Source organism: Rhizobium lusitanum, from assembly GCF_014189535.1.
GTDB classification, from domain to species: Bacteria; Pseudomonadota; Alphaproteobacteria; order Rhizobiales; family Rhizobiaceae; genus Rhizobium; species Rhizobium lusitanum_C.
Window position 1 is genome coordinate 1,835,150 of record NZ_CP050307.1, and the last position, 115,343, is coordinate 1,950,492.

Consider the following 115,343-nt stretch of genomic DNA (forward strand, 5'->3'; position numbering starts at 1 on the left):
CGGGCATCATCGTGGGCAAGCGCTCCGCGCGCGCCGTTGTCTATCGCCTCGCCGATCCAAGAGCGGGACAGCTCATAGGCCACCTGCGGCTATTGTTCGCCGATCCCGACGCCTCCGCGATTTGGCGGGGAACATCGGTTGAAGCCGTCTTCACACACCAGATGTGACAGTATGGAACATGAGCATTTCTAGGTCAAATCCGAGGCCGAGGAATTTTTGTTCAATAGCCGGCTAATTCTTTCTGCACCAAAGACCACCGATCGCCAACACATACATCGCGACGCCAATCACGAATGGCCACCCGACAGTCGCCGGATTGCCCGTTCCTCCAGTAGCAACGGTCAAGGTATAGGAACCAAGCAACGGCGCAATCGCGCCAACGAGGCTCAGCATCGATGTGAGGCCGCCTTGCAGTTCGCCGTGATGACGTTCGGTGGCACAACGCGACAACTCGCTTCGCATCGCCGGTTCGGCGACCAGACCCAACGCCTGCGCGGCAATCCCGACATAGGTGAGCCAGGGCGACGACGCGGCGAAATAGCAAAGATACGCGACACTGCAACATCCGTATCCGATCGAAATGATCCATCGGTTTGAAAAGCGGGCAGTCAGCCGGCGGACCAGGTATCGCTGGGACAGTGCCATCCCGAGCGCCAATGCGGCGAGTGCCCAGGACGCATCAACCACGTCCCAGCCGTAGCGCACCTGATTGGCCAGCACGAAGCAGCTTTGAAATACGCCGTATGCGAACCATGTGCAGATGGAGGTGAGCAGATAGGGACGCATCGAGCCGTTGCGAAACAGCGCGTACAGGCTGCCGACCGGATTCGCTCGCCGCCATTCGAACGGTCGACGGTTTTCCTGCCGCAGGCTTTCGGGAAGATAAAACCATCCGTAGAGCAGATTGAGCGCCGCAAGCGCACCGGCAACGATGAAAGGCAGGTGTGGGCTGATCGACGCGAGCCAGCCGCCCGCCACCGGCCCGACGACCAGCCCGACCGCAATCACGCTCCCCGCGCTTCCATAAAGATGCGTGCGGCGCTCGCCGTCGCTGATGTCGGCGATATAGGCCATCACCGTCGCGATGTTTGCCGCCGACGCGCCGCCAAGCGCGCGGCCGACCAGCAGTGATACGAGGCCGCCGGCGAGTGCGATCATCCAGTTGCTGGCCGCCATGCCCGCCAATGCAACGAGCAGCACTACGCGGCGCCCGTATCGGTCGCTCAACGCGCCGAGCATCGGCGCGTTGAGGAATTGCATTGCCGAATACGCCGCGATCGCCGCTCCCAGTACGAGCGACACCTGTTGCGCGGGCACTGTCGCAAGCTCGGCGATCAATGTCGGTAGCACCGGCATCGCCAGCCCCATACCGAGCACATCGAGCGCGAGGATCCACAGAATGAATCCCACCGGCGGCGCACGATTTCGATCGGCGATGCACAAACCCGCCGCCTTGACGGAACATTCGGAGCATACCGACGTGCCGCCTGCGCCGGTATGGTTCGGTTTCGTGCCCATCAGTCGAACTCCGCCAGGCGCCGTTTCAGCGTATGCGCGATCTCGCCCGCATACTCCGCCGACAGGCAGGTAAAGTGGTCGCCCGGCACGTCATGGCAATCGACCGGCGCAGCGCTGAAGTCTTCCCATCCCCAGGCCGGCGTCTGCCGGATTTCCGGCAGATTGATACCCGCGGGCATGGAATCGACGGCGCGGAACAACACCAGCGACGAACGCAACGGAATCTTCGGCGGATCGTAGTTCATCCCGAACGCTGCCGCGGCCTTGTAGACGTTGAAGATGCCGCGAATGCTGCCCTCGTCCGCGCGCGCGTCGATCAGCCCATATGATTGCAGCTGCTCCTTCAGGTGGCGGATGCGCTCTTCGTGTCCCAGCGTTTCGAGCCGATCGAGCGTCTCGCGCGTCACCTCGACCGGCTTGCCGGAGTAGCGCCCGAAGATGCTCAGCAGCGAGCCGACCACCTGCGCATCGCTTGGCGGTGTCAGGCGCAAGTAGGGCGGGGCCGCGGAATCGAACAGTGCGAGCAGGCCGGGTCTCTCGCCGTCCGCCTCGAGCAGGCGCACCATCTCGAGCGCGACCTTGCCGCCGAGTGAATGCCCGCCAAGCAAATACGGCCCTTCCGGCTGGATCGAGCGGATACAACGGATGTAGAACTCCGCCATCTCCTCGACGCTGCCATGCGGTTCGGCATTGCCGTCCAGCCCAAGGCATTGCAGGCCGTAGAATGGACGCTCGCTGCCCATCGCCTTGGCAAGCGCCAGCACCTGGTTGACGTTGCCGCCCATGCCAGGCAGGCAGAAGAACGGCCTGCCTTCACCCGCGCGCTGCACCGGGACGAGGCAGTAACGCAGATGCAGGTCCGCGTCATTCTCCAGCGTGTCGCCGGTTTCCTCGACAGTGCCCAGCGACACCGCCATCCGTTCGATCGTCGGCTCGTCAAGAAACTCGGCAAGCGTCAGGCACTCAGGGAAGCGTTCCCGCACCTGGGAGATCAACTGCGCGCCAAGCAGCGAATGGCCGCCAAGCGCGAAGAAGTCATCCTGGACACTGGGCAGCTCACCACCCAGCAACTCGCGCCACAACTCGGCCAATTGCCGCTCGAGCGCGTTTCGCGGCGCGACATGTTCGCCCGTCGTCGCCGATGATGCCGTACCGCGCCCGCCGACCCTGTCGGCCCCGTTGCCGAGTGACCGGATCAACGTTTCGATATCCCTCGCCTTGTGCACGACGATCTGTGCGTCGGCATGCGCGAGCGCGATGTCGAGCACTCGGCAGCCCTCGGCGTTGAGCAAGCCGCTGGTCGCGTCGATCGGCGCCTGGTTCGGATGCGCGCGGTCATAGGCGACGCGCATGCCGACCTCGGCCCATGCGTCCCAGTTCACCGCGACTACCGGCAGCCCCTGACGGCGCGCCGCCTGTGCCGATGCATCCACATAGGCGTTTGCGGCGGCGTAGTCCGCCTGGCCAAGTCCGCCAAGGACAGCGGCGAGCGACGAGCACAGCACAATGAAATCGGGCTGCTCGTCACGCAGCGCATTGATCAGCACATCGGTGCCGATCGTCTTCGGCGCGAGCACGCGGTTCCATGCCTCAGGCTCGGCGAGCTGAATGAGCCCACTTGCCTCGACACCCGCCGCATGGATCGCACCGTCGATCCGACCGCAGCGGCTCTTTATATCTGCAAGCGCGGCCGCGAACGCATCGCGGTCGCCGCAATCCGCCTGAACGACGGTCACGACCGCGCCCAGCGCGCTGAGCGCGGCGATCGATGCTTCGGCACTCGGGTGCGATGCTCCCGAACGCGAGACAAGAAGCAGGCGAGGCGCTGTGACGGATGTCGCAAGATGCGTAGCGAACGCGAGGCCGATCCCGCCGAGACCGCCGGTGATCACATATGCACCGCCGTCCACGAAACGTGGCGCGGCTGCAACTGCAGGCAATGTGCGGAAATATGGCTCGTAGAACGCACCGTCGCGCACCGCAACGGTCGACGCGAGCGGCGAATGGTTGTGGCGATCGTACCGGACAAGCGCGTCACGAAGCGCCACTTGATCGGCACTTCCGGCCTCCGCCGGGAGATCGATATGACGGCAGCACAGGTTTGGAAACTCCCACATCACGGCTCGCACCGCGCCGAGCAGCGCCGCCTGTGCCGCCCGCAACGGCTCGTCGGCGAACACCGCGCAAGCGCCGGCGGTGACGAGCGTCAAGACCGTACCCTGCGGCGCCTTCGGCGCTGCGGCCCGCAGCAGCCGCATCAGATCGCCAAACAGCGCATTTGCCGGATGCCCCGCGCCATGCGGCACGTTGTCACCGACGATGTAGACGATCTGCGTCGGCGGTGTGGCGGCGTCGAGTTGCACCGCATATCCGTCCGTGTCGCCGATCCACAGGCTGCCCGACGGCACGGCCGGCGCGATCGACGTGGGGTCGATGGTTCCTCGTGCGACGATCGTCCACGGCCCTTCGGGCATCGGTTCGCCGCGCGGGGGCAATGCCGGCCGCCACACCGGCCGCGTGCACCATGCGGCCGGATCGGTGCGATCCACCGTGTCGGGCGCTCCACGCTCTTCCCGTAAGGTGAAACCCTCGATCTCGACCAGCACCGGCCCGACATCGCCAGCTTCATCCGTCGCGAACAGCGTCACATCATAGACGTTCTCGCGCACGCGGCGTGCATGGCTAAAGAGCTGTGCTGTCAACGGTGCGTGGATCTTGAGCCTGCCATAGTGGAACGGCAGCCGCGCGCCGCGATTTTCCATCGTCGACAGGAAGCCAGTCGCCATGTCGAGCAGCGCCGGATGAAGTGGAAAAGCCTCGATATCCGCCGCGAAATCCGGAGCAAGCGCGAGCCGCGCGACACCTTCGTCCTCGGCGAGCCAGAGCGAACCGAAGCAGCGCCAACGCGGGCCGAACAGCCCAAGCCGTTCGTCGAGCGCCTGCCGTGCCACAGCGTTCGCGAGTGTGTCCGCACGATCCGCGCGAATATGCTCGAGCGCGGATGCTGCCACAGGCGAACGACGGTGCGTAGCGATCGTTCCCTGTGCGTGGACCGTCCAACGATCGTCGTCACCGTCGGGTGCGGATGCCAGCACGAATTCCTGCGCGCCATCCCCGTCGCCTCGGAACGTTATGCGGACGACCTGTTCCGCGCGCTCGTCATCGAGCACGAGCGGCACCGGAAAGTACACGTCGCTCAGCTCGATCCGCGAACCATGGCCCATTCGCTCGAACGCGCCGCGCACCAGTTCCAGGCAGCCGGTGCCCGGCAGCACCGGCTTGCCGTCGAAGACACGGTGTTCATCGACGAGCCACAGCGCCGGCGACAGCACGAGTTCGTACTCCCGGCGCTGCCCGCTCTGCTGCCGCCAATGGCGATAGACCGCTGGCCCCGTCCGCAGTTCCGCGCCCTCCGCATCGATCCAGTGCCTGTCGCGTGCAAACGGATAGGTCGGCAACGGCACCCGTCGGCCATCCACGCCTCCGCTCGCACTCTGCCAGTCGAGCCCCGCGCCAAGACGCCACAGCGCTGCGACCATGTTTGCAAGGGTCTGATTGTCGTCGGTGCGATCGCGCGGATGTCGGCCGCAGCCGGTCGTCGCGTAGGTGTCGGAATCGGATTGGAGCGCGTTTCGCAATGCTTGCCCGGGACCGACCTCGACGAGGATCGGCGCGTCCAATTCGTCGTGCAGCATCGCGATCCCATCAGCGAAACGCACGGTGTCGCGCAGATGCGAAGCCCAGTAAGCCGCATGGTTCGCCTGATCGAGCGACAGCCACGTACCGCTGCGGTTCGACACGATCGGAACTGTACCGGCATGTACCGGAATCGCCGCAATGGCGACCTCAAGTTGACGCGCCGCATCCTCCATCATCCGCGAATGAAACGCATGCGATGTCTTGAGTGGATGGCTCTGCACACCAGCTTCAGCGAGCGCTGGCTGCAACCGCGCAATCGCGTCGATGCTGCCCGCAAGCACGCATTGGCGGCTGCCATTGACGGCCGCGAGCTCGACGTCGGTGTCTAGCCAGCGGTCACACGCTTGTTCATCGAGGGTAACCGCAAGCATCGCGCCGCGCATGGCGCGCTGCATCAGCCTGCCGCGTTCGACGACGATCGCAAGCGCATCCTTCAGCGTGTAGATGCCCGCGACGCAGGCGGCGACCAGCTCGCCGAGGCTGTGCCCGATCAGTGCCTGCGGTCGAATGCCTCGTGCTTGCAGCAGCATCGCGCAGGCATACTCGACCGCGAACAACGCCGGCTGCGCAATCTCCGTCTCGCGAAGCGCAGCAGCGGCCTCGTCCTCCCGTCCCGGGTCGGGATACAGATATCCGAGGATATCCAGCCCGCCTTGCGCGGTGAGCAATGCCGCGCATTCGCGCAGCACATCGCGGAACACCGGCTCTCCTTCGTAAAGGCCCCTCAACATCCCAACATGCTGCGAGCCCTGACCCGGAAACATGAAAACGACCGGGCGGTCCTGGCCCGACTCTCGGGTCGATACGCTGAGCGGAGCCTCGAGTGCGGCAATTGCCTGTTCGCGCGTCTGGCACACAAGCACATCGCGGAACGAGAAGCGCGCGCGACCGGCACCCAAGGTGAGCGCGACATCGGACAGATGCGCGCTCGTCGCGCGCAGATGGCCGGCGAGCCGGCGGCGCGCGCGCCACAGCGCTTCCGGCGACCGCGCCGATAGCGGCAGCACATGCCAGCCCTCATCGTTCGGCTCGCGCGGCAACGGCTCAGGCGGCTGCTCGACGATTACATGTGCATTGGTGCCGCCAATCCCGAACGAGCTGATGCCGGCGCGGCGCGGCCATGGCGACTCTGGCCATGGTTGCCGCTCGGTGTTGACGTAGAACGGACTGCCCTCAAGTTCGATCTCTGGATTTGGCTGCGAGAAGTTCAGGCTCGGCGGCAGCACGTCATGTTCGACCGCAAACACCGCCTTGACGAAGCCGGCGATCCCGGCCGCAGCATCGAGATGGCCGATATTGCTTTTCACCGAACCCAGTGCACAACGGCGGTCCGCCGGCCACGGCGCGGTGCCTGTGTAGGCTGTGGCGAGCGCGCGAAACTCGACGGGATCGCCGAGCCGCGTGCCGGTGCCATGTGCCTCGACGTAGCCGATCGATTCGGCCGGCAGGCCGGACCGTTCGAGTGCCGCGGCAATCACTGCGGCCTGGCCGGTGACGCTCGGCGCCGTGTAGCTGACCTTGGCTGATCCATCATTGTTGATCGCCGAGCCGCGAATGACCGCGTGTACGTGGTCGCCGTCCTCGATCGCTTTTGCGAGCGGCTTCAGCATCACGACCGCGCAGCCGCTGCCGCCGGTCGTGCCGCTTGCCTCCGCGTCGAACGGCCGGCAGCGGCCGTCGCTGGAGATGATGCTGCCCTGCATCGGCCGATATCCATAATACTCGGCCTCGATCGACACGCCGCCAACGAGCGCCATCTCGCACTCGCCCGCAAACAGGCTCGTGCATGCATTGTGCACGGCAACGAGCGAGGATGAACACGCCGTCTCGATCGTCACTGCGGGACCGGACAGATCGAGCTTGTAGGCGGTTCGCGTCGCGAGGAAGTCGCGCCCGTTGCCAAGCAGCCACTGGATGTTTTCAAGCTTCAACTCGCGGCGGCGCGGATAGACGTGGTCGAGCAGATAATGGCTCGTGCTTGCGCTCGCAAACACACCGACCCGCCGCCCACCGGAACCGCCGCCGTAGCCAGCCGCCTCCGCCGCCGCCCAGGCGCATTCGAGGAAGAGCCGCTGCTGCGGGTCCATCAGCGCCGCCTCGCGTGCCGAGTAGCCGAAGAATTCGGCGTCGAACTTGTCGGTGTCTTCGAGACGGTTGCCGAGCTTCACGAGATCGGGTTGCGCAAGTTTCGCGGGGTCCGCGCCATATTCCGTGAGCAGCTCGTCGCTGTAATGCAACGTGGTTTCGACGCCTTCGACCAGATTATCCCAGAAGGCTTGCAGATCGGGCGCGCCGGAAAAGCGACCGGCCATGCCGACCACCGCGATCGCGCCGTCGGCGACGGGCACAGCTGCGGGCGTTGGCGTGTCGACCGGCCGGTCGTCCTCCGCAACGCTGACCTGAAGCCGCTCGAGATGCGCGACGAGCCCGCTCAGCGTCGGATACTCGAACAGATCCGTCATTGCGATCCGGGTGGAGAACGTGTTCTCGATGCGCTTGCGCATTTCGACGATACGCAGCGAATGACCGCCAAGATCGAAGAAATTGCTGCCCGGCTCGATGTCGTCGCGCTCAAGCACCTGTTGCCAGATCGCCTTTACACCCGCCAGGAGCTTCTTGCCACCAGACGGCCCACGAACGAGCGGCCCAGGGCTCGTAGCCGCCGCAACGATTGCCGGTTCGCTGGCGACCGGCTCGTCAACGCGGGCCGCCAGCGCCTTGCGATCGACCTTGCCGGTCCGCCCCAGCGGCAACTCAGGCAGCCTCACCAACCGCTCCGGTACCATATGCGCGGGCAGTTGCTGAGCGAGCAGGGCACGCACCTCGCCCTCGGAAGGCTCACCGACGTAATAACCAACGAGAATCCGGTGACCGCGCGCGTCGAGCGGCGTAAGGATAACCGCCTGCTCGACCCCATGCAGCGCATTGAAGCGCGCCTCGATCTCACCGGGCTCAACGCGAAAGCCACGGATCTTCACCTGCGAGTCAGCACGTCCGACATAGATGAGGCTGCCGTTCGGCTGCTGGATCACATAATCGCCCGTCCGATAGAACCGCGCGTCTGGCTCCGGCGAGAATGGATCCGGCAGGAAGCTGCGCGCGGTTGCCTCGTCGAGGTTCAGATAACCCGCCCCGACGCCCTCGCCGCCGATGTACAGCTCGCCCGGCACGCCGCTCGGCAACGGATTCCGGTAGCGGTCGAGCACGTAGAACGTGACGTTCCCCATCGGCCGCAGCACGAGCGCGCCGCGCGCGTCCCAATAGTCGGTTGCCGATGCGTAGATCGTCGTCTCTGTCGGTCCGTAACCATTGATGAAGCGCCGGCCGATCGCCCACATGTGCGCGACGTTCAGTGGGCACGCTTCGCCGGCGGCCACGATCACCGCCAGGTCCGGCAAGTCGGAATGGGGCAGAAGCCGGAGTGCGGTCGGCGTGATCTGCAGGTGCGTGATGCGCGCCGCGCGCAGCAGGTCGAGCAGGTCGGGGCCTGGCAGCAGTTGCGCCGTTTGGGCGAAGACCAGCGTCGCGCCGCTGACGAGTACTGGAAACACCTCGCCGCAGACGCCGTCGAACACCGGCGAAAAATATTGTAGCTGCCGCGCACCGGCATGATGCCCGACGCATTCGGCGAATGCGTTCGCGGTATTGTGCAGATTGCGCTGCGTGATCATCGCGCCCTTGGGCCGGCCGGTCGAACCGGACGTGTACAGCACGTAAGCCAGGTCGTCGGGCTCGCGCATGCAGCGCGGCGCGGGTGCGGGCGTGTCGCCATCGAACTCATCGGCGAACAGTGTTTCCAGCCCGAGCGGCTCGCACCGTTCCGCGAGGCCACGATGCGCGACGACGAGCCGCACGCCTGCGTCCTCGATTGTGTAGCCGAGCGTGCCCTCCAGCGAATCCTCGGGATTGAGCGGCACAAAGGCGCACCGCGCCTTGAGCGCGCCGAGCATTCCGGCGACGAGGTAGGGGTGGCGTCCCGTGAACAGGCCGACACGCGTGCCCGGCGTCGCGCCGCGCGCAAGCAGCTCGTTTGCGAGACGGTTCGCCAGCCGGTCCAGTTGTGCGTAGGTCCAAATCCGGCCATCCAGTTCAAGCGCGACGGCGTCCGGTGCCGATGCCGCACGCGCTTCGAATTGCGCGATCACGTCGCCCGTACCGCTGAAATCACGCCGCGTATCGTTGCTCCCGCGTGTCAGCGCGTCATATTCGTCTGCCGACAAAATCCCCACGCCAGCGATTGTCTGGTCAGCGTCGGCAAGCAGGTTCTGCAGCAGTTCCCGGAAGTGTCGCGCAAGCCCTTCGACCAGCACGCGTTCGTAGCGCGACGTCCGGTATTTGAAACCACCGCCAAGCGGCTTCCCCTCGATGGCGCGCAGCTCCAGCATCAAGTCGAGCTTGACGTCGCTCGATGCGAGTGCGACCTCGTCAACAATCAGGCCCGGCATGTCGAGTGCTGCGGACGGCGCGCTTTGTACGACAAGCCCTATCTGGAAGAAGGGGTGCCGGCCCGGTGTGCGCTCCGGGTTCAACACTTCGACCAAATGGTCGAGCGGCACCACCTGCGCGGCCTCCGCATCAAGCACCGCACGCCGGCTCGCGGCGATCACTTTGGCGAGCTGCTGTTGCCCATCGACGCGCAGCCGCACCGGCAGCAGATTGACGAAGAAGCCAAGAAGCGCCTCGCTATCGACATGATCCCGACCAGCGAACGGCAAACCGACAACGATGTCGTCCTGGCCGGTGTAGCGGTGCAGCAGGATCGTGAATGCGGTATGCGCGACCATCGTCGGCGTGCAGTTCAGCCGCTGGCAGAGCCGCGCCAACTGTGCGGAATACGACTCCGGCAACGTGAATGCCACGTAACCGCCGGCGGGGTCGTCTGTTGCGGCCAGGTTCGAGCGCTCCGGCAACGGGAGTGCTGGCGGCAGATCGCTCAGACGCTCCCGCCATGCCTCCACATGCTCGGCGAATGCCGGCGTATTGGTCTGTGCCCGCTGCCACGCCGCATAATCCTGATATTGCAGCGGGTTTACTACGGTCACGGGTGCGCCGCCGCCGGACGGACGATAGCTGGCCGCAAGTTCACGCCGCATCAACGCGCTCGACCAGCCATCATAAGCAATGTGATGCAGCACGACGCACAGAACATGTTCATCGTCTGCAATGCGAAACAACGTCGCGCGGATCGGCCACTCACGATCCAGCTCGAACGGCCGCTGCACATCTCGCGAGAGCCGTTCGGTCAGCTGCCCGCTGTCCAGCGGCTCGACGACGAGCGTGACATGCGCCGGCGGATCGATCTCCGCGAGCGGCTCCTTGCGCGTGGTGCCGGTATCGTCGGTAAATGTCTGCACAGCGGCGGTGAACCGCGTGCGCAGCACCTCATGGCGTTCGATCAGGCGGTTCAACGCCGCCTCGAGCGCCGGCTGGTCTATCGCGCCACGCACGCGAAAAATCTCCGGCATATTGTATGCGGAATTCGGCTCCGACTGCTGCGCAAACCAGAGCCGCTTCTGCGCGAACGACAGGCGCTGGCGTTCGATCCCCACGGCGCGCGCGATCGGCACCGGCGCATCCGCCGCGGCAAGCCCGCGCGTTAACGTCATCATCTCCTGCATCACGCGTTCCGCAAGTTGCACGATGGTCGGCCGCTCGAACAGGTCGGCCACCTTCAGCTTGACGCCAAACGCACTGTGAATGCGTGCGAGCGCCTGCGTGACGAGCAGCGAATGGCCTCCCCGTTCAAAAAAGTTATCGTGCACGCCAACCCGCTCCGCCTGGAGCAGAGCTTGCCAGTCCTTCGCGAGCCGTGCCTCCAGTGGATTCTGCGGCGGCGTATATGCACGCGCGGTCGCCGCCCAGTCTGGATCGGGCAGCCGTTTACGATCGATCTTGCTGTTCGCCGACAAGGGCAGCGCGGCCAGCACGACGACCACGCGCGGCACCATATGCGCGGGCAGGCGCGTGCGCAGATAGTCGAGCAGCACCTCTGCGGTCACGCCCGCACCCGCATAGCCGACCAGTTCGAGATCGCCACCCGGCGCTTGCCGCGTGACAACAGCACATTCGCGCACGGCCGGATGGTCGGCGAGCACGCTTTCAATCTCGCCCAGCTCAATGCGGAAGCCGCGCACCTTCACCTGGTTGTCGAGACGGCCGAGGAATTCGATCGTGCCGTCGGCGAGATGCCGGCACAGATCGCCGGTGCGGTAAAAACGCCGCCCGTCCGGATCGGACATGAAGCATCCTTCCGCGCCGAACGAACCGGTCGGGAAGCGCTCTCCACTCAGCTCCGGCCGGTTCAGGTAGCCTGTCGCCACCGCGCCGCCACCGATCATCAGTTCTCCGGGTACGCCGAGAGGCACCAGGTTCAGCACGCCGTCGACGACATACATCGCGGTATTCGGCAGCGGCGTGCCGATCGGCAGGCTGCGCTCGGGCTCGTATAAGTCATCGCGCGGCTCGAACGTCGCACTTTCGCAGGTGGCTTCGGTGACACCGTAGACGCTCAGTAGACGCGTCTGCGGCGAGCATAGCGAGCGCAGCTTCCGGTATTCGTGCACGAACCACACGTCCGCGCCACAGGCGATGGTGCGCGGGCCGCTCAGGCGTTTGCCGGTGCGTTCGAGGTACTGGATCATCAGGCGCACAACCGCAGGCACGAACTCCATGATCGTCGCTCGCTCACGCTCGATCAGAGCGTACAGCGCCTCCGGATCGGTTAGATGGTCGCGCGGGCACATGATGAGCCGCCCGCCGCCGCCGAGCCCGCGTATCACGTCGCTCATGAACACATCGAACGTATGGTTCGCCATCTGCAGCACTGCGGTCACGCCGACCTCGCTGCGGCCGTAGACCGCCTCGAAGGCATGGAACAAGGATATCCAGCTACCGTGCGATACCTGCACGCCCTTCGGCTGGCCGGTGGAGCCGGAGGTGAAGATGATGTACGCGATGTCGCCCGCGCGGGTTTGCGCCCCACCCCAGTCCGGGTTTGCGGACAGTGCATCCGCATCCCAGCCCAAATCCTCCATCGCAATCAGCGGATAGCCGAGCGCCGCGCCGTCGCTCGCGCCTGCAACGAGCAGCGCTGCGGGGTTCACGTCGTCGATCAACACCGCATGGCGCGCATCGCCCGGCGACACCGGCACGAATGCGGCGCCGACCTTGTGGATAGCCAGCAGCGCAACGATGACGTCCGGTCCGTAATGCTGGAACACCACGACCCGGTCGCCACGGCGCACGCCGGATTCAAATAAACGCGCGGCGAGCGCGTTTGCGCGCGCGTCAACCTGCCCATATGTACGGCGCGCATCCGAGTGAACCAGTGCGACAGCTGTGCCCTCATGCGCAGCGGTCGCTTCAAACGCGAGATGAAACGGTACGAACGCCATATCCGGATCACACGCACCGTCGTTAGCAAGCGTCAGCATCGCCGTGGCGGCATCCGGCGACAACAACGAGAAGCCATCGATCCGTGCATCCGGCTCGGCCGCGAAACGCTGAAGAATATGCACGAGGCCATCGCCGATGCGTTGCACCATCGCGGCGTCGAGCAGGTCGCTATCGTATTCGAACACGCCGTTCATGCCGTCGTCGACGAGCGATAGCGTCAGGCTCAGGTCATATTTCGCGCTGCACGAGTCGAGCGTATAAAAATGCGTATCGAGGGCGTCACCGAACGACGCCGTGAAGCCTTCGGCCGCCAGGTCGAACTGTACCTGGAACACCGGCGCGTGGCTGAGCGAGCGTGGCGGCTGAACGGCTTCAATGATCCTCTCGAACGGCACATAGGAATGCTGCAACATCTCAAGCACGCCGCCGCGGACGCGATCGAGCACATTGGCGAACGACGGCGCGCCGGACACGTCGATGCGGTTCGGCAAGGTGTTGACGAAATAGCCGATGGCATCTTCGCAATCGAGATCGTAGCGGTTGGAGATCGGCGATCCGATCACCACGTCGTTCTCCTGCGTGTATCGCTGGATCAGTACGGCAAATGCTGTCAGTCCGATCATGTACAGGGACACGCTGCGCGCGCTGGCGATGCGCTTCAACTTGTCGACCACGTCGGAAGGTACGGCGATGGAGACGCGGCTACCCTTGAATTGGCGTGTGGCCGGACGCGGATGATTGAGCGGCAGCGGCAACACGGCCGGGGCACCCGACAAGCGGTGCTGCCAGTACTCGATGCCTGTCGCCAGATCCTCGTCAAGCACGGCGCCGTCCGAATATAGACCCTCGTCGACGGGTGACGCGTCAGGTTCACCGCCTTGCACGAGCGTCGCATAGGCGCTCGCAAGCTCGTTCAGGAAGACCTGCACGGAACGACCGTCGAAGACGATGTGGTGAACGATCACGATCAGGGCGTGATCATCATCAGCGATGCGGGCGAGCGTTGTGCGGATCGGCGCGGCACGTTCGAGATCGAACACATGGCGGGCCTCGGCATTCTGCAGATCGATGATGCGGGCTTCCGCGTCCGGGTTACCGGACAGGTCCACATGGTTCAGCCCGACCGTCTCGTCGCTCAACTGCGCGGACGGCTGCCCTTCTACACCTGGGAAGCGATACCGGAGCGCCGGATGCCGCCGCTGCACGACATCGAGTGCGCGCGCAAGCGCAACGGTATCGAGAAGGCCGGAGAAGCGCAGCACGAATGGAACATTGTACGTGACCCCACCGCGCTCAAGCTGGTTGAGGAACCAGAGGCTTTGTTGAGCGGTAGACAAATCAGTCGAACTTGCCGAGACGGATAGGTCGGGCGAAGCGATCAAGTATACGGAATCCATGTGTTGCTCCATGTGGGAATGGGCGCGCGTTGCGCGTGCGGCAGTAATTCGGGACAGGAGAGATGCCGGCACGGACCGGTCCGCGCATGGCGAGGCAGCGCTCAGGGGCGCACGGCTTCGCGACCGTTCGTGATAGCCTCGGAAAACGACGCGACCGTCGGATAGCGGAACAGCATGTCGAGCGGCAGGCGGCGGCCCAAAGTCTTGCTCAGTCGCGACATGATCCGCATCCCGGCGAGCGAGTGTCCACCGATTGCAAAGAAGTCCTGGTGACGCTCGACTGAATCCAGCTTCAGGACTTCTGCCCACACCGGCGCGATCAGTTCCTCGAGGGAGCCGGCCTCAGTATCCGGCACCTCGGCAGCAACGAGGATCGGCTGTATGGCAAGCTTGGGGACTGCCCGCTTGTTCAGCCTGCCACTCGGTATCGTCGGAGACTGCTCGATTGGCTGGACGCTCGCTGGCACCGTGCGAGAGGACAGCGATTGCGGTAACGCCTCGGGACCGTTCGCGATAGCCTCCGAGAACAACGCGACCGTCGGATAGCGGAACAGCATGTCGAGCGGCAGGCGGCGGCCCAAAGTCTTGCTCAGCCGCGACATGATCCGCATCCCGGCAAGCGAATGTCCGCCGATTGCAAAGAAGTCCTGATGCCGCTCGACCCTATCGAGCTTCAGGACTTCCGCCCAGACCGGCGCGATCTGCTTTTCGAGGGAACCGGCCACAGTGTCCGGCAACTCGACGGAGACGGCGCGCGGCCGCGCGGCGAGTTCGAGCAAGGCGCGCTTGTTCAACTTGCCGCTCGGTGTCGTTGGAAGCTGCTCGATTGGATGGATGCTCGCCGGCACCATATAGTCGGGCAACGACTGCCGTAACGCGTCGTGAATGGCAGGCCCGGAAAGCGTCGCACCGCGCACCGCACTGACGAACGCAACAAGCTGCTTGTCCGCGCCCTGCGAGCGCACGATCACCGCGCAGTGGGCGACGCCTTCGATCCCTCGGATCGCCTGCTCGATCTCACCCGTTTCGATGCGGAAGCCGCGGATCTTGATCTGGCTGTCGCGACGTCCGAGGAACTCGACGTGACCATCGGCTGTCCAGCGTCCGACGTCGCCGGAGCGAAACAGCGTTTGCTCAGACAGCCATGGCAGCCGCACGAAACGCTCCTTGCTCAGTTCCGGGCGTTTCAGATATTCGCCGGTCACGCCGCCACCTACGTAAAGTTCGCCGGGCACACCTTCCGACGCCAGATTGCCGAAGACATCGACCACGTAGAGATCGCGATGCGCGATAGGACGGCCGATCAATGCACGGCCGCTCACCTGTTCCGCCGTGTCGAGAGTGTATGCGGTCGTGAACACGGTTCCCTCGGTCGGCCCGTAACCGATCGTCAATTGACGGCCGCCGGCTGCGAAGAACGCGCGCATCGTGTCGGCGGACACCACGTCGCCACCCGTCAGCACGCGCCGCGCCCCCGCGAGCGCTTCCGGGTGCTGCTCCACCATTTCCTGGAACAGCGCCGACGTCAGCCACAGGATGCTTACCTGCTGCGTGGCCAGTGTATCGCCCAGATCCTCAAGACTCGCGAGCGCGCCGGGCTGAACAACCACTTGCGCGCCGTTCAGCAGTGCGCCCCAGATCTCGAAGGTGGACGCGTCGAATGCGAGCGGCGCAAACATCAACACTCGGTCATCCAGATCAATCTTCAGGTAGTCCGTATTCGTCACCAGGTTGATGACCGCGCGATGGTCACTCGCCGTCGCCTTTGGCTCGCCAGTAGAGCCGGAGGTGAACATGTAGTAGCACCGCGCGTCGGTATCGACGCTCGGCCGGGTCGCAGGTCGGACGCCGGCCGAAAATTCGACCAGTACGCCGTCGATGCGGTGCACCGCAATGTGATCGGCGAACACCGGCGCGGCCGCATCAACGAGCACATGCGCGACGTCTGCCTCAAGCAGCTGCCAGTCGCGGCGTGCGGCGGGCAGTGCGGCGTCGACGGACAGATAGCAACCACCAGCCTTCAAAATGCCGAGCAACCCCGCGATGAGCCATGGTGAGCGCGCCATGCAAACCGCGACGGCTTCGCCGGGACGCACGCCGTTGCTCAGCAGCCGCTCCGCGATTTCGTTCGCTCTCGCGTCGAGTTCCGCATAGGTCCAGACGCACACGCCGCTGCGCACCGCGATGGATTCGGGTTGTAACGCCACCCAGTCCTCGAAAATTTCGTGCAGTGTCGACTGGCGGCACAATGGCCGTGCGCCTTCGCTGATCGCACGCAGATGTGTGTCGTCGAGGGCGTGGCCCGCCTGTTGGAGCGTCGTGTCGAGCGACGCCGCGGCGGCATCGAGCATCCTCAAGAAGTCTTGCGCGAGCAGTTTCACGGCATGTTCGGAGAACAGATCCGACGCATAGCGGACACTCACCACCGGATCGTCGCCTTCAGTCCGCACGATCATCTCGATGCGGGCGCGGCCGGTAGCCGATGAGCCCTCCACATCGGTTGCGACGCCAAACGCGGATTGCAGCAACGACGCGACCGGCCGTCCCGAGCTTTGCTGCCACGCCTCGATCGCGGCGGACAACACCTCCGGCGAGCGATCGTAGTGCTCGCATGCACGGCGACACACGTCCTCTGCCGCGCGGAACGTGTCCGCGAACGAGGCCACGGGATCCACGCGTATTGCGACCGGCAGGACCGTCTTTAGCGCGCGCACGTCGTTGTCGGCGACAAGACCGGCCAGCACGTCGAGATTGCCGGAGAAGCGCGCGAGCGACGTCGCGTGCAGTGCGAACAAGGCCACGGCAGGTGTGATACCCGCAGTTTCACATGCCTGGCGAAGACGCTCGAACGGCTCACGGGCGAGTGTGACGTCGAGCCGATCGAAGCGAAGCTCGGTGCTGGCGAACGTGCCGAGACGATCGGGAACCAGTTCACCCGCATCGGTCTCGATTTGCGCCGCCCAGAACGCGCTATCGGCATCCTCAGCAGTCTTGTGGTCTTTCGTCGTGCCCGTCGCCGGGCTCATATGCGTGACATCCGCGAGACGCTTTTCGGGATTGTCGAGCCATGCATTCGCGAGTGCGAAAAACTCGTCCATCAGCGAGACGACGCCCGCCTCGTTCGTTGACGACGTCGAGTATTCGAGCAGGAAACGCCCCCCCGCTTCCGGCCGTGTTTCGTTGTCGAACACGACGATCACGTTGAGGTCGAACTTCGCCGAACCGTTGCTGAGCCCTTCGACGATATCGACATCAAGCCCTTCGAATTCGAGCTCACGGGTCATCGAATTGTGGAAGCTAAACCCGACCTGGATATAGGGCAGCAGATTTGCGATGCGCGCAGGCTGCAGGTCGGCCACCATGCTGGAGAATGGCACATGCGAATTGGCGCAGGCCGCGCGAATTTCGTTTTTCACGCCGCCGAGCAGGGCCGGCCAGCGCAAGTCGCCTTGCAGTTCGACGCACACCGGCAGCATGTTCACGAGCATTCCGATCGTGTTCTGAATGCCGTGAATGTCGCGGTTGGCGACCGCCGTACCGACGATCTGCCGCGCATTGCCGGACCGCGCTCCGACGACGGAGGCAAACAGCGAGAACATCGTTTCGAACAGCGTCGCCTTGTTTGCGGAGGCATACTGTTTCAGCCGACCGGCGAGTTCGGCGGGGAATGCAACGGATACCGAGCTGCCGACGAAATCAAGCTCCGCGACACGCGCTTGCGCTTGCGGAAACGGCGAATGGCCGTGCGGCGACCAGTCGGCGAGGCGTTGCCGCCAGAATTCGCGGCCCTCCTGACCGGCGGATGAATCGAGCCATTCGCGCTCCCAATTGCAGTAGTCGATGAACTGGATCGCGGGCTCCAGCGCCGTGAGTTCAGGACGGCCTCGCTCCGCATTGTAGAAGTGGCTCAGCTCGCGCAGGAACAGACGGAACGACCAGCCGTCGTGAATCAGGTGATGCTCGATATGCAGCAGCGAATGGTCATGGTCTCCATGCTTGAACAACACCCAGCGCATCAGCGGAAGCGCTCCGACATCGATCTTCTGCGCGGTCTCTATCCGGATCAACGACGCGATATAGGCGTCACGCGTTGCATCCGCCGCTTTCGACAGATCGACGACGGGGAGCGTCACTTGCCATGCATCCTCGATCCGCTGCTGCGGCTCGCCGTCACGGTCGATAAACACGGTCGACAGACTTTGGTGCCGCTCCACGAGCCGCCCGAGCGCGCGCTCGAGCGCGCCGACGTCGAGTTCGCCTCGCAGGTTCAGCACGGCCTGGAAGTTATATGCGATGCTGTCCGGGACGAGCATTTCCAGAAACCACGCCTGCTCCTGCGACATGGATAGCCGCGCCTCGGTACCCGTCGGGTATGTGCGTCCGGCTGCATTGCTTAGTTGGTCGAAAGCATCGGTGCTTTCATCGACGATATAGCTCACACGATCACTCCTCATGGCTGACGATATTGCGGAACCGGTACTCGGTGCGCGCATTTGCTCGCATCGAAACGCAATGATTGGCCGTGGAAGGGAAACATCGGCGCGGCTACCCACACAATCTGGGAAAAATCCCGCAGGAAACTTCCCGGACGATGAGCCAAAATCGATTTGTTAGCTTGCGATCCACTTTAACGCGAAGTGTGAGCAAGGAGCTTGCCATGGAGAAAGAAGCGAAGGAAACACTGAATAAATTCAGGGTCAGCAGTGCGATAAAGGCCGATCTAAAACGTCTCTACCCGAATGATGATTGGCATTGGCTGCTCGGATGGACGGCCGACATCTTGGTCATTGCGGTCGCGGTCGGCCTTTTCAAGCTTTCCCCTTACGCCTATCCGCTGACTATTCTGCTCATCGGCTCACGGCAGCGTGCGTTTGCTTCCCTGCTGCATGAGGCGGCCCACATGACGCTCGCGCGCAATCGCCGGCTCAGCCGTTTCATCGGCCAATACCTGACCGGCCTACCGGTGTTTCAGGATTTCGATTCATATCATCATTCGCACGTCAAAATGCATCACCATTATCTTGGCGACCCGCACAAGGATCCGGACTACATCTACTATATAGAATCCGGCCTGCAGCGCTCGGAAGACCGGTATGAATTCGTCTTCGGGCACCTTCTCAAAACGGTATTCCTGTTCAAGGTCGTCAGCTATCTGAACTACCTCATTCGCCATCGTCTGGCGGCACTGCTCGGCTCTCCCATCGGTGCGATCAAACTGCTCTCCGTCCATGCCGCGATTTTCGCTATTTTCTTTCCGGCGACGGGTGCAAGCGGATATATTTTGTTCTGGCTGATTCCATATTTGACGACATTTCAGATCATTGGCTGGCTTTCCGAGGTATCCGAGCATTTCGGCCTATTAGGCAAGGAAGACGAGGAGCTCCTGGTGACGCGCAATCGCTTTCCCGCCTGGTGGGAGCGGCTGTTCATCGGCATGCATGGTGACAACCTGCACCTCACGCATCACCTGCTACCCGGCATCCCCTACTGGAACCTGCAGAAGGCGCACCGGATCCTGATGCGCGATGAGCGCTACGCCGTCGCAAACCAGCAAACCGGCGGAATCATTTCACGCGGAAGGTATCCGCGCTCCGTCATGCGGCAGATTCTCGATGGCTATCGCGTACAGCGATCGGCCGCCCATGGCGCTGTTCGGTCCGCGGCATGACAGCTGCGCGCGGCGAGCCGCCGTACCTCGCCGCGCCGGTTTGAAAGTCCGCGCGTTCATGTTCGAAAGGAAATACCATGAATTCGTCCCGCTGGTTCGTTAACGGGCAATGTTCGTCCCCTCGGCTTCGCCTCTACTGCTTCAGCCATGCAGGAGGCGATGCGGCATCCTATCTCGGCTGGCAAGCCGCATTGGCGCCTGACATCGAGATATGGGGCGTGCGGCTGCCCGGTCGCGGCAGCCGCTTTCACGAGGCGCCGTACCGGTCGCTCGACGACGCCGTCGCGGCCATCACGCCGCTGATCGACGCGGCGTCAGCCGGCCTCCCCTATGCATTCTTCGGCCATAGTCTCGGTGCGCTGACTGCGTTCGAGGTCGCCCGGTCGCTCCGGCGCCAGCGCCTGTCGGAACCGACCGCGCTGATCGTATCGGGTTCGGACGCACCGGACACGCGCGATCCCCGACACCGCCTCAGCGTCCTCGACGACGATGCGCTGCTCGACGCGCTGACCGCGTTCAACGGCATTCCCGCCGATCTGCTCGCTCAGCGTGAACTGATGGAGCTTTGTCTGCCGACCACGAGAGCGGACTTCGAAATGGTGGAAACCTATCGCTATACGCCCGACGAACCGCTGGCCATACCGATCGACGTCTTTGCCGGAAGAACGGACACGCACATAAACGCCGATCGGGTCCTAGCATGGCGAAACCAGACCAGCACGTCATGCACGGTGCAATGGTTCGACGGCGACCATTTCTTTATCGATGCGGAGAGGGATCGGGTCCTGCCTCGTTTGCGAGACATCCTCGATTACCAGGTGCCGGTGCGTTGAGCACGATTTGCCGCGGAGCTTTCGAGCCAGCGGAAACTTGAGGGCCGATCTCGATTTGAAAGGGAAATCATGCCAGCTATCAGAATAGAAACGCGGCGTGGTTGGATTGGTGATCGTCGTTGCAACATTATCAGGGCGGTGCAGCGGGCGCTTCTGACCGGGCTGGAAATCCCGGACGATGACTGTTGCATAAGTCTGCTCGAGTATGAAGCAGACGCGATCATCATGCCTTCCGGCAATGGGCCGTCCTATTTGGTTATCGAGATCAAGCTGTTCTCTGGTCGCTCGCTCGTTGCCAAACGAAGGTTGTATGCGGCTATCGTGGACGAACTTTCAGCATTCGGCATTCCAGCCGGAGACATCGAAACCGTTCTTGTTGAGATTGACCCGGTAAATTGGGGACTAGGAGGTTTGCCCGCCAGCGAGCCCTACCTTGGTTTCAAGATCGATGCGTGATCACCGCAAAACTGGCGGTTGCTCGGAGATAGAGACCGAATTAAGCGATGCGAGTGCCGCTCCAGACACGCCAGGTGACTTCCAGGCGCTGTTTCAGTTCATACGCCAGTGCACATATTGCAAGCGTGGCCACTACAATCGGAATGAAAGACAAGGCCGACATCAACCCGAACTGATGCAACCCGTAGGCAATAAGCAGCATTACCGTCTGATGAAGCACGTAGTAGGTAAGAATTGCCCTGTTCAAATAGCGAATAACGGCATTCTCTGAATTTATCCAGATTTTCGCGTATCCAAGAATCGCAACGATCGCGCACCATTGGAAGATGCCGCCGAGCACCCTTCCCCCCAACCGACGCCAGATCTCCGGCTCTCCGATAGGCAAGATAGGAAAGAGTATCGTCAGAAATATCGCGCATGCCAACGCCAGGATCAGGGCAGGTTTTCGCATGCCGACAATCGCATCCCAACAATCGCTGCGCGTGGCCATCACGGCACCCAACAGGAATGACGCCAGATAGACCGCGTGGCTGTACCAATCAGTCAGGATATCGAGCGTCGGGGGAAAAGCCGGCCGCAAAGCAAGCCTCAGTAGAATGAACAATATCGCAGGCAGTATCAAGATAGACTTGCCCGCCAACCAGGGCATCAACCAGTCCCCTACCCGACGCAATAGCCCCGGCCAGACCGACAGGGCAAGTGTCAGCACAGCCGTATAAGCCCAGAGATAGGCGAGATACCACAGGTGCTGCATTCCCAGGAGATTGGCCTGGCCTCCATCCGGCAGCGGAACGGGCGTCAGGGTCAGATAGTGCCTGAAGACGTCCAGGAGGCTGATATCCACCCCCAAACTGGCATTCAGCCAAACATACATTTGCGGAGGGATCAACAGCAGAACACCTGCCAGCAACGGGGCCAGCAACTGCCTCGTTCGCGCACTCCTCAACGCTTCGGGAGCTTGCCGCGTCAGCAAAATCCCCGTGACGACGCCCGATATCAGAAACAGCAGCGACATGCGCCAAGGGTGTGTCCACAGATGGATCACATCGAACATAGCAGAGCTGTCCTGCACCTTCAGCAGAAAGCCCCTGGAGTTGTACATCAAGCTGACATGATAGACAATCAGCAGCATGAATGCTGCGACCCTGAGAAAATCCAGATCATGCCGACGTGACACCGCTTCCATGGATTGGCATCTATATCGCAATCATTAATACACCGTTCATAAGCGATATTGAAATCTAGCCGTGCAGTAGAAATAATGCGGATGTCATTTCCTCGATCAACGAAAAATTGCCATCAAGTGCTCGCCTCGATAGCCTTCAAAATTCTGCCGCCATAGCGTTTCTTTATGGCGAAGCGCCATTTCCGACCGGCGGTTTGGTGCGCAAAGGCTGGAATTGCGACATTGCTCGTGTTAGATCACAGCATGACGAACACCTCGGATCGGGATCATGATGGTGCAGAAATTCACCTCAGCGCTGACGAGGCTGTAGTGCTTTTCGAGCTGCTGTCTCGCTGGTGCGATTCGAAGGCTATTCATACCCCTACCCCCGACAGCAAGTGCTTCGAAAGCACCGCAGAATGCGTTGTGCTCCACGGTGTTCTCGCAGGTCTTGAGAAACAACTCGTCGCTCCGTTCAAGGAAGACTACGATCAGATCGTAAAAGAGGCGCGGCGGCGTCTGGTGGACCTTTGGGATTCTCCGACCCTTAAAGGCTGATCTGCGGAAATGAGTAGAACGGCACCTGGCATTTGAGATCAAAATCGAATGCCAAATCATATGCCTTCCATTGACACCCACACTACCTTACCTACCCATTTGGGCGTCTATACGCGGGGCCACGGCGGTTGTATTGATAGGTCGTTCACTACCCGGTGAACCATACTGCGCCAGGCGTTAACGCCCCCAACCTACGCCTGGCGCCCCCTCCCCGCCAATAAATATCCCTCGCTGAGCCAGCATGATGGCGTCGGGATGTCAGGTGAGCTTCATCGTTCGAGCACATGGGACGTAAGCCAGGGGAGCGATCAGCAGCGCCAGGAATACGCTTCCACCAACATCACGCGGGACTCCGTCGGTTCGCTCGCAAGGTCGCCTCCGCGCGCCCTGTATATTAGAAATCTTTTCTACGATCATACGGGTAATTTGGCATCGATCGGAATGGTCATCCAGATGCTGGCCTCATATAGTCTATTAAATTGGTAGATTATAACGCTGCCACCGCTGACAGCACTCGGCAGTCCAGTCGGCAAGGCAGATTTTAGCGGATGATCGCAATGGCAAAACAGGTGATCGAATACGCCGGCGTGCCGGTCGGTATCGTCGTTCCGGACAGCGACCGACTGAAGTTCATTGCCGTCAAGTTTCATGTGCATGATCTTGATGGCCAGCACTTTGCTTCCACTTCCGACGTGCTGCGGGCAATCCACAGCCTGATCTCGGCGTCTGGCAACCGCGTTGATCGCGCCGCCTGATCAGAGGCATATCATGGGCAGGCTACGCCACTTCTTCCGTCTCTCCGCACAGCGCGACGATCTTGAAACGAGGCTGCTTGCGCAAGAGTATCGTTTCCTGCTCCTCGACGACCATTTCGACGACGGTATCGACAGGGAACTGCAATCACGATGCGACGAACTCTCCGCCGAAATCTCGTCGCGCCGCTACCGGCATCACCGTTGATAGTCCGCCTCTACCCCTTTCCGGCGATCGGCCTCTGCCATGATCGAGGCCGCTATCGGACTCCATCTGATGACGTCGACAGCCGATGCTCAACGTCATCATCGACAACAAAAGCACGATAGCGCTCAACCAGGAATATGACGGATGCTAAACGGATTTTTCGCCAAGAGAGCCCCCGCATTGCGAACCACGTGGAGAGTAGCAGTTCTGGCTGCCGTCATCCCGTTTGCCTTGCAGAATACGGCCCTTGCAGACCAAAAGGTGCTTCTATCCTATGAGGCAACGCCTTCCGCGGGTTTCCGTCTGCCACGGCTCGCCCAGGCCAGCTATGATGAGCGGGCGGACTTCTCAGCCGAAGTGCTGAAAGAAATCGTGCCCAAGATCATAACAGCCAATGGTATCGACCCCGCAACCCTGGAGACGGAAGTAACGCCTGGTGGATATCTCCTGAAAACCAACGCGTCGCTTCAAACCGAGGGAACGCTTGATGACGCCACGGCTGATCGCCTGGCCGGCTCTCTTGGCTACATTTTCCGCCAGTATAGCGTCCTCGTCTCCGGCCTGGACGACACAGCGGGCAGCACTGGCTTTGTTGTCGTGCGTTTTCCCAAGGACAGCCTCAACGCCACCATCGCGCAGAAATTCTTCGAGACGGCCGAAGCAACCAGAAAAGGCTTGGGCGGTGGCTACACGGCGTTCGGGGACGAGCAAATCTTCCTCAACGTCACGAATTCCGAAGGAAAACCTTATAGCGGCCTCGACGACACGGCCTTCCTTGACGGCCTGAAGCAAGCTGCCGCATCGTTTGGGACACCTGCACCGGAAGTATCGGCTTCCGGGAAGGCTACGGCACGCTTTATCGGGAATGATTGGGACAAGTCCAAAGAAGGCGAGGACTATATCAGCCGGCTCGGTGGGCCGAATTCCGAACTGGTAAAAAAGCTGGACGAGATCAGCAAGGACTATACATCCCTCGTCGCAAAGACAGCCGAAAGCAAAGGCTGGAACAAAGGTGAATGAGGGCTCGCACCCGGGACGAAAGCACGAACCGGGTTCAACGAGAACACGCAATCCAGTAATCTAGTCAATATTTGAAGGCCCCACCCATGTCCGTCACAGCTCAACCACTCGCTCTTGATCACACTGTCATTGGCGTTCTCGATCAACTCGATTCCGCGGCGGCGATTTATCGCAAGCTTGGCTTCAGACTGACCCCACGAGGGTATCATACGCTCGGCTCCATCAACCATCTTGCCGTCTTTGGCGAAAACTATCTGGAACTTCTGGGCTTTCCGCCGGGGGATGATAAGAAGCGGAGCGATCTCTGGTCCTATCCGACCGGCCTGAATGGCCTTGCCTTTCGCACCACTGACGCAGCTACCTTGCAGGGCGAACTGGCCGCCGCCGACAAACCAGTGACGGACTGGAAAGACTTTTCCCGCCCCGTTGAGGTGAATGGCGTACAGAAGCCCGCCAGTTTCCGTACCTTTCAACTCGGCCGGGACACTATTTCCAATGGTCGCTTCTTCTTTTGCCAACACAATACGCCGGAGCTGGTGTGGCGCCCGGTCGATCAGGACCATCCGAACAGCGTTTTGGATATCAGTGACGTCTTCATCGTCAGCCGTGCGCCTCAAACGATCACCGAACTCTTCGACGGGTTTCCAGCAACGGCAGCACCCCGGGTCGACAAGGATGGCATCGTTATCCAGGCCGGTGGTGTCACGATCCATATCCTGTCGGAGGACAAGGCGGCCGCCCGTTTTGGATCAGCCATTCCGCAGAGCTTTGAGGGCAACGAGCGAAAGGTCGCCCTTGGACTGAAAGTCCGCTCACTCAAGGCCGCGGCGGATGCCCTCGCGCTCGGTGGTTTTTCGCCTCTAGCCTTCGAAGGTGGCTTGCTCATCGATGCTGCGGCTGCCAATGGCGTCGCGCTTTGGTTCAAGGAATAGCAAGGATATCGACGCCATGGCGCTCGAAATCGACAGGTCCTCCCAGGAGGACTACCTCGATCTACGGTTCGGCCGTTAAGAAGAACATCGCCCAGAAACGAAAAAGCCTGCCGCGGGAGGAGGTGCGGCAGGCTTTTCGAAAAGAACCGAACAGCGGCTGGGAGGAGGAGTGCCGCCGTTCCTACAGACGTCCCTGGGAGGAGGAGCGGGCCGTCTGAAACTCGAAGCTCTGCGGGAGGAGGTGCATCACTTCGATGAGTTCAAAATACTCTAAATATGATTCATTACCATGTCTTATGCTGCACTGCAGCTATGCAAGAAATACATGTCGACGAAATTGTCAACGGAACGCCGGGCCAGGAGGTTTCGAACATGGGACATGACGCAAAAACGCCCGCGTTGTGAGCGGGCGTCGAGCAGTTTTAAAGAGCAGATGCTGCGCAGTTAGCGCGCGATCGATGCCCGGGCAACGCTGCGGATGTCGGCGCGGTCGATACCGAGGTCCTGCAGTTCGCGGCTGGACATACGGCCAAGTTCGGTAACGGTCTGACGGAACTTGCGCCAATTGTTGAAAGAGCGTGCTACGTTCATGATAATCCCCTTTCCTGAGGGCTAATGACGTCAGCAACCTTGCTAGGCTCCGGCGTCGTTTCGATGCTTGGAATATAGGCGTTTCAATCGGTTTAAAACAGCGACAATGCAACAAAGCACCTATGCGCGAGATGCAAAGGTCAATTGGAATGAGCAGAAGGTGGCGACTTTTTAAGCTCTCAAGCGATCGAATACCGTCAGACGCTTGTTCAGCGGCTCGGCATTCGGGCAGCTTTGGTTCTCGGTTCGAAGATAACGGATATGCTGCGGGCGCCGCTCATCGCGATGGGAATGACTGCGGCATGCGCCCATGGACCTTCCGCGACGCAGGGCGATTTCATGTTGCATCGCGATAAAAATGCGGATTATAAACGATGCACTCACCACGGACCCGGTGAAATTCCGGGTGGCTCTTCTGGCCGCCGATCCGCCAGATAACGCAAAACCTGCATGCCATCCAGACAACCGCTCAACAGAGCGTGTTCGACATGCTTTGCGAGAACTCACCATATGCAGCTTTCATCCATCCGTCGGGATTGGTCTGCCAATCCGATGCGCGAAATGCTCGCCGGAGCCGTTGCTACGTTCGCATTGATCCCAGAGGTCATCGCCTTTGCTTTCGTAGCGGGCGTCGACCCACAGGTCGGCCTGTTCGCTTCCTTCATCATCGGCATCGTGATTGCCTTTACGGGTGGGCGTCCCGCGATGATCTCGGCCGCAGCAGGTTCGGTCGCACTTGTTGCGGCGCCCCTGGTCCACGCGCACGGACTGCCTTACCTCTTCGCTGCCGGATTGCTGGCGGGCCTTTTTCAAATCCTGTTCGGACTTTTACGTCTTGGCGTCCTCATGCGGTTCGTTTCAAAATCGGTCCGCACGGGCTTCGTCAACGCGCTGGCGATCCTGATCTTTGCGGCTCAGCTTCCGCATATCATCGGGGGGGACTGGATCGCCTACACCATGCTGGCCGCTGGCCTGGCAATCATCTATCTGGTTCCGAAGATCACGACGACAATCCCGTCGCCCTTGATCTGCATTCTCATTCTGACCATCGCCTCGATAGGCCTCCAGCTTCCGGTCATGACCATCGCCGATCTCGGGAAACTGCCGGACTCGCTGCCGATTTTTGGCTGGCCCGCAGTTCCGCTGACCTTGCAAACGCTGACGATCATCGCGGGACCAGCACTCGCCATTGCCATGGTCGGCCTGCTCGAATCCATGATGACGGCCAGCGTCGTTGACGATCTTACCGACACTCCGAGTTCGAAGAACAGGGAGTGTACGGGCCTCGGTATCGCCAATGCCGCCGCAAGCCTGTTCGGCGGGATCGCCGGCTGCGGCATGATCGGCCAGACCGTCAGCAATGTGAAGTACGGCGGACGCGGACGTCTCTCTACCCTGTTTGCGGGTGCCTTTCTGCTGGTTCTGATGGTCCTGTTGAAACCATGGGTTTCTCAGGTTCCCGTGGCGGCACTCGTGGCCATCATGGTGATGGTGTCGATCGACACGTTCGACTGGTCATCATTGCGCACCGTGGTCGTCCACCCCAAGATGTCGAGCGCAGTCATGGTCGCGACCGTTCTCGTCACGGTGTTCAGCGCCAACCTTGCGCTGGGCGTGACTGTGGGCGTCCTCCTGAGCGGCGTTTTCTTTACCTTCAAGGTCGCCCGCCTGCTGCGGGTGGAAACCGAGAAGGATATGTCGAACGGTCGCTTGACATATCGCGTCTCCGGTCAGGTCTTCTTCGCGTCCGCAGACGTCTTCGTTGAAGCCTTCGACATTCAAGACGCGAGCGACATGGCGGTTCTCATCGACGTGTCACAAGCGCATTTCTGGGACATTACCGCTGTCGCAGCCCTCGAGAAGGTGGTGCAGCGGTTCAAAGCACATGGCATCCCAGCGGATGTTACAGGTCTCAACCAGTCGAGTTCGACGCTCATCGGAAGCCTCGATGGATCGATGAATCTGAAAGAGGTCTGATTCAGATCGGCGATTGCCAGTTTCGAGACCCCGAGCCGGAGCGGGCGTGTCATGCCATCATATTTTGGCCGCCCTGACGAAACGGGGATCGAAGGTCTTGTCATAGGGCACGTCGGCATCGGCCAGTTCCGGGTCGAGCGTCTTCAGGACGCTCATCATCGACTTGTAGCCTTCCTCGCTGATCATGCCGTCAGGTGAGTACATTTCCTTCGAGTTCTTGAAGGCCTGTATGTAGAGATCGCGGTTTCCGAGAAGGTATTCTTCGGGCACGGTATCCGCCACGTCTTCCGGCTTCGCCTGCTCGATCCATTTCAATGCCTTCAGGAAGGCATTGGTCACCCGCTGCGTCGTCACCGGATTGGCCTCGGAGAAACTGCGCTGAATGTAGACCGTTGCAGCCGGGTTCGGACCGCCGAACAGCGCGCGCGTTCCGGCCTCCGTCCGCGTATCGATCAGGACGGAAACCAGATCCTCGTACTGAAGCTGGGCGATCACCGGATCGAGATGAGACAAGCCGTCGACCTCGCCGTTCTTGATCGCCGCGACAGCGCTTGCGCCGCCGCCGATGCCGATCAATGCGACATCGGTGGGCGCCAATCCATTTTTTTGCAGCGCATATTGCAGCATCAGCGCGGTCGACGAACCCGGCGCCGTGACCCCGAGCTTCCGCCCCTTGAGGTCGGCGACGGACTTGATCTCGCCGGCCAGTTCCTTGCGCACGGCAATCACGATCCCGGGGAACCGGCCCAGGCCGCAGATGGCGACGATATCCTGCCCCTTGTTCTGCATGCGGATCGTGTGCTCGTAGGCACCGGCGACGACATCCACCGAACCACCGATCAGCGCCTGCAGCGATTTCGCGCCCCCGGCGAAATCGTTGATGGTGACATTCAGCCCCTCTTCCTTGAAGAAGCCCTTCTTCTCGGCAATCGTCAGCGGCAGGTAATAGAGCAGCGGCTTGCCGCCGACGGCGAGCGTCAGATCCGGCTTTTCCGGTTTCGCGTCATCGGCGATGGCCGGCCCGCTTGCCTGAAAGAAAGCGGCAGCGCCGATGCTGGCCGTGCCGATCAAGAATGTTCTGCGTTCCATGCTCTTCTCCACTCTATCGAGATTGAAATCACCTAATGCCGCCATCGCAGCATGTGCCGCTCGACCTTCGTCATCAGCCAGTCGACGATGAGGACGAAGGCCATCAGCACGAACATGCCGGCAAAGACGCCAGTCACGTCGAACACGCCTTCGGCCTGTTGAATGAGATAGCCAAGGCCCGCGGCCGAGCCCAGATATTCACCGACGACCGCGCCGACGACCGCAAACCCCACGGAGGTATGGAGGCTCGAAAACATCCATGACAGAGCCGAGGGGATATAGACGTGACGCAACAACTGCCTCTCGTTCATGCCGAGCATGCGGGCATTGGCAAGCACGGTCGGGCTCACTTCCTTGACGCCCTGATAGACGTTGAAAAACACGATGAAGAAGACCAGCGTGACGCCGAGCGCCACCTTCGACCAGATACCGAGGCCGAACCACAAGGCAAAAATCGGCGCGAGGACAACGCGCGGCAAGGCGTTGGCCGCCTTGACGTAGGGATCGAAGATGGCCGCGACCACAGGCCGCCGCGCAAACCAGAAACCGAAGGCCACCCCACCGATTGCGCCGATGAAAAATGCCAGCAAGGATTCCGACAGCGTCACCCAGAGATGATACCAGATCGATCCGTCGGCGAACCATTTCACGATGCGCGCGGCAACCTTGAGCGGATCGGCAAAGAAGAAGGCGGCGGTGCGCGGGTTGCCGAAGACATGCGTTGCCGTTGCGAGATACCACGCACCGATGATGACGATCGCCACCAGCAATTGGCAGGCAAGGAGCTTCGTTCTGGTCATTGGGCGGCCACGTTGGTCTGCTGATAGGCGGTCATGACTTCTTCTCGCAGCGCATGCCAGATGCTTTTATGCAGTTCGGTAAAGGCCGGGTCGTGGCGGATTTCCGCAATATCGCGCGGCCGGGGGATCGAGACGCGGAAATCACCGATGATCCGGGACTTCGGCCCCGCCGACATGATGACGATGCGATCCGCAAGAGCAATCGCCTCGTCGAGATCATGCGTAACGAACATCACTGCCTTCTTGTCCTCCGACCAGAGGTTCAGGAGAAGGTCGCCCATGATGAGGCGGGTCTGTGCGTCGAGCGGACCGAACGGCTCGTCCATCAGCAACAGCTTCGGATTGCGGATGAGCACCTGGGCCAATCCGACCCGCTTGCGCTGACCGCCGGAGAGCATGCGCGGATAACGATCGGCAAAGCCGCCGAGGCCAACGCGCTCAAGCCATTCCATCGCCGATTTGCGTGCTTCACTCGTCGACACGCCGGAGACTTCCAGGCCGATGGCAACATTTTCAAGCACGGTTTTCCATGGCATCAGCGAATCCTGCTGAAACAGGTAGCCGGCTTGCCTGTTCAACCCCTTCAGAGGACGCCCGAAAATCTCGACCGACCCGGACGCCGGCTCAAGCAGCCCTGCCGCCACGTTGAGAAGCGTGGACTTGCCGCAGCCAGTCGGCCCAACGATCGCCAGAAATTCATCGCCCGCCACATCGAGATCGGTGCCAGCCACCGCGTCGAAGCGCTTGCCGCCGGCGATCCCGAAAGAAATCGACACATTATTCAGGCGAACAGCCCGAGGAGCCGCGATCGTCACGGCTTCCGCTTTCGATTGAAAATTTTTCAACTCTCCCGAACCCATCATTCAACAAGCGACATCACAAAGAGCCTGACCAATCGGAAAACAGGCGGTCACGATCCAACTCACTGCATTGCCATTCGGAGCACACAAACTTGAGCGGCTGGACTGCCCAATGCCGCTGAACTGCGTTCATCGATGAAATGACTAAGTTGGCTCGCCTCGCTGTCTCCTCCAAGCAGCGCCCCACCCGCCGAATCTGGCATCATGTAGCCTATTTTCGATAACATTTTCATTACGAAGCGGCCAGCATGTCGTTTGTCTTTTAAGCTCAAGGGACCGTGAATGCCACCGACAAAAGCGCTTCCGCTGCGCTCAGGGCGACGCTGTCAGCAATACGCGCCCGATGAGGGCACCATCAGAGCGCCGCAGGCAGCAAGCCGCCGACATTGCCTCGCGATCCATGGCCGTCAGCTCCACACTGAGCGGTTCGCCGATGCCGGCATTGCCCAGGAAGAAGCTATCCTTTCGGGTTATGTTGCGGAACGCACCGTCAGGAAACCAGCTTTCGAAGGCTCGCGCGACGAAAGCCTGGAAGTGAGCGAAATAGAGCAGGCCGGCTCCATTGAACTCCTGGCTTGCGGCAGGTTGAAAATGAAAGTCCCGCAGGACTTCCCGACCCATCACCGCCATGCCGAGATGGGTCTCGCAACGCCCGTTGCGGACATCCGACGCGATCCGGGCAAGCGTGTTTTCCAGCCGCACCGGAAAACAATTCGTGCCGGGCAACTCGACACGGGCGATCGACACATTGTCGTTCTCGCGTGTCCGGCGGACAAAAGCCGAGAGAAGCTCGGCGTCACCGATCGGCTCTCCGTCGACGAGAAGCCGGTGCCGTGAGGAGACCTGGGTCTTCGACACCGGCTCAAGCACAGACTCTATACACAGCACCTGGTTGGCGTGCGCCCGATTGAGCTGCGCATTTGTCAGCGATGTCGCGCAGATCGCCGCATAGGTTTCGGTCCCGTCCGCGGTGCGAAAGTCCGCGTCGTCCATGCCCATGCATCTTGCCAGCATCAGCCAGTGGCGGTGTCCGAGTTCCTTCATCAGCCAGGTCTCGGAGAGACCGAAGGGCGTTAGCTGCGGCATGCCGAGCAAAATATGAGGCTCGAGCGCCCGTTCCATCAGCGCGCGTCTGGAAGGCTGCCGGAACATCTCGACATTGCGGATCGCGAGGCTCATCCGTTCGCTGCCTGCTTGAGCACCGATCGGTCGTTGGCCAGCCGCTCCACAAGTTGACCCACCACATATTCCGCATCCTTTCCGACGCTGAGGAAGCGGCCGGAGCCCCACGTCCAAAGCCAGGGCATGCCAAGGACATAAGCCCCATCAACGCTGGTGACACCATGTCGATGGACCGGATAACCGGTGCCGTCGAAAATCGGCAAGGCAACAAAGGACCAGTCCGGCCGGAAACCCGTCGCCCAGATGACCGCACCGACGCCTTCGGCCACAAGGTCGATTTCCGTGGGTTCGATCTCCGGCTCCCATAGCGGAACATAGGGCGAGCCAGCCGGCGCATCGATGTTGTTTGCGGCAATGTGCCTGTCGATCAACGCGTTGATGCCGTTATAGACCCGGTCGGCGCCGTCGAGATTGGCCTTGAGGTTCGGCTCGAACAGCATCTTGCCATTCGAGACGCCGGACATCCGGCCGTAAAGCGCCATGCCTTCCAGCGCGAATTTTCGCAGGTCGATATCCCGGCCGCCATCCCGGCCCGTCAGGTAATGGTTGGTGTCATGCTTCTTCTTGCCCATGCCGTCATGTTCGACCGTTATGTCATACTGGCCGACATCGGAAAGCCAGTCGACCACGTCGCGACCCCGATAGAAGCGCGCGCAGCGCGGTGCATTGCCGGTCACCATATGCACCTTGCGGCCGGCGAGATGCAGGTCCTCGGCGATCTGGCAACCGGACTGTCCGGAGCCGACGACAATGACCCCGCCCTCCGGCAATTGATCGGAATTGCGGTAGTCGGCGGTATGAAGCTGCATGATGCTATCCGGCAGGCGCTCGGCGGCGCGCGGTATGGCCGGATCACTATAGAGACTGGTGGCGAGGATCACGCTATCGGCGGTTACCGTTCCGGCTAAGGTTTCGACCCTGTAGAGATCTCCAGCCTTTTCGAGCGCGGTCACCGCAGTGTGTTCGAAAACCGGCGCATCGACCTTACGAATAAACCGCTCGACATAGCCGATGATCTCATCCCTGACCATGAAGCCATGCGGATCCTTGCCGTCATAGGGATGATCCGGCAACTGGCACTGCCAGTTGGGCGTGACCAGGCAGAAGGCATCCCAGCGCTGCTCCCGCCATTTGTGCGCCATGGTCTTCTTTTCGAACACGACATGATCGATGCCGTGCTCTTTCAGGTAATGGCTCGCCGAAAGGCCGGCCTGGCCGCCGCCGATAACGACGGCACTGTAATGAGGCTCCAAAGTGGGCATGGCGTTTCCTTTTAGAAAATGAAGGTTTCACAGCGGACGCGCGCATCCGCGTCAGGCAGATAAGCGCCGGCAGCATGCTCGATGCGCGCAAGCTGGCCCCGCGCCAGAGAACAGGGATGGCCATATTTTGCCTCGACCCGCTCACTGGCGATCGTCAGCGCCTTGCGGCTGCGGTCGAGAAAATCAGCAACGGGATAGCTCTCGCCCTCAGCCAGGAAATCGCGAATGACCAGCGAGGGCGAGTAGCATTCCTCGCTGCGGCCGTCGGGCCAGGTGATGACAAAGCGCATCTCAGGCATGGGCAGGCTCCAGCAGACCTTGATAGAGGGGAAGGTGGGCGGCGGCGACGCGGCCCCAGCTATGGCGCGCCGCGACCTCATGCCCGCGCCTACCGAGTGCCTTGTGAATGGCAGGCATCAGCGACACGACCATGGCATCGGCAATGGACGCGGGCTTGGCCGGATCGCACCAGACGACATCGTCCTCACCGAGATATTCGTCGAAGGGAGCGATCGACGAGACCACCACAGGCACCCCGCTTGCCATGGCTTCAAGAACGACGAGCCCGAAACCTTCCTTTAAGGACGGAAACACCAGCGCATTGGCGAGACGATAGAGCGAGGGCATATCCTCGTCCGCGACGGTGCCGATCACATGAACAAAATTTGCCTCGTTGCCCATGGCCGCGAGCGCTTGCTGGAAGCGGCCGTGATAGCCGCGATGATCGAGCAGGGACGCGCCGCCGGCGATGACAAGCTGCGCATCGGCATGCAGGACGCGTACCTGACGGAATGCCTCGAGAATGGCGATCGTGTTCTTGCGCGCCTCGACGCCGCCAACGCCTAGAAAGATCGGCCCGCCCCGCAATCCGAGCCTCCGGCGCAACGCGTCGGTCTTCTCCTCGGACACTGGAGCAAAACGTCCGACCTCGACACCATTTCCAACGTTTGTCGCAAGGATCGAGCGGTCGTTGCGGAGGGCCTTTTGCCATGTCGCGCTAACTGAGAAATGCGCGTCGGCAAAGTCGATCGAACGATCCTGCAGCGCCATGAGACGCGGATCGGCGAAGCTGTCGATGTGATGCACCGTGCGGGCAAAGCATGGGATCAATCCGCTTGCCTTGAGGGTTGCCAGCGCATTGCCCGAGATACCGTCATGAGCGTGATAGATATCGAAGGATCGGGAGGCCGGATTTTCAAAATGCCGTAAATAGTCGGCGATCCGCTGCTCGACCATATCGGTCATGTCGGATAATGCGGCCTCAACCGGAATGCAGAGCGTCTTGCAGGACGGCGTACGGAAAAAACCGTTGCCTGTCGCATCCGGCGCATGCAGCACGACCTCGTGGCCAAGGCCAGTCAGCGCTTCGGCAAGCGACATCGAATGGACCACGCCGCCGCGCGGATTGGTGGAATGGGTCAGCATGGCGATGCGCAAGGGCCGGCTCATGCGGGCACTCCCGCGCGACCGAGCTGCAGCAACGGTTCAGCCGCGTGATCTCGCACCACGGCGCGCGCGCCTATATCGACGATCGCCACTTCGCTTCCGGCCTTCACCTCGCCAATGGCGGCAGCGGCGATGCCGCGCGCGGTGAACCGTTCGATGACCGCATCGACCTTGTCAGGCGCTACCGACAGCAGGTAGCCATAGCTTGGGAAGGTGACGAGCCAGCGGTCGAGGCTCACGCCTTCCGGCAAGGGAATAGCCGCGACGTTGATATCGATCCCAACCCCGGAGCATTCCGCCAGCATGATCGCCGTGCCGATAATGCCGCCTTGGCTGATATCCTTCGCCGCCAGTGCTAGCCCCGCCGCAGCGATTTCCGGCAGGATTTCCAGGTCGCCGCGCAGCCGTGCCGCGGGCGCCCCGATGGCTGCCTGGAAATTGTTGAACGGCTCGCGGTAAGCGCCGCGATGATCGACGGCCGCCACCAGCACATCGCCTGGCTTCGCATCGAAACTGGTCAGCAGCTTTCTGGCCCGGCCAAGGATGGCAACAGATAGCTGGCTCCGGTCGGTCCTGATATTGGTATGGCCACCGACGATCGGCACGTCGTATGTGCTGGCTGCAGCGCGCATGCCTTCGAGCACGGGTTTCGCGCCCGCTTCCCCATTGGCCCAGACCGCATCGACGACAGCGATCGGCCAGCCGCCCATGGCAGCGATATCGGAAATGTTGACCATCACGCCGCACCAGCCGGCAAACCAGGGGTCAGTGGCGACAAACTCATTGATGAAACCTTCGATGGCGAACAGCAAATAGCCGTCGCCATCGGCGATCGCCGCACAATCGTCACCGACGGCCACAGGTTGGCCGGCAAGCCCGAGGCTCGATGCCGCAAAGCCGATATCCTGCTTGGCTGCTATGCCCGAAGTCGCGGCTAGCCGCACAGCGAGAGCGGCGATGTCGAGGTCTCCGCTCATTACGCCGCCCTCTTCGGCAGCGCGACAAAGCCGGTTTCCGGCGTGCGGCAGGGCGGATAGTAGGAAAGATCGGCCTTCATTCGCAGATGCGGTTTGCCGTAGACTTCGAACTCGTCCAGCACCTCCCAATGCAGCCGGCGAAACAAGAGACCGTTCTGGCTTTGGACATTGGCGAGAAATGTGTGACAGCCAAAAGCGTTTGCGGAGGAGACCGCGAGCTTGATCAGCGTCGTGCCCAGCGCGCCGATCGCCCGGAAATCCGAATGAACGGCGAGCCGCGAACCCCACCAGAGACCGGGTTCCTCCTCATGGATGCGGACCGTACCCACCACGCGGTCAGCTGCCACCCCCATCATCGACAGGGCGACGATCGGGATCGCGTATTCATCGATGCCGTCGCGGTCATCATCCTTGAATATCCCCTGCTCTTTGCAGAAAACGTCGCGACGAAGCGCATAGGCCTCACGGCGCTCCCAGACCGATGTGGTGAATTTCACCATGTATTCGCTGGCGTTGAACGCTGAGAACGGTTCGAAAATCATGGCGTCAACGTCCTTTCATAGGTGGAAAGGGCTGAGCAGGCGCCGCATTTGCCGCAACCGGCCTTGATGTCGACGGCCTTCAGACCGTTTGCGACCAACATCCGGGACAAGGGACTGAGGATGGAATGCATGAATTCCGGCTTCGGTGCAGGATGGCTTTCGAGCGGCGTGCCGGAGATCGGTACGAAGGGCACGACGAAGGGATAAACACCGATTGCGATCAATTCCTCGCAAATCCCGAGGATCGCCTCGCTCGAGTCGCCGAGCCCGGCAAGAATATAGGTCGAGACCTGACCACGCCCGAAGACCTTGACAGCCGCCTTGAAGGAACGCATGTACTTCTCGATCCCCACCTGCGCCTTGCCCGGCATGATGCGGGCGCGGATCTCCGGGGTCACGACTTCGAGATGCATGCCGAGCGCATCGACACCGGCATCTTTCATGCGCTGGAACCAGATATCGTCCTCCGGTGGCTCGCACTGGGCCTGGATCGGCAAGTCAACGGCGGCCTTGATGGCGCGGGCGCTCTCAGTGAGCACGGCGGCGCCGCGATCGTCGCCCCTCGGCGTTCCGGTTGTCATCACCATATGCTTGACACCATCCAGCTCGACCGCGGCTTTCGCCACTTCGGCCAGTTGCGCCGGCGTTTTGTGAGCGATCGTCCTTCCAGCCGCCAGCGACTGGCCGATGGCGCAGAATTGACAGGTCTTGGTGCGGCTCTGGTAGCGGATGCAGGTTTGCAGCACGGTTGTCGCCAGCACGTCCTTGCCGTGCAGGACCGCGATCTGCGAATAGGGAATGCCCTCCGCCGTCGAGCGTTCGTAAAATCTTGGGCGGAGCGGAAAGGACACTTCGCCGATGACGGCGCCATCGCGACTGATCCGGCTCTTGCCCGTCTCGTCCGGCTTCTCGACCAGATAGGGGCTTTCGAAGGCGGGCGCCGTATGCACCGGCACCATGACGGTCATGCCGTCGATGGTCAGCGCCTTGTGGTCGGATGGCCCTGCTCCGCCGCGCCGGCTTTCCTGGCCCGCTTTGGGATCAACCAGCCGGGCTCCGAAGGACTGCAATTCGTTGATCAGCGTTTCCGTCGAAAGACGCATTCTGTTCTCCATCGGTCATGTCGGTTGTTAATGTCTCGCCGGGAAAGGCGTCAGATATGGTCGATGTCCTCATCGGCGCGGCCGGCCGCGCATCCATGACGAGGTGTAGCAACTCGGGCCGGGCATAGTGGCCGACCGAATCCATCATGCGCTTGCGCTTGAGAATGAGGCTCATGTCGAGATCGGCGACGAGGATACCCTCGCCTTCGGTGAGTGGCGGCACGAGATGCTTGCCTTCGGGGGAAATGATCGCTGTCATGCAGCCACCCCGCAGCGCTTTTTGCAGGCCGGTATCCGGTGTGATCGCGGCGATCTGATCATCCGTCAACCATCCCGTGGCATTGACGACGAAGCAACCACTTTCCAGCGCATGATGGCGGATCGTCACCTCCATCTGATCGGCAAAGATCGGCCCGACCATGGAACCCGGAAACTGGGCAATGTGGATTTCCTCGTGCTGCGCCATCAGCGCATAGCGGGCAAGCGGATTATAATGCTCCCAGCAGGCCAACGCGCCGATGCGGCCAATGGCGCTGTCGACGACCTTCAGGCCGGAGGCATCGCCCTGGCCCCAGATCATCCGCTCGTGGAAGGTCGGGGTGATTTTGCGCCGCTTCAGGATCAGACTGCCATCGGCATCGAAAAGCAGTTGCGTATTGTAGAGCGTACCATGATCGCGCTCGTTGACACCGAGCGCCACGACGATGCCATGTTCGCGGGCGACAGCCGCTACGCTTCTTGTGGTGGCACTCGGCACTACAACCGCCTCTTCGTAGAGCCGCAGGTGCTCCTTGCCCGACAAGACCGGGGGCAACACGAACGAGAAATAAGGATACCACGGCACAAAGGTCTCGGGAAAAACCACAAGCTCCGCACCTTTGGCGGATGCCTGGGCGATCGCCTCGATCACGCGTGCCACCGTCTTTTCCCGCGATGTCAGATCCGGCGCAATCTGGACGGCTGCGACCCGGACGGTCGACTTTTTCGGCATGGCGAACTCCTTTGTCCATGTTTGACGGGAGGCGGCGCTTGCGCCGCCTCCCTGCCCGGTCAGAGCGTCCACGTATCGAGGATGAAGGCGCCGTCGCGGCGATGGATGAGGATCAGATCGAGCACGTCGAGCGGGCTGATCGGGATGATCCCTGGGATGAGCGCCTGCTCGCCATGGCCATAGAGCGCCTGAAGCGCGAAGCGGCAGGCATAGACCTTCCCGCCCTCTTCCATGAAACCCTTGATCTGATTGTTGAAATTGAGATGGCCTGGAAAGGCTTCGCTGCCGAGTTTGGGGAACCCACGCTGCACGCCGAGCGTCACGCCCGGACCGTAGAGCAGCACGGCTGTTTCGAAACCCTTGCGCTTCAGCCGTTTGGCCTGCAGCAGGTTGACGAGGCCGATCGATCCCTCGAAGGCAACCGTGTGAAAGGTGATGAGGGCCTTGTCGCCGGCCTTGGCCTGGACGTCCTCGAAGACCTTTTCCTCATAATCAACGAAGAAATCGCCGTCGGCATGGGCTGGTGTTGTGACTGCGGGCATTGCTGGCTCCTGTTTTTGTCCCGATTTCGGTGTGGGGTACGAACAGGATGTTGCAATCACCATGCCAGTTTGAAGCTGCACAAATTACAGTCAAAATCGTCATTTATTCATTCAATAATGCATTCAATTCTTAAATTGCGACTCGAGTCAGCGTAATGAAGGAGCAATCGACAGAGCAAAAACCGTGCAACATTGCACGATATGAATGCATTCAATATGCATTCAATTTAAAGCACCTTTGCTGTTTTGACGCCGGCAGACCTCAAGATCTGCTTGGTGTGGAGAAATTGCTGATGACAATGAAAATACGCAACAATATACAGTCAATATAAAAAGAGCATGGATTCTAAGCGCAATGAGAGACTGGCTTCCCGACCTAAGCCTGAGCAGTGGCCCACGCTATGCCGCAATCGCGGATATCATCGAAATAGACCTGAAAAGTGGACGGCTGGTCATCGGCGACAGGTTGCCGCCGCAACGCGAACTGGCCAAGCGCCTTTCCATCGATTTCACCACGGTCGCCCGTGGCTATATCGAGGCCAGAAAGCGCGGGCTGGTGGATACGCAAGTGGGCCGCGGCACATTCGTCACCGGCGGCCAGGACAAGGACCGCCGTGGCTTCACCTCGGCCTTGGCGCCCGATCCACGCCGGACATCGATTGTCGATTTCTCGATGAACATGCCGCCGGAGACAGACGATCCCGAGCTGATTGCCCGCATGCAGGAGGGACTTTCCGCCGTTGCCGCCAACATGATCCCGCTGCTGCGCTATCAGGGCTTTGGCGGCTCCAGCATGGACAAGGATGCTGCTGCGGCCTGGCTGAGCCGGCGCGGGCTTGTGCCATCGCAAGAGCGGATCTTCGTTACGCCGGGCGCTCATCCAGCCTTGCTTGCCATTTTCGGGACACTGGCCAAGCCCGGCGAAACAATTCTCTCCGAGAACATCACCTATCCTGGCATACGCTCGATATCGGCTCAATTGCGGCTTAATCTATCGGGCCTGCCAATGGACGCGCACGGCATTCTGCCCGATGCGCTCGCAGATGCCTGCCGACGGCTTGGGCCAAAGGCGCTCTATCTCAACCCGACCCTGCAGAACCCGACGACGGTGACGATCCCCGAAAAGCGCCGCGAGGAAATTTGCGCCATAGCCCGCAAGTATCATGTGCCGATCGTCGAGGATGATGCCTATGGCTTTATTCCGCTGCATGCGCCGCCACCGCTGGCGACAATGGCGCCGGATCTCACCTGGCACATCGGCGGACTCGCAAAATGCATCGGCGCCGGGTTACGCCTCGCCTATGTCGTGGCACCCGACACCAAGGCTGCCTGGCCGTTTGCCAGCGCGATGCGCGCCAACAATGTCATGGCCTCGCCACTGATGGCGGCACTGGCAACACGCTGGATTGAGGACGGCACCGCGGATACCATCCTGCGCTTCGTTCGCACGGAAGCCGCCGCCCGCCAGACGCTCGTCGCATCCCTTCTGCCGGCCGGCAGTTTCGAGGCCGATCCACTGAGCTTCAACATATGGCTGCCGCTGACCAATGGATGGACTCGCTCCACGTTCGGCAGCCACATGAACGCCGCAGGCCTGGGTGTCGTCGCCAGCGACGCATTCACGGTCGAGGGCCCCGCCCCGGAAGCCGTCCGAATCTGCCTCGGGGGCCCGATCAGTCGCGAAAAACTGCGCAGCGCCATCGAATTCATGGCACATGCGCTCGAAGGACCGCCTGAAATGACCGGATCGTTTTTCTAGCCCGCCCACCCACCTGATTTTGAAAGCGAAATACGCCGCCCCTGTTGGCGGACGGATGCGTCATTATGTCGAGTAGACAATCGCTCCACTAAGGCGCATCTATATTGAATGCAATCAATAATGTTATTGAATGCATTCATTTCAACAGGAGTTACCGAGATGTCCGCCGACATGGATTGGCCGCCACTTTCACCCTTGCAGACCGGTTTGCGTGGGCGCTGCCCCCGTTGCGGCCAGGGTCATCTGTTCGACGGATTTCTGACCATCGCCAGGGAATGCGAGGTCTGCGGGCTGGATTATTCCTTCGCCGATCCCGCCGACGGGCCGGCTTTCTTTGTCATCTGCTTTGCCTGTGTGCCAAGCGTGTTTCTCGCCGTTTGGCTCGAGGTCCAGTACAGCGCGCCGATCTGGGTGCATGCCTTGCTGACCTTGCCCTTCATGCTGGCGACATGCATTCCGCCTCTGAGACCGCTCAAAGGCTGGCTCGTGGCCAGCCAATTCTTCTACAAGGCCGAAGAGGGTAAGGTCGTCAGATCTCAATAGATGCCGAGCATGAACAGCATCGGGAAGGCTGACTTCAAACCGTCGCCAGCATCCCGCCGTCTACATGGTAGGCCGAGCCGACGCTGTAGGATGCGCGGGGAGAGCAAATAAAGACGCAAAAGTCCGCGAGTTCTTCGACCGAACCGAAACGGCGGATATCCGCGTGTTCGTCCGCGACGCTCTGCAGATAACCCTCCCAGCCGTCTCCTGCCAGTTCCCGGGCCGTCTTCTCCCAGTCGGGCGTACGGATAAGGCCGGGATTGACGACATTCACGCGGATATTGCGCTTGATCATCTCGACCGACAGGCACTTGCCGAACATCAGAAGTGCTGCTTTCGTGACGTTATAGATTGGCTCATACCAGAGTGGTTGCACCGCGCAGATGGATGCGTTCATGAGCATCGCGCCGCCGCCTTTGGCTTCCATTTGGTCGGCGAGCGCCCTGCTCAGGCGAACGGCGGCCATAAGGTGCAAATCCCAATAGGACTGCCACTTCTCGTCTGGTGCATTTGCGACGGTTTCGTTGGAGCCGGTGCCGGCGTTCGAAACGAAGATGTCCGCACCGCCAAGCCTTGCCGCGGCATCCACGATCACCTGGCACCCCTCCGCGGAGGAAACGTCGGAAGCCACAGCCTGGGCCGTGACGCCGAATTCACTCGCGATGCTCGCGGCAGCAGCTTCGACCTCGGCAGCCGTTCGGGCCGTAATCACGACATGGCAGCCCTCGCGCGCGAAAGCCTTGGCGATCCCAAGGCCGATGCCCTTGGAACCACCGGTGATGACTGCAACTTTATCCTTGAGATGAAGGTCCATTCGCTCTTCCACTGTTCGCCAACGACGTCACGGTACCGTGATGCCACGCAATCGAAATTCCGAGAGGCAAGGAGGTCGCCATGCCGACGAAAAGCTCCGCCACGTCCATTCTGCCATAAGGCTCCGCTCCGCCAACCTCTTTTTTCTTCCGTCCAGCTTATCTGTCTCGTTAGCCGGCGAAGAAGGGGAATCTCCCCTTCTGATCTCATCCGAATTTCGACACTTTCGCGACAGCAGCGAACCAATCCGGCGACATCCCTCTAAATCCTTCGGCAGGAATTACCGGGGACGAATTTCGGGGTCAGCACAAAATCCTGCGGCGGCTCGACGGCGCCTTGCGGGTTGGTGATCCTATGCATGAGGCGCCGGGCAATGATGCCGCCGAGCGCCAGCGTGTCCTGAACCACCATGGTAATGCGCGGGGTGATGACCGAACTCCATTGCACATTATCGATCATGGCAAGCGAGATGTCTTCGGGACAACGAAAGCCCAGTTCCTGCATGGCTTGCAGCGCGGAGAGTGCCACCGCGTTGTTGGCCCCGAGGATCGCGGTGGGGCGCTCAGGCTGGATAAGCAGCCGCATCGCCGCCTCGTAGCCGGCGGTACGGGTGAACTGTCCATCGACGACGAAATTCGGGTTCACCTCGACACCGGCATTCGCCATGGTGTCCACGAAACCGCGATAACGTTCGGTCGCCGTGTGCATATGGCTTGGGCCGGTAATGAAGGCGATGCGCCGGTGGCCGAGTTGCAGAAGATGTTCAGTGAGCATCGCTCCGGCGAGGTGGTTGTCGGAGCCAACAAAGTCACGCTCGATGCCGGCAACCTTCTGGTCAAAGCAGACGATCGGCACGTTCAATCCGCCGATGAAGTCGACATAGTCCTGATCATGCCCCGATGGCGCAAGCGCCAGGCCTGCCGTCTTGAGGCCGATTAGGTGTTCGACCATGGCCTTTTCACGCTCCGTCTTGCCCGAGCAATCGGTGACAAGCACGAAATGGCTGTGGTCGAGCGCATAATTCTCCAACTCGCGCCGGATGTCGCCGAAAAACGGGTTGCCGACATTGCCGACGACGAAGCCGACCATGCGGCTGCGTCCGCGCGCCAGGCTCTGCGCAAGCGGATCTGCCACGAAACCAACCGCCGCCACCGCATGGCGGATTTTTTCAAGAGTCTTCGGGCTGACGCGAGCCGGATTGCTCAGGGCCAGTGAGACCGTCGACACCGATACGTCTGCGAGTTTGGCAACATCGCGAATTGTGGCCATCAGATTTTCGAACCGTTTCTATCGCTTTCAGCCTACCCGACGAAGGCACATTCTCATGCAACCTTTCGTCACATATCTAACATCTACAGGAATTCAAGCAATATGCCGAAAGACGATTTCAACAGCGCACTTGACATCCGGCATGAGAGAATCAATGATTAAATCGAACCGGTTCGATAAAGCTCAAAATCTTGGGAGGATAGCGTGAGCAATATAGCGACGAGCAGTGGTGGCCTTGATACGGCCAACGGCAAGGCATGGTTTACGCAAGACAGATTCGGGATGTTTATCCATTTCGGGCTCTATGCGCTCGGCGCGCGGCACGAATGGCTGAAGAACCGCGAGGAATTCACCACCGAGGCCTATCAGAAGTATTTCGACAATTTCGACCCGGACCTCTACGACGCCCGCGAATGGGCGCGCCGTGCCCGCGCCGCCGGCATGAAATATGTCGTGCTGACCGCCAAACACCATGAGGGCTTTTGCCTGTGGGACAGCAAGGTCACCGACTACAAGGTCACCAATACACCCTACGGCAAGGATCTGATCGGCCCTTATGTCGAAGCTTTGCGCGCCGAAGGGCTGAAGGTCGGGTTTTACTATTCGCTGCTCGATTGGCACCACCCGGATTTCCCGATCGATACGCATCACCCGCAGCGCAATCATCCCGATGCGGCCAAACTCAATGAAGGCCGCGACGTCAGCCGCTACGCCCAATATATGCGCGACCAGGTGACCGAGCTTTTGACCGATTTCGGCAAGATCGACGTGATCTGGTTCGATTTCAGCTATCCTCGCCGCGTGCACAAGGGGCTTCCCGGCAAGGGCCGCGCCGATTGGGAAAGCGATCGCCTGATCAAACTGGTGCGCGAGTTGCAGCCCGATATCATCGTTGGCGACCGCCTCGACCTGCCGCGCGACGCGGATCACATGCCCGATCTGGTAACACCGGAGCAATATACCCCGCGTGTTGCGCCGAGCGTCGCGGGGCTGCCGGTACGCTGGGAAGCCTGCCACACCTTCAGCGGCTCCTGGGGCTATTATCGCGACGAGACGACCTGGAAAGATGCCGGCCAGCTCATCAATATCCTGATCGATACGGTTTCACTCGGCGGTAATCTATTGATGAATGTCGGCCCGACCGGACGCGGCACATTCGACGCCCGCGCCATCACGGCGCTCGATACCTATGGAGACTGGATGCGGCTCAACGGACGCGCCATCTATGGCGCCGGACCGTCCGCATACAAGGCGCCGAACGGCTGCCGCTTTACCCAGAAAGGTAACCGGCTCTATCTGCATGTGCAGACCTGGCCGTTCCGGCACATCCACATCGAGGGACTGGGGCGCAAGGTGAAATATGCGCAGTTCCTGCATGACGCCAGCGAGTTGCACTGGCTGGATCCAGATGCGGAGGTGGATAGCAACATCGGCGTTGCCGTCGGAGAAGGCATACTGACCCTCGAATTGCCGGTCATGAAGCCCGATGTGGTGGTTCCGGTGATCGAGCTGATCCTGAAGGATTGAGCGCCCTCCCGTTGGTGCCGTCATGAACCGCGAAGCCGAACTCATTGCCGCGATGACGCCGTTGATCGCCGATCTGGCCGAAGACGGCAATGGCGCCGTCGCGTTGGCCGGCTCGCGCGGCAAGGGGCGGTCCGACGCACAATCGGATTTCGACTTCCGGGTCTATGCCGATGCCTATCGCGGGCCGGAGCTTAGGCAGACCAGCTCATGGCGGCGCTTCGAGGAGGCCATGCGCGACTGGCAGGCCAAAGGGACCCGCATGGACGGGATATGGATGCGGCGCTATGCCGGCGTGCAGCAAGATCTGGACACTTGGCTTGCCGGCATTGCAGTCCCGAAGAATTTCGAATGGACGATCTGGGGCTATCATCTGCCGACGGACCTTTCCAGCCAGCAGATCATCGCCGATCCACGCGGTCTGCTGGCGGGATGGAAACGACAGCTGACGCAATATCCCGAGGCGCTCAGGGCCTCGGTTCTGGACCAGTACATGGACATTCTGCGCTATTGGGCCAAGGACTATCACTATGAAAGCAAGGTCGCCCGCCGTGACCTCGTCTTTCTGGTGGGACTGACAGGGAAATTGGCCAACGCCATTCTGCAGACCGTCTTTGCTTTCAACCGGGCCTATTATCCGGGAGATGGCTGGAACCTGCCCATGGCGGCCGAACTCGAGCGGCTGCCGCCCGATTTCCTGCCGCGGATGATCGCCATTCTGGAACCGGGAGACGACCCCGACGCCTGGCGACGCCAACGAGCGCAACTGATCAGAATGATCACCGATCTAGAGGCGCTGATCGCGGCCTGAGAGAGCAGCAAGACCAAACCGGAGGAGAGAGCCGGGACACTGACGACTGTCATCGCAACCATAGTCCTTGAGGAGGAGGAACCATCATGAAACATTCGTTGATCTTTGCAGCCGCCCTGACGGCAAGCTCCCTATTCGGCATCAGCGCTCAGGCGCTGGATGCGCCAGTCACCGTCACCTGGCAGATGTGGGGCGAACCCAACGACGCCCAGCTCTGGCAGCAGTTGGCCGATCTCGTTACCCAGCAATATCCCGATATCAAGGTCAAGCTGCAGCTTTCCGGCTGGACGGATTATTGGACCCGCCTGCCGGTTCTGGCGGCATCCGGCCAAGTCGCCGATATCGTGTCGATGCAATCCATGCGTATGCCGAACTTCTATTCGATCCTCGACCCGCTCGACGACTATGTGAAGAAAAGCGACGTGAAGGTCGCGGACTTCGAAACCTCGATCATGTCCGGGCTTTCCCAGGACGGCAAACTCTATGCGCTGCCCTATGATGTCGGCCCGTGGATGGTGTTCTACAATCGCGACAAATTCGCAGCCGCCGGATTGAAAGAGCCCGCCAAGGACTGGACGTTCGACGACTTCAAGACCACGGCCAAGGCGCTGACCAAGGACGGGACTTACGGCTACGGAACACAGGCCTTCGATTTCATCGCCGGCCCGGTCGCGCTCGGCGCGGAATACTTCAACGCCGACAACGAATTCGACCTGACCAATGCAGGCTTTGTCGACGCTTTCAGCAAATATGCTGACCTTACCGCCAAGGACAAGCTTTCCCCCGTCTTTGCCTCCGCATCAGACGCGTCGGCGGCAAGCGGTCGTTTCGCGTCGGGCAATGTGGCCATGTATATCGACGGTCCCTGGACGCTGATCACGGCCCAAGCCAACGTCAACTTCAAGATCGGCATTGCGCCGCTCCCGCGTGGCAGCGGCCCCTCGCGCTTCATCACCGCCGGCTCGGGCTGGGGTATTTCGGCGGCAAGTCAACACAAGGATGCCGCCTTCAAGGCGTTGCAGGTGCTGACAGGCCCGAAGGCAGCAGAGATCCTGGGGGCGGCCGGACGGGCGTTGCCGGCGCGGCTTGCCCAACAGACCTACTGGTATGACGGGGCGGCCAAGAATGTCGCCGGTACCCGCGATACGCTGCAATATATGTTCGCCCATACGACGCCCTTCCGCATCAACGAGAAATGGAACCAGTTCGAGAATCTGGTGATGCAATATGTGCCGGTGGCGTTGACGGGGGATTCGACGCCTGAAGGCGTGCTTTCCGACATTCAGAGCCAGCTTCCGTAAACCTCGGCGCCTGGCCGGCCTGCGTCCGGGCGCATCGGCCAGGCCGCAACGCCGCTTGCCGGAAAGGAAAGGCACATGATGCTGGCCAAACACACCGACCTCAATGCGAGATCAAGGCCGCGTTCCAGAAGATGGTTCAGGGGAGAAGGGTGGACAGCGCTGTTCTTCCTGTTGCCAGGCCTGATCGGCATTTTCCTGTTTCTTGTGCTGCCAATCCTTGCTTCGATCGCGCTCAGCTTCACCAACTGGCAATTGCTCGGCACGCCGCGTTTCGTTGGTTTCTCCAATTATACGCGGCTGTTTACCACCGACCCGCAATTCTGGACGGTGATGCGCAATACCGTCTTCTTCACGATTGAATACCTGATCCTCAATATCGCCCTATCGCTGGGATTGGCAGTCTGGATCTCCAGCCTGAAGATCGGGCAACGATGGTTCCGGGTGGTCTTCTTTCTCCCCACCTTCACGCCGCTGATTGCGGTTGCCATCGTCTGGATGCTGATTTTCAGCAGCGGCGGCCTTTTGGACAGTCTCATGGCGCAGCTTTCGCTGCCGTTCTCAGGTGTGCTCAACAACCGAACACTGGCCATGCAGGCGGTGATCATCACCTCGCTCTGGGCCGGCATCGGATACAACACGGTGCTGTTCAACGCAGCACTCGACATGGTGCCGGCAACCTATCTGGAGGCCGCGCGGATCGATGGCGCGACGGCCTGGGATCGGTTCTGGAAAATCCGGCTGCCACTGATCTCGCCAACCCTGTTCTTCGGCACGGTGATGACGGCGATCACCTCGTTGCAGGTCTTCGACCAGATCTACGTCATGACCAAGGGCGGACCCGGCTCATCGACCGCAACGCTCGGCTACGCCATCTACCAGCGTGGCTTCCAGAACTTCCAGATGGGCTACGCCTCAGCCATCGCCTGGGTGATGTTCGCGCTGATCATGGCGTTAACAGCCCTGCAATTCTGGCTCCAGCGCAAATGGGTGCACTATGACGCTTAAGTCCAAGGCCAGGGCGCGCCGAAAGCTGGCGCTCGACATCCTCAATCACGCCGCGCTGCTTCTCGTCGCGCTTGCCTTCTTGTTTCCTTTCTTCTGGATGATCTCGAATGCGGTGCGCTCCAATGCCGAGGTGATGGCAATACCGGTGCGTCTTCTGCCTGAGGTCTTCGAATGGGGTAATTTCGCAGCCGCCTGGACCAGATTGCCGTTCGGCCGTTTTTTCCTCAACAGCGCCATCATCGCCATCTGCGTCACGGCGATCACCGTCGTGGTCTCCTGCCTTTCGGGCTATGCCTTCGCACGGCTGAAATTTAGGGGACGCGAGATGCTACTGCTCGGCTATATCGGCACGCTCATGGTGCCGCCGCTGATGCTCATCATCCCGCTGTTTCTGATCGTCAACAGGCTCGGCCTTGTGAACACCTTTCCGGGCGTGATCCTGCCGGTCGCCTTCGGTACTTTCGGCGCATTCCTGATGCGGCAGTTCTTTCTTTCCATTCCGATGGAACTGGAAGAGGCGGCAAGGATCGACGGCGCCTGGCGACTGCGAATCCTGGTCAGCATCATCGTGCCGCTGTCGATGCCGGCCATCGGGCTTTTGTCGCTGTTCACCTTCATGGGGCAGTGGAGCAATTTCCTCTGGCCGCTGATCGTCATGACCGGAGCCGACAATGCCACCCTGCCGGTGGGGCTCACCCTGTTCCAGACGCAACAGGGGACGCAGTGGAACTATCTGATGGCGGGTGCCGCCCTTTCAATGCTTCCGGGGATCTTCCTCGCGATCATCCTCCAGAAGCTCATCTACAACAGCATCGCCCTCAATGCGGGCATGGGAGGGCGCTAGTCGCCTTTCGACAATATTGGGAGTGAAGACATGGCGAAACTGACGATCCGCAACGCCGTCAAACGCTACGGTGCGCTAGAGGTGCTGCATGGCGTCTCCGTCGCGGCAGAGGACGGAGAATTCGTCGTGCTTGTGGGACCTTCGGGCTGCGGCAAATCCACCTTATTACGGATGATTGCCGGGCTTGAAAGCATCAGCGATGGCGAGATCGAAATCGGCGACCGCGTCGTCAACGACCTCGAACCCAATGAGCGCGACATCGCCATGGTGTTCCAATCCTATGCGCTCTATCCGCATATGACCGTTCGCGACAACATGGCGTTTTCGCTCAAGCTTGCACGCCGCAGCCGGCAGGAGATCGAACAAAAGGTCAACGACGCCGCCGGCATTCTTGATATCACCGCGCTCCTCGAGCGCTATCCACGGCAACTGTCCGGCGGACAGCGCCAGCGCGTGGCCATGGGACGGGCCATCGTCCGCGACCCCGCAGTGTTCCTGTTCGACGAACCGCTCTCCAATCTCGACGCCAAATTACGCGTGCAGATGCGCACGGAAATCAAGACGCTGCATCAACGCCTCGGCACCACCATGGTCTATGTGACCCATGACCAAATGGAGGCGATGACCATGGCCGACCGCATCGTGGTCATGCGCGGCGGCCATATCGAACAGGTCGGCTCGCCGCTCGACATTTACGATAAGCCCGCTAACAATTTCGTCGCCGGATTTATCGGATCGCCGTCGATGAATTTCATTGACGGCCTTGTCGTTGAACGAGACGGAAAAGTTGCGTTGGCAATGGCGGAGGGTGTGCACTGGCCTCTGCCGGACAATGCACGCGCCTATGTCGGACAATCCGTTCAATTGGGCATCCGGCCCGAACATATTGCAGTCGACACGGACGGAGTGCAGGCAAAGGTCACCATCATCGAGCCGACGGGCTCTGACACGCACCTGCAATTGCTGGCCGGCTCCCAATCAATCATCGCGTCCGTCAGGGACCGCCCCTCTGTGGCGGTCGGCCAGTTCGTCCCGCTCAGGATCGATGAGCGGAAGGCGCATCTGTTCGATCCCGCGAGCGGCAAGCGGCTGCACTGAACGGGCGACCAGGAACAATCACAGCCCCGGGCCATATCTCGACCCGGGGCTGATAAGTTTACAGTGCCTTTTGGAACCCGTTCCATCTGCTGGCAGCGCATGGAAGACTTTTCCAAATTGCGGTCACCGCGCTTTTATCGAGATGCCAGAGTCAAGGCACCTTCGGGCGCTTGAGGCTGCCTGATGGAAAAGACGAGGATGGCGGACAGCAACATGAACGCTCCGACAATGAACATCGGCAACTGATAGAAGCCAGTCATATCCTTGACCGCACCAGTGATATATGGCGCGGCAAAGCCGGCGAGATTCCCGATCGTATTGATCAGCGCTATGCCCGCGGCCGCCCCGGCACCGGTCAGGAACTTGCTCGGCAGCGCCCAGAAGTTCGGCAGAGCGGAGAAGATCGCGCAGGCCGTTATGGCGATCACGGCGATCGTTGCTTCCGGCGAAGACATGTATAGCGCCAGCGGTATACTGGCTGCACCGACCAAGGCGGGAATACCGACGTGCCAGGTGCGCACCCCACGCTTCGAAGCGTCGTTGCTCCAGAAGTACAAGGCTACCGCGGCCGGCAGGTAGGGAATGGCGGTAATCAGCCCCTTGTCGAACACGTCGAACTTCGTGCCGAATTTCGCTTCGAAGCCGGCGATGATCGTGGGCAGGAAAAAGGCGAGTGCATAAAGACCATAGATCATTCCGAAATAAACCAGGGCAAGCAACCAGACTCGGCCGTTCGTCAGCGCCTTGCCGACCATGTTCCCGTGCGACTTGCTGATTGCTTTTTCCTCATTGGAAAGCTCGCCGAGCAGCCAGTCCTTCTCCGCCTTGGTCAACCACTTCGCGTCCTTTGGCGTATCCGGCAGGTAAAACCAGGTGATAATGCCGACGATGACGGCAGGAACGGCAACACCGAAGAACATGATGCGCCAGCCTTCCAGCCCGAACGCGCCGTGTGCCTGAATAAGCAGGGATGCGACGGGAGCCCCGATAACGGTCGTCAGCGGCTGGGCGAGGTAGAACAGCGCCAGGATCTTTGCACGATGGCGGGAAGGAACCCAGCCACTCAGAAAGAGGATAGCACCGGGAAAGAAGCCCGCTTCGGCGACACCGAGAAAGAAACGCAGCGTGTAGAGTTCCGTTGCGCTGCTGACCCAGGTGAACAGCAGCGAGACGATACCCCATGTCACCATGATACGGGCCAACCAACGCCGCGCGCCGTATTTATGGAGTGCCAGATTGCTTGGAATTTCGAGAACGATGTAACCTAAGAAAAATATCCCGGCTGCAAAGCCGAATTGAGCGGCGGTCAGGCCGAGATCGGTCGTCATGCCATTGGGGCCGGCAAACGAGATGGCCGTCCGATCCAGGAAATTGATGAAGAACATGAGCCCGATGAAAGGCGCCAATCGCCACGAAATTTTTTAAGTGCCGATTGCTCCGCAGAAGCAATGCCAGTTTGCACGTCACTCATGATATCCGATTTCCTCCCTATACGGCCTTGCCTCCCAACGATCCCCGATCGCGGCGCGTGACACAGCCTCGTTTCTGATGGTCAATTATGGTTGCTTGGGTGCCGGCTAACGGCGACTTGCGCGCCTTCCGCATCCCGGATCTTGCATCGAGAGATCGACGGCTGCCGCTCGTCTGCAAAGGACGCGGGAACAGCTCTCTCGGTGCTATCTCTGCCTCGCCAGCGAAGATCGCGATCATCAAGGATGAGTGACATTGCAGGTCAGGATCAGCCGCATTTACCTCGATTTCCGAGCCGCGATGCGATCCCCTCAAATCGCCTGGTAGCCGAAGCCCGTATTATCGGCGGCACAAAAAAGTATGGCCCTCATCACCCCAACCCTCCCCAATTTGAAGGAGTGATAATTCATCTGGTATGATGAGTCAATCATCATGTCGTTATAAAAACATAGCCACCCACCAGAGCCTTTACGCACCGCGTTGCCACGGCGGTGTTGTTGCGGTAATAACTTGAGTATACGAAGAAGGATTATTGCCTGCGGCAAAGCTTAGAGCTGGGGGACGATGTTTCAGCCACGGATGCAAAACAGGATTGGCGGTTTTTCCGTTGTCGGCGGCGTTCACCGCCGCCAATGGAACGGCATCGTCGCCGATGTCTGGAACGTCAATTGCGCGGCCCGCGCCGGCGGCTATTATGTCGCCGAGGATCCGCGGCTCTTCATCCTGCTCGACCAGCGCGGTTCCGGCACAAATGGCATCAAGCTTTCGCCGCGCGCCCAGAGCCGGCCGCAGGATTATGCTCACGAGAGAATGTCCTACATTCCCGCCGGTATGGAACTTTGGGCGGATCTAGCCGGCATCGATTTCGTACGCCATCTCGATATTCATTTCGATGCCGAGATCATCGGCCAAAGGCTGTTGGAGGATATCGATCCGTCACGCCTCGACAATCCGCGCCTGCACTTCTCCAACCCACGGCTGATGGCGCTTGCCGAGCTGATCGCGGCCGAATGCGAAAATCCGGAGCCGCTGCACGATCTCTACGGCGATGGCCTGACGCTTTCGCTGCTCATCAATGTGCTGCAGCTGCGCGGCCCACAGCCGCGCCGGCGCAGCGAACTCGCTGCCTGGCAATTGCGGCGCGCGGTCGATTACATTGAGGAAAATTGCCTGCGCACGATCCGGCTAGAGGAACTGGCATCGCTGACCGGCCTGTCGCAATCGCATTTCAGCCATGCCTTCAAGGCCTCGACCGGCCTTCCCCCGCATCAATGGCAGACCAGGGCGCGGCTGGAGCGAGCCAAACAGTTGCTGCTGAAAGGCGACACGCCGCTGACCAATGTCGCCGTCGAGACCGGTTTTGCCGATCAGGCGCATTTTACCCGCGTCTTCCGCAAGAATGTCGGCACCACTCCTGCTAGCTGGAAGAGAAGCCACATTGCCTAAATGCCACACCCCGCGAGCAATTGCCGACATCGCGGAGAATTGCCCAAAAATATTCAATTTCCCCAGGATCAGACAAGCCGCGCCAGTAAATATGAGTTAATTGCTCATCTTATATGACGGGCTGGCCACTTGGTCGAGCCGACAGGGCGCGAAGTTGGGACTGATGACGCACATGCAGGGATTGAGCAAAGACGGATCGATGTGGCGGCTGATGGCGGGCGTGGCCATCGCGACGATACTATCCAGCACGCAGCTTATGGCGCAGGAGAGCCCGACGGTGTTGCAGCCGCTGGTCATCCAGGGCGGACAGAAAGACAGCGAAAAGAACGGCACAGCGCCGGTCAAAGGCTATGTCGCCAAGCAAACGACGTCAGGATCGAAAGCCGATACGCCGATCACCGAGGTGCCGCAGTCGGTCTCCGTCATCGGCCGGCAGGAAATGCAGGATCGCGGCATCACCAACAAGGTCGACGAGGCGCTGCGATACACGCCGGGCGTCACCACGCAGCCCTTCGGCAATGACGGCGATACCGACTGGTTTTATATTCGCGGCTTCGACGCGACACAGACCGGCGTCTTCATGAACGGCCTGACGCTCTACAGCTACGGTTTCGGCGGCTTCCAGATCGATCCGTTCATGCTTGAGCGTGTGGAAGTTTTGAAAGGCCCTTCCTCCGTGCTCTACGGCGGATCCAATCCGGGCGGTCTCGTCAACATGGTTCGCAAGGAGCCAACCGACGATCCCCAATATTCCACAGAGATCGGCATCAACAATCTCGGCAACGCCTTCGTCGGCTTCGACTTTTCCGACAAGCTCTCGGCCGACGGCGTCTATCGCTACCGGCTGACCGGCAAGATCGCCGGCGGCGATACCTATAGCGATGGCACCCATGACCTGCGTGGCTTTATCATGCCGCAGATCACCGTCTCTCCGGACGAGTCCACCAAACTCACCGTCTATGGCATGCTCAGCGGCCTCGATGAGGTCCATACCGGCAACGGCTTCTTTCCCTATGTCGGCACCGTGGTCGATGCACCCTATGGCAAGATCAAGCGCGATGCCTTCTATGGCGAACGCAGTATCGACAATCTGAAATACGCCCAGCAGATGCTCGGCTACGAATTTTCGCACGACTTCGACGGCGGCTGGACCGTGTCGCAGAATGCGCGCTACGGCCATCTCTACAAGCGCGAGGAAGGCCCCTATCTGAACGGCTACGTGGACGGCAATCCGCTCGATCCGTCCTACGACGATCCGAACTATATGCTGAGCCGCATCGGCTTCTTCGAGCGCTCGAAGGTCGACACCTTCTCGGTCGATACCCGCGCCGAGAACAAGTTCGACACCGGCCCGATCAGCCATGACTTCCTGATCGGCACCGATTACTCGATCTACCGGCTCGACCAGGTCCAGGCTTGCTGCGGCTCCAACCCGATCAGTGCCACCAATCCGGTTTACGGCACGGCGCAGGGTGCAAACTTCGTCTACCTCGATCAGGTGCTGACGCAGCAGCAGCTCGGCGTCTACGCGCAGGACCAGATGCGCTTCGGTGGCGGCTGGCTGCTGACGCTCAATGGCCGCTATGACTTCGTCGACACCAATTCCGACGCAACGGTCGGCACCACCTATAGCTCGAACGAAAATGCGCCGAGCGGCCGCGCGGGCCTGGCATACGAATTCTCCAACGGCATCACTCCCTATGTCAGCGCCGGCACCTTCTTCAGGCCCCTGGTCGGCACCAGCGTCAGCGGCGGCGGCCTGAAACCGGAGAAGGGCGAGCAGTATGAGGCCGGCATCAAATATGAGCCCGACTTCATCGACGGCCTTTTCACCGCGTCGGTCTTCCAGATCGACCGCAAGAACATGGCGCTGACCGACCCCGCTACTTTCCTGCAGCGGCAGATCGGCGAAGTTCGCTCGCGCGGCGTCGAATTCGAAGGCAAGGTCAATCTCGACGACAATTGGAAGCTGCTCGGCTCCTATTCCTACACGGATCTCGAAATTACCAAGGACATCGATTCCTCCGTCGTCGGCAATTCGCCCTACCTCGTGCCAAACTCCACCGCTTCGCTCTGGCTCGACTATGCCTTCACGAGCGACGCGCTTGATGGTCTGAGCATCGGTGGCGGCGTGCGCTATCAGGGCAAGTCCTGGGCAGACGAGGCAAACACCCTGCGCGTACCTTCCGCCACGCTCTTTGACGCTGGCATCCGCTACGAAAAGAAGGGCTGGGGCGCTTCGCTCAACGTCGCCAACCTTTTCGACAAAAACTATGTCGCGGGTTGCGCCGGGGAAAATGTCTGCGGCTATGGCGAGGCGCGGACCGTTACCTTCAAGCTCAGCAAGAAGTGGTAAGTGGAGAATAAAAGTATACTTTAATCCGCCACTATGGCAGAGAACCGAGGATCGCCGACCGCGATCCTCGTCCTCGTTTGAAACGCGAAGGCGATGCAAAAGGAGGCCATCCCAATGATGCATGCGAGAGATTTCACCGCCTCGGGCGTTGCCACCCACGCCGATGCCGGGCGCCTGCTCGATCAACTCTGCGAGTATTTGGCGGAGCATGTGACGGTGACGCGAAGCGCCGAAGGCGCGCGACTGGAAACCATCATCGGCAGTGCCGATATCGCCGTGTCGTCAAACCGTCTCGACATCAAACTGCGCTGCCCGACCGCCGCCAAGCTCTTTACTATCCGCAGCATGGTCGCCGAACGGCTCTTTGCATCATCCGGCGAGACGCTCGACCTCACCTGGGCCGACGGACCACAGGCCGCCGTCATTCCCGATTTCCGCGAGATCACCGTTGTCGGCGCGCGCAACATCACCCCGCATATGCGCCGCGTAACCGTCGCAACTGACGATGCCAAACACTTCCTGGATGGCGGCCTGCATATGCGCCTGCTGATCCCGCCGAAGAACCGCACCCCGGTCTGGCCGCATACCGAGCCGGACGGCCGCATCCATTGGCCCAGGGGCGACAATGCGCTAACCATCCGCGCCTACACGATCCGCAACATCGATCTTGCCGGGGGCGAGATGGATATCGATTTCGTGCTGCACGACGGCGACAATATTCTCGGCGCATCATGGGCGTTGAACGCCCGCCCCGGCGACCGAGCCGGCCTTATCGGTCCGGGCGGCGGCGGTGTTCCCGCTGCCCGCAAGCTCATTCTGGCCGGCGACGAAACCGCCCTGCCCGCCATCGCCCGTATCGCGGCCACTGTGCCCGCTGAAGCCGAACTGCGGATTTTCCTGGAGGTGGCGGACAGGCACGAGGAACAATCACTACCTTCGGCCGCATCGCTGGATGTCACATGGCTTCATCGCAACCAGGCGGCCGCGGGAACAACCAGCGTGCTCGAACGTATCCTGCGGGATATCGTGCCCACCTCCGATCCCGAAACCTTCGTCTGGGTCGCCTGCGAACAGGCCGAAGCCCGCGCCATCCGCAATTTCATGAAAACCGAAATGGCCGCCGACCGCTCCCGCTTCAGCGTCGCCGCCTATTGGCAACGGTGAGCGCCTGAGAGGAAAAGGATAGAGATCCTATTACCGTGCTGCTCAAAGCGATTTGACCAGACGGTGAAGTACATGGTTTTTGCCGCCAGTCGTATCGATACGGCTAACGCCGGTTGGGCCAAAGCCTTTGCGCTCCCCAAATGCACGACCGCGCGAATTAGCTTCGGTGACTGCGAGGCACAGCCGCGTTGCTCATCGAGAGCGTCTAGCTAGACAATCAATAGAAATCGGTTGTGCAAAGTTTGAGTTGACCACCTTCAATGGCGAGGCGACATTCGCAACCAGGAGCAAGCTGGAGGAAAAGCGATGGACGAGGCAGACCGTTGGCGCCATATGGCAAATGCACCGAAAGACGGTAGTCGGATTCTGGTCACGATCCGACCTTCTGAGCAGGGGCCGGCGGAAGTTGACCTCGCATATTGGTCGAATGGCGATCAGTTTGCGGGAGAAGGGTGGCGAGCGTCCGATTCCTCACCCGGGCAGATCATCGAATATGCCGAACCGGAATTGAAATGTTGGATGCCGATGCCCTCGGCTAACCTCCGTCGCGCCTCGATGCCTCCGCCATGGGAAGGCGACGATGACAAGAACCTTGACGGGTCAGGCATTTAAGAACTCGCACCTGCCTCGCCCAAAAGGAAGTTCTCCTGCGAACTTACAATCGCAAGATGGCATACCCATATACCTTGAAAATCGCTTTTCTGCCCAAGGACAGGAGAACCAATGTTCCGCGCAATACCACGTTTCGCTCAGGTCGCAGCCATCGTCGCCCTCGCCGCCGCCACATCCATTGTGAGCTTTGACGATGCCGATGCCCGTCGCGCAGGCTCCAGCGGGTTTGGCAGCCGCGGAACGCGAACCTTCGACACGCCGGCCGTAACGCGGACGGCTCCGACCCAGGCCGCTCCGATCGAACGGACGATGACGCCCCAGCAGCAGACCGCAACGCCGTCAGTGGCCGGTGCCGCCGCTGCACAGCCGCGTCGCGGCCTCTTTGGCGGCTTCGGCGGCTCGATGATCGGCGGATTGATCGCCGGCGGCCTTCTCGGCATGCTGATCGGCAATGGCTTTGGCGGCGGCTTCGGCTTCCTCGGCCTGCTGCTGCAAGGCGTGTTGATTTTCGTGGCCATCCGCTTCGCCATGCGATTTTTCGCAAACCGCCAACAACCGCAACACGCCACAGCCGGACCATCGGCAGGCGGACAAAATGCGTCGTTCAATATGAACGCCTCGCGACCCTCCTCCTTTACCATCCCGACGATAGGCGGCGGGGCAGCGGCTGCATCGCAGAAAAAGCCGGCTCAGGCCGATGACGAGATTGGGTTGCAGCAAGCCGATCTCGACCGCTTCGAAAAACTTCTGACCGAAGTCCAGTCGGCCTATGGTTCCGAAGATTATGCTACGTTGCGCCGGCTCACCACGCCAGAGGCGATGTCCTATCTTGCCGAGGAACTCGGCGAGAACGCCACCAAGGGTGTCCGCAACAGCGTCACCGACGTTCGCCTGCTGCAGGGCGACATTGCCGAATCCTGGCGCGAGGACAATGCCGAATACGCCACCCTGGCGATGCGCTATTCGAGCGTCGATGCACTGCTCGATCGCAAGACCGGCCGGCTTGTCGACGGCGATGACCGCAATGCCTCGGAAACCGCCGAGATCTGGACTTTCGTGCGTAAGCCTGGCTCGGACTGGATTCTTTCCGCTATCCAGGGAACGGAACTCCACCACGCTTAACAATTCCCCAACCCCGCCAGATGCATCCCATGCGTCTGGCGGGGTGGAGTAGATTTCGTGGGTCAGGTGTATCCAACCACCGCAGACCGTTTATCCAGCGCTTACCGCTCGCCTCAGCAATCTCTCCGCAGCCACCTTTAGGCATTCTTCGAAGGCTGTCAGATCAAGGAACAGCCTGTCGGGTTCCACTTCCCGCGTGATGATCGTTCCGCCGCGGCTATCGATGCCGCCATCCAGCATCAGATTATCAGCCATGTCGAAGTTCTCGAGCGACATTCCGTCCGTTCCGCGATAGCGCCCATCATCACCCAGATGGATGGAATCACCGTAGAAACGGCTCACCCGTTCGAAATGGCTCTTCGTGCTGTTTGAGAACGCAAAGGCGGGACAACCGCGAGCGCACATGAAACCCAGTTCGAAGGCCGTGCCGATATCGGCGGCGACGCCCCGAAAGGGTGTCAGATTGGCGATGATCAGGTCGGAGCCCAGCATCAGGCTTTCATTGATGGCGCTGATCGCGAGGCCGCGCTCGCGTTTCGTTTCGGTTTCTGGAACGACCAGGTCGCCCGGCGATACCGGCGTGAAACCGAAGCTGCGCGCCAAGGCGATCTTGCGGTCGAGGATTTCCCGTGCGTTCGGAAGAAAAACCTCCGGGCCTGCCAAATATGCTCTCAATCTATTGCCTCTTTGTTGGGGTGAGCGGCTCCGAGATTATCGAGCCGGACGAAAAACTGCCGTGATCATGTTTCCATCGCGTCCTGTACACGCCCCGAGAAGACACGGGCAAGGACCCCAGGCCTTGATCAAGACAGCCGCTGCGCCGCCACGGCGGCCCAATAATCGATGCCGTAGGCGATGGCGTCGTCATTGAAGTTGTAGGCCGGATTGTGCAGATCGGCGCTGTCGCCATTGCCGAGCCAGATCATCGCGCCGGGCCGCTTTTCGAGCATATAGGAAAAATCCTCGGAGCCCATGGTCATCGGCCAGTTGCCGTCGACCCGCTCCGCGCCGACGACGCTTTCAGCGGCGGCGATGGCGACCGAGGTCTTCTCGATATCGTTGACGGTCACCGGATATCCCGGGCGCCAATCGATCTCGGCCTGAGCATCGTAGAGAGCGGCCGTTGCCTTGACCACGTCACGGAACCGCTGTTCGACGGCGCGGCGCGTCGCCGGCAGCATGGTGCGGATCGTGCCGCCGATCTCGACCGCAGGTGGGATGACGTTCAGCGCCTTGCGGTCGCCGCCGCTGATGAAGGTGACGGACACGACGACGGAATCGAGCGGATCGATGAAGCGCGACGCGATCGACTGCAGCGCGACGATCAGGTGCGAGGCGGCAAGCACAGGGTCGCGGGCAAGATGCGGCGTGGCAGCATGACCGCCAAGCCCGGTCATGGTGATGACGAAGCGGTCGCCCGCGGCCATCATCGGGCCGCTGCGGATGGCAAACGAGCCGATATCAAGTCCCGGCTGATTGTGCATGCCATAGACTTCGTCGATGCCGAAACGCTCAAGCAAGCCCTCTTCCAGCATGACACGGCCACCACCGCCACCCTCTTCCGCCGGCTGGAAGACAAGAATGATCTTGCCGGCGAAATCCCGATCGGCGGCAAAGCGCTTGGCGGCACCCAGCAGGATGGCGGTGTGACCATCATGCCCACAGGCATGCATCATGTTCGGCACCTTCGAGGCATAGGGCAGGTTCGTCTGTTCCGACATCGGCAGCGCATCCATGTCGCAGCGAAGCGCGATCGTCTTGCCAGCGCCTCTGTTGCCCGAAATCACCGCAACGACCCCCGACGTAGCAATCCCGGTCACCACCTCGTCGCAGCCGAATTCCCGCAATTTCTCCGCCACCAACGCCGAGGTGCGCGGCAGGTCGAAGAGGATCTCCGGATGCTGATGGATGTCGCGGCGCCATGTCTTGGCTTCGTCCGCGATGATGCGCGATGCTTCGGACGGTTTCATGAAAGCTCTCCTGCAAAGTGGCTTCGCACCGGTGCTGGGATCACCGATGACGGGCGGGAATGGATCAAGATCAGACATAGCGCTGCAAGGCATGTGCGTATAGTCATCTTGCGCGAATGCCCGACATCGCGCCGGAGAAAAACGAAGCACCACTCGCCCGGCGATTTACAAAATGCGCAGCCGGGGCGATTGTCGTTCCTGCGAAGCGGCAATCGGCGTATATTCGCATTTCGGCTGTGAGCAATGTTGCGGCCGATACAGGCCAAGTATTTATGGGGTATGGGTAATGCAATTCTCATCGCAGGCGGCTGCCGACTCGCGTGACGAGCATGACGGCACATGGCCGACCAAGCGGAGCAAGATCCTCGACTGGTTGATCCAGGACACGCGCGAGCAACGTTTCATCGACAATATTCTCGTGGATCTCTGCGAGCGACTACGCGCCGCCGGTGTCCCCGTTGGGAGGGCGACGCTGCATTTCAGAACGCTGCATCCGCAATGGCTCGGCGCGCGCATCCTCTGGCGCACGGGGCTGGAGGAAGCCGATATCACCACGTTCAGCTATGGTGTCGAAAAGACGCCGCAGTTCCTGTCAAGCCCGATGAACGAGATCTTCAATGGCGCGCTCGAGGTCCGCCAGCAGCTCGAACAGCCGGGCGCGGATGGCTTCGCCTATGCTCTCTACGACGAAATGCGGGCCGAGGGGCTGACGGAGTACATCGCCTGGCCGATCTATCACACGCTCGGCAAGCGCCACATCGCCACCTTTGCTTCTGATGCACCGGGCGGTTTCACCGAAGAACATGTCACCTTCCTGAAGGACCTGCTGCCGGCCCTGACGCTGGTGACGGAGATCCGGTTGAAGAATATCCTGGCCCGCACGCTGCTGAACACTTATGTCGGGCCGCATGCCAGCGAACAAATTCTGGCCGGCGCCACCACCCGCGGCAGCGGCACCACCGTTGGCGCCGCCATCCTCATCTGCGATCTGCGCGACTTCACGACGATTTCGGACATGTGGCCGCGCGACGATGTTATCGAGCTTCTGAACGGCTATTTCGACGCGATGTCGGAGCCGATCGAAAAACACGGCGGCGAGATCCTCAAATTCATGGGTGACGGGCTGCTGGCGATTTTCCCGCTCAGCGATCCCGATGCCTGCGCCAATCTTCTCCAGGCGATCAACGAGGCAGCGGCAGCGGTCGCCGCGCTGAACGAGGAAAACAGCCGGATTGGTCGCGAAGTGCTGCGCTATGGCGTGGGCGTGCATGTCGGCGACGTCATGTACGGCAATATCGGCTCCCGAACCCGCCTCGATTTCACCGTGATCGGGCCGGCCGTCAACATCGCCTCGCGGCTGGAAACACTGACCAAGGAGGTCAAGCGGCCCGTTCTCCTGTCCAAGGCCTTTGTCGACATGGCTGGCTGCGGCAGCGAGATGGAAAGCCTCGGTGCCTTCCCCCTCAAGGGCCTTGGCGAGCGAGTCGACGTCTTTGCCCTTACGCCAGCGGCAAACCGCGGCTGAACGCATGATTGATCCGGCCACCAGAGGCCCGTTATCTTCAATCTTGCGTGATCAATGGCCATAATAAAGCCCGTCGCAAAACGTGAAGAGCCGGTGGGGATGACGTCGCTTGCAGGGATCCTTATATTATAAGCGGGATAAGTGTGATGGCCGCCTTATTTTCGTGGGATCCATCTGCGACGACAAACGTTAGTAAGAGCTGACCTAAAACGGCTCGATCAAAAGGGTGCTTGACACCCGGAATACTCTGACAAGGAGAAAACACATGAAAAAAATACTCACCCTGGCATTTTCCGCAGCATCTTTGATCGTCGCCGGCACGGCCGTAACGCGTGCTGCCGATCTGACGACGTCCTATCCGGAACAGGATCAGGATCAGCGCAACGGCGTAAAGATCGGCTACCTCGATTGCCAGATCGGCGGCGGTGTCGGCTATGTGCTCGGCTCTGCCAAGGAAGTCGATTGCACCTTCCATTCGACCGTCGGCAAGGAGCGCGTAGACCACTATAGTGGCGCGATCCGCAAGATGGGCGTCGACCTCGGCTTCACGACCCGCGGGCGCCTCGTCTGGGCCGTGTTCGCGCCGACCGCCGGCTATCACCATGGTTCGCTGAGCGGCCTTTATCAGGGCGCAACCGCCGAGGCGACCCTCGGCGTCGGCATCGGCACCAACATCCTGGTCGGCGGCACTTCCGGCTCGATCCACCTTCAGACGGTGAGCGTGACCGGCCAGCTCGGCCTCAACGTTGCCGCCACCGGCACCTCGGTGACGCTGACCTCGGTGGATTGATATCTGCCGCGGTTATCTCAACTTGCCTCTGGCCGCCCCAGTCCGAAAGACCGGGGCGGCCATATATTTTAAGTGGCGACGGATTCGTTCGCCGCAGCAACCAGCCGCCAGCCAGCGCGCCCTGGATCCAGCGGCCGCCTATTGCCACTCCGTCAGAAATTGCGAAAACCGCCTGAGACCCTCGCGCAGGATCGCCTCGCTGTTCGCGTAGCCGATGCGCAGATATCCCTCCATATCCATGGCACTGCCGGGCGTCAGCATGACACCGGTCCGTTCCAACAGCTTTATGCAGAAAGCTTCTGAAGACATCGGCAGATGATATTTGAGAAGCGCCGTCGTCCCGGACTTCGGCCTGACCCAGGAGATCAGCGGCTCGCTGTCGACCCATTCGGACAGGATAGCAAGGTTGGTCCGGGTGATGGCCTGGCTTCTGGCGAGAATCTTGTCACGGTTCTCAAGCGCGATGGCCGCGAAATGATCGTCCAGCATGCCAACGCTGATCGTATTGTAGTCACGGTGGATCGATACCGCATGGATCAGTTCACTCCGGGCGACGATCCAGCCGAGCCTCAGGCCCGCCAGCGAATAGGTCTTGGACATGCTGCCGGTGCTGATCCCCTTCTCGTAGAGATCGGCAATCGAGGCGGTCATGCCGTCTCCCTGCTGGTCGGTGCCGCGATAGACCTCATCGCAGAGGATCCACGCCCCGCAGATGCGCGCGATTTCAACGATCTTTTCGAGATAGGCGCGGTCCATTAGAGCGCCGGTCGGATTGTTCGGGTTGTTGAGGACGATCAGCTTCGTGCCCGGCGTCGCCATCAGCCGTAATTCCTGGAGATCCGGCAGGAAACCATTCGCCTCGGTGAGCTTGAGGATCTGCACGTCGGCGCCGTAACTTTCCGGAATGGAATAATGCTGTTGGTAGGTCGGTAGCACGGAAATGACCCGGTCGCCCGGCTCGACCAGGGTTTCGTGTACCAAGGCATTGGCGCCGATCGCGCCATGGGTCACGACGACATTCTCGACGGCCTGCTTTTCATAGAGGCCGGCAATCAGCCCCCTCAACCGAGCGCTGCCCTCGATCGCGCCATAGGTCAGCTTGAGCGGCAGCAGTTCCGCCAGGATCGTCTCCGTCTTCCCTGCCATCTCCAGCAGTTCGGCCACGGTCAGAGACTCGACGCAGGTCTCGGCGAGGTTCCATTCGCATGTCGTCTCATAGCGGTTCATCCATATTTCGACGCCAAAATCGCGGATCTTCATGTCCTGTTCCCTCCCTCGTATCTGCGGATCACGCGCACACCGCATCCGTCGCGATCCTGCCTTGGCAGACTCGTCGAAAGGCTGTTGAACGGCGATAGCAATTGGAATAGAACGACACTATGAGCAATATATTGCACAGTCAAGAACGTGGCGATGTTCTCGCGCATGTTTCCGGCAATTTGCGCCGGCTGCGAAAATCCGTGGGCCTCAGCCAGACGGCACTTGCCGAAGCGTCCGGCATTAGCCGGCGCATGATCATTGCTGTGGAAGCAGGCGATGCGAATATCAGCCTGTCCAGCCTCGACAAGCTGGCGGCGGCTCTCGGCGTCGATTTCGTCGACCTCGTGCGTGACCCGACGCGCGCATCGCGGGCCGATATCAACCAGGTGACGTGGCGTGGCAAAGACGGGGAAAGCCTGGCCGTGCTCCTGGGCTCGGCCCCGGCCTCCACCGAAGCCCAGATGTGGCTATGGGCACTCGGACCCGGCGACCGCTACGATGCCGAACCAGACCCGCAAGGGTGGCACGAAATGATCTATGTCACCGAAGGCGCATTGCGCCTCGAACTCTCCGGTGAGGCCAGCGATTACAAAGCAGGGACTTTTGCCGTTTACAGCACAGCTCAAAACTATTCCTACATCAATCCGGGCGAGACGCCGGTCCGCTTCGTGCGAAACGTGATCTCGTAATCCTTTTGTAAGCGCTCGACCGGCACCAGGGCACCGCGCTTACGCCGACACTTCCAGCTTCGCCACGGCATCTTTCAGCCCGACGCCGCTGATCCCGGTCATCCGCATGGCAATCACGAGGTCGGCAATCTGGTCGGCCGCCGCCGCAATAGGCAATCCGCCTTCGCGAATGTTGGAAACGCAGTTGCGACGAGAATCGGGCGTGTCCGACCGGGGAGAATAGGTGACATAAGCTCCAAGGCTATCGGCGGCGGAAAGGCCCGGTCGTTCGCCGATCAGCATGATCGCGGTCTTGACCGCAAGCGCCTCACCGATCGGATCAGACAAGGCGACCCGCGCCTGGCTGGCAATGACGACCGGCGCCAGTGAGAACCCATGCCGCCGCAGCCGATCGGCAAGTGCCCCGACTACGGCAGCGGCATTGATATCAACGGCGCTGGCGGAAAGGCCATCGGCAACGATGATGACAACATCGAAAGCTTCGTCGCGATGCCGGATCGCCTCCAGCCGCGCCACCGATGTGGCCGACAGCTTGCGGCCGAGATCGGGCCTGCGCACATATTGGCTCCGGTCTCCGGCAAGGCTCTCGACCAGGACGGCATCGAGCTCCAGATCCAGCAACTGCCGTTGCAAAGCTTCCTGATCGACCGACGACCAGACGGCTTCGCGTGCCCGCGCATGGTCGAGTAGAAAGGCTTGCGCCGCCTTTGTCGGCGCACCCGCGCCGAAACGACCGAGCGCGACGCGCGCATCCGTCATGTCCTTGAGATCGGCGATGCTGGCCGTGCGCGCATTGATGACGGAATTGGCCATGTCAGGCTCCAACAAGGTTTGAACTGGAGAAATAGTCGGTCAGCATCGCCGGCGCTCCGACCAGGGCACCCGCCCTATCGGTCAGCCCGATGTCGCAGAGCCAACGTTCGAATTCCGGCGCCGGCGCACGGTTCAGCGTTTCGCGGCAGTAAATGGCGTCGTGATGGGCAAGGGACTGATAGTTGAGCATGATGTCATCGGCGCCCGGCACCGTGATGACGAAGTTCACGTTGGCGGCGCACAGCAGCGTCAGGAGCGTATCCATGTCCTCCTGATCGGCGTCGGCATGATTGGTGTAACAGACGTCCACACCCATCGGCAGACCAAGAAGCTTGCCACAGAAATGGTCCTCGAGCCCCGCCCGGATGATCTGCTTGCCGTTGAAGAGATATTCCGGCCCGATGAAGCCGACGACCGTATTGATCAGCATCGGATCGAATTCGCGGGCAACCGCATAGGCCCGCACTTCCATCGTCTGCTGGTCGACGCCGAAATGCGCGTCGGCGGACAGAGCCGCCCCCTGCCCGGTCTCGAAATACATGACGTTGGCGCCGGGCATGCCGCGCTTCAGCGAACGGCCGGCTTCATAGGCTTCCTTCAGCAGCGAAAGATCGATGCCGAAACCGGCATTCGCCTTTTGTGAGCCGGCAACCGACTGGAAGACGAGATCGACCGGCGCGCCAGCTTCGATGGCCCTGATCGCCGTGGTCACATGCCCGAGACAGCATGTCTGCGTCGGGATCGCCAGCCGCTCGCGCAGCTCGTCGAGCAGGGAAACGATGCGGATATAGTCCTCGACGCTGTCGGTCGCCGGATTGACGCCGATCACCGCATCGCCCGACCCCATCAGCAATCCGTCTATGGCGGAGGCGGCAATCCCGCGGCTGTCGTCGGTCGGATGGTTCGGCTGGTTGCGCGTCGATAGCCGTCCGCGCAGGCCAATCGTGTTGCGGAAACGAGTGACGACTTCGCGCTTGGCCGCAACCGAGATCAGATCCTGCAACCGCATGATCTTCGACACCGCCGCCACCATCTCCGGCGTCACGCCATAGGTGACCGCCTCGAGCGCCCGCTGTCCAGTCTCAGGCTTCAAGAGCCACTCGCGGAATTCGCCAACCGTGAGAGACGAGATCGGTGCAAAGGCTGCCGCGTCGTGGCGCGCGGCAATCAGCGCCGACACCTCGTCATCGTCGGACGAGATCACTTCCTCGGCGAGAAATGCTTTCAGTGGCAGATCGGCCAGCGCCATTTGCGCGGCCAGACGCTCGACCGGGCCTGAGGCGGCGATGCCCGCAAGCTGATCACCGGAGCGCTCCGGCGTCGCCTTGGCGAGAAGATCCTTCAAATCGCCAAAGCGGAAGACCGTATTCTCGATCGTCGTCGTAAAAGGCATGGGGAGGCAAATCTATCGGTTAAGGAGAGCCCGGGCTTCATTGCGAAGCTTTTGGGCACTCCGAGTGGATCGTCAGTTCGGTCCCTCCCAACCGGCGATGCAGCCTCCCGTGCCGCGCCCCACCGATATCTATGCTACGTCATCATACGGCCAGAGGCCGATTTCAAGCACAATGTCTGCATGACAGGGCGTGAGCAAGCCGTATTATCGCAACCGCCGCCGAAACACCGCAGTTCAGCAAGTTCTAAAAGCCGCGTGAATGGCCCGGCATTGACCACCAGATCCGAGAAATCCGATCAAACGCTGCTCAGCAAAAGGCTCGTCTCGCTGTTGGCAACCCCATCGATCATGCGCACTTCGCGCAAAACGCGGTCGAAATCCGCAAGGCTCGCCGCGCGGATATTGGCGACGAGATCCCAGTTGCCGTTGGTCGTATGCAGGGCGGAAATCTCCGTCAGACCGCGCAGCCTGCGAATAACCTGTGTCGTCGATTTTCCGACAACCTCGATCATCATCACCGCATGCACGGCGCTCAGATCGTAATCCTCCCTCACCCGCACCGTGAAGCCGAGCAGCGTGCCCGTCTCCATCAGACGGTCCAGCCTGTTCTGCACGGTGCCGCGCGCAACGCCGAGCGCGTCGGAAAGCTTGGTCAGGGAGGCACGTCCGTCGGCGCGGAGATGACCGATGATGCGGCGGTCCAGATCATCGGGCGAATATTTCGCGACATTCATGCTTGCCACTCCAGGCTGATAAATTTGCACAATCTGACTGAACAAATTGTATAAGCAGCTACCGGAATTAGCACAGTTTTGCGCTTTCGGCCAACGCCTGGGAACGCTAGCCTTTCTCTAGCAGCCCAGCGCCAGAGGAATTCGTGATGTCGTCGCCCCTTCCATCGGAAAAAGCCTTCGTTCCCTTCGTGAGCGTCGAGAACATGATGCGGCTCGTCCACCATATCGGGCTGGAGACGCTGCTTGCCGAACTTACCGACGTCATCGAGGCTGATTTCCGCCGCTGGGAACTGTTCGACAAGACACCGCGTGTCGCCTCCCATTCCCGCGAGGGCGTGATCGAGCTGATGCCGACCTCGAACGGCGAGATCTACAGCTTCAAATATGTGAACGGCCATCCGAAGAACATGGCGCAGGGCCTGCAGACCGTCACCGCCTTCGGCCTGCTCGCGGAAGTCTCGACCGGCTATCCGGTGCTGTTGACGGAAATGACGCTGCTGACAGCACTTCGCACCGCCGCCACCTCGGCCATGGCAGCACGATACCTGGCGCCCAAGGGCGCGCGCACCATGGCGATGATCGGCAATGGCGCGCAGGCGGAGTTTCAGGCGCTCGCCATGAAAGCCGTATGCGGCATCGATCACATCAGGCTCTTCGATATCGATCCGCTGGCGACGGCAAAGACGGTGCGCAACCTCTCAGGCACCGGATTGACGGTCGTCTCCTGTACCTCGTCGCAATCCGCGATCGAAGGCGCCGACATCATCACCACCTGCACCGCCGACAAGCAATGTGCGACGATCCTCACCGACAACATGATCGGCGCCGGCGTCCATATCAACGCCATCGGCGGCGACTGCCCCGGCAAGACCGAACTGCATCGCGATATCCTGCTGCGCACCGACACCTTCGTCGAATATCCGCCACAGACACGCATCGAGGGCGAGATCCAGCAGATGGAACCGGACTACCCCGTCAGGGAACTGTGGAAGGTCATCACGGGGCAGGCGGAGGGGCGCCGCGATACCAGCCAGATTACCCTCTTCGACAGCGTCGGCTTCGCGGTCGAGGATTTCTCAGCGCTCCGCTATGTCCGCGACCGGCTTAAGGGCACAGGCTTCTACCAGGACCTCGACATCATCGCCGACCCCGACGATCCGCGCGATCTCTTCGGCATGCTGCAGCGGGCGAAATAGGTATCAATCTCGATAGTGTGGTGCTTCCACATCGAGCGTGCGCTTAATTGCCTCAAGGTGGAGACGAGCGGATTCCGGGTCACCCTCTCGCATCTGGCGGTAAGCCGCTTCCGCGATGGCGGGATCAACCGCAATAACCTCTCTTCCAGTCGAAAGGGCAAGCGTCTGAACCTGGCAAGCCCGCTCGAGATAATAGAGATCATCCCAGGCCTCGGCGATATTGGGAGCAAGCACCATGACCCCATGATGCTTCATGAAGACGATGTCCGCATCCCCGATCGTTGAGGCGATACGGTCGCCTTCCCGCTCATCCAGCGCCAGACCATTGTAGTTCCTGTCAAACGCAGTCCTGCCGTAGAATTTCAATGCCGTCTGCCCGGCGAAGATGAGCGGCTCTCCTTCTGTCATCGAGAGCGCGGTGGCGTAGGGCATGTGCGTGTGGAAAGCGACTTTGGCCCGCGGAACGTTCTTGTGGATACGGGCGTGGATATAGAACGCCGTCGCTTCCGGCTGACCGGTCCCTGAGACGACATTGCCATGGAAGTCGCAAATCAGCAGCATGGATGCCGTCAGCTCCCGAAAGGCATAGCCATAAGGATTGACGAGGAACAAGTCGTCATATCCCGGCACGACCGCAGAGAAATGATTGCAGATACCTTCCTCCAACCCATGTCTGGCAGCCATGCGGAAACAGGCTGCAAGATCGACGCGCGCCTGCCAGACTTCCTCGGAGTCGAGGGTCGGCTGATTTGGCCCTCCGGCACCGGGAGCGGTCTGGGTCTTGAGTGAATGCGCCATGGATAATCCTTCGATGAGACCGTCGTATTTCGGGTTGGGTTGACCGGTATTGATCCGTTGTCGGCGCTTTTTGTCAATGCAAACGCTCTCGTCATTGAACTTGAAACAGCCACATTGCAGCGGTATCGATTTAGTATCTCGAATGATTGAGTTGGCTGTCCGTGCTCCAAGAGAAGCACATAAGGTGATATGACATTTTAATCGCCACCGAATTTTCGATGCCGCTCTTCATCTCACAATCCCAAAATGAATGCAGCCGGGTTCGCTTGGTCGCTTACGGATCACATGAAGAACACTTCTGAATTGAAGATACCCACCGGATGCAGCCACGAAGTATTGCCGAGGGTCATCGCTGATCTGATTGATTGACGGCAATTCCATTGCCTCGCATCCCCACCTTTAGGAGCAGGTCGCATCGCCGGCTTGAAACACGCTCATGAATAGACCACAGTCCCGCAGTATCCACTCGAAAAGATCGGCAAATACCGATTTGCGTGGATCTGCCGACATGGCTCGAAGCGCAAAACAACGCTACGATCATTATATTGCGCTTGCCCGCGAAAAGGCGTTGGCGGGAGATTGCATCGAAGCCGAAAACTATTATCAGCATGCCGAACATTATTTCCGCAGCGCCGCAGCGCTTGCCCCGTCCGCACAGAAGGTAGACCAACCACAATGAATGCTACGTCCACCTTTGAGAACGCTGGCGACAAGGCTTGGCTCAAGGTTCTTTCGAAATATCGCAATCCGCACGCCGGGCGCAGCACATTCGAACTTGCAGTGACCGCCGTTCCGTTTGCCATCCTGTGGGCCGCCTCATGGGCGGCCGTTCACTATGGTGTCTGGTACGGCCTGATCTTGGTGATCCCCGCCGCCGCATTTCTGCTGCGGCTGTTCGCGATCCAGCATGATTGCGGTCACGGTTCCTTTTTCGCGCGCCGCCGCATCGATGACTGGACCGGACGCGCGATCGGGGTGCTGACCCTGACACCCTACGACTATTGGCGCCGGGCGCATGCGCAACATCACGCCACCGCCGGTAATCTCGACGAGCGCGGCATCGGCGATATCACGACCCTCACCGTTGCCGAATACAATGCGCAGTCCTGGTGGGGACGGCTAGGCTACAGGCTTTACCGGCATCCGCTGGTCCTGTTCGGCATCGGACCCATCTGGGTCTTCCTTTTGAAGCAGCGGCTGCCCTTTGGCATGATGCGCTCAGGCCCCGTTCCGTGGATATCGACCATGGCCACCAATCTCGCAGTCGCTGTCATTGCCGCGCTACTGATCTGGGCGGTCGGCGTCGTTCCATTTCTGCTGGTCCATCTTCCGATCGTCTTGTTGGCGGGCGCCGCCGGTGTCTGGCTCTTCTACATCCAGCACCAGTTCGAGGAAACGCATTGGTCGAAGCCGCCGGAGTGGAAGTTTCAACACGCCGCCATGCACGGCGCATCTCACTATGACCTGCCGCTGGTGCTGAGATGGCTTACCGGCAATATCGGCATTCATCATGTGCATCATCTGTCGAGCCGGGTGCCGTACTACCGCCTGCCTGAAGTGCTGCGCGACCATCCCGAGTTGGGAAATGTCAGCCGCATCACGCTTATGGACAGCCTGCGCTGCGTCAAACTTGTCCTTTGGGACGAAAAAACCAACCGGCTCGTTTCCTTCCGCGAGGCAAAACGCCAAAGCTCGGTTTGATTGGCCGACCTCTAGCGCCATCGGGTCTTTCGCAGTCACATACGTGCCTGCGAAAACCACCGATCGCCGCTCAAATATTGGGCAACTGCCATCAAGCGTGGGCAATCAAGGCTCCACTGGCGGATCACCTTCATAAAAATCAACAGCTTATAAATTGGCACACCCCTTGCTTCTGAAATAGCTGAGTTGGTGGCTAGGGTTCCGGCGCTTTAAAAAGCGTGCTGGTCCGAGAGCTGCCGCCGGTTGGGGGAGAAATCCCACCGGATGCACGGCGGGACAAAAGCCCGGGAGACCTCGTAAGCCAAGGGATTGGCGGCGCGATGGTCTTTGCCGATCCCTTTTTGATAAAAAGCAAAAGGGGAATTTCAATGCAAACTTTTTCGAAGCTTCTTTCCATCACTGCCTTGACCGCCTCGTTGATGCTGGGCGCTGGCTCTTCCGCCGATGCCGCGCAGAAGACCGAGTTCAAGGTTGCCTGGTCGATCTATGTCGGCTGGATGCCCTGGGGCTATGCCGCCGATCATGGCATCGTCAAGAAATGGGCCGACAAATACGGCATCAAAATCGACGTGACCCAGTTCAACGACTACGTCGAGTCGATGAACCAATATACGGCCGGCGCCTTCGATGCCGTGACACTCACCAACATGGACGGCCTTTCCATTCCGGCCGCCGGCGGCGTCGATACGACCGCCGTCATCGTCGGCGACTTTTCGAACGGCAATGACGCCGTCATCCTCAAGGACAAGGCTAGCCTTGCAGACATCAAGGGCCAGACCATCAACCTGGTCGAATATTCCGTCTCGCATTATCTGCTCGCCCGCGCACTGGAAAGCATCAAGCTCAGCGAGCGCGACGTGAAGGTGGTCAACACCTCCGACGCCGACATGGTCGCCGCCTACAAGACGCCGGACGTTTCCGCCGTTGTCACCTGGAACCCGCTGGTTTCCACCATCCTTGAGGATCCCACCGCCAAGAAGGTCTTCGACAGCTCGCAAGTGCCTGGCGAAATCATCGACCTGATGGTCGCCAATAGCACTGTGCTCAAGGACAATCCGAACTTCGGCAAGGCACTGGCCGGCATCTGGTATGAGACGGCGGCGCTCATGAAGGCAGACACGGCGGACGGCAAGGCCGCACGCGAGACGATGGGGGCGGCTTCCGGCACCGACATCAAGGGCTTCGAAGCGCAGATCGCCGCGACCAAGCTCTTCGACAAACCCGCCGACGCCGTTGCCTTCACAGCGTCGTCGAGCCTTCCGAAGACGATGGATCTCGTGCGCAACTTCCTCTTCCAGAAGGGGCTGCTGGGCAGTGGCGCGGCGTCGGCTGATGTCATCGGCATCGAGATGCCGGATGGCAAGGTCCTCGGCGACAGCGGCAACGTCAAGCTGCGCTTCACCGAGACCTACATGAAGGCGGCCGCTGACGGCGCGCTCTGAGCGAAGTTCGACCGGCGGCGTGGAAAAAACGCGCCGCCTCATTCCTTCATCAGCGGAGCTTTCCTCATGCGTTGGATCAACACCAAGCCGAGCCGGGGTGCGCAGTTTGCACTGATGCTGCTGCCCTTTGTCCTGATCGTCGTCGCCTATGTCTTCGGATCGACGGCGCGGCTGGCGGAAAACGCCAATGACAAGCTGCTGCCCAATCTCTCCGGCTTCGTCCAGGCGATCGACCGTATGGCCTTCATCGCCGATCAGCGCACCGGCGAGTACCTGCTCTGGTCGGACACCTGGGCAAGCTTGATCCGGCTTTTCGCCGGCCTTGGCATCTCCACGCTGACAGCCCTTTTGATCGGCATGCTTATCGGCATGCTGCCTTATCTCAGGGCGCTACTCGCCCCCTTCGTCGCCGTCATCTCCATGGTGCCGCCACTGGCGCTGCTGCCAATCCTCTTCATCGTCATGGGTCTCGGCGAGACCTCGAAGATCGCCCTGATCGTGATCGGCGTCGCACCGACGATGGTCCGCGACTTGGCGCTGAAGGCGCTGGAATTGCCGCGCGAGCAGATCGTCAAGGCCGAGACGCTTGGCGGTTCCTCCTGGCAGATCGCCCTGCGCGTCGTGCTGCCGCAGATCCTGCCGCGGCTGATCACCTGCCTCAGGCTGCAGCTCGGCCCCGCCTGGTTGTTCCTGATCGCGGCCGAGGCGATCTCGTCGGATTCAGGTCTCGGCTACCGCATCTTCCTCGTCCGCCGCTATCTCTCGATGGATATCATCTTTCCCTATGTCGTCTGGATCACACTGCTTGCCGTGCTGACGAACTACATCCTCGACCGCATCCGCATCGCCGTCTTTCCCTGGTCGGAACTGGAGAAGAGGGCATGAGCGAACTCAGGATCGAAAATGTCTGGAAGGAATATGGCGACCAGATCGTGCTCGAGGATATCTCGCTAACCGTCGCGTCGCGCGCCTTCGTTGCTCTTGTTGGCCCTTCCGGCTGCGGCAAGTCGACCTTCCTGCGTATGCTGCTCGGTCAGGAACAGCCAACCAGAGGGCAGATCCTGCTCGATGGCGAGCTTCTGCCGGCGGAACCTGGTCCTGATCGCGGCGTCGTCTTCCAGCGCTACTCCGTCTTTCCGCATCTGACCGTGCTCGGCAATGTGCTGCTCGGCAAGGAATTTTCCGGCGCGCGCCACAAGGCCAAGCTCTTCGGCGCGGCACGGCGCAACGCCATCGCCGAGGCGCGGCAATTGATCGGCGAAGTCGGCCTTGCCGGCGCGGAAGACAAATATCCGGCGCAACTTTCCGGCGGCATGCAGCAGCGCCTGGCGCTTGCCCAGGCGCTGATCATGAAACCGAAGGTGCTGCTGCTCGACGAGCCTTTCGGCGCGCTCGATCCGGGCATTCGCGCCGAAATCCACACGCTGATGAAACGTCTCTGGAATGAAACGCAGATGACCGTTGTCATGGTCACCCATGACATGCGCGAGGCCTTCACGCTTGCAAGCCGGGTCATCGCCTTCGAACGCCGCCGCGATCGGCCTGAGGAAAAGGAACGCTACGGCGCGACCATCACCAAGGATATTTCCATCTGGCCGCCGCGCCTTGCCGGTGAGCCATCGATCTTCAGCCCCGACCGGGACGGCCCGGTTGTTTCCCTGGGGCACCGCCGGGACGACCTGGCTTCGTCAGGAGACATTCAGCCATGACACATGTCAGACGTTCGCCGGAAGACATAGCCGCCAACCGCGCGCGCTACGAAGAGCATCAAAGAAAGGGGCTCGAATTCGCGCCCAAGGCACTGCCGGAAGCAAGCCTATTGCCGGCGCCTGAAATCGCGGCCGACAAGATCATCCATCGCGAAGTGATCCCGGGCGGCTGGTACTGGTCGACCCATATCAGGAAGAACGAAATATTCCGCGTCAGCCTCGATCATGGCTTCTCGACGGTCTCCCTCGTGGCCTGGAGCGCTGCCGACACCAGCGAGCGGCTGAACCTGCCCGATACGGTAAAGATGCAGTGGACCACCGCTCTCGGCAAGGGCCGGGTGATCTTCTCCGACATGGGCCGAGTGATGTTTTCGGTGACGGAAGATAGCTCCGGTGCCCATGACGGGCTGATGGGCGGCTCCACCTTCACGTCAAACGCAGCGAAATACGGAGACGGCACGCGCAATACCCGCGACAACCTGATCCTGCTGGCCACCAAGGCCGGGCTCGACAAGCGCGACATTCCGTCCGTGCTGGCGCTCTTTGCCCCGGTCCGCGTCGATCAGGACGGCGCGTTCCTATGGAAGCCAGAACTTCTGCATGGGCACGACTATGTCGAGCTGCGCGCCGAGATGGATATGATCCTCGGCTTTTCCAACTGCCCGCACCCGCTCGATCCGGACCCCGCCTATCGGCCAAACCCGGTGACCGTCACCCGCATGGCTGCGGCGAAGCTTGCCGACGACGACCTTTGCCGGACCGCGACCGCCGAGGCTGTACGCGGTTTTGAAAACAACACACTGGCGACGATGTGAGAGGGAGCAAGACCATGACTGATTTCATCCAGACAGCTCCGGGCCGCACACTCGAAAACACCATGCAGGATCACTTCATTGCCGCCGAGGCGCCGTTCTCGACCGTGATCCGGAGAGGCCAGACGGTCCGCATCGAAGACACATACGGCCAGCAGGCGATCGACACGCTGTTCTATAATGCCACGGATTTTTCCGAGCGATATTCCAACCAGGATACGATGCGCGAACAGGGCGCGGCCTATATCTCGACCGGCACGAAAGTTGTCTCCAACGAAGGCCGGGTGATGCTGACCATGACCGCCGACAGTTGCGGCCGGCACGACACCTCGGCCGGCGCCTGCTCCTGCGAGAGCAACACGGTACGCTTCGGTCACGGCACTAGATATCTCCACGCCTGCCGGGACAATTTCGTTCTCGAAGTCTCCAAACACGGCATGAACAAGCGCGACGTCGTTCCGAATATCAACTTCTTCATGAACGTGCCCATCGAACCCAGCGGCAAGATGACGATCGTCGACGGGATCTCCGCGCCGGGCGACTATGTCGAGCTGAAGGCGGAGATGGACGTGCTGCTGGTCATCTCCAATTGCCCGCAGATCAACAATCCCTGCAACGGTTTTGATCCGACACCGGTCCGGGTGCTGGTCTGGGATAGCGAGGCCTGACATGTTCAAGAAGGTTCTGATCGCAAACCGGGGTGAAATCGCCGTCCGGATCATCAAGACATTGCAGCGTATGGGCATCGCCTCCGTCGCCGTCTATTCCGATGCCGACCGCTTTTCCAAGGCGGTGCTGATGGCGGACGAGGCGGTAAGGCTTGGCCCGGCGCCCGCCTCCGAAAGCTATCTCGACGTCGATGCCGTCATCGCCGCCTGCAAGGCGACCGGCGCCGAAGCCGTGCATCCGGGCTATGGCTTCCTCTCGGAGAATATCGGCTTTGCGGAGCGGCTGGCGAAAGAGGGTATCGCCTTCATCGGCCCTACGCCCGGCAACATCGCCGCTTTCGGGCTGAAGCACACGGCCCGCGAACTGGCACGCGAAAGCGGCGTGCCGCTGCTGCCCGGCAGCGGACTACTGGAGACGAGCGACGCAGCACTCACCGCCGCTGCCGACATCGGCTATCCGGTGATGCTGAAATCGACGGCCGGCGGCGGCGGCATCGGCATGCAGCTCTGTGATGATCCCGAAAGCCTGAAAGCAGTCTTCGACAGCGTGCAGCGCACCGCGCGCGCAAGCTTCGGCGACGCGCGCGTCTATCTCGAACGCTTCGTCGCCAAGGCCCGCCATGTCGAAGTGCAGATCTTCGGCGACGGCCATGGCCGGGTGATCGCGCTTGGCGAACGCGACTGCTCGTTGCAGCGCCGGAACCAGAAGGTGATCGAGGAGACGCCGGCGCCGGGATTGTCGGACGCGGTCCGGGCCAGCCTGCATACCGCTGCCATCGCACTCGGTATCTCTGCTCACTACCAGTCGGCGGGAACGGTCGAATTCATCTACGATCCGGCACGCGAGGAATTCTACTTCCTCGAGGTCAATACCCGCCTGCAGGTCGAGCATCCGGTCACCGAAGCCGTCTTCGGCATCGATCTGGTCGAATGGATGATCCGCCAGGCCGCCGGCGAAGACGTGCTCACCGGCAAGGAGGCTCTCATTCCCAAGGGTGCCGCCATCGAGGCGCGCATCTATGCCGAAATGCCGCATGCAGGCTTCAGGCCGAGTGCTGGACTGCTGACCGAGGTCGTCTTTCCGGAAAACGTGCGTGTCGACGGCTGGATCGAGACGGGCACGGAGGTGAGCCCCTATTACGACCCGATGCTCGCCAAGCTGATCGTCAAGGCCGAGGATCGCGCTGGCGCGATCAAGGCGCTCGGCAAAGCGCTCGAAGACAGCGCAATTTCCGGGATCGAGACCAATCTTGATTATCTGAAAGCAATTGCGGCTTCCGATCTGCTGTCGAGCGGCAATGTGGCGACGACAGCGCTCAAGGATTTCACCTTCGTGCCCGATGTCGTCGAGGTGATCGCGCCGGGCGCCCAATCGAGCCTGCAGGAACTGCCGGGACGGCTGGGCCTCTGGCATGTCGGGGTGCCGCCAAGCGGGCCGATGGACGAGCGATCCTTCCGCCATGCCAACCGGCTGGTCGGGAACGCCGACGAGACGGCGGCGCTAGAGCTTACCGTCTCCGGCCCGATGCTGAAATTCTTCTCGGATGTGACGGTCGCCCTTGCCGGCGCGCAAATGCCGATGACGCTCGACAGCACGCCAGTTCCACACGACACGGCAATCCTCGTCAAGGCGGGCCAGACGCTTGCAATCGCGGCGATCGCCGGTGCCGGCCAGCGCGCCTATCTCGCCGTCGCCGGCGGATTTTCTGCACCGGAGGTGCTTGGCTCGCGCGCAACCTTCGGCCTGGGGCAATTCGGAGGCCATGCGACGGGAACGCTGCGCGCCGGACATGTGCTACGGCTTGCCCGCGCTCCGCAGCCGGCATCGAAGCCGGCTCATGAACCGGCCCTGCTCACGCGCAGTTGGGAGGTTGGTGTGCTCTATGGTCCGCACGGTGCTCCTGATTTCTTCCTGGAGAAAGATATCGAAACGCTGTTTGCGACCGAGTACGAGGTCCATTTCAACAGTGCCCGCACCGGCATACGCCTGATCGGCCCCGCGCCGAAATGGGCGCGCACCGATGGCGGCGAGGCGGGGCTTCATCCTTCCAACCTGCATGACAATGCCTATGCGGTCGGCGCAATCGACTTTACCGGCGACATGCCGATCATCCTCGGTCCCGACGGCCCGAGCCTCGGTGGCTTCGTCTGCCCGGCGGTGATTGCTCGCGACGAGCAATGGAAGATGGGCCAGTTCAAACCGGGCGACAAGATCCGCTTCCATGCGATGAAACGCGCCGAAGACCCAATCGCCGGGCCAGTGGTCAAGCGCATCGGCGTTGACGCCGGTGCCGCGATTATCGGAAGCAGCGATGCGGGACCTGTCCCCGTGGTCTATCGCCGCCAGGGCGACGACAATCTGCTGGTCGAATACGGGCCCATGCAGCTCGACATCGCGCTTCGCCTGCGCGTGCATCTCCTGATGCAGGCGGTCAAGGATGCGAAGCTTCCGGGGCTTGTCGATCTCACGCCCGGCATACGGTCGCTGCAGATCCATTATGACGGAACCGGCCTTACCCGCACGCGTCTTCTTGGCCTGCTCGCCGAGATCGAAGCTTCCCTGCCGCCGGCCCAAGCGGTGAAGGTCCCTAGCCGGATCGTACATCTACCGCTCTCCTGGAACGATCCCGATGCCGAGCTTGCGATGCGCAAATATCAGGAGCTCGTTCGCCCCAATGCGCCCTGGTGCCCGTCGAATATCGAGTTCATCCGCCGCATCAACGGCCTAGCCGACGAACAGGCGGTGCGCGACGTCGTCTTCGACGCCAGCTATCTCGTCCTCGGGCTCGGCGACGTCTATCTCGGCGCGCCGGTCGCCACACCGATGGATCCCCGGCATCGGCTGGTGACGACGAAGTACAATCCGGCCCGGACATGGACGCCGGAAAACGCCGTCGGCATCGGCGGCGCCTATATGTGCATCTACGGCATGGAAGGCCCCGGCGGCTATCAGCTCTTCGGCCGGACGATCCAGGTCTGGAACACCTGGCGCCAGACACCGGTCTTTTCCAAGGAAAAGCCATGGTTGCTCGACTTCTTCGACCAGATCCGCTTCTTCCCCGTCAGCCACGAGGAACTGACCGAGGCGCGCGCCGCCTTCCCGCATGGCGGCTATCCGATCCGAATCGAGGAGAGTGAATTCTCCTATGCGGCCTACGAGGCGGACCTTGCCGCTAACGCGGAAGCGATCGGCGCCTTCAAGTCGAGGCAGCAATTGGCTTTCGAAGCCGAACGCCAGCGCTGGAAGGATCTCGGCCTCGACAGTTTCGTCGTCGACGAGGGTACCGGTCCCGGGCTTGGGGGCGATATCCCCGAAGGCTGCTTCGGCGTCGAAAGCGCCGTGCCTGGCAACGTCTGGAAGATCCTCGTCGAAGAGGGCCAGCCGGTCGCGGCCGGCGAGACGCTCGCCATCATCGAATCCATGAAGATGGAAATCAATGTGACCGCCCATGCCGCCGGCCGCGTCCGCGATCTGCGTGCAGGCCCCGGCCGCAACGTCAAAGCCGGCGATGTCCTCGTCGTGCTGGAGGAAATCTGATGCTCCCTGCCATTCTCGATCTCACTTCGCTGCAATCCGCCTATGCATCCGGATTATCGCCCCTCGATCTCGTCGAGGAGGTGATTATCCGCCGCAAGGCGTCCGATGATCCGGCGATCTTCATTACGCCAACCCCGGACGATGATTTGCGCGCCGCCGCCAAGGAGCTAATTGTCCGGGCGCCCAATCCCAACAGCCTGCCGCTTTGGGGCATCCCCTTCGCGGTCAAGGACAATATCGATGTGGCGGGTCTGCCGACCACGGCCGCCTGCCCGGCCTTTGCCTATCACCCCGACAAGGACGCAACGGTGGTGGCCCGGCTGAGGGCCGCCGGCGCGCTGGTGATTGGCAAGACCAATCTCGACCAGTTCGCCACCGGCCTCAACGGCACACGCTCGCCGCATGGGGCGCCGCGCTCGGTCTTCGACAAGGATTATGTGTCGGGCGGCTCCAGCTCCGGCTCGGCGGTTGCCACAGCCTCGGGCCTGGCGAGCTTCGCGCTCGGCACCGACACGGCCGGTTCCGGCCGCGTGCCGGCGGCCTTCAACAATCTCGTCGGCATCAAGCCGACACCGGGACTGGTGCCGAATGTCGGCGTCGTGCCGGCGTGCCGCAGCGTCGACGTCGTCACCATTTTTGTAGCGACCGTCGGCGACGGGGTCGCGATCCGCAAGGTGATGGAAGGCTATGACGCCGCCGATCCGTTCTCACGCAAGGCGGCTCCCGCCCGCCTGCCCGCCTCGGGCCTGCGGATCGGCGTGCTCGACGGGGCCGAGCGGGAGTTCTTCGGCAACGAGCACGTCGAGGCTCTCTATGATGCCGCGATCAAAAGGGCGCGCTCCCTTGGCGCCACCATCGTTCCCTTCGACTATGCACCGTTCCGGCAGGCGGCCGAATTGCTCTACAACGGCCCCTGGGTCGCCGAACGACTGGCGGCGGTGAAGGATTTTCTCGCCACCAATGCCGGTGATTTCGATCCCACAGTACGCACCATCATCGAGGGCGCGAAAGCCTATGACGCGGTCGACGCCTTCGAGGGCAGATACAAGCTCGAAGCGTTGCGCCAGAAGACCGCGCAAGAATGGGAGAAGGCGGATATCCTGATGCTGCCGACCTCGCCGACCACCTATACGGTCGAAGAGATGACCGCCGATCCGATCGTGAAAAACGGCCATTTCGGCCGATACACCAACTTCGTCAACCTGCTCGATTGCGCGGCAATCGCCATCCCGGCCGGCTTCGACGCGGACGGCCACCTGCCGGCCGGCGTGACGCTGATCGGCCCGGCCTTTACCGATGATGCCCTCGCCCCCTTCGCCGACGCCATGCATCGGGTGCTCAATGCCGGAATGGGCAAGGACCGCGCGGCCGTGATCCCCGAGGCAAGCCGCGTGCCGCGTGCCGAGGACGGCTCGGTGCCGATCGTCGTCGTCGGGGCGCATCTGAGCGGCATGCCACTCAACCACGAGCTCACCTCTTCGGGCGGATACCAGCTGAAGACCTGCCGAACGGCGGGTGACTACCGCCTCTTCGCATTGCCGGGAACCGTCCCGCCCAAGCCGGGATTGCTGCGCGAGCCGGGCTTTTCCGGCAAGGGCGTGGAGGTCGAGGTCTGGGCGGTATCACCCGAAGCCTTCGGCCGCTTCGTCCAGAAAATCCCCGCGCCGCTCGGCATCGGCAAGGTTTCTCTGGATGACGGCACTGCGGTGTCGGGCTTTCTCTGCGAGGCCCATGCGCTCGCGGATGCGCTGGATATTACGGACTTCGGCGGCTGGCGGCACTATGTCCGCGCCAAAGCCGAGACAACCTCCTGAGAAAGGATCTGCGGGATGAAAGCATTCCTGGTGAAGACATTGCATGTCATTCTTGATGGGGTGATCGCCCGAACGCTCGTCATCGGGACGCCTCGTTCGCGAGATAGCAGTTCCCCACCCTCATCCGACGACTAGATTGCACCATCCGCCGGCGGAAATTTCCGCCGTCTTGCCCACACTCTCGGAGATATGCGAATTATTCAAGATGAGTTGTCCTGAATGTGGCCAAGAACTGACCGTCTGTGTCCAAGGCATGAGCCTTAATGTTACCTGCAACAATTGCGGATGGACTGTTGCGACGACCAATAGAGATCATGCCAGGTTTGACGAGGCAGCCTATATGGTGCGGCTGGATCGGGCCGATCGACTGCGCTCAAAGACGATCCTGGATGTTTCGATGGTTCTTGGAATTGGCGTCATTCAGGCTCGCCTGGTCGTCGATCAAGATTTGCCGATGGCCCAGGCTGTGACGGCAACATCTGCGATGCGATTACGCGACGCGTTCGTTAAGCGTGGTCTCCAGGTCGTCGTTGAACCGCCACTTCCCTGGAACCCGGACGGCACAGGCGCATAGCGCCGCAGCGACAGCCCCCACTTCGGACCGTTTTCAGACAGCTTGATTTCGACAGGGTCGCCGCTTCTTTGGAACATGTGCTTCCATGGAGACCATGCATAGCGGGAGACCCCGCCGAGAAACAAACTTTATGGCGCGTCGCAAATCGGTATTGGCCGCGGTGGCGGCGCCGGATGATCTATTTTGTACTGAGCAATGATCGGCTCCAGGGTTTCTTTCGACCAGAACTTCGGAGCGCCGATTTCCTTCAGGCAGGAATCATTCCAATACAGGCCGGCCTTCGATGGCGAACGGCCGCTCGCCACGGCTTTGGCGACGGCGTTTATGTCGGCTGACTCAGGATAGATGTAGAGCGTCGTCGGATTGCCCTTCACCATGGAGAGGATCTGGCTAGCGTCCGATGCCGTCCAGCTGGTGCAGCCGTCGCTGCGGCCGCCGGCATATTCCACCAGCTTTCCAAGCGGAACATATCCATCCCGGTTTGCGTAGGGGCTCTGCGGATTTTTCTTCAGGCAGACGCCCGCCACCACCGCGGCCGCATGCCCGCCGATGGCGCGCTGTCGCGCATTTGCCGTTTCGCCCTCACCATCAAATTGGATGAAGGAGCGAAGCAAGGCCGCGTCTTTCGCTCCCGAGACGCGGTAGTAGCCCTTGAACGTCGTCTTCGTCTCGTCCGTCATATAGGCGCCGCCGGCCGTCAGGTTCGAATCCATGGCATTGCCGAAGTTCCGGGCACACTCTCTGCCGTTGCCGAAATCAACAACGCCCTTCAAATCGCGGCCGCTGCCGTGCCCGGACGAAATGACGCGAAACGTCTGGGTGGCTTCGCAGACGGTGTAAAAGCGGCCACCCGATTTGCCATCGCCCAGATCGTTCGGGCGCGTGGCGTCCATCGCGAAGTAGCAAGGATTACTGACTTTGCCTTCACTCACTTTGCGCCTGTAAAGCGCGCGCGCCCTCTGCAAGACCGGAGACGCTATTTGGCCGTCGCCTTCGCCGACATGAGGCGTCAGCCACAGCGGGATGTCCGCTTGTCGACCAGCCGCAAATAATTGCGGCGATGCCGAGAGGATGACGGCGACGGTGCAAAGGCTGAGAGTCCTTTTGACACTCAAGAGATTATATCTCGACCGCACGGAATCAGATCTCCTGTTGAGACGTTTTTGCACTTCTACATCCAGCTTTGGGCCGAAGCCAATGGCGGCAATAAGTCTCGCAGGCAAGCCAAGGCATATTTGAACCACTCTGGCGGCAGATGGCCGCCAGCGAGCCAGAAGACTCGATTAACGTCAGACAATAATGCACGTATGAGGGGATGCTAGGAACCATAGGGGAATCGGGACCGGCAGGCGTCGAATTTCGGAATATCTGTTTTCGCCCGTCGCTGAAATCTCACCGAAATCATGCGCGGGCACTAAGCATACCAAGAGAAAAAGGGGCAAAATGAGAAAGCTTATGATTTTTGCCGCCATCACCATGGCGGCTCTTTCCGTGTCGGTAAACGCCGCACCGCTCGCAAGCAAGGGCGGGTACGAATATGATAGAAATCGACTGAGCGATCCCGCGGCTCTCAACTGGAATATCGATCAATGCAGCCACGGTGCCATTACACCGGAAGCACAAGAGAAGCTTGCGAAGCTCATGGACGTTTCGCAGGCCAATGTCCGTTACGAGTTTTGCCGCCGAATCCTCACCGCTTACGCCAAGGGCGCCATCCCCTACGACGACTACCTTCAGTTTGCCGCAAGCCGTGTTATGGCTCCAAGCATTGCGAGGGCTTTGAGAATTGCAGGTTCTGGCCCACGCAAGCCGCAGGGCGATAGACAGGGTGAGATCGTTCTTCCGCTTTTGGCGAAAATGGACTCGGGCGAGACGTTCAAAGGCTCCACGATAGCGTCGCGCGGTAACGGCCGCTTCTCTGTCACGTCGTCGCGGCGGTCGGTAAAATGTTCCGGCGCCTACGACCTGAAGGATCGGCGCCCGACAGTTACTCTTCCGGTCAAATGCTCGGACGGACGCACCGGGCAGGCCGTGGTCACGAGAGCGCCGGACCTCATGTCAGCGTCGGGGAAGGTGAAGCTATCCGATGGGAGCACCGGTCGGCTGACCGTTGGCACCATTCGGAAACAGCCGTGACGGGCAGGAAAAGCGCCTCCACGGCGTCCTGTCGGCCCATTAAGATGAGATTCCGGCACTGAACGAACTGCGGGCTGTCGTTGCGAGGTCCGATCAACGGCTATCTGGACTATGTGCGGGTAGCCTTCCCTCGTTGAGCGCGGGCGGCATTCATCTTTAAAGATCAGTCAGTCGATCACACGATAATGGGTCAATCGGCGCAATTACATGCTTGGACGGCGGGGAGGCTCTCCTACTGACTGGGTCGCCTGTCAGGCGACGGCGAGATGGCGGCGTCGCTGAGACGTGGTGCCGATCGTTTCGGCGAGACGAACTTCGTCGATCGCCCCTTCCCACCTGGCAATCACGATCGTCGCCAGGCAATTGCCGATCAGGTTCACGAAGGTGAGCCCCTCGGCGAGGATGCGGTGGATGCCCAGGATAAGCGCTATGCTTGCGACAGGGATGATGCCCGTGGTGTTCAGCGTCGCCGCCAGCACGACGAATGCGGCACCCGCCACGCCGGCCGCACCCTTGGACGTCAGCAACAACACCGCGATCAGACCAAGCTCGTGCCAAAGGGTCAGATGCGTGTTCGTTGCCTGGGCCAGAAACACCACCACCGTCGTCAGGTAAAGGCAGGTGCCGTCGAGATTGAAAGAATAGCCGGCGGGCACGACGAAGCCGACGACGCTCTCCTCGCAACCCACGTCCCGCATCTTCTGTATGACGCGTGGCAGCACCGTCTCGGTGGAGGTCGTAGCGGCGACGATCACGATCTCCTCGCGCATATAGACCAGCAGCTTCCAGAGGCTGACGCCGACCCAGCGCGCGACCAACCCAAGCACGACCACGGTGAAAAGCGCACAGACGATAAAGAACTCGATAATCAATTCGCCGAGTGCCAGCAACGATCCCGATCCGAACCTGCCGACCGTGAAGGCGATTGCACCGAAGGCGCCGATCGGCGCGAAATACATGATATAGCCAACGATCTTGAAGAAGGCGCTCGACAGGCTTTCGATCAATGCGAAGGCCGGTTTTCCACGCTCGCCGATCGCGGCCAGCGCGATACCAAACAGCACCGACACGAATAGAACCTGGAGTACCTCTCCGTCGGTGAAGGCGGAGGCGTAGGTTTTCGGGATGATGTGAAGCAGATAGCCGGAGACGCTCTGCTCATGGGCCGTCGCAATATAGCTGGCGATCGCCTTGGTATCGAGCATCGCCGGATCGATGTTCATATCCGCGCCTGGCCGCCACAGATCGGCCGCCACAAGTGCGAAAATAAGCGCAAAAATGGTGATCGCCTCGAAGTAGATGATTGATTTCAACGCGAGCCGGCCAACGCGCTTCATGTCCGTCATGCTGGCAATGCCATGCACCACCGTGCAGAAGATCACCGGTCCGATCATGATGCGGATGAGCGAGATGAAGGCATCGCCGAACGGCTTCATCGAGGCCCCGAATTCCGGCCAGAAATGGCCGACAATGACGCCCGCCGCCGTGCCGATCAGCACCTGGAACCAGAGCTGGCCTGCAATTCCGAAACGCGTCGACTTCCGCGTCTTCACGTCATCCTGCTTCGCGCTTGCGAGACCGTCCATCATCTCTCCTCACCCATTTCAAGTTTCCTCAATCGAAGACACCGGAGATCGAACAGCCTGCTGTTCAACTCTTCCTCGGCCCCGTCGCCTCACCCCCGAGCGGATATTCGTAAAATTCTCGTCCTCGCCGAAGAACCCTCCAGTGAGCAATCCTCCTATAGCTGCCTGTCATTGCCCCTCGACGCCACACGGAATCTTGCCCTACCTATAAGCTGATGCTATAGATGCTCACATGGTCTCCACCTTCGATTTGAGTTTGCGCCACCTCGACGCGGCACTGGCGGTGCTGCGCCAAGGGAGCATCAACGGTGCCTCCGCCGCCGTGAACCTCTCCCAACCGGCATTGACGCAAGCGCTGGCCAAGCTCGAAGCGCTGCTCGGTCATAGGCTCTTTGATCGCCAACCGAGCGGTGCGACACCCACGCAGGCGGGCCATCTCTTCCTTGCTCGCGTCGAACGGGGGCTGGAGCGCATTATCGATAGCGGCCGCAGGCTGCGCCGCTCAGCGCGACTGAAGCCGATCGCCTATCTGGAACGCCTGGTGTCCATGGGACAGCTTCATGCGTTGGCTACAGTCGAGAAGGCGGGCAGCTATTCCCTGGCCGCGCGTGAGATCGGCCTCTCCCAGCCATCCGTGCATCGGGCGGTAAAGGAACTGGAGGCGATCCTCGGCCTGCCGTTGCTTTCCCGGGCGGGGCGGTCCATGCGGCCAACTCCGGCAGGCATGCGGCTGGTTTCGGCGATCAGGCTGATGGCAGCGGAGCTTCAGGCCGGCTTCGACGAGTTGGCCGCGCTGGAACAGGCCGGCGCCGGTACCATCAGGATCGGCGCCCTGCCCCTCCCGCGGGCCGGATTGCTGCCGGAGGCACTCGCCGGGTTTACGCGCAACCATCCCTATACCGCCATCACGATCATCGAAGGCCCCTATTCCGATCTGCTGGCAGCGCTGCGCGGTGGAGAAATCGACATGGTGGTCGGCGCGCTCCGCGATCCCACACCGACGCGCGACATCCTCCAGCGGCCGCTGTTTGAGGACGACCTGTTTATCGTCGCGCGATCTCACCACCCGCTTGCCGGATCCAATGATCCGAATCCAGCAGATCTGGCGAGTTATCCCTGGGTGATCGGCGCGCAGGGGTCGCCCATGCGCGCACGGTGGGAGGCGCTGTTCGTCGAATCGGAACTGCCGGCAAGGCGGATCGAATGCAGCTCTATCCTGATGGCGCGCTGGCTCCTGCTGGATGGCGACTGGATCGCCTTGATGTCCACCGACCAGTTTCGGATCGAACAGGCATCGGGGTTGCTCGCACCGATCGGAGGTCCCGTTCCGGGCTCCCGCCGCCAGATCGGCGTGACCATTCGCGCCGACTGGCTGCCGACGGCCGCACAGGCCGACCTGCTGGCCGAATTGACGGCCGCCGGCGCAAAGCGATCTTCAGGAATTTGAATAGCCCTTGACCGCTTTCGATACGCCCATGCACTGACATTATGGGTAGAAACGGCGCGGGAGAAACGACGATGATAGCTCTGATCGGATTTGGGGAAGCCGCAAAAACCATTGCGAACCGCACCTCTTTTCCAAGGCTTCGACGCCATTCTCCACGCAACAGGAACATCCAGCGCATGATCATCGATCTCGACGCACAGTTTAAGGTAAGCAGCCTATGAGTGCCTTCACGATGGACGCCGATTGGCTCAGCTTTGATCCCTCACCTTCGAAGCCGGTCTTCCAACTACCGGCCGGTGCGGTCGACGCACATTGCCATGTCTTCGGGCCTGGCGATGTCTTCCCCTATGCGTCAGAGCGCAAATACACACCCTGCGATGCCGGCAAGGACAAGCTGTTTGCGCTCAGGGATTTCCTCGGCTTCGAACGCAATGTGATCGTGCAAGCGACCTGCCACGGCGCCGACAACCGCGCGCTGGTCGACGCGCTTCGCGCCGCCGATGGACGCGCCCGCGGCGTCGCAACGGTTCGCCCCGACGTGACCGAGGAAACGCTCGCGGAGATGGATGCGGCCGGCGTGCGTGGCGTGCGCTTCAATTTCGTTCGCCGGCTCGTGGATCCGAAGCCGGATGCTTACTATCGCGGCATCATCGAGCGCATCGCACCACTCGGCTGGCATATCGTTATCTACTTCGAGGCGGCTGACCTTGAGGAGCGGTGGGATTTCTTCACCAGCCTGCCCACCACGGTCGTCGTCGATCACATGGGCCGGCCCGACGTGACAAAGCCCGTCGATGGCCCCGAATTCGGTCGTTTCGTGGCTCTGATGGAGCGCGACAACATCTGGTCCAAGGTCAGTTGCCCCGAGCGTCTCTCCAAGAGCGGTCCGCCGGCCTATGACGATGTCGTCCCTTTCGCGCGTGCTCTGGTCGAGCGCTTCCCCGACCGCGTGCTATGGGGCACCGACTGGCCGCACCCCAATATGAAGAACCACATGCCCGATGACGGGACATTGGTGGACTTCATCCCCCGCATCGCGCCGACCGAAACGCTGCAGCACAAGTTACTTGTCGATAACCCGATGCGGCTCTACTGGCAGCGTTAGGGTCCGGCTTTCCTTCCGGGTGAACAACGATCCAAGGAGCGGCGGTTCAAATCCGTTCTCTATCTATAACGCTTGGTCTGCCATTCACGATCCAATCGCCAACGTGTTCTATTTTATGAATCGGCATGCGGCTCAATATTGATAGGCCCGATAAAAAGGTGCTTTGCTTAGGGTCATTACGCAATGCTTATTCACGGTCCTGATTGTCCGCCATCGAATTATATCGATACGCGCGCTGCGCGGCCGTTGGCGTGAATTTTCGGTGATGTGCCTCCAAATGAGGAAGAAGGGCGTCGATCGCATTCCATGCCTGCGTCTCTGACTGCGTTTCCGGGTCTTTCAATATATCCGCAATTTCGAGCAGCACGGCCTCACGGTCGATCGTGGTCACTTTGCCGTTGTCAACGACCAAACACCCGCCGATAAACACCTGGTGGACGGCATGTCGCCCCCCGCGATGCAGAACGGCATCCGCCGGAGATGTTCTCATGTTGAGATGCGGACGGCCGATTTTTCGCTGATCCATCAACACGATATCAGCTTGCAGACCGGGTTCCAGCCGGCCCGTAAAGCCGCCGAAGCCGACGGATTTGGCACCATGTTCCGTGGCCATCTGCAGCACGGCGCCGGCATCGGGCCGGTCGTTCCACAGTCCGGTTTCGCGGTGCAGCGCCCAGACAAGTTTCATCTCAAGCGTCATATCGCGGTCATCGGCGATGTTCGACTGGTCAATGCCGAGAGCCACCGGAATGCCGCGACGCCGCATCTCGTTGACGGGAGCAATACCGCTGCCAAGCCGGAGCCCCGAAGACGCATTGTGACATATGATACAGCCGCAGTCGGCGACTATGTCGAGATCGGCGCGGCTCATCCAATTGCCATGGCCAAGCGTCACATTGGGGCCGAGGCATTCGAGTGCCTTTAGATGCTGCACTGCGCTGTGGCCGAACTTATTATAGGCAAAACTTGATTGCCGCTCGGTTTCCAGAAGGTGCATATGCACCTGTGCTTCAGAGGAGCGTGCCGTTTCGAAGATGGTCTGGAGACATTCATCGCTGCACCAGTGAAGGTTCGCCGGCGCGAGATTGATGCGGACATGATCGGGCTGTTCCGCCGACCAGCGCTCGCTGAGCGCTCTGTAAAACGCCATGAGTTCTGAGACTGGCACTGCGGCGGCATTAAGTTTTGGAGCAATCCACGCACGCACGGCTTCGGGAAGGGTGGCAAGGACGTTTGCATCATCATCATACGTCAGAATATTGCGGTCACGGATCATGAAAGAGAAGCCGGCCCGCATGCCGATCTCGGCATAGGCTTTTAGCGTCGCATCAGCCGTGGCCATCCAGCCATCCGGGGCGCCGGCAAACCCGCTGTTGATATGCTGTACCATGGTGGTGCCGCTTTCCAGCATCTCGATCGCCGAATAGAGCGTGTCGAGCCGGACATCAATGTGGCGCATCGCCCGGAATTGCGGCAGCCATAATTCCAGCGGCGCGAAGGGCACGCCCTGCATCAAGGGAGTTATCCCGAAATGGTGGTGGCTGTTGACCAGTCCCGGCATGGCAATCATGTCGCGGGAGCCAAACCGGGGAAGATGGTCGTTGCCATAAGCGACCGCCGGCATTGGTCCGATCTGGGCGATCATGCCGCCATCAACACGGATGCCAACGTCATGGCGCATCGCCATGGTGCCGTCGGGCGCAAGGCCGCAAAGCACCGTACCGGCTTCAATAATGCAATCGGCGGTTCTCGACGTCGCTGCCATCATTTCATGTAGTCTCCGATAAGGCCGAGGCGGCGAGCAACGACAACGCGATAGAGCGGGTCGCCATAGACCTTCATTTCTTCGCTTGCAGAGAACGCAAGGCTGATATCGTGCTCATCGTAACTCTGCGCGGCAATCGCGTGTATCTCGGGCCAACCGGGGGCCGGTATGTTGCGCCAGCGATCAACCACGACTTTGTCCGGCATCTCGGGAAAGCCAAGTTCGCCCATCAGTGCTGCAATGCCCTGCCAGAACACCCGCAACATCCGATAGAGCGTTTCCTCATCGCAATGAGGCGCAAGCAGACGGATCCAGTGCAGTCCGGTGATGACATGCAAGGCTGCAAAATGCTGGGTTGCGGCAAACAATGAAAGGGCGGTGGACGCCATCTGCTCCATGGTCTCTGGCCCAATCGCCAGCCAATCGACCACGGGTGCGAATGCCGTCACGTTGCCGGCGTCCCGCATATTTTGCCACAGCAGGTCATGCAGCTTCATGCCATGCAATGGCGCGATCTTTGCGGTCATCGCAAGCACTTCGGCTGGGTCGCGCGTTATGGGCGGCGTTCCCTTTGCTGATGGAAGCGGCAGATAGGTGGCAGCCCAATAGGCAAGCGCGATTGCGACATCAGCCTCATTGCCGCGAAGAACACCATAGGCCGTTCGCATCAGCGCGTGAAACGCGCTGGCGGCAATACCAGCCGCAAGATCGGGGAGATAGAGCTGCAACGCACCATGGATCCCCAACCTCGTCAGCTCGCCCGCGAAGAATATGCGCAGATCGGGTTCGCGCTCGCGCCTTCCGATTGCCGCCTTCCAACTATTGCTATCAAGGGGCGCGATTGGCTGAGCGAAGGGTGCGAGCTGCTTTGCATCTCTGTAGTAATCAAAGAAGCGCCGAAGTTGAGCAGGCGCGCCACCGATACGGTCGAGCGCCACGAGAACCATTGGGGCATGATTGGCGAATGTGTGCGAAAATTCCGAGCCCCACTCCGGCATGCCGGCCAGAATTGCTTCAAGGCCCTCGGCGGTTTCTTCATTGGAGATCGCTGGCATATTGAGCCTTTCTAAGAGTGGCGGCAAAGCGGCCTCTTGTTTGCGTGTTGGGAGACCGTTCGCTTAATTAGGTCACGCCGGCGCTTGCCAGGCATCCTGATGTACTGCCCCGGCTTCCGCCTGGCCTATCTCATTGCCGAAAAGCGGGTTTCAGAGGTGAGCTGGCCTATGTCAAAACCGCGAACTGCTTCGATGAGACGGAGCAATGCAGCCGCGGCGCGGTTAAGGACGATCGCACCCTTGTCGGCATCAGCATTGGCGGCATTACCGCAAACGCCGGCTGGATGAAGGTCCTGCGCTTGCCAGCCGAAGCCTACTGCGCCCTCCGCCGTCAGCAGGCTGCCGGACTGTTCGATGCCGACCGTCAGCGGCACAAAGTCTTCGGCCTTGTCCATGACGACCAGCTCTGGCGCAATGGCAAGCATCATGCTGGTTTCGATATCCCCGCCATGAATGCCATGAAGAATTTCCGCCGAAGAAAACAGGTCGTCGACCGGCGCAATCCGGAACCAGGAGCAGGCAACCGCAAGCATATCGAGCTCTATGCGGATATCACGGCAGGTCATGTCCATGAGCGAGATCTGCCCGCCATGCGAATTGAAAAGAATGAGCTTTCGGGCGCCCGCGCGCTTCACGCTTCTGGCGATGTCGAGCCAGACGAGGCGCAGTGTTTGCCCGGAGATGGTGAGCGTGCCCGGATAGGCCAGATGCTCATCCGATTTGCCAACGCTGAGTGCTGGCAGGATCAAGACGTCGGCATTAGCGTCAAGCAAGAGTGTCATTCGCTCAAGGATGCCGGCGTTGATCGCCGCGTCCACCTTAACAGGAAGATGGGGGCCATGCTGCTCGACGGCCGCGATCGGCAATATGACGACGGTCTCGCTCAGATCACGCGAAGCAAAATCGGCGGTCGAGTGATCGGTCCAATGAAAAGAGATGGTCATAACGTAGCCTCACACGCGATTGTCAGATTGATCCGCGCTTGCTGGACGCGAGTTTGCCGTGGCAACACGATCTTCGAAATCATCGGAGACCGGCAGATCGGGCGAGGCATAGGCCGCCAATGCCGGCAGGATTGTTTCTTCCTGATCGAGAAGAAGCCGACGCAAGACACCGCGCACAAGGCGGGGAACGCCGTGCTTATGTCCGCTGATCGAGGTCGAGTGCGGGCCGTGGCTGATAAAACTGCTGCTGTTGAAGGCAAATACGCGGCTGAGCCATGTGTCGGCATCATCTTTTGGGACAAAGCCATAGAACGCATCGAGATAGGGAAGCTGCGCGAGGCGAGCGTCTTTGTCAGTATCCTGCGGTGTGTAGCGCTCCCCCCAAAGCGCAACCTTGTCGTGGATGCTTGTCAGTTCGGGTCGGGCGGCAAGGTCGATCTGCATGCCGGTCGCAAGCAGGAGATGGTCGAACTCCAAAATACCGTCTGGCGTATCGACACGGATTGCGTCCGCTTGCTCGGAAACCGCGAGCCATGGTGTGGCGGGGCGCAGCCGAAACCCGGGAAGGCTCATGGCGGTTTCGAAACTCCGCACCGGCGGCGGCTGGTCGGCGCTGCGGAAGAAGCGAGAAATATTCCAGCGCGTGCTGTCGGAGAGATCCGGATAATGCGTCATCATCCCCGGTGTCTCAATCGCGCGATGCGGGTTCGTGCGCGGCAGCTTCGCACGCCGAAAGCAGAGATCGACGGAGGCGGCACCCGCTTCAAGAGCCTTGATCGCGTTGTCGAATGCCGACGCGCCATGCCCAAGCATGCCAATGCGCAAGCCCCTCAAAGCTTCAAAATCAATGGGACCATTTGTGTGATTGAACCTGTCTGGCGACAGCCCGTCAGAGACGAAACCTGGAACCCGCCATGCACCCGCACCATCATATCCGGTGGCCAGGACCACGGCACGCGCCAGAGACTTTTCCACCACTCCGCGGACCTTGGTCGTGACGGCGATGACATCGCCCTCAGGGGCCACGTCGACAACCTCGCAATGATTCGTAATCGCGACTTCGAAGACTTCGGCATACCAATCCAGATAGGCCTTCCAGTCCTTTCTTGGAATACGTGGAAGCTCTTCCCAGGCGTGACGCCCGTAAACTGTCTCGAACCACCGGCGCACGGACAGATTGACGACATTGAATTCGTTTCCAACCTGCGTTTTCGGGGTGCGCAGTTCCTCCATGCGCGCAAAGGTCAGCCACGGCCCCTCGGCCCCTGGCGCCGCGCTGTCGAGAACGCGCACGTTACTCACCCCATCCCATTTCAGGGCTGCCGCTATCGTGATGCCGGACTGGCCGGCGCCGACGATGATCACATCCGCGATCTCCATTGCGTCGGGCCGTGGCAAATCGGCGATCCATCGTGGGTTCGGATAGCCAAGGGCGGCAAGATCGGCACGGGCGGCCTGCTTCAGGTCGTCAACCGTCATCCGCGGCACATCAGCGGGGGAGAATGTCATGTTTGATCTCGCAAATGAGCCGTACGTCCGCGTAGACGGCGTCGGCGATTAATCTCTGTCAGCGCCACGATCAGGGCTGTCAACAGGAGGACGACCACCTGCATCGCATTGAGGTCAGGCTTGAGTTCCCGCCGAAACTCCGATGCGACAATAAGGGAAAGCGGCTGTGTGCGGCCGGCCAAAAACATGGAGATTGTCAAATCCGCCAGCGACAGAATGACCCCGATGGAATAGGCGGCGCTGAGCGCGACGTTGAGCTGCGGAAGCAGAACACGCCGGAAACTCTGCCACGGCGTAGCACCCAGATCCCGGGCCGCCTCCTCCAGCCGTGGATCGAGCCGAATTAACACGGCGGCGATGATTGTTGTGGTGAAGGGGATGGCAACAATCGTTTGTGCCAGAATGAGGGCTGTCGCTCCGCGTCCCAGCCCCACCCAGCTCATGAGCATTGCCTGCGCGATGGAAAGGACGGTCTTCGGCACAAGAAAGGGCACGAGGATCAAAACGGCAAATGCGCCCCGGAACCACATTCGCGACGACGTCAGGGCCAAGGCGGCGACAAGGCCGATGAAGGCAGCCAGAAGCCCGACAGGTTGGGCGATCAAAAAGCTGGTTACGAAGCCATCCTGAAACGCCGTGTTGCCAACAAGATCGGCGTACCAGGCAAAGGTGAATCCGCTGAGAGGAAAAGCCATGGTGCTTGACGCGTTAAAGGAAAAAATCCCGAGAACGACAATCGGCAGGTAGAAAAAGCAGGCCGCAAGACCAAGTGTGAAGATCGCAAATCGGGTCATTTCAACCCCCGCCGGAAGACTGCCCTTGCACCGTTGAGCCGAAGAAGGACGGTGGCGAACCCGATGGCAAATGCGAACAGGACGACAAGAAGGCTAAGGGCCAGAGCGGAGGCCAGTGGCCAATCGAAGGCAGTACCGAACAGATTATCGATCATCGCCATCGGCGTCGCGCCCGAGGTTCCGCCAAGAAGACTTGGCGTCATCATATCGCCGGCTGCCAGAGCAAAGACTGTAAAGGCGCCGACGGCCAGTCCAGGGGTGGTCAAAGGCAGGATCACCTTCAAAAACGCATCCAACGGCCGGGCGCCGAGATCCCGGGCGGCCTCTATCAGCCTTTTGTCAATCAACTCGGCTGAGATCCATATCGCCAAAACCATGAATGGCAGATTGTTATAGAGCAGCACGAGATGCGTGGTGAACGGCGAAAATAACAGGAATTTCAAAGGCTCATCGACAAGACCGAACCATTGCAGGACGGCGTTTATCAAGCCTTCGGAGCCAAGAACGACACGCCAGGCATAAATTCGCACGATCTCGCCGGTATAGAGCGGTGTCAGCAGGACGATACTGGCAATCCCCTTCCAAAGGGCAGGCAGGCGTGTCATCGAAATCGCAATCGGATAGCCGACAAAAGTCGCGAGCACCGCCGTCCCCGCACCGGAGACAACTGCCTTGCCGATCAAAAAGACGAAGACCGGATTGGTAAAAATCTGCGACCAACTCTGTCCCGAAAAGGCCGGAACCATCGTGAAGGCGTCGAGATCCACCTCAAAGAAGCTGAACACCAGGAGCAAAGCGAGCGGCAGAACGCAACCTACCAATAAAAGACATGCGACGGGCACGGCAAAATGCGCCCGGTGGAACGCCAGAGCCATCACTCGACCCTCGTGATAAAGGCGCGATCGGGATCCAATGCCAGGCCGACATCGGTTCCTGGGGCAAGCGGAAGATCCGCCATGAACCGCAAGGTGATGCCCTTCACGCCGGCTTCGATGAGATATCTGTCCCCCTTGAACACGACATGTTGGACCGTCGCGCTTATCACGTCCCCGCCTGGGGCAACGCGAAGGTTTTCCGGTCGGATGGCGAGCACCGCCTTGTCCCCACGCGACAATCCCTCCACAGCCGGGCACTGGATGATGCCTATCGCCGTGTCGATCGCAGCCGATCCGGGGATCGCGCCGTTACCGACAACTTCGCCGGGAATGAGTGTCGCAGCGCCGATGAAATCAGCAACGAAGGCGTTGGCGGGACGAGCATAGATCGTCAAAGGGTCGCCTTTTTGAACAATACGCCCCTTGTTCATCACGACGACGATGTCGGAGAGCGCGAAGGCCTCGTCCTGATCGTGGGTCACATAGACGAAGGCGATACCGAGGCGTCGCTGCAGGTCCTTCAGTTCGATCTGAAGATGGCCGCGCATCTTTTTATCCAGCGCCGACAAGGGTTCGTCGAGCAGGAGCAGATGCGGCTCCGCGATGATCGCGCGGGCCACCGCCACGCGTTGCTGTTGTCCGCCCGACAGCTGATGTGGATATCGTTCGCCAAACTCCGCCATATGCACGGCGTCCAGCGCTCTTTTGACGCGCGCAGCCACATCGACATTGCTCTGGCGCCGAAGTGTCAGCGAGAACGCGACGTTTCCAAATACGGTCAGATGCGGAAACAACGCATAGCTCTGGAACACCGTATTGACCGGGCGTCGCTCCGGCGGCACGCCGGAAAGAGGCCTGCCATCCAGCACAATCGATCCAGCGTCCGGCGTCTCGAATCCTGCGATCATCCGCAGGATCGTGGTCTTGCCGCAGCCGGAAGGGCCAAGAAAAGTGGTGAAGGCTTTTTCCGGTATGTCGAGATCGACACCGTCGACTGCGCGGTCCTTTCCATAATATTTGGTCAGGCCGCGGGCCGACAGCAGAAGCCCCGATCTCGCCGGATCGGGCGCAACGTCAGGCGTATTCACCATGATCAGCTTGCCTTAACTTCATTCCATACTTTCAGCCACTCCGAATAGTTGGCTGGCGCGACTGGCCACATGAAGGACTTCATCACATCCATGTCGTCGACGAAGATTGCTTCCTGCTGCTCCTTCGACAGGCTGTCTCGAATAATGGACGATGTGGTCGCATAGTTGCCGATCTTGGCGATCTGGGTCGCAAAGTCCGCGCCGAGCAGATAATCGATGAATTTATAGCCGATCTCGGTCTTTTCGGGAGACAGTGTCGCCGGCATGGCAAAGCAGTCGCACCAGCCCATGATCCCGGCTTTCGGTTTCGCCATCCCCATGCTCAGCTTGTCTTTAAGCGCGTCATAGGGGACCCGCCACGAAAACGCGCAGGAGACCTCGCCCGTTGCAAACAGGTTGGTGAGATCGCCGATCGTCTGCCAATAGGTACGCAGCAACGGCTTTTGCGCGATCAGCAGCTTCTTGGCTTCCGCCAGTTCCTTGGTCTCCATGAGGAACACCTTGTCGCGCGGTATGCCGGCGACAAGACCTGCTATGCCGATGGATTCCAGCGCATAGTCGCGCATGGCAAGCTGGCCCTTGTATTTCTCGTTAAACAGCGTCGTGTAGTCGGGCTCGCTCTCGAACCTGTCCTTGCGGTAGACGATCGGGTTGAGGCCCCAGAGATAGGGAACCGCAAAATGCTTGCCCGAGGCATCAAGAACCTTGGGCGTTGTCTTGAAGACATCGTACATTTTGGCGGCATTTGGGATTTTGCCCATGTCGATTTCTTCAAGCAGTCCGGCCTTGATGTAACGCCAGCTGCCGTTGAGGGACGGGTTGATCATGTCCCAGTCAGAGGCTGTCCCGGTTTTCAAAGCCGCGAACTGCGCGTCCTCGCTGGAGAGATATGACAGTTTCACCTTGACGCCCGTCCGCGCTTCGAACGCAGCGATGTATTCAGGATGCCCATTGGAATCCCAGGTGGCCCAGACCATCTCGGAAATGGCCGCCCGGGCGCTGCTCAATGATCCGAACATCCCTGCTGCCGTACCGGCGGCAATCCCTGCAAGCACTTCACGTCGGGTAATTCCTGAACCGGCCATCATGCCCTCATCTGGTTGGTATTGGATTGCAACCAGTGTGGGCCGTTTGGAAAGAAACGACCATAACCGAACACAAATAGACTATATTGCACTGCGAAGAGGATCGGCAGCGGCGTGCTGACAGCGACCCAGCTCGGCTCAACCGAATGCGGGCGTTTTGGAACGCACGGATTTGATCGACTCCGACGCTGTTGTATCGCTGGCGCGAACGTCGGCCGCTACTGACTTTATCATTTGTCGCAGCCAGACATGATCCGGCGACTGATGCTTGCACTCGTGCCAGAGCATATAGAACTGCATCTGTCCAAGTTCGCGAGGGGCCTCCAGAACGACGAAGGGAAACGCTTGGGCGATCTGCTCGGCGAAAATTCGTCCGGTGGTGAAAACAAGGTCCGATTGGGCGAGGACATAGGGCGCGATCGCATATTCCGGGACCGATGTGGCGATGTTGCGTTTGAGGCCGAGCTCGATCAGCCGCCCATCGATCGGGCTTAGGTGAGCGCGTTTATCTGGCGTCGGCGAAAGATGTTTTTCCGTAAGGAACTCTTCCATCCGGATAGGCTCGCTACGGCTCGCCAGTCTGTGGCTCGGGCGCACGACGCAGACAATATCGGTCGTCAGCAAAGGGGACATCCTCAGATATTCCGGCGGATGCGGCCAGTTCCCAATAACCGCATCGATGGACCCGTCCGCCAACTGGCTGAGAAGATCGTCGTAGCTCGGCATATGGGACGCATCAACGCCAACATTGGGCGCCTTCTGTGCAATCTTCCCGACAAGTTGCGGTAGAAAAACGGCGCCGAGGCAATTGTCGGCGATGATGCGGAAGTTTCGCTTGGCGTTTTTGGGATCGAAGGTCGGGTCGGGAGCAAGGTGCGTGTTGATCTGGCCGAGTATGTCGCGCAGCGTCTCCTTCAATGCCAGCCCCCGTTCCGTTGGCACCAGTGCACCGCCAGACCTTACCAACAACGGATCGTCCAGCATTTCTCGCAGCCTCTTGAGCGTGAGACTGACTGTCGGCTGAGCTTGCCCCAGGAGGTCGGCCGTTCGCGAAACGCTGCACTCCGTCAATAAGGTCAGCAACGTGCGCATCAACCGCACATCCAAAGTGCCATTTGCCTGCCTTGTCATCGTCCGCCGTCTCCATCATCGTGGGTTGCGATCGTCGATGGAACACGCATTTTTCGTGCCAATCTGAGATTGGAGGCGCCTTTCCTGTAATCCATCGTCTCGGTCGCCAGCACGGCGTCGGAATGCACATTCTTTGAGCCGTTCGATTGCTTGACACTTTTTTGGTCGCCCCATAGACTTTTGACCAAATGATCAAAAACGTGGGAACAGACAATGACACATGACATCATTCTATCGCGCCGCGCGGTAATCGCCTCGGGCATCGCTCTTGGCGTCAGCGCGCTTGCGCCCGCCGCTCGGGCCGCCGCACCGCTGAAAGTCGCCGGCATTCATGCCTCCCCGGTGGAGAATGCGTGGAACTCCTGTCTGCACAAGGCACTTCAGGACGCGGCCAAGGAAGGTGTGATCGAGTATGTGTTCTCCGAGGGCGTATCGGGCACCGACTATCCGCGCGCCATGCGCGAATATGCTGAACAGGGCAACAAGCTGATCATCGGCGAGGCCTATGCGGTAGAAAAGGAAGCACGGCAGGTCGCCGCCGACTATCCGGACACCGCCTTCGTGCTCGGCTCCAGCGGGGAGGCCGCCGGCAACAATTTCGGCGTTTTCGGCACCTGGAACTATGACGGCGCCTATCTCGCCGGCATGCTCGCCGGCAAGATGACCAAGTCGAACGTCGTCGGCTCGGTCGGCGCGATCCCGATCCCGGAAGTCAACATGCTGATCAACGCGTTTGCCGCCGGCGTCAAGGCGGTCAATCCCGACTGCAAGCATCTCGTCTCCTTCATCGGCACCTTCTTCGATCCGCCGAAGGCGCGCGAGGCGGGCCTGGCGCAGATCGATGCCGGCGCCGACATCCTGTTCGGGGAACGCATCGGCACGGCGGATGCCGCCAAGGAGCGCAAAATCAAGTCGGTCGGCTCACTGATCGACTATACACCGCGCTACCCGGACACGGTGTTCGCCAATGCCATGTGGTATTTCCGCCCTATCCTCAATGCGGCGATCGCCGATGTAGCCGCCGGCAAACCGGTTGGGCGCAATTACACGGCCTATGGCCTGATGAAGGACGGCGGCAGCGACATCGTCTATGTGAAGGGCGTGGCTCCTGCGGACGCCGAAGCGGCGATGGAAAAGGTCCGCGCTGATATCAAGGCCGGCACCTTCGAGGTTCCCAAGGTGACGGAACAGCCGAAGTAACCCGGCCCGATCATGCCCAGCCACCTATCCGCCGATGCCACCGACCTGGCCGACTCCATCAAGGCCGGAAAGCTCTCCTGCATGGACGCCATGCAGGCCGCTCTTTCCGTTCACGAGCAGCAGGCCGCTCTTGGCGCTATAGCCCATCTCGACACCGGGATGGGCCTTGCTTCCGCTCAGGCGCTGGATCTGGAGCGATCTCAGTCCCCGGACCGCTTTGCCGCCCGCTCCTTCGCCGGTGTGCCGACGCTTGCCAAGGATCTCGGCGGTCCCTTTGCGGGACTGCCGGTGACGGCTGGGTCGCGTCTGTTCAAGCGCGAGGGCGGCGAGGCCGATAGCGATCTTGCAAAACGGTTTCGCGAGGCGGGCTTCTGCCTCTTCGGGCTGACCACCAGCCCGGAATTCGGCTTTTCCCTGGCATCCGAGCCCGCGATCGGCCCAATTTGCCGCAATCCGCTGGATCCTGCCCGCACCGCTGGCGGTTCATCGGGCGGTGCGGCGGCGGCCGTGGCGGCAGGTATCGTATCGATCGCGCATGCTACGGATGCCGGCGGCTCGATCCGCGTGCCAGCCGCGTGCTGCGGCCTTGTCGGTCTGAAGCCGACAAGGGGCGCGATGCCGGCCGGCCCTTACTTCGGCAACCATCTCGGCGGCATTGCCAGCGAGCTTGCCGTGACGCGCTCGGTGCGCGACGCAAGCCGGCTCCTTGAGGCCCTCAGCGGCGAAACCAAGGGGCCGTTTGCGGACATCGAACGGATCGCGGCACAACCGGGATCGCTGCGGATCGGCCTGCTTGCCGACACTGGCTCAGGCTATCCCACCGCGCCCGAACGGCTACAGGCCGTCGAAGCCGCGGCGCGATTTCTGGAAACGCAGGGGCACCGGATCGTCCCGCTGGTCTGGAGCGATGTCGAACAGCCTGTCTTGGCCAGCGGACGCGCCTTTGGCGATATTGTCTCCGTCAATATTGCAGCCCTGGTGGATGGCCTCGACCTCGACATGCACGCCGCAGAAACGATGACCCAGGCTTTCATCCTGCGCGGACGCGCTATGCCGGCAACAGCGCTCTGGGATTCACTCAACGGCGCGGTGCAGGCAAGCCGCAGCCTTTGGACCCTCTTCGACAGTGTCGATGTCCTCCTGATGCCGATGCTTGCTGTAGCACCGCCGCTGATTGGATCCTTTCCCACTGATCATTCCGATACGGAACTGCATCTCCACCGCATGACGGCTTTCGCGCCGCTCGCCTCGCTTGCCAATGTGTCCGGCTTTCCGGCCCTGACGCTGCCCTTCGGCGCCGATGCCGAGGGCTTGCCCTTGCCTGTCCAGATCATGGCGCCGATGGGAAAAGATGCTCTTCTGCTCTCTCTCGCCACCCGGCTCGAGGCCGATGGACGCTGGCAGCATCGTTACCCGATCGCAGGGCTGACGGCGTGACCGAACCTGTCCTTGAAATTGAAAATGTCAGCAAGCGGTTCGGCGACACCGTCGCCAATGACGCTATCTCGCTCACGCTTGCCAAGGGTGAGATCGTGGCACTGCTTGGCGAAAACGGTGCCGGCAAGACGACGCTGATGAGCATCCTCTTCGGCCATTACGTGCCGGATACCGGGCGCATTCTGATCGATGGCACCGAGCTGCCGCATGGCAAGCCACGCGCGGCGATTAGCGCTGGCGTCGGCATGGTGCACCAGCATTTTTCGCTTGCACCCAATCTGACCGTACTCGAAAATGTCATGACCGGCACCGAAAATCTCTGGTCGTGGAGATCCCGGACCGGCATTGCGCGCAGGAAGTTGCTGGCACTCTCCGCACGTTTCGGCCTGAAGGTCGATCCCGATGCCCGGCTCGGAGATCTCTCCGTCGGCGAACAGCAGCGCGTGGAAATCCTCAAGGCCCTTTATAACGATGCTCGTATCCTGATCCTCGACGAACCGACCGCTGTGCTCACCAATATCGAGGCGGAGCACCTGTTTGCGACTCTCAAGGAAATGGCCCGCCAGGGCCTGTCGCTGATCTTCATTTCCCATAAGCTCGACGAGGTGATGGCCGCTGCCGACCGCATCGTCGTACTGCGCGGCGGCAGGATGGTGGCCGAGCGCGAAGCGTCGCGGACGAACAAGACGGAACTTGCAGAGCTGATGGTCGGCCATCGGGTGACGCGCCCGGTCCGAGAGCCGGGCACGCCGGGCGACGTCGCGCTTGAAGCACGCGACGTGACGGTCAGCATTGGCGGTGTCGAGCGACTGAAGAAGGTTAGCTTCAACCTGCGCGCCGGCGAAATTCTCGGCATCATCGGCGTCTCGGGCAACGGCCAGACAGCACTCGCGCAGATATTCTCCGGCACCCTTGCCCGCACATCGGGCGAGCTTCTCTTCTTTGGCAAGCCGATGGGTAACCCGGACGTCACCGAAATCGTGGGAGCAAGCATTGGTCGCATCCCCGAAGACCGCAACAAGGAAGGTGCGATCGGCGAGATGGCGATTTGGGAAAACGCCGTGCTGGAACGCCTTTCCTCCTTCTCGAAGAACGGGCTGGTCGACAGGAAGGCCGGCATCGCCTTTGCGCAGGACATCATCGCAGAGTTCGACGTACGCGGCGGCACTCCGGCAAGCCGCACCCGACTGCTGTCGGGCGGCAACATGCAGAAGCTCATTCTCGGTCGTAACCTCCATCAGCGCCCGAAAATCCTCATCGCCGCGCAGCCGGCGCGCGGGCTGGACGAAGGCGCGGTGGCCGCGGTTCAAGCCCGCATTCTTCAGGCACGTCGCCAGGGGACGGCGGTGCTGCTGATTTCGGAAGATCTCGATGAGGTCATTGCCTTGGCGGATCGTATCCAGGCAATCGTCGGCGGCAGGCTGTCACCACCGGTCGACGCTAAGGAGGCGGATGCCCGCATGCTGGGCCTGATGATGGCCGGAGAGTGGTCGAAACCAGCGGAGGTCGGCCATGCGGTTTGAACGTCGCGAGCATCGCCCCCTCTATCTGATGATCCTGACACCGTTGCTCGCTGTCGTCGCTGCGCTGGCGCTCGCCGGCATATTGATCGCGATTGCCGGCGCGCCCGTTCTCGAGGCCTACCGACGCATCCTGATCGGCGCCTTCGGCTCGCGGCTTTCGACAACCGAGACGCTGACGCGCGCCACGCCGTTGATGCTGACGGGACTTGCGGCCGCCGTCGCCTTCCGCGCCCGGCTCTGGAACATCGGTGCCGAGGGACAGTTCTATCTCGGCGCGATTGCCGTCGCCGCCTTCGGCTCGAACATGCTCGCTGGGTTACCGGCGCCGATCCTGATCCCGCTGCTACTGGTCATCGGCGCCGTCGCGGGGATGGTGCTGATCCTGATCCCGCTCTGGCTGAGATTGCGTTTCTCCGTCGACGAGGTGGTGACCAGCCTGATCCTCAATTTCATTGCCGTACTCTTCGTCTCCATGCTGATCGACGGCGTGCTCAAGGATCCCTCGGCCTTCGGCTGGCCGCAGTCCCAGGCGGTCGTCGATCATGCCATGCTGCCGAAGCTGATCGCCCGCTCACGCCTGCATATCGGCTTTGTGATCGCCATTGCCCTGGCTGTTGTCGTCTATTTCATCCAGTCGCGCACCGTCTTCGGCATGCGGTCGCGCGCCGCCGGCCTCAACCCTTCCGGCGCGGCCTTTGCCGGCGTGCGGTTGGGCAGCACACTCGTCAAGGTCGCCTGCCTTTCGGGTGGGCTTGCCGGGCTTGCCGGCGCGGTCGAAGTGATGGGCGTCAAGGGCTATGTGACCACCGACCTGTCGCCCGGCTTCGGCTATGCAGGCATCGTCGTCGCCATGCTCGCCAATCTCAATCCGCTCGGCGTGGTGTTGGCCGCCATCTTCACGGCCACCATGTTCGTCGGCGCCGATGGCATGAGCCGCAGCCTCGGCATCCCGACCTATATCGCCGATGTCACCGTGGCCCTGTCACTGCTCACCATGCTGATCGCGGTGTTCTTCACGCAATACAGGATCCGCCGATGAGCGCGCTGTTCGACATCATCGCCTCCGCCGGGCTCTGGGCCGCCGTGCTGCGCATCGCGACACCGCTGATCTTCGGCACGTTGGGAGCCCTGCTTTGCGAGCGCGCAGGCGTGCTCAATCTCGGCATCGAGGGCATCATGACCTTCGGTGCGATGGCCGGCTGGCTGTCGGTCTATCATGGCGCCGATCTGTGGACCGGTCTTCTGGTCGCGGCGATCGCCGGTGGTGTCTTCGGCCTGCTGCATTCGGCATTGACGGTGACGCTCGGCCTGTCGCAGCATGTCTCCGGTCTTGGCGTGACGCTGTTCGCCTCGAGTTTCAGCTATTATGTCTTCCGGCTGGTCGTGCCGGTCGCCGGAACGCCGCCGACCATCGTGCCGTTCCAGCCGATCAGCATTCCCGGCCTGTCGACCCTGCCCTTCATCGGCCCGGCCTTGTTCACGCAAACCGCGCCAACCTATCTGGCGATCCTGGTTGCACTGCTCATGGCCTATATCATCTTTCGCACGCCGGTTGGGCTCGCGATCCGCATGACCGGCGAGAACCCGCATGCGGCCGAGGCGCAGGGCGTCAACCCGATGAAGGTGCGCTACGGTGCCGTGATCGCCGGCAGCGCGCTGATGGGCATGGGTGGCGCCTTCCTCACGCTTTCCGCCTTCAACAGTTTCTTCCCGACTATGGTGCAGGGCCGCGGCTGGATATGCATCGCGCTCGTCGTCTTTTCCTCCTGGCGACCGGGCCGGGCGCTGTTCGGCGCCCTGCTTTTCGCCTTCTTCGACGCCTTCCAGCTCCGCCTACAAACGGCAGTGCAAGGCGTGCCCTACCAGATCTTCCTGATGACACCCTATGTCCTGTCCATCGTCGCGCTCGCCGTGATGAGCCGACGCGCCCGCGTGCCGCAGGCGCTGATGCAGCCCTATCGACGCGGCGAGAGATAATCCGACGTTTCGCCTTCGGCAGGCATCGCGGCGATAAAGTATAGCGACGAGATACCTGTGGCGGCGCCCATCTCCTGACCTGCCACCAAGGTGACAGCGCCATTTTTGAGACGGTGTAGCGCCGGTCAAGCAAGTGGGGGCGTTGCGCCGAGCGGATTTAGGGCGTGCACTGCTGAGCCGTATCAATCTGGCCGTAGCCAAGATGACAATGACGCCCGCCGGTTAATGACAATCGGCGGGGTTGGACAAAAGCATCCCGACGCGAGATCGCCGCAGGCGCGGGCGAACGCCTGAAAGATTTGGAAAACCGTTCTTCACTCTTGCGAAGTACGTTCTGCGCCTTCGCCTTGAACCAAGGTCGGCGGACTTGAACAGCATGCATCGCCCCTCGCCGGCGGTGATGGGCTCGCCGGCGCGACGTCTTTCAAATGAGGCGGTCGTCTGTCGCCGGCGGTGTAGGATTACGCGGAGTTTTTGCGCGGGATTTCTTATCCCCTTCCAGGGCAGGCTCTTGGTTCTGCGCAGGACGCTTGTCCTCAACGTCCTTCGGCAAGGGCTGCGGGTCGGCCTTTTTCACGAAACGGATCATTGTCATTCTCCTGATCTGACGGATTGAGAAAGCGCCCCACATGAATATGGGGCGCTTTTGGACTGAATGTCTCACATGACGAGAGCGGAGGCGCAGCCCTCAATGTGCGGCTGTCCGATGTGCTCTAGTTCAGGCGCTGCTGTCAGTATCCCATGCCACCCATGTCGCCATTTCCGGCCATCGCGGCAGGCTCTTTTGCCGGAATATCGGCGATCATCGCTTCGGCGGTGATCAGAAGTGCTGCAATCGAGCCGGCGTCCTGCAAGGCAGTCCGCACGACCTTGGCGGGATCGACGATGCCGGCCTTGACCATATCGACATAGGTTTCCGTCTGCGCGTCGAAACCTTGATTGTGATCCGTGCTGTCGATGAGCTTTCCGACAACGATCGAGCCCTCAACGCCGGCATTGTCGGCGATCTGCCGGATCGGAGCTTCAAGCGCGCGCAGCACGATCGAGATACCGGCCGTTATGTCGGCGTTTTCTCCGGTCAGCCCGGTCAGGACCGACTTTGCACGCAGCAATGCCACGCCGCCGCCGGGCACGATGCCTTCCTCGACCGCCGCGCGGGTAGCGTTCAGCGCATCGTCGATGCGGTCCTTCTTTTCCTTGACTTCGATCTCGGTCACGCCGCCAACACGGATCACCGCGACACCGCCGGCAAGTTTCGCCAGGCGTTCCTGCAGCTTTTCCTTGTCGTAGTCGCTGGTCGTATCCTCGATCTGGGTTTTGATCTGCTGGACGCGTGCCTGGATGGTCGCCTTCTCGCCGGAGCCGTCGATGATGGTGGTCGTGTCCTTCTCGATCAGCACGCGCTTGGCGCGTCCCAACATGTCGATCGTGACATTCTCAAGCTTGATGCCGAGATCCTCGGAGATTACCTGACCGGCGGTGAGGACGGCAATATCTTCCAGCATCGCCTTGCGGCGATCGCCGAAGCCCGGAGCCTTGACGGCCGCGACCTTCAAGCCGCCACGCAGCTTGTTGACGACCAATGTCGCCAGCGCTTCGCCTTCCACATCTTCCGAGATGATCAACAGCGGCTGGCCGCTCTGCACCACAGCTTCAAGGATCGGCAGCATTGCCTGCAGATTGCCGAGCTTCTTCTCGTGGAGGAGGATATAGGGATCCTCAAGCTCGACGCGCATCTTCTCGGCATTGGTGACAAAATAGGGCGACAGGTAGCCGCGGTCGAACTGCATGCCCTCGACGACGTCAAGTTCGGTGTCGGCGGTTCTTGCTTCCTCGACCGTAATGACGCCCTCGTTGCCGACCTTGTCCATCGCCTTGGCGATCATTTCGCCGACGCTCGCGTCACCATTCGCGGCGATGGTGCCGACCTGGGCGATCTCGCCGGAGGACTGGACCTTCTTGGCTCGTGCCTGGATTTCCTTGACGACGGCGATAACCGCAAGGTCGATGCCGCGTTTGAGGTCCATAGGGTTCATGCCGACGGCGACAAGCCTCACGCCCTCGCGCAGAATGGATGCGGCGAGCACCGTCGCGGTCGTCGTGCCATCGCCGGCAAGGTCATTGGTCTTTGAGGCGACTTCGCGCACCATTTGCGCGCCCATGTTCTCGAACTTGTCGGCCAGCTCGATTTCCTTGGCGACGGTGACGCCGTCCTTGGTGATGCGCGGCGCGCCGTAAGCGCTGGCGATCACGACATTGCGGCCCTTGGGGCCGAGCGTCACCTTGACGGCATTGTTGAGTAGCTCGACACCGCGGAGCATGCGATCGCGCGCATCGGCGGAGAATCTGATTTGCTTGGCAGACATGTTGTTCGTCCAGTTCAGTCTTGAAATTACGGGATTGGAGATCGGCCGTCAGGCGACCTTTAGGGCTGCTTCGTCGGTCTTTCCGACGATGCCCATGATGTCGGCCTCCTCCATGATCAGGAGTTCCTCGCCATCGATCTTGACCTCGGTTCCGGACCATTTGCCGAACAGGATCGTGTCGCCGGCCTTGACGTCGAGGGGAACCAATGCGCCGTCTTCATTGCGTATGCCCGGACCAACGGCGATGACTTCGCCTTCCTGCGGCTTTTCCTTGGCGGTGTCTGGAATGATGATCCCGCCCTTGGATTTGAGATCGCCTTCCGCGCGCCGGATGACGACGCGATCGTGGAGTGGACGGAATTTCATAGGGTTCTTTCTAAAGCCGGAGCATATTGCGGCTGAGACCCCAACATAGCACTCGTGGCACTCGATTGATAGGAGTGCCAAGAAATATTAGGTGCGTTTCAAAATTATCATGAAATATAACTCGGCCATTCTGCTCCCGCATTTGATCAAAACTAGGTGATTTGCGAGAATTTCATGGCCCTTAATTTGTAATTTTATTTTGTGATTTCTGAATTTTATTGATGAATATTCACAGAGATGCCTGATTAAGCCTTGATTGAATCCCATTGGAGTCGTAAGTGTAAAGTTCATTTATTTGAACTGCTCCGGCTTTCGCGGCGTCAGAGACCTACGACCCGCGTGCATCACCGAGTCCTCGACAGTGAACGCATAGCGCCGTTCCGGCGCGCGTCGGCCTGTCCGAACCTTTGATGATCCCTCGCGCGGACCTTGGATGTACCGGCACAGTCCGGATCGTTCCGGTTCGGATGGGAATAGTGCAGGAAGGCGCATTGGCGTGTTCCTGTGGAGAGCCACGCCATGACCAATCGCACCACTCAAACCGTCGTCCACTTTTCATTCCCATTCCTGCTGCCAGGTTTCGACGCGCCGCAACCGGCCGGCGAATACCGCGTCGATCACGACGAGGAGGCCATCGAGGGGATCTCTCGGCTTGCCTGGCGACGTGTCGGCGCCTTCATCCATCTGCCGGCGATCGCCATGCCGGGTTCAAGGCAGCAAATGGTACCCATCAATCCCACGGATCTCGAAATCGCACTCGAAAAGGACCATAAGCAATCATGACCGATATAAAAGGCAGTGCTCATCCGATCCGGCGCGATCCAGCCACGCATCTTTTTACCTTGGGGCAGGCCGTCTGGATAAGAAAAGGCCCCGGCATGGCCGCCCCCAAATTCAGGAGCACCTACCGTGTCACCGGTACGCTGCCGCCGAAGGGTAATGTACTGCAATACCGCATCCGCAACGACGACGAACCTCATGAGCGGGTGATGATGGAAGACCAACTGGAATCGGTGCGTGCCTCATCCGGTGGCGCAGAGACTCTCATGGAGAAGACCTTCGGTCATGCTCAGGGAACGAAACCATGGCTCTCCTGAAACGAGAAAACCAGACAAGAAAAAGTGCCGCCGAAATCTGAAGGTGCACATGGTTGTTAGCCTTGCCACACAGGAGCCCCCTTTATGCTGATCCGCTACGGTTACGAAATGACCCTGACCTGCCAGCAGCCGACTGCCCTAGTATGCCTGCTATCGGTCCACGACGACCGCGCGGCGGATATCAGATCTCCGGAAACAGTATTCACCACCCCAGATGTTCCGACATCGACTTACCGCGATCTCTTTGGCAACCGATGCCGACGACTTGTCGCGCCGGCGGGCGATCTGACGATATGGGGCGATGCCACGATTGAGGACGACGGCAAAACCGACCGGATCGTACCTGACGCCCGAGAACTGCCGGTTTCGGATCTGCCGGATGATTGCCTCGTCTATCTCATGGGCAGCCGCTATTGCGAAACCGACCGGTTGAGCCAGTTTGCCTGGGACACGTTCGGCACGATCACACCCGGCTGGGCGCGGGTGCAGGCGGTTTGCGATTTCGTCCACAACCACATTCGCTTCGACTACATGCAAGCGCGATCGACGCGGACGGCATTCGAGGCCTTCCATGAGCGCGTCGGCGTCTGCCGTGACTATGCGCATCTTGCCGTCACGCTCTGCCGCTGCCTCAACATTCCCACCCGTTATGTCAACGGCCATCTCGGCGACATCGGTGTTCCCGTCGTCGATCCAATGGATTTCAGCGCCTGGATGGAAGTCTTCCTCGATGGTGCCTGGTATACGTTCGATCCGCGCAACAACAAGCCCCGGATCGGCCGCATCGTCGTGGCGCGGGGCCGCGATGCAGCCGATATACCGCTCATCAACTCGTTCGGCCCGCATGTGCTGAAAGCATTTCGCGTCTGGACCTATGAAGTGACAAGCGGCTAATTTCCGGTTTACCGGAAACAGCGGCTGGGGCATCATCAACTTAACGGGCCGGGAAGGACGATTGGGGTCGCAAGAGGCATGACCCGCATCGCGGGTGGTCCGCTGGACCACCTCCGCCGTTTCCCGCCAAAGTGATTGCCCATACCGTCAGGCTTTATGTCCGGTTTAGCCGACTACCAAAGCCCGGGGTGCCGGTTAACGTCTTTGTAAAGCAGGTAGCGGAAACGGCCCGGACCGCCGGCGTAGCAGGCTTGCGGGCAGAAGGCGCGCAACCACATGAAGTCGCCCGCTTCCACTTCCACCCAGTCCTGATTCAGCCGATAGACCGCCTTGCCTTCGAGCACGTATAGACCATGCTCCATGACATGCGTCTCCATGAAGGGGATCGTCGCGCCCGGCTCAAGGGAGACGATATTGAGATGCATGTCGTAGCGGACGTCGGACGGATCGATGAAGCGGGTCGTTCCCCAGCGGCCATCCGTGTCCGGCATCGACGAAATGGCATGTTCGTCCTCATGCGTGAAAATAGCGGGCGGAGCTTCCAATCCCTCGACTGGCTGGAACGCCTTCCTGACCCAATGGAATCTGACTGGCGCAGTTCCCGGGTTGCTCAGCTTCCACGCGGCTCCAGCCGGGATAAAGGCAAAGGATCCTGCTTTTAACGCATACTGGCTTCCCGCAAATTCGATTGCCATCTCGCCCTCGACGACGAAGATCGCTGCTTCCGCACGCTTGTCAGGTTCAGGCCGGTCGCTTCCGCCGCCTGGCAGGACCTCCATCACGTATTGCGAGAACGTTTCCGAGAAACCGGTGAGCGGCCGGGATAGAATCCAGGCTCTCGTTCCCGACCAATGCGGAAGCACGCTCGTTACGATGTCGGTCATAACGCTTCGTGGAATAACCGCATAGGCCGTCGTAAAAACAGCCTTGCTTGAAAGCAGTTCGGTCTGTGGCGGCAATCCGCCGAGTTTCGAATAGTAATTTCTATCGGTCATGGGTGCGGTCTCGCGGCGCGGGATTATGCATTTGCCTTAAGTGCCGCTCGCCTTTTAAGCAACAATAAATTCGGCGCTCACCAGCCCGGAAATCAAAAAATTCAATCAAAATATTGTTTTTAAACATGGAACTTCAATTTCATTTAAGTCGGCATGAAAACTGCTTCTCATCCCGTGACTGGGTCCTGCCCGGTGGCAACAAGAAACAGATGAGGGACGGCATGAACCAGGCATTAGGTCTTCTATCACAGAGAGGATCCATTCTTCGCAAATTCCGCAAATCCATCATGGTCGGAGCGACTGCCATCGCACTGGCCGCCGCAGGCGTGGGAACGGCCTTTGCCGCGGGAACGCTGCGGATCGGCATGACCGCTTCCGATATTCCGCTGACCACCGGACAGACGGACCAGGGCGGCGAAGGTCAGCGCTTCATGGGTTACACGGTCTATGACTCGCTCGTCGAATGGGATCTTACAAGTGCCGTAAAGCCGTCCGCCCTCGTTCCGGGGCTCGCCGTCTCCTGGGCAGTCGATGCCAACGACAAGACGAAATGGACTTTCAAGCTTCGCGACGGCGTCAAGTTTCATGACGGCAGCGCGTTCACCGCAGATGCTGTCATCTGGAACCTCGACAAGCTTCTGAAGCAGGATGCTCCCCAATTCGACAAGCGCCAGGCGGCCCAGGGCAAGTCGCGCATTCCGGCCGTGGCCAGCTACAAGGCAATCGATCCGCTGACGGTCGAGATCACCACCAAGACACCAGATGCAACGCTGCCTTATCAATTGAGCTGGATCCTGATGTCCTCTCCCGCAAACTGGGAAACGCAGGGCAAGAACTGGGACGCAGTTGCGCAGAAGCCGTCCGGGACCGGGCCATGGAAGCTGGAAAGCGGCTTCACGCCTCGCGAGCGCGCTGAACTGACGCCAAACAAGAACTACTGGGATCCGGCGCGCGTGCCGAAACTCGACAAGCTGATCCTCATTCCGCTGCCCGAACCGAACACCCGCGTCGCCGCTCTGCGATCCGGCCAGGTCGACTGGATCGAGGCGCCAGCGCCGGACTCCGTCGCTTCTCTCAAGGAGGCCGGCTTCACGATCGTGACAAACTCCTATCCGCATAACTGGACATGGCATTTCTCCCGTGTCGAAGGTTCACCCTGGAACGATATTCGCGTTCGCAAGGCCGCAAACCTCGCCGTTGATCGCGACGGTCTGAACGAGCTTCTCGGCGGCCTCTCGATCCCGGCCCAGGGGTTCATGCCGCCCGGCCACCAGTGGTTCGGCAACCCGACCTTCAAGCTCAGCTACAATGTCGAGGAAGCGAAGAAGCTAATGGCGGAAGCCGGATACGGTCCCGACAAGCGCATCAAGACCAAGGTCATCATTTCCTCGTCCGGCTCCGGCCAGATGCTGCCGCTGGCGATGAACGAGTATATCCAGCAGACGCTTGCCGAGATCGGTATCGATATCGAATATGAGGTGGCCGACTGGAACACGGTCATCAATATCTGGCGCGCGGGAGCGAAGGATCCGAGTGCCAAGGGCGCAACGGCCATCAACTACTCCTATTTCATCCAGGATCCCTTTACCGGCCTCATCCGACATCTGCAGTGCAATCTCGCACCGCCGGCAGGTACGAACTGGGGTTATTATTGCGATCCGGAAATGGATGCGCTCTTCGAAAAGGTGCGCAACACCTTCGATCCCGTCGAACAGGACAAGGTTCTCCAGCAGGTGCATGAGAAATACGTCAATGAAGCGCTGTTCCTGATGGTCACGCACGACGTCAACCCACGCGCGATGAGCACCAAGGTCAAGGGCTTCGTGCAGGCTCAAAACTGGTTCCAGGACTTCTCGCAGATCACGCTGGATCCCTGATCCCCGAAACGGGTGCGCCGGCTTGCCGGTGCACCTCCATTGAAGCGCGAACTTACTCTTCCCAAGCGAGGATCTCATGCTGGCTTATGGTTTGAAACGGCTTCTGCACGTCATACCGGTGGCGATCGGCGTTAGCATCGTCTGTTTTATGCTGATCCATATTGCGCCGGGCGACCCGCTTGCGGCCATCCTGCCCTCCGATGCATCGGCCGAACTCCAGGCCGAGATGCGAAGCTTCTACGGCCTCGATCGGCCGCTGCCGGTCCAGTACGCATTGTGGAGTTGGCGGGTGCTGCATGGCGATCTCGGCATCTCTATCGCCAGCGGACGACCGGTCCTCGGCGAAATTGCCTCGGCTTCGCTCAATTCGATCATCCTCGCTGTCGCTGCAACGCTGATCGGCTTCACGCTCGGTGCGGGCCTCGGCTTCCTGGCAGGTGTCTTCCGCGGCAAATGGATCGACCGCATCGCTTCGGCGATCTCGATGCTCGGCGTCAGCGTGCCGCACTACTGGCTCGGCATGGTGCTTGTCATCATCTTTTCGGTAAGGCTCGGCTGGCTTCCCGCGATGGGCGGTGGCCCCGGCGGATCGGATGGAAGAGCGGTCAACTGGGAGTATCTCCGCTATCTCATCCTTCCCGCCATCACCATGTCCGTCATCCCGATGGGAATCATCGCCCGGACGATCCGTTCGCTGGTCGCGGATATTCTCGCACAGGATTTCACACAGGCCCTTGCCGCCAAGGGGCTGATGACGCGGCAGATCCTGCGCCACGTCGTTCGCAATGCCGCACCGACGGCAATATCGGTCATGGGCCTGCAGCTTGGCTATCTGCTCGGCGGTTCCATCCTGATCGAGACGGTCTTCTCCTGGCCGGGAACAGGTTTCCTCCTGAACGGAGCGATCTTCAGCAGAGACTTGCCCGTGCTCCAGGGCACCATCCTTGTGCTCGCCATGTTCTTCGTTCTCGTCAACCTCGTCGTCGACGTGCTTCAGAGCGCGATCGATCCGCGTATCCAGAGGAGTTGAGCCCATGGTGGCTGTTACAGCAGACGTCATCGCGGATGGTTCGCGCACCGTCCGCTCCCCGGTTTCTGGCACGGCGTCGTCCGCCGTCTCTGTCGGGATCCGGTTGCCCTCGTGGCGCTCCTTGTCGTAATCCTGCTGATCGCGGCGGCAATCCTCGCTCCCTATCTGGCGCCATACGATCCGACAAAGGCGAGCGTGATCCGCCGTCTGAAGCCGATCGGCACTCCGGGGTATGTACTCGGGACCGATGAACTTGGCCGCGACATGCTTTCCCGGCTGATTTACGGCGCAAGACTATCGCTGTTGATGGGCGTCATCCCTGTACCAATCGCCTTCGTGATCGGATCCACGATCGGTATCATTGCAGGCTATGCGGGCGGCATCGTCAATACGCTCATCATGCGGACGGTCGACGTCTTCTACGCGTTTCCGTCGGTGCTGCTTGCCGTCGCGCTCTCCGGTGCACTCGGCTCCGGCCTGACCAATGCGCTCGTGTCGCTGACGGTAGTGTTCATTCCACAAATCGCCCGCGTCGCCGAGAGTGTGACCACTCAGGTACGAAACCTCGACTATGTGGATGCTGCCCGCGCCTCAGGCGCAAAAGCCCGCACGATCATAACCGTCCATATTCTGGGCAATGTTCTTGGCCCGATCTTCGTGTTTGCGACCAGCCTCATCTCGGTATCGATGATCCTGGCTTCCGGCCTTTCCTTCCTGGGGCTCGGCGTCAGACCGCCGGATGCCGAGTGGGGCCTGATGTTGAATACGTTGCGCACGGCAATCTACGTCAACCCCTATGTGGCGGCTCTGCCGGGCGTGATGATCTTCATCACCTCGATCTGCTTCAATCTTTTCTCGGATGGGCTGCGTGCGGCAATGGATGTGAAATCATGATGGATGCCCTCCCCCTGTCCACGACAGATCCGCGCGACCGTGGCGGCCCGGCACAGCCGTTGGTCTCAGTCAGATCTCTCCTAAAACATTTTCCCGTCAAAGGCGGAGGGTTGTTCCAGCCAAAGAAGGTGGTCCGCGCCGTTGACGGGATCGACTTCGACATTCTGAAGGGTGAGACACTTGGCGTGGTCGGCGAAAGCGGCTGCGGCAAGTCGACAACGGCGCGGTTGCTGATGCAATTGATCAAGCGGGATCAAGGCGAAGTACTGTTCGATGGCGAAACGGTCGGCGGTACGCTGTCGTTGAGCGATTATCGCAGGCAGGTGCAAATGGTCTTCCAGGACAGTTATGCCTCGCTGAACCCGCGCCTGACGATGGAGGAGTCGATCTCGTTCGGCCCGCGGGTTCACGGTGTTCCTGCAGAAAAGGCCATGGCTCGGGCACACGACCTGCTGCACAGGGTCGGCCTGGAGCCGAACCGCTTTGCCGGACGCTATCCACACGAGCTTTCCGGCGGTCAGCGACAACGGGTCAACATTGCCCGCGCCCTGGCGCTGGAACCGCGTCTCGTCATCCTCGACGAAGCCGTGTCGGCACTCGACAAGTCGGTGGAGGCGCAGGTGCTGAACCTGCTGCTCGATCTCAAGCGGGATTTCGGCCTGACCTACCTCTTCATCTCGCATGACCTCAACGTCGTTCGCTTCATGTGTGACCGCGTTATGGTCATGTATCTCGGAAAGGTAGCGGAGATCGGTAGCCGCGACGCGATTTTCGACCGCACGAGGCATCCCTATTCGGCGGCGTTGCTTGCCTCCATGCCGAAGATCAACCCCTCCGATCGCACTTCGGAAGCTCCACTTGCAGGTGATCCGCCAAATCCAATCGATCCGCCTCCCGGCTGTCGATTCCATACGCGTTGCGCCTTTGCCGAGGATATTTGCAGCCGGGAGATGCCGCCGCTTGCGATCGTATCCGGGGATCACGCCGCGGCCTGTCTTATGTCGCGGCCCGGATCCGGTCACAGCCGTGCGCCCGTCATGATGGAGACGCAAGATGACTGATGCCAAGCCAATGATCGATATCAGGAACCTCTCGGTGACCTTCAATCGCGGACGCAAGCCCGTCAGGGCGGTGAACGGCGTCAGCCTTTCCGTTCGGCCGGGCGAAGTCGTGGCCCTGCTCGGCGAGTCCGGCTCCGGCAAGAGCGTGACGATGCGTTCCCTGCTGCGGCTGCATCCGCCTGGAACGACCATAGAAGGCTCGATGACGGTCGCCGGCCGCGATGTGACCGCTCTTTCGAAAAAGGAATTGGGCAGCTTGCGCGGGCCGATCGTCTCGATGGTCTTTCAGGAACCGCGGCTTGCCCTCGACCCCGTCTATACGCTCGGTCAGCAGATCGAAGAGACGATCAGGCGGCATGAAAATGTGTCGCGTCAAGAAGCCTCGGCACGGGCGCTTGCCCTGTTTCAGAAGGTTCGTATCCCTTCGCCGGAACGACGCCTCAGGAATTATCCGCACGAAATGTCCGGCGGCATGCTGCAGCGTTCGATGATCGCGATGGCGCTCTCCTGCAATCCGAAAGTGCTGCTTGCCGACGAGCCGACGACGGCCCTCGACGCGACGGTGCAAATTCAGATC

93 protein-coding genes, 2 pseudogenes, 1 riboswitch and 1 other annotated feature (2 of these 97 running past the window's edge) are annotated in these 115,343 nt (G+C 60.7%); of the genes and pseudogenes, 53 read left to right on the forward strand and 42 right to left on the reverse strand.

What is annotated here, in order from left to right; all coding sequences use genetic code 11:
* A protein-coding gene (locus tag HB780_RS11540) for an ArsR/SmtB family transcription factor (RefSeq protein ID WP_286202920.1) crosses the window boundary here: on the forward strand, nucleotides 1-167 show its final stretch. It extends 238 nt beyond the left edge of the window; the window shows 167 of its 405 coding nt (coding positions 239-405); its start codon lies off the left edge, out of view; its stop codon occupies nucleotides 165-167.
* Between the two features lie 64 nt (nucleotides 168-231).
* Here HB780_RS11540 and HB780_RS11545 read toward each other — a convergent pair whose 3' ends face one another.
* From HB780_RS11545 to HB780_RS11555, 3 genes are all read right to left on the reverse strand, one after another.
* Nucleotides 232-1,518 (reverse strand): MFS transporter, encoded by a 1,287-nt coding sequence (locus HB780_RS11545; RefSeq protein ID WP_183687846.1) that lies wholly within the window; start codon nucleotides 1,516-1,518, stop codon nucleotides 232-234.
* Nucleotides 1,518-14,009 carry a non-ribosomal peptide synthetase/type I polyketide synthase gene (locus HB780_RS11550; protein WP_183687848.1) on the reverse strand — a complete coding sequence of 4,164 codons (12,492 nt, stop codon included), beginning with the start codon at nucleotides 14,007-14,009 and terminating at the stop codon, nucleotides 1,518-1,520. The genes HB780_RS11545 and HB780_RS11550 overlap by 1 nt, the downstream gene beginning before the upstream one ends.
* A gap of 101 nt (nucleotides 14,010-14,110) precedes the next feature.
* Nucleotides 14,111-18,448 carry an amino acid adenylation domain-containing protein gene (locus HB780_RS11555; RefSeq protein ID WP_286202921.1) on the reverse strand — a complete coding sequence of 1,446 codons (4,338 nt, stop codon included), beginning with the start codon at nucleotides 18,446-18,448 and terminating at the stop codon, nucleotides 14,111-14,113.
* Between the two features lie 83 nt (nucleotides 18,449-18,531).
* On the opposite strand from HB780_RS11555, the gene gntB reads away from it, so the two are divergent.
* The 3 genes from gntB to HB780_RS11570 all read left to right on the forward strand — a co-directional run bounded on the left by gntB (nucleotide 18,532) and on the right by HB780_RS11570 (nucleotide 20,966).
* A complete protein-coding gene (gene gntB, locus HB780_RS11560) occupies nucleotides 18,532-19,677 on the forward strand; it encodes a guanitoxin biosynthesis L-arginine gamma (S) hydroxylase (protein WP_286203041.1) in 1,146 nt (381 codons plus the stop codon).
* Nucleotides 19,678-19,754: 77 nt separating this feature from the next.
* Nucleotides 19,755-20,510, forward strand: coding sequence for a thioesterase II family protein (locus HB780_RS11565; protein WP_183687852.1), 756 nt, complete (start codon nucleotides 19,755-19,757; stop codon nucleotides 20,508-20,510).
* A 69-nt stretch (nucleotides 20,511-20,579) separates the two neighbouring features.
* On the forward strand, nucleotides 20,580-20,966 hold the full coding sequence (locus HB780_RS11570) for a tautomerase family protein (protein ID WP_183687854.1): 387 nt from the start codon (nucleotides 20,580-20,582) through the stop codon (nucleotides 20,964-20,966).
* A gap of 40 nt (nucleotides 20,967-21,006) precedes the next feature.
* On the opposite strand, the gene HB780_RS11575 is transcribed toward HB780_RS11570, so the two are convergent.
* Nucleotides 21,007-22,152 (reverse strand): acyltransferase family protein, encoded by a 1,146-nt coding sequence (locus HB780_RS11575; protein WP_183687856.1) that lies wholly within the window; start codon nucleotides 22,150-22,152, stop codon nucleotides 21,007-21,009.
* Between the two features lie 243 nt (nucleotides 22,153-22,395).
* On the opposite strand from HB780_RS11575, the gene HB780_RS11580 reads away from it, so the two are divergent.
* The 5 genes from HB780_RS11580 to HB780_RS11600 all read left to right on the forward strand — a co-directional run bounded on the left by HB780_RS11580 (nucleotide 22,396) and on the right by HB780_RS11600 (nucleotide 25,601).
* Nucleotides 22,396-22,689, forward strand: a complete 294-nt coding sequence (locus tag HB780_RS11580) for a hypothetical protein (protein ID WP_183687858.1) — start codon at nucleotides 22,396-22,398, stop codon at nucleotides 22,687-22,689.
* A gap of 557 nt (nucleotides 22,690-23,246) precedes the next feature.
* Nucleotides 23,247-23,444, forward strand: a complete 198-nt coding sequence (locus tag HB780_RS11585; protein WP_183687860.1) for a hypothetical protein — start codon at nucleotides 23,247-23,249, stop codon at nucleotides 23,442-23,444.
* A 13-nt stretch (nucleotides 23,445-23,457) separates the two neighbouring features.
* Entirely contained in the window at nucleotides 23,458-23,649 is a 192-nt protein-coding gene (locus HB780_RS11590; RefSeq protein ID WP_153362981.1) for a hypothetical protein, read from the forward strand.
* Nucleotides 23,650-23,793: 144 nt separating this feature from the next.
* The gene (locus HB780_RS11595; protein WP_286202922.1) at nucleotides 23,794-24,669 is read left to right on the forward strand and encodes a hypothetical protein; all 876 of its coding nucleotides are present in this window, start codon (nucleotides 23,794-23,796) and stop codon (nucleotides 24,667-24,669) included.
* An 86-nt stretch (nucleotides 24,670-24,755) separates the two neighbouring features.
* Entirely contained in the window at nucleotides 24,756-25,601 is an 846-nt protein-coding gene (locus tag HB780_RS11600) for a VOC family protein (protein WP_183687862.1), read from the forward strand.
* 444 nt (nucleotides 25,602-26,045) lie between these two features.
* On the opposite strand, the gene HB780_RS11605 is transcribed toward HB780_RS11600, so the two are convergent.
* Nucleotides 26,046-26,192, reverse strand: a complete 147-nt coding sequence (locus tag HB780_RS11605; protein WP_003552150.1) for a DUF1127 domain-containing protein — start codon at nucleotides 26,190-26,192, stop codon at nucleotides 26,046-26,048.
* 384 nt (nucleotides 26,193-26,576) lie between these two features.
* Nucleotides 26,577-26,632: a sequence feature (sul1 is cis-regulatory element that is thought to sense ions involved in sulfur or methionine metabolism; They are found in Alphaproteobacteria), on the forward strand.
* A gap of 70 nt (nucleotides 26,633-26,702) precedes the next feature.
* Between HB780_RS11605 and HB780_RS11610 the strand changes: the two genes are divergently transcribed.
* Nucleotides 26,703-28,169 (forward strand): SulP family inorganic anion transporter, encoded by a 1,467-nt coding sequence (locus HB780_RS11610; protein WP_183687864.1) that lies wholly within the window; start codon nucleotides 26,703-26,705, stop codon nucleotides 28,167-28,169.
* 57 nt (nucleotides 28,170-28,226) lie between these two features.
* On the opposite strand, the gene HB780_RS11615 is transcribed toward HB780_RS11610, so the two are convergent.
* The 12 genes from HB780_RS11615 to HB780_RS11670 form a co-directional block, all read right to left on the reverse strand.
* Nucleotides 28,227-29,258: an ABC transporter substrate-binding protein gene (locus HB780_RS11615; protein WP_183687866.1), complete on the reverse strand. Its 1,032-nt coding sequence runs from the start codon at nucleotides 29,256-29,258 to the stop codon at nucleotides 28,227-28,229.
* A gap of 32 nt (nucleotides 29,259-29,290) precedes the next feature.
* On the reverse strand, nucleotides 29,291-30,058 hold the full coding sequence (locus HB780_RS11620; protein WP_183687868.1) for an ABC transporter permease: 768 nt from the start codon (nucleotides 30,056-30,058) through the stop codon (nucleotides 29,291-29,293).
* Nucleotides 30,055-30,918: an ABC transporter ATP-binding protein gene (locus HB780_RS11625; RefSeq protein WP_183689697.1), complete on the reverse strand. Its 864-nt coding sequence runs from the start codon at nucleotides 30,916-30,918 to the stop codon at nucleotides 30,055-30,057. Before HB780_RS11625 ends, HB780_RS11620 begins: the two co-directional genes overlap by 4 nt.
* Nucleotides 30,919-31,230: 312 nt before the next feature.
* Entirely contained in the window at nucleotides 31,231-32,097 is an 867-nt protein-coding gene (locus HB780_RS11630; RefSeq protein WP_183687870.1) for a Pnap_2097 family protein, read from the reverse strand.
* Nucleotides 32,094-33,362 carry an MSMEG_0569 family flavin-dependent oxidoreductase gene (locus HB780_RS11635; protein WP_183687872.1) on the reverse strand — a complete coding sequence of 423 codons (1,269 nt, stop codon included), beginning with the start codon at nucleotides 33,360-33,362 and terminating at the stop codon, nucleotides 32,094-32,096. Before HB780_RS11635 ends, HB780_RS11630 begins: the two co-directional genes overlap by 4 nt.
* Before the next feature lie 11 nt (nucleotides 33,363-33,373).
* Nucleotides 33,374-33,661, reverse strand: a complete 288-nt coding sequence (locus HB780_RS11640) for an MSMEG_0570 family nitrogen starvation response protein (RefSeq protein WP_183687874.1) — start codon at nucleotides 33,659-33,661, stop codon at nucleotides 33,374-33,376.
* Nucleotides 33,654-34,811 carry an MSMEG_0565 family glycosyltransferase gene (locus HB780_RS11645; RefSeq protein WP_183687875.1) on the reverse strand — a complete coding sequence of 386 codons (1,158 nt, stop codon included), beginning with the start codon at nucleotides 34,809-34,811 and terminating at the stop codon, nucleotides 33,654-33,656. Before HB780_RS11645 ends, HB780_RS11640 begins: the two co-directional genes overlap by 8 nt.
* Nucleotides 34,808-35,785 carry a sll0787 family AIR synthase-like protein gene (locus tag HB780_RS11650; RefSeq protein WP_183687877.1) on the reverse strand — a complete coding sequence of 326 codons (978 nt, stop codon included), beginning with the start codon at nucleotides 35,783-35,785 and terminating at the stop codon, nucleotides 34,808-34,810. Before HB780_RS11650 ends, HB780_RS11645 begins: the two co-directional genes overlap by 4 nt.
* Nucleotides 35,785-36,327 carry an MSMEG_0567/Sll0786 family nitrogen starvation N-acetyltransferase gene (locus tag HB780_RS11655; RefSeq protein ID WP_183687879.1) on the reverse strand — a complete coding sequence of 181 codons (543 nt, stop codon included), beginning with the start codon at nucleotides 36,325-36,327 and terminating at the stop codon, nucleotides 35,785-35,787. Before HB780_RS11655 ends, HB780_RS11650 begins: the two co-directional genes overlap by 1 nt.
* Nucleotides 36,324-37,442 carry an MSMEG_0568 family radical SAM protein gene (locus HB780_RS11660; RefSeq protein ID WP_183687881.1) on the reverse strand — a complete coding sequence of 373 codons (1,119 nt, stop codon included), beginning with the start codon at nucleotides 37,440-37,442 and terminating at the stop codon, nucleotides 36,324-36,326. The genes HB780_RS11655 and HB780_RS11660 overlap by 4 nt, the downstream gene beginning before the upstream one ends.
* Nucleotides 37,369-38,421, reverse strand: coding sequence for a Nit6803 family nitrilase (locus HB780_RS11665; RefSeq protein WP_183687883.1), 1,053 nt, complete (start codon nucleotides 38,419-38,421; stop codon nucleotides 37,369-37,371). Before HB780_RS11665 ends, HB780_RS11660 begins: the two co-directional genes overlap by 74 nt.
* 59 nt (nucleotides 38,422-38,480) lie before the next feature.
* The gene (locus tag HB780_RS11670; protein ID WP_007690674.1) at nucleotides 38,481-38,963 is read right to left on the reverse strand and encodes an MSMEG_0572/Sll0783 family nitrogen starvation response protein; all 483 of its coding nucleotides are present in this window, start codon (nucleotides 38,961-38,963) and stop codon (nucleotides 38,481-38,483) included.
* A gap of 355 nt (nucleotides 38,964-39,318) precedes the next feature.
* On the opposite strand from HB780_RS11670, the gene HB780_RS11675 reads away from it, so the two are divergent.
* Together HB780_RS11675 and HB780_RS11680 are read left to right on the forward strand one after the other, a co-directional pair.
* Complete coding sequence (locus HB780_RS11675; RefSeq protein ID WP_183687885.1) at nucleotides 39,319-40,722, forward strand: aminotransferase-like domain-containing protein; 1,404 nt, start codon at nucleotides 39,319-39,321, stop codon at nucleotides 40,720-40,722.
* 159 nt (nucleotides 40,723-40,881) lie between these two features.
* A complete protein-coding gene (locus tag HB780_RS11680; RefSeq protein WP_183687887.1) occupies nucleotides 40,882-41,265 on the forward strand; it encodes a DUF983 domain-containing protein in 384 nt (127 codons plus the stop codon).
* Between the two features lie 34 nt (nucleotides 41,266-41,299).
* Here the strand turns inward: HB780_RS11680 and HB780_RS11685 are convergent, their stop codons facing one another.
* Together HB780_RS11685 and HB780_RS11690 are read right to left on the reverse strand one after the other, a co-directional pair.
* The gene (locus HB780_RS11685; RefSeq protein WP_183687889.1) at nucleotides 41,300-42,079 is read right to left on the reverse strand and encodes an SDR family NAD(P)-dependent oxidoreductase; all 780 of its coding nucleotides are present in this window, start codon (nucleotides 42,077-42,079) and stop codon (nucleotides 41,300-41,302) included.
* 260 nt (nucleotides 42,080-42,339) lie between these two features.
* Nucleotides 42,340-43,347: a LacI family DNA-binding transcriptional regulator gene (locus HB780_RS11690; RefSeq protein WP_183687891.1), complete on the reverse strand. Its 1,008-nt coding sequence runs from the start codon at nucleotides 43,345-43,347 to the stop codon at nucleotides 42,340-42,342.
* Nucleotides 43,348-43,629: 282 nt separating this feature from the next.
* Between HB780_RS11690 and HB780_RS11695 the strand changes: the two genes are divergently transcribed.
* From HB780_RS11695 to HB780_RS11720, 6 genes are all read left to right on the forward strand, one after another.
* Nucleotides 43,630-44,874: an alpha-L-fucosidase gene (locus HB780_RS11695; RefSeq protein ID WP_286203042.1), complete on the forward strand. Its 1,245-nt coding sequence runs from the start codon at nucleotides 43,630-43,632 to the stop codon at nucleotides 44,872-44,874.
* 22 nt (nucleotides 44,875-44,896) lie between these two features.
* Nucleotides 44,897-45,682 (forward strand): DUF4037 domain-containing protein, encoded by a 786-nt coding sequence (locus HB780_RS11700; protein ID WP_183687895.1) that lies wholly within the window; start codon nucleotides 44,897-44,899, stop codon nucleotides 45,680-45,682.
* Between the two features lie 86 nt (nucleotides 45,683-45,768).
* A complete protein-coding gene (locus HB780_RS11705; protein WP_183687897.1) occupies nucleotides 45,769-46,983 on the forward strand; it encodes an ABC transporter substrate-binding protein in 1,215 nt (404 codons plus the stop codon).
* A gap of 78 nt (nucleotides 46,984-47,061) precedes the next feature.
* Nucleotides 47,062-47,988, forward strand: coding sequence for a carbohydrate ABC transporter permease (locus HB780_RS11710; RefSeq protein WP_183689698.1), 927 nt, complete (start codon nucleotides 47,062-47,064; stop codon nucleotides 47,986-47,988).
* Complete coding sequence (locus tag HB780_RS11715) at nucleotides 47,978-48,832, forward strand: carbohydrate ABC transporter permease (RefSeq protein ID WP_183687899.1); 855 nt, start codon at nucleotides 47,978-47,980, stop codon at nucleotides 48,830-48,832. Before HB780_RS11710 ends, HB780_RS11715 begins: the two co-directional genes overlap by 11 nt.
* 30 nt (nucleotides 48,833-48,862) lie before the next feature.
* A complete protein-coding gene (locus HB780_RS11720) occupies nucleotides 48,863-49,930 on the forward strand; it encodes an ABC transporter ATP-binding protein (RefSeq protein ID WP_183687900.1) in 1,068 nt (355 codons plus the stop codon).
* A gap of 134 nt (nucleotides 49,931-50,064) precedes the next feature.
* Here the strand turns inward: HB780_RS11720 and HB780_RS11725 are convergent.
* Nucleotides 50,065-51,401: pseudogene (locus HB780_RS11725) on the reverse strand (MFS transporter).
* Between the two features lie 563 nt (nucleotides 51,402-51,964).
* On the opposite strand from HB780_RS11725, the gene HB780_RS11730 reads away from it, so the two are divergent.
* From HB780_RS11730 to HB780_RS11750, 5 genes are all read left to right on the forward strand, one after another.
* Entirely contained in the window at nucleotides 51,965-52,846 is an 882-nt protein-coding gene (locus HB780_RS11730; protein ID WP_183687902.1) for a helix-turn-helix domain-containing protein, read from the forward strand.
* Nucleotides 52,847-53,009: 163 nt separating this feature from the next.
* A complete protein-coding gene (locus HB780_RS11735) occupies nucleotides 53,010-55,202 on the forward strand; it encodes a TonB-dependent siderophore receptor (RefSeq protein WP_435693860.1) in 2,193 nt (730 codons plus the stop codon).
* 114 nt (nucleotides 55,203-55,316) lie between these two features.
* Nucleotides 55,317-56,366: a siderophore-interacting protein gene (locus tag HB780_RS11740; RefSeq protein WP_286202923.1), complete on the forward strand. Its 1,050-nt coding sequence runs from the start codon at nucleotides 55,317-55,319 to the stop codon at nucleotides 56,364-56,366.
* Between the two features lie 306 nt (nucleotides 56,367-56,672).
* Complete coding sequence (locus tag HB780_RS11745) at nucleotides 56,673-56,978, forward strand: hypothetical protein (protein ID WP_183687904.1); 306 nt, start codon at nucleotides 56,673-56,675, stop codon at nucleotides 56,976-56,978.
* Nucleotides 56,979-57,089: 111 nt separating this feature from the next.
* Nucleotides 57,090-58,100, forward strand: a complete 1,011-nt coding sequence (locus HB780_RS11750; protein ID WP_183687906.1) for a TIM44-like domain-containing protein — start codon at nucleotides 57,090-57,092, stop codon at nucleotides 58,098-58,100.
* A 90-nt stretch (nucleotides 58,101-58,190) separates the two neighbouring features.
* Here HB780_RS11750 and HB780_RS11755 read toward each other — a convergent pair whose 3' ends face one another.
* Entirely contained in the window at nucleotides 58,191-58,775 is a 585-nt protein-coding gene (locus tag HB780_RS11755; protein ID WP_183687907.1) for a nucleoside 2-deoxyribosyltransferase, read from the reverse strand.
* Between the two features lie 128 nt (nucleotides 58,776-58,903).
* Nucleotides 58,904-60,070: a M20 aminoacylase family protein gene (locus HB780_RS11760; protein WP_183687909.1), complete on the reverse strand. Its 1,167-nt coding sequence runs from the start codon at nucleotides 60,068-60,070 to the stop codon at nucleotides 58,904-58,906.
* Between the two features lie 286 nt (nucleotides 60,071-60,356).
* Here HB780_RS11760 and HB780_RS11765 point away from each other — a divergent pair, with 286 nt between their 5' ends.
* Together HB780_RS11765 and HB780_RS11770 are read left to right on the forward strand one after the other, a co-directional pair.
* Nucleotides 60,357-61,595 (forward strand): adenylate/guanylate cyclase domain-containing protein, encoded by a 1,239-nt coding sequence (locus tag HB780_RS11765; RefSeq protein WP_183687911.1) that lies wholly within the window; start codon nucleotides 60,357-60,359, stop codon nucleotides 61,593-61,595.
* Between the two features lie 265 nt (nucleotides 61,596-61,860).
* Nucleotides 61,861-62,385 carry a DUF992 domain-containing protein gene (locus HB780_RS11770; RefSeq protein ID WP_183687913.1) on the forward strand — a complete coding sequence of 175 codons (525 nt, stop codon included), beginning with the start codon at nucleotides 61,861-61,863 and terminating at the stop codon, nucleotides 62,383-62,385.
* A 138-nt stretch (nucleotides 62,386-62,523) separates the two neighbouring features.
* Here the strand turns inward: HB780_RS11770 and HB780_RS11775 are convergent, their stop codons facing one another.
* Nucleotides 62,524-63,645, reverse strand: a complete 1,122-nt coding sequence (locus HB780_RS11775) for an aminotransferase (RefSeq protein ID WP_183687915.1) — start codon at nucleotides 63,643-63,645, stop codon at nucleotides 62,524-62,526.
* Between the two features lie 119 nt (nucleotides 63,646-63,764).
* Here HB780_RS11775 and HB780_RS11780 point away from each other — a divergent pair, with 119 nt between their 5' ends.
* Nucleotides 63,765-64,334 (forward strand): helix-turn-helix domain-containing protein, encoded by a 570-nt coding sequence (locus HB780_RS11780; RefSeq protein WP_183687917.1) that lies wholly within the window; start codon nucleotides 63,765-63,767, stop codon nucleotides 64,332-64,334.
* A 39-nt stretch (nucleotides 64,335-64,373) separates the two neighbouring features.
* On the opposite strand, the gene eutC is transcribed toward HB780_RS11780, so the two are convergent.
* The 3 genes from eutC to HB780_RS11795 form a co-directional block, all read right to left on the reverse strand.
* Entirely contained in the window at nucleotides 64,374-65,147 is a 774-nt protein-coding gene (gene eutC / locus HB780_RS11785) for an ethanolamine ammonia-lyase subunit EutC (protein ID WP_183687919.1), read from the reverse strand.
* Between the two features lies 1 nt (nucleotide 65,148).
* Nucleotides 65,149-66,540, reverse strand: coding sequence for an ethanolamine ammonia-lyase subunit EutB (locus HB780_RS11790; RefSeq protein WP_183687921.1), 1,392 nt, complete (start codon nucleotides 66,538-66,540; stop codon nucleotides 65,149-65,151).
* 296 nt (nucleotides 66,541-66,836) lie between these two features.
* Nucleotides 66,837-67,274: an Lrp/AsnC family transcriptional regulator gene (locus tag HB780_RS11795; RefSeq protein ID WP_153363119.1), complete on the reverse strand. Its 438-nt coding sequence runs from the start codon at nucleotides 67,272-67,274 to the stop codon at nucleotides 66,837-66,839.
* A 146-nt stretch (nucleotides 67,275-67,420) separates the two neighbouring features.
* On the opposite strand from HB780_RS11795, the gene HB780_RS11800 reads away from it, so the two are divergent.
* A complete protein-coding gene (locus tag HB780_RS11800; protein ID WP_183687923.1) occupies nucleotides 67,421-68,470 on the forward strand; it encodes an ornithine cyclodeaminase in 1,050 nt (349 codons plus the stop codon).
* Between the two features lie 3 nt (nucleotides 68,471-68,473).
* Here HB780_RS11800 and HB780_RS11805 read toward each other — a convergent pair whose 3' ends face one another.
* Nucleotides 68,474-69,268, reverse strand: a complete 795-nt coding sequence (locus HB780_RS11805) for an aldolase (protein ID WP_183687924.1) — start codon at nucleotides 69,266-69,268, stop codon at nucleotides 68,474-68,476.
* A 436-nt stretch (nucleotides 69,269-69,704) separates the two neighbouring features.
* Here HB780_RS11805 and HB780_RS11810 point away from each other — a divergent pair, with 436 nt between their 5' ends.
* From HB780_RS11810 to HB780_RS11855, 10 genes are all read left to right on the forward strand, one after another.
* Nucleotides 69,705-69,947, forward strand: a complete 243-nt coding sequence (locus HB780_RS11810) for a DUF4167 domain-containing protein (protein ID WP_183687926.1) — start codon at nucleotides 69,705-69,707, stop codon at nucleotides 69,945-69,947.
* The gene (locus HB780_RS11815) at nucleotides 69,944-70,969 is read left to right on the forward strand and encodes a fatty acid desaturase (protein ID WP_183687928.1); all 1,026 of its coding nucleotides are present in this window, start codon (nucleotides 69,944-69,946) and stop codon (nucleotides 70,967-70,969) included. Before HB780_RS11810 ends, HB780_RS11815 begins: the two co-directional genes overlap by 4 nt.
* 182 nt (nucleotides 70,970-71,151) lie before the next feature.
* Nucleotides 71,152-71,262: riboswitch (guanidine-I (ykkC/yxkD leader) on the forward strand.
* A 75-nt stretch (nucleotides 71,263-71,337) separates the two neighbouring features.
* Nucleotides 71,338-72,411: a putative urea ABC transporter substrate-binding protein gene (locus tag HB780_RS11820; protein ID WP_183687929.1), complete on the forward strand. Its 1,074-nt coding sequence runs from the start codon at nucleotides 71,338-71,340 to the stop codon at nucleotides 72,409-72,411.
* A 66-nt stretch (nucleotides 72,412-72,477) separates the two neighbouring features.
* Complete coding sequence (locus HB780_RS11825; RefSeq protein WP_183687931.1) at nucleotides 72,478-73,296, forward strand: ABC transporter permease; 819 nt, start codon at nucleotides 72,478-72,480, stop codon at nucleotides 73,294-73,296.
* On the forward strand, nucleotides 73,293-74,120 hold the full coding sequence (locus tag HB780_RS11830; protein WP_183687933.1) for an ABC transporter ATP-binding protein: 828 nt from the start codon (nucleotides 73,293-73,295) through the stop codon (nucleotides 74,118-74,120). The genes HB780_RS11825 and HB780_RS11830 overlap by 4 nt, the downstream gene beginning before the upstream one ends.
* Entirely contained in the window at nucleotides 74,117-74,935 is an 819-nt protein-coding gene (locus HB780_RS11835; protein WP_183687934.1) for an urea amidolyase associated protein UAAP1, read from the forward strand. Before HB780_RS11830 ends, HB780_RS11835 begins: the two co-directional genes overlap by 4 nt.
* Nucleotides 74,936-74,949: 14 nt before the next feature.
* Nucleotides 74,950-75,600 (forward strand): urea amidolyase associated protein UAAP2, encoded by a 651-nt coding sequence (locus HB780_RS11840; RefSeq protein ID WP_183687936.1) that lies wholly within the window; start codon nucleotides 74,950-74,952, stop codon nucleotides 75,598-75,600.
* 1 nt (nucleotide 75,601) lies between these two features.
* On the forward strand, nucleotides 75,602-79,138 hold the full coding sequence (uca, locus tag HB780_RS11845; RefSeq protein ID WP_183687938.1) for an urea carboxylase: 3,537 nt from the start codon (nucleotides 75,602-75,604) through the stop codon (nucleotides 79,136-79,138).
* On the forward strand, nucleotides 79,138-80,952 hold the full coding sequence (gene atzF, locus HB780_RS11850; protein WP_183687940.1) for an allophanate hydrolase: 1,815 nt from the start codon (nucleotides 79,138-79,140) through the stop codon (nucleotides 80,950-80,952). The genes uca and atzF overlap by 1 nt, the downstream gene beginning before the upstream one ends.
* A 340-nt stretch (nucleotides 80,953-81,292) precedes the next feature.
* Entirely contained in the window at nucleotides 81,293-81,526 is a 234-nt protein-coding gene (locus tag HB780_RS11855) for a hypothetical protein (protein ID WP_183687941.1), read from the forward strand.
* A gap of 128 nt (nucleotides 81,527-81,654) precedes the next feature.
* On the opposite strand, the gene HB780_RS11860 is transcribed toward HB780_RS11855, so the two are convergent.
* Entirely contained in the window at nucleotides 81,655-82,662 is a 1,008-nt protein-coding gene (locus HB780_RS11860; protein ID WP_183687942.1) for a hypothetical protein, read from the reverse strand.
* A gap of 307 nt (nucleotides 82,663-82,969) precedes the next feature.
* On the opposite strand from HB780_RS11860, the gene HB780_RS11865 reads away from it, so the two are divergent.
* Nucleotides 82,970-83,662 (forward strand): hypothetical protein, encoded by a 693-nt coding sequence (locus tag HB780_RS11865; protein ID WP_183687943.1) that lies wholly within the window; start codon nucleotides 82,970-82,972, stop codon nucleotides 83,660-83,662.
* A gap of 251 nt (nucleotides 83,663-83,913) precedes the next feature.
* Here HB780_RS11865 and dctA read toward each other — a convergent pair whose 3' ends face one another.
* A complete protein-coding gene (dctA, locus tag HB780_RS11870) occupies nucleotides 83,914-85,251 on the reverse strand; it encodes a C4-dicarboxylate transporter DctA (RefSeq protein ID WP_183687944.1) in 1,338 nt (445 codons plus the stop codon).
* Between the two features lie 229 nt (nucleotides 85,252-85,480).
* Here dctA and HB780_RS11875 point away from each other — a divergent pair, with 229 nt between their 5' ends.
* Together HB780_RS11875 and HB780_RS11880 are read left to right on the forward strand one after the other, a co-directional pair.
* Nucleotides 85,481-86,695: a LysR family transcriptional regulator gene (locus tag HB780_RS11875; RefSeq protein WP_183687945.1), complete on the forward strand. Its 1,215-nt coding sequence runs from the start codon at nucleotides 85,481-85,483 to the stop codon at nucleotides 86,693-86,695.
* 217 nt (nucleotides 86,696-86,912) lie between these two features.
* On the forward strand, nucleotides 86,913-87,800 hold the full coding sequence (locus tag HB780_RS11880) for an amidohydrolase family protein (protein WP_183687946.1): 888 nt from the start codon (nucleotides 86,913-86,915) through the stop codon (nucleotides 87,798-87,800).
* A gap of 187 nt (nucleotides 87,801-87,987) precedes the next feature.
* Here HB780_RS11880 and HB780_RS11885 read toward each other — a convergent pair whose 3' ends face one another.
* From HB780_RS11885 to HB780_RS11925, 9 genes are all read right to left on the reverse strand, one after another.
* Nucleotides 87,988-89,568 carry an amidohydrolase family protein gene (locus HB780_RS11885; protein ID WP_183687952.1) on the reverse strand — a complete coding sequence of 527 codons (1,581 nt, stop codon included), beginning with the start codon at nucleotides 89,566-89,568 and terminating at the stop codon, nucleotides 87,988-87,990.
* Complete coding sequence (locus tag HB780_RS11890; RefSeq protein ID WP_183689701.1) at nucleotides 89,565-90,563, reverse strand: questin oxidase family protein; 999 nt, start codon at nucleotides 90,561-90,563, stop codon at nucleotides 89,565-89,567. Before HB780_RS11890 ends, HB780_RS11885 begins: the two co-directional genes overlap by 4 nt.
* A gap of 182 nt (nucleotides 90,564-90,745) precedes the next feature.
* Nucleotides 90,746-91,564: a creatininase family protein gene (locus tag HB780_RS11895; protein ID WP_183687954.1), complete on the reverse strand. Its 819-nt coding sequence runs from the start codon at nucleotides 91,562-91,564 to the stop codon at nucleotides 90,746-90,748.
* A gap of 9 nt (nucleotides 91,565-91,573) precedes the next feature.
* The gene (locus HB780_RS11900) at nucleotides 91,574-93,073 is read right to left on the reverse strand and encodes an NAD(P)-binding domain-containing protein (RefSeq protein ID WP_183687956.1); all 1,500 of its coding nucleotides are present in this window, start codon (nucleotides 93,071-93,073) and stop codon (nucleotides 91,574-91,576) included.
* Entirely contained in the window at nucleotides 93,070-93,867 is a 798-nt protein-coding gene (locus HB780_RS11905; RefSeq protein ID WP_183687958.1) for an ABC transporter permease, read from the reverse strand. Before HB780_RS11905 ends, HB780_RS11900 begins: the two co-directional genes overlap by 4 nt.
* Entirely contained in the window at nucleotides 93,864-94,742 is an 879-nt protein-coding gene (locus HB780_RS11910; protein ID WP_183687960.1) for an ABC transporter permease, read from the reverse strand. The genes HB780_RS11905 and HB780_RS11910 overlap by 4 nt, the downstream gene beginning before the upstream one ends.
* On the reverse strand, nucleotides 94,742-95,833 hold the full coding sequence (locus HB780_RS11915) for an ABC transporter ATP-binding protein (protein WP_183687962.1): 1,092 nt from the start codon (nucleotides 95,831-95,833) through the stop codon (nucleotides 94,742-94,744). The genes HB780_RS11910 and HB780_RS11915 overlap by 1 nt, the downstream gene beginning before the upstream one ends.
* A 2-nt stretch (nucleotides 95,834-95,835) precedes the next feature.
* A complete protein-coding gene (locus tag HB780_RS11920) occupies nucleotides 95,836-96,921 on the reverse strand; it encodes an ABC transporter substrate-binding protein (protein WP_286202926.1) in 1,086 nt (361 codons plus the stop codon).
* A 135-nt stretch (nucleotides 96,922-97,056) separates the two neighbouring features.
* A complete protein-coding gene (locus HB780_RS11925) occupies nucleotides 97,057-98,010 on the reverse strand; it encodes a LysR family transcriptional regulator (protein WP_286202927.1) in 954 nt (317 codons plus the stop codon).
* A 252-nt stretch (nucleotides 98,011-98,262) separates the two neighbouring features.
* Here HB780_RS11925 and HB780_RS11930 point away from each other — a divergent pair, with 252 nt between their 5' ends.
* Genes HB780_RS11930 through HB780_RS11950 form a run of 5 tightly spaced genes read left to right on the forward strand, consistent with a single transcriptional unit; the run spans nucleotide 98,263 to nucleotide 104,186 of the window.
* Nucleotides 98,263-99,249, forward strand: a complete 987-nt coding sequence (locus HB780_RS11930; RefSeq protein ID WP_183687964.1) for a BMP family protein — start codon at nucleotides 98,263-98,265, stop codon at nucleotides 99,247-99,249.
* Nucleotides 99,250-99,261: 12 nt separating this feature from the next.
* Nucleotides 99,262-100,686, forward strand: coding sequence for an amidase (locus HB780_RS11935; protein ID WP_183687966.1), 1,425 nt, complete (start codon nucleotides 99,262-99,264; stop codon nucleotides 100,684-100,686).
* Nucleotides 100,683-102,209, forward strand: coding sequence for an ABC transporter ATP-binding protein (locus tag HB780_RS11940; RefSeq protein WP_183687968.1), 1,527 nt, complete (start codon nucleotides 100,683-100,685; stop codon nucleotides 102,207-102,209). Before HB780_RS11935 ends, HB780_RS11940 begins: the two co-directional genes overlap by 4 nt.
* Nucleotides 102,199-103,248: an ABC transporter permease gene (locus HB780_RS11945; protein WP_183687970.1), complete on the forward strand. Its 1,050-nt coding sequence runs from the start codon at nucleotides 102,199-102,201 to the stop codon at nucleotides 103,246-103,248. The genes HB780_RS11940 and HB780_RS11945 overlap by 11 nt, the downstream gene beginning before the upstream one ends.
* Nucleotides 103,245-104,186: an ABC transporter permease gene (locus HB780_RS11950; RefSeq protein ID WP_183687972.1), complete on the forward strand. Its 942-nt coding sequence runs from the start codon at nucleotides 103,245-103,247 to the stop codon at nucleotides 104,184-104,186. Before HB780_RS11945 ends, HB780_RS11950 begins: the two co-directional genes overlap by 4 nt.
* A 424-nt stretch (nucleotides 104,187-104,610) precedes the next feature.
* Here the strand turns inward: HB780_RS11950 and HB780_RS11955 are convergent, their stop codons facing one another.
* The 3 genes from HB780_RS11955 to HB780_RS11965 all read right to left on the reverse strand — a co-directional run bounded on the left by HB780_RS11955 (nucleotide 104,611) and on the right by HB780_RS11965 (nucleotide 106,918).
* A complete protein-coding gene (locus tag HB780_RS11955) occupies nucleotides 104,611-104,775 on the reverse strand; it encodes a hypothetical protein (protein ID WP_183687974.1) in 165 nt (54 codons plus the stop codon).
* A gap of 142 nt (nucleotides 104,776-104,917) precedes the next feature.
* Complete coding sequence (gene groL / locus HB780_RS11960) at nucleotides 104,918-106,552, reverse strand: chaperonin GroEL (protein WP_183687976.1); 1,635 nt, start codon at nucleotides 106,550-106,552, stop codon at nucleotides 104,918-104,920.
* Between the two features lie 48 nt (nucleotides 106,553-106,600).
* A complete protein-coding gene (locus HB780_RS11965) occupies nucleotides 106,601-106,918 on the reverse strand; it encodes a co-chaperone GroES (protein ID WP_183687978.1) in 318 nt (105 codons plus the stop codon).
* Between the two features lie 519 nt (nucleotides 106,919-107,437).
* Here HB780_RS11965 and HB780_RS11970 point away from each other — a divergent pair.
* The 3 genes from HB780_RS11970 (at nucleotide 107,438) to HB780_RS11980 (ending at nucleotide 108,909) form a co-directional block, all read left to right on the forward strand.
* Nucleotides 107,438-107,701: a hypothetical protein gene (locus HB780_RS11970; protein WP_183687980.1), complete on the forward strand. Its 264-nt coding sequence runs from the start codon at nucleotides 107,438-107,440 to the stop codon at nucleotides 107,699-107,701.
* Complete coding sequence (locus HB780_RS11975) at nucleotides 107,698-108,015, forward strand: hypothetical protein (RefSeq protein WP_183687981.1); 318 nt, start codon at nucleotides 107,698-107,700, stop codon at nucleotides 108,013-108,015. Before HB780_RS11970 ends, HB780_RS11975 begins: the two co-directional genes overlap by 4 nt.
* 84 nt (nucleotides 108,016-108,099) lie before the next feature.
* Complete coding sequence (locus HB780_RS11980) at nucleotides 108,100-108,909, forward strand: transglutaminase-like domain-containing protein (RefSeq protein WP_183687983.1); 810 nt, start codon at nucleotides 108,100-108,102, stop codon at nucleotides 108,907-108,909.
* Between the two features lie 173 nt (nucleotides 108,910-109,082).
* Here the strand turns inward: HB780_RS11980 and HB780_RS11985 are convergent, their stop codons facing one another.
* Nucleotides 109,083-109,904 (reverse strand): bifunctional allantoicase/(S)-ureidoglycine aminohydrolase, encoded by an 822-nt coding sequence (locus tag HB780_RS11985; RefSeq protein WP_183687985.1) that lies wholly within the window; start codon nucleotides 109,902-109,904, stop codon nucleotides 109,083-109,085.
* 287 nt (nucleotides 109,905-110,191) lie between these two features.
* Between HB780_RS11985 and HB780_RS11990 the strand changes: the two genes are divergently transcribed.
* From HB780_RS11990 to HB780_RS12010, 5 genes and pseudogenes are all read left to right on the forward strand, one after another.
* A complete protein-coding gene (locus HB780_RS11990) occupies nucleotides 110,192-111,781 on the forward strand; it encodes an ABC transporter substrate-binding protein (RefSeq protein WP_286202928.1) in 1,590 nt (529 codons plus the stop codon).
* A 76-nt stretch (nucleotides 111,782-111,857) separates the two neighbouring features.
* Nucleotides 111,858-112,811: an ABC transporter permease gene (locus HB780_RS11995; RefSeq protein ID WP_183687989.1), complete on the forward strand. Its 954-nt coding sequence runs from the start codon at nucleotides 111,858-111,860 to the stop codon at nucleotides 112,809-112,811.
* A gap of 4 nt (nucleotides 112,812-112,815) precedes the next feature.
* Nucleotides 112,816-113,705: pseudogene (locus tag HB780_RS12000) on the forward strand (ABC transporter permease).
* Complete coding sequence (locus HB780_RS12005) at nucleotides 113,702-114,766, forward strand: ABC transporter ATP-binding protein (RefSeq protein WP_183687991.1); 1,065 nt, start codon at nucleotides 113,702-113,704, stop codon at nucleotides 114,764-114,766. Before HB780_RS12000 ends, HB780_RS12005 begins: the two are co-directional and overlap by 4 nt.
* On the forward strand, nucleotides 114,759-115,343 hold the 5' portion of the coding sequence (locus HB780_RS12010; protein ID WP_183687992.1) for an ABC transporter ATP-binding protein. 384 nt of this gene lie beyond the right edge of the window; 585 of the gene's 969 nt are visible here — the first part of the coding sequence; its start codon is at nucleotides 114,759-114,761; its stop codon lies off the right edge, out of view. The genes HB780_RS12005 and HB780_RS12010 overlap by 8 nt, the downstream gene beginning before the upstream one ends.

What these genes read in the sequence shown, in the direction of transcription:
- dctA (WP_183687944.1), bottom strand. Translation starts at nt 85,251, where the DNA reads ATGATGGACGGTCTCGCAAGCGCGAAGCAGGATGACGTGAAGACGCGG.
- HB780_RS11760 (WP_183687909.1), bottom strand. Translation starts at nt 60,070, where the DNA reads ATGAAACCGTCCGAAGCATCGCGCATCATCGCGGACGAAGCCAAGACA.
- HB780_RS11670 (WP_007690674.1), bottom strand. Translation starts at nt 38,963, where the DNA reads ATGCCCGCAGTCACAACACCAGCCCATGCCGACGGCGATTTCTTCGTT.
- HB780_RS11600 (WP_183687862.1), top strand. Translation starts at nt 24,756, where the DNA reads ATGTCCGTCACAGCTCAACCACTCGCTCTTGATCACACTGTCATTGGC.
- HB780_RS11655 (WP_183687879.1), bottom strand. Translation starts at nt 36,327, where the DNA reads ATGATTTTCGAACCGTTCTCAGCGTTCAACGCCAGCGAATACATGGTG.
- HB780_RS11695 (WP_286203042.1), top strand. Translation starts at nt 43,630, where the DNA reads ATGTTTATCCATTTCGGGCTCTATGCGCTCGGCGCGCGGCACGAATGG.
- groL (WP_183687976.1), bottom strand. Translation starts at nt 106,552, where the DNA reads ATGTCTGCCAAGCAAATCAGATTCTCCGCCGATGCGCGCGATCGCATG.
- HB780_RS11720 (WP_183687900.1), top strand. Translation starts at nt 48,863, where the DNA reads ATGGCGAAACTGACGATCCGCAACGCCGTCAAACGCTACGGTGCGCTA.
- HB780_RS11815 (WP_183687928.1), top strand. Translation starts at nt 69,944, where the DNA reads ATGAATGCTACGTCCACCTTTGAGAACGCTGGCGACAAGGCTTGGCTC.
- HB780_RS11545 (WP_183687846.1), bottom strand. Translation starts at nt 1,518, where the DNA reads ATGGGCACGAAACCGAACCATACCGGCGCAGGCGGCACGTCGGTATGC.
- HB780_RS11995 (WP_183687989.1), top strand. Translation starts at nt 111,858, where the DNA reads ATGCTGGCTTATGGTTTGAAACGGCTTCTGCACGTCATACCGGTGGCG.
- HB780_RS11770 (WP_183687913.1), top strand. Translation starts at nt 61,861, where the DNA reads ATGAAAAAAATACTCACCCTGGCATTTTCCGCAGCATCTTTGATCGTC.
- HB780_RS11885 (WP_183687952.1), bottom strand. Translation starts at nt 89,568, where the DNA reads ATGATGGCAGCGACGTCGAGAACCGCCGATTGCATTATTGAAGCCGGT.
- HB780_RS11935 (WP_183687966.1), top strand. Translation starts at nt 99,262, where the DNA reads ATGCCCAGCCACCTATCCGCCGATGCCACCGACCTGGCCGACTCCATC.
- HB780_RS11750 (WP_183687906.1), top strand. Translation starts at nt 57,090, where the DNA reads ATGTTCCGCGCAATACCACGTTTCGCTCAGGTCGCAGCCATCGTCGCC.
- HB780_RS11955 (WP_183687974.1), bottom strand. Translation starts at nt 104,775, where the DNA reads ATGATCCGTTTCGTGAAAAAGGCCGACCCGCAGCCCTTGCCGAAGGAC.
- HB780_RS11665 (WP_183687883.1), bottom strand. Translation starts at nt 38,421, where the DNA reads ATGCCGAAAAAGTCGACCGTCCGGGTCGCAGCCGTCCAGATTGCGCCG.
- eutC (WP_183687919.1), bottom strand. Translation starts at nt 65,147, where the DNA reads ATGGCCAATTCCGTCATCAATGCGCGCACGGCCAGCATCGCCGATCTC.
- HB780_RS11630 (WP_183687870.1), bottom strand. Translation starts at nt 32,097, where the DNA reads ATGAGCCTCGCGATCCGCAATGTCGAGATGTTCCGGCAGCCTTCCAGA.
- HB780_RS11765 (WP_183687911.1), top strand. Translation starts at nt 60,357, where the DNA reads ATGCAATTCTCATCGCAGGCGGCTGCCGACTCGCGTGACGAGCATGAC.
- HB780_RS11625 (WP_183689697.1), bottom strand. Translation starts at nt 30,918, where the DNA reads ATGGGTTCGGGAGAGTTGAAAAATTTTCAATCGAAAGCGGAAGCCGTG.
- HB780_RS11570 (WP_183687854.1), top strand. Translation starts at nt 20,580, where the DNA reads ATGCCAGCTATCAGAATAGAAACGCGGCGTGGTTGGATTGGTGATCGT.
- HB780_RS11970 (WP_183687980.1), top strand. Translation starts at nt 107,438, where the DNA reads ATGACCAATCGCACCACTCAAACCGTCGTCCACTTTTCATTCCCATTC.
- HB780_RS11745 (WP_183687904.1), top strand. Translation starts at nt 56,673, where the DNA reads ATGGACGAGGCAGACCGTTGGCGCCATATGGCAAATGCACCGAAAGAC.
- HB780_RS11915 (WP_183687962.1), bottom strand. Translation starts at nt 95,833, where the DNA reads ATGGTGAATACGCCTGACGTTGCGCCCGATCCGGCGAGATCGGGGCTT.
- uca (WP_183687938.1), top strand. Translation starts at nt 75,602, where the DNA reads ATGTTCAAGAAGGTTCTGATCGCAAACCGGGGTGAAATCGCCGTCCGG.
- HB780_RS11875 (WP_183687945.1), top strand. Translation starts at nt 85,481, where the DNA reads ATGGTCTCCACCTTCGATTTGAGTTTGCGCCACCTCGACGCGGCACTG.
- HB780_RS11710 (WP_183689698.1), top strand. Translation starts at nt 47,062, where the DNA reads ATGCTGGCCAAACACACCGACCTCAATGCGAGATCAAGGCCGCGTTCC.
- HB780_RS11645 (WP_183687875.1), bottom strand. Translation starts at nt 34,811, where the DNA reads ATGAGCCGGCCCTTGCGCATCGCCATGCTGACCCATTCCACCAATCCG.
- HB780_RS11965 (WP_183687978.1), bottom strand. Translation starts at nt 106,918, where the DNA reads ATGAAATTCCGTCCACTCCACGATCGCGTCGTCATCCGGCGCGCGGAA.
- HB780_RS11740 (WP_286202923.1), top strand. Translation starts at nt 55,317, where the DNA reads ATGATGCATGCGAGAGATTTCACCGCCTCGGGCGTTGCCACCCACGCC.
- HB780_RS11735 (WP_435693860.1), top strand. Translation starts at nt 53,010, where the DNA reads ATGACGCACATGCAGGGATTGAGCAAAGACGGATCGATGTGGCGGCTG.
- HB780_RS11840 (WP_183687936.1), top strand. Translation starts at nt 74,950, where the DNA reads ATGACTGATTTCATCCAGACAGCTCCGGGCCGCACACTCGAAAACACC.
- HB780_RS11610 (WP_183687864.1), top strand. Translation starts at nt 26,703, where the DNA reads ATGCAGCTTTCATCCATCCGTCGGGATTGGTCTGCCAATCCGATGCGC.
- HB780_RS11680 (WP_183687887.1), top strand. Translation starts at nt 40,882, where the DNA reads ATGTCCGCCGACATGGATTGGCCGCCACTTTCACCCTTGCAGACCGGT.
- HB780_RS11945 (WP_183687970.1), top strand. Translation starts at nt 102,199, where the DNA reads ATGCGGTTTGAACGTCGCGAGCATCGCCCCCTCTATCTGATGATCCTG.
- HB780_RS11865 (WP_183687943.1), top strand. Translation starts at nt 82,970, where the DNA reads ATGAGAAAGCTTATGATTTTTGCCGCCATCACCATGGCGGCTCTTTCC.
- HB780_RS11905 (WP_183687958.1), bottom strand. Translation starts at nt 93,867, where the DNA reads ATGACCCGATTTGCGATCTTCACACTTGGTCTTGCGGCCTGCTTTTTC.
- HB780_RS11800 (WP_183687923.1), top strand. Translation starts at nt 67,421, where the DNA reads ATGTCGTCGCCCCTTCCATCGGAAAAAGCCTTCGTTCCCTTCGTGAGC.
- HB780_RS11660 (WP_183687881.1), bottom strand. Translation starts at nt 37,442, where the DNA reads ATGGAGAACAGAATGCGTCTTTCGACGGAAACGCTGATCAACGAATTG.
- HB780_RS11985 (WP_183687985.1), bottom strand. Translation starts at nt 109,904, where the DNA reads ATGACCGATAGAAATTACTATTCGAAACTCGGCGGATTGCCGCCACAG.
- HB780_RS11820 (WP_183687929.1), top strand. Translation starts at nt 71,338, where the DNA reads ATGCAAACTTTTTCGAAGCTTCTTTCCATCACTGCCTTGACCGCCTCG.
- HB780_RS11890 (WP_183689701.1), bottom strand. Translation starts at nt 90,563, where the DNA reads ATGCCGGAGTGGGGCTCGGAATTTTCGCACACATTCGCCAATCATGCC.
- HB780_RS11880 (WP_183687946.1), top strand. Translation starts at nt 86,913, where the DNA reads ATGAGTGCCTTCACGATGGACGCCGATTGGCTCAGCTTTGATCCCTCA.
- HB780_RS11790 (WP_183687921.1), bottom strand. Translation starts at nt 66,540, where the DNA reads ATGCCTTTTACGACGACGATCGAGAATACGGTCTTCCGCTTTGGCGAT.
- HB780_RS12005 (WP_183687991.1), top strand. Translation starts at nt 113,702, where the DNA reads ATGATGGATGCCCTCCCCCTGTCCACGACAGATCCGCGCGACCGTGGC.
- HB780_RS11565 (WP_183687852.1), top strand. Translation starts at nt 19,755, where the DNA reads ATGAATTCGTCCCGCTGGTTCGTTAACGGGCAATGTTCGTCCCCTCGG.
- HB780_RS11700 (WP_183687895.1), top strand. Translation starts at nt 44,897, where the DNA reads ATGAACCGCGAAGCCGAACTCATTGCCGCGATGACGCCGTTGATCGCC.
- HB780_RS11580 (WP_183687858.1), top strand. Translation starts at nt 22,396, where the DNA reads ATGACGAACACCTCGGATCGGGATCATGATGGTGCAGAAATTCACCTC.
- HB780_RS11775 (WP_183687915.1), bottom strand. Translation starts at nt 63,645, where the DNA reads ATGAAGATCCGCGATTTTGGCGTCGAAATATGGATGAACCGCTATGAG.
- HB780_RS11650 (WP_183687877.1), bottom strand. Translation starts at nt 35,785, where the DNA reads ATGAGCGGAGACCTCGACATCGCCGCTCTCGCTGTGCGGCTAGCCGCG.
- HB780_RS11585 (WP_183687860.1), top strand. Translation starts at nt 23,247, where the DNA reads ATGGCAAAACAGGTGATCGAATACGCCGGCGTGCCGGTCGGTATCGTC.
- HB780_RS11685 (WP_183687889.1), bottom strand. Translation starts at nt 42,079, where the DNA reads ATGGACCTTCATCTCAAGGATAAAGTTGCAGTCATCACCGGTGGTTCC.
- HB780_RS11900 (WP_183687956.1), bottom strand. Translation starts at nt 93,073, where the DNA reads ATGACATTCTCCCCCGCTGATGTGCCGCGGATGACGGTTGACGACCTG.
- HB780_RS11675 (WP_183687885.1), top strand. Translation starts at nt 39,319, where the DNA reads ATGAGAGACTGGCTTCCCGACCTAAGCCTGAGCAGTGGCCCACGCTAT.
- HB780_RS11575 (WP_183687856.1), bottom strand. Translation starts at nt 22,152, where the DNA reads ATGGAAGCGGTGTCACGTCGGCATGATCTGGATTTTCTCAGGGTCGCA.
- HB780_RS11930 (WP_183687964.1), top strand. Translation starts at nt 98,263, where the DNA reads ATGACACATGACATCATTCTATCGCGCCGCGCGGTAATCGCCTCGGGC.
- HB780_RS11830 (WP_183687933.1), top strand. Translation starts at nt 73,293, where the DNA reads ATGAGCGAACTCAGGATCGAAAATGTCTGGAAGGAATATGGCGACCAG.
- HB780_RS11780 (WP_183687917.1), top strand. Translation starts at nt 63,765, where the DNA reads ATGAGCAATATATTGCACAGTCAAGAACGTGGCGATGTTCTCGCGCAT.
- HB780_RS11925 (WP_286202927.1), bottom strand. Translation starts at nt 98,010, where the DNA reads ATGCGCACGTTGCTGACCTTATTGACGGAGTGCAGCGTTTCGCGAACG.
- HB780_RS11705 (WP_183687897.1), top strand. Translation starts at nt 45,769, where the DNA reads ATGAAACATTCGTTGATCTTTGCAGCCGCCCTGACGGCAAGCTCCCTA.
- HB780_RS11895 (WP_183687954.1), bottom strand. Translation starts at nt 91,564, where the DNA reads ATGACCATCTCTTTTCATTGGACCGATCACTCGACCGCCGATTTTGCT.
- HB780_RS11980 (WP_183687983.1), top strand. Translation starts at nt 108,100, where the DNA reads ATGCTGATCCGCTACGGTTACGAAATGACCCTGACCTGCCAGCAGCCG.
- HB780_RS11550 (WP_183687848.1), bottom strand. Translation starts at nt 14,009, where the DNA reads ATGGATTCCGTATACTTGATCGCTTCGCCCGACCTATCCGTCTCGGCA.
- HB780_RS11805 (WP_183687924.1), bottom strand. Translation starts at nt 69,268, where the DNA reads ATGGCGCATTCACTCAAGACCCAGACCGCTCCCGGTGCCGGAGGGCCA.
- HB780_RS11590 (WP_153362981.1), top strand. Translation starts at nt 23,458, where the DNA reads ATGGGCAGGCTACGCCACTTCTTCCGTCTCTCCGCACAGCGCGACGAT.
- HB780_RS11730 (WP_183687902.1), top strand. Translation starts at nt 51,965, where the DNA reads ATGTTTCAGCCACGGATGCAAAACAGGATTGGCGGTTTTTCCGTTGTC.
- HB780_RS11990 (WP_286202928.1), top strand. Translation starts at nt 110,192, where the DNA reads ATGGTCGGAGCGACTGCCATCGCACTGGCCGCCGCAGGCGTGGGAACG.
- HB780_RS11595 (WP_286202922.1), top strand. Translation starts at nt 23,794, where the DNA reads ATGCTAAACGGATTTTTCGCCAAGAGAGCCCCCGCATTGCGAACCACG.
- HB780_RS11640 (WP_183687874.1), bottom strand. Translation starts at nt 33,661, where the DNA reads ATGCCTGAGATGCGCTTTGTCATCACCTGGCCCGACGGCCGCAGCGAG.
- HB780_RS11620 (WP_183687868.1), bottom strand. Translation starts at nt 30,058, where the DNA reads ATGACCAGAACGAAGCTCCTTGCCTGCCAATTGCTGGTGGCGATCGTC.
- HB780_RS11615 (WP_183687866.1), bottom strand. Translation starts at nt 29,258, where the DNA reads ATGGAACGCAGAACATTCTTGATCGGCACGGCCAGCATCGGCGCTGCC.
- HB780_RS11975 (WP_183687981.1), top strand. Translation starts at nt 107,698, where the DNA reads ATGACCGATATAAAAGGCAGTGCTCATCCGATCCGGCGCGATCCAGCC.
- HB780_RS11690 (WP_183687891.1), bottom strand. Translation starts at nt 43,347, where the DNA reads ATGGCCACAATTCGCGATGTTGCCAAACTCGCAGACGTATCGGTGTCG.
- HB780_RS11715 (WP_183687899.1), top strand. Translation starts at nt 47,978, where the DNA reads ATGACGCTTAAGTCCAAGGCCAGGGCGCGCCGAAAGCTGGCGCTCGAC.
- HB780_RS11795 (WP_153363119.1), bottom strand. Translation starts at nt 67,274, where the DNA reads ATGAATGTCGCGAAATATTCGCCCGATGATCTGGACCGCCGCATCATC.
- HB780_RS11920 (WP_286202926.1), bottom strand. Translation starts at nt 96,921, where the DNA reads ATGATGGCCGGTTCAGGAATTACCCGACGTGAAGTGCTTGCAGGGATT.
- HB780_RS11855 (WP_183687941.1), top strand. Translation starts at nt 81,293, where the DNA reads ATGGTGCGGCTGGATCGGGCCGATCGACTGCGCTCAAAGACGATCCTG.
- HB780_RS11810 (WP_183687926.1), top strand. Translation starts at nt 69,705, where the DNA reads ATGAATAGACCACAGTCCCGCAGTATCCACTCGAAAAGATCGGCAAAT.
- HB780_RS11635 (WP_183687872.1), bottom strand. Translation starts at nt 33,362, where the DNA reads ATGCCCACTTTGGAGCCTCATTACAGTGCCGTCGTTATCGGCGGCGGC.
- HB780_RS11910 (WP_183687960.1), bottom strand. Translation starts at nt 94,742, where the DNA reads ATGGCTCTGGCGTTCCACCGGGCGCATTTTGCCGTGCCCGTCGCATGT.
- HB780_RS11605 (WP_003552150.1), bottom strand. Translation starts at nt 26,192, where the DNA reads ATGAACGTAGCACGCTCTTTCAACAATTGGCGCAAGTTCCGTCAGACC.
- HB780_RS11825 (WP_183687931.1), top strand. Translation starts at nt 72,478, where the DNA reads ATGCGTTGGATCAACACCAAGCCGAGCCGGGGTGCGCAGTTTGCACTG.
- HB780_RS11835 (WP_183687934.1), top strand. Translation starts at nt 74,117, where the DNA reads ATGACACATGTCAGACGTTCGCCGGAAGACATAGCCGCCAACCGCGCG.
- HB780_RS11950 (WP_183687972.1), top strand. Translation starts at nt 103,245, where the DNA reads ATGAGCGCGCTGTTCGACATCATCGCCTCCGCCGGGCTCTGGGCCGCC.
- atzF (WP_183687940.1), top strand. Translation starts at nt 79,138, where the DNA reads ATGCTCCCTGCCATTCTCGATCTCACTTCGCTGCAATCCGCCTATGCA.